104 protein-coding genes, 1 tRNA gene and 1 riboswitch (2 of these 106 only partly in view) are annotated in these 113,006 nt (G+C 72.4%); of the genes, 38 read left to right on the plus strand and 67 right to left on the minus strand.

Annotated elements, in window-relative coordinates; all coding sequences use genetic code 11:
- The 3 genes in view from ACL03H_RS11910 to ACL03H_RS11920 are tightly spaced (each overlapping or abutting the next) and all read right to left on the minus strand, a layout consistent with a single transcriptional unit that may run on beyond the window.
- Positions 1 to 477 carry the beginning of an ABC transporter ATP-binding protein gene (locus ACL03H_RS11910; RefSeq protein WP_412811234.1) on the minus strand. It extends 555 nt beyond the left edge of the window, so the window shows 477 of its 1,032 coding nt (coding positions 1–477); the start codon lies at positions 475 to 477; its stop codon lies off the left edge, out of view.
- Positions 477 to 2,060, minus strand: coding sequence for an ABC transporter permease (locus tag ACL03H_RS11915; RefSeq protein ID WP_412811235.1), 1,584 nt, complete (start codon positions 2,058 to 2,060; stop codon positions 477 to 479). The genes ACL03H_RS11910 and ACL03H_RS11915 overlap by 1 nt, the downstream gene beginning before the upstream one ends.
- Complete coding sequence (locus ACL03H_RS11920; RefSeq protein ID WP_412811236.1) at positions 2,057 to 3,103, minus strand: thiamine ABC transporter substrate-binding protein; 1,047 nt, start codon at positions 3,101 to 3,103, stop codon at positions 2,057 to 2,059. The genes ACL03H_RS11915 and ACL03H_RS11920 overlap by 4 nt, the downstream gene beginning before the upstream one ends.
- A gap of 46 nt (positions 3,104 to 3,149) precedes the next feature.
- Positions 3,150 to 3,260, minus strand: a riboswitch (TPP riboswitch).
- Positions 3,261 to 3,329: 69 nt separating this feature from the next.
- On the opposite strand from ACL03H_RS11920, the gene ACL03H_RS11925 reads away from it, so the two are divergent.
- Positions 3,330 to 3,623, plus strand: coding sequence for a 4a-hydroxytetrahydrobiopterin dehydratase (locus tag ACL03H_RS11925; protein WP_412811237.1), 294 nt, complete (start codon positions 3,330 to 3,332; stop codon positions 3,621 to 3,623).
- 3 nt (positions 3,624 to 3,626) lie between these two features.
- Here the strand turns inward: ACL03H_RS11925 and ACL03H_RS11930 are convergent, their stop codons facing one another.
- Positions 3,627 to 4,580, minus strand: a complete 954-nt coding sequence (locus ACL03H_RS11930) for an FAD-dependent oxidoreductase (RefSeq protein WP_412811238.1) — start codon at positions 4,578 to 4,580, stop codon at positions 3,627 to 3,629.
- 398 nt (positions 4,581 to 4,978) lie between these two features.
- Between ACL03H_RS11930 and ACL03H_RS11935 the strand changes: the two genes are divergently transcribed.
- From ACL03H_RS11935 to ACL03H_RS11945, 3 genes are read left to right on the plus strand one after another with little or no spacing between them, the layout of a single operon-like run.
- The gene (locus ACL03H_RS11935) at positions 4,979 to 6,046 is read left to right on the plus strand and encodes a CPBP family intramembrane glutamic endopeptidase (protein ID WP_412811239.1); all 1,068 of its coding nucleotides are present in this window, start codon (positions 4,979 to 4,981) and stop codon (positions 6,044 to 6,046) included.
- Complete coding sequence (locus ACL03H_RS11940) at positions 6,043 to 7,218, plus strand: sensor histidine kinase (protein ID WP_412811240.1); 1,176 nt, start codon at positions 6,043 to 6,045, stop codon at positions 7,216 to 7,218. The genes ACL03H_RS11935 and ACL03H_RS11940 overlap by 4 nt, the downstream gene beginning before the upstream one ends.
- Positions 7,215 to 7,820: a response regulator transcription factor gene (locus ACL03H_RS11945; protein WP_412811241.1), complete on the plus strand. Its 606-nt coding sequence runs from the start codon at positions 7,215 to 7,217 to the stop codon at positions 7,818 to 7,820. Before ACL03H_RS11940 ends, ACL03H_RS11945 begins: the two co-directional genes overlap by 4 nt.
- Here ACL03H_RS11945 and ACL03H_RS11950 read toward each other — a convergent pair.
- Entirely contained in the window at positions 7,817 to 8,188 is a 372-nt protein-coding gene (locus ACL03H_RS11950; RefSeq protein WP_412811242.1) for a VOC family protein, read from the minus strand. The genes ACL03H_RS11945 and ACL03H_RS11950 overlap by 4 nt on opposite strands.
- Positions 8,189 to 8,222: 34 nt before the next feature.
- On the minus strand, positions 8,223 to 8,996 hold the full coding sequence (locus ACL03H_RS11955) for an oxidoreductase (protein WP_412811243.1): 774 nt from the start codon (positions 8,994 to 8,996) through the stop codon (positions 8,223 to 8,225).
- An 80-nt stretch (positions 8,997 to 9,076) separates the two neighbouring features.
- Here ACL03H_RS11955 and ACL03H_RS11960 point away from each other — a divergent pair, with 80 nt between their 5' ends.
- A complete protein-coding gene (locus ACL03H_RS11960) occupies positions 9,077 to 9,655 on the plus strand; it encodes a TetR/AcrR family transcriptional regulator (RefSeq protein WP_412811244.1) in 579 nt (192 codons plus the stop codon).
- A 404-nt stretch (positions 9,656 to 10,059) separates the two neighbouring features.
- On the opposite strand, the gene ychF is transcribed toward ACL03H_RS11960, so the two are convergent.
- From ychF to ACL03H_RS11980, 4 genes are all read right to left on the minus strand, one after another.
- Positions 10,060 to 11,136, minus strand: coding sequence for a redox-regulated ATPase YchF (ychF, locus tag ACL03H_RS11965; protein WP_412811245.1), 1,077 nt, complete (start codon positions 11,134 to 11,136; stop codon positions 10,060 to 10,062).
- Between the two features lie 96 nt (positions 11,137 to 11,232).
- Complete coding sequence (locus ACL03H_RS11970) at positions 11,233 to 11,469, minus strand: hypothetical protein (protein WP_412811246.1); 237 nt, start codon at positions 11,467 to 11,469, stop codon at positions 11,233 to 11,235.
- 39 nt (positions 11,470 to 11,508) lie between these two features.
- Positions 11,509 to 14,466 (minus strand): AAA family ATPase, encoded by a 2,958-nt coding sequence (locus ACL03H_RS11975; protein ID WP_412811247.1) that lies wholly within the window; start codon positions 14,464 to 14,466, stop codon positions 11,509 to 11,511.
- The gene (locus ACL03H_RS11980) at positions 14,463 to 15,641 is read right to left on the minus strand and encodes an exonuclease SbcCD subunit D (protein ID WP_412811248.1); all 1,179 of its coding nucleotides are present in this window, start codon (positions 15,639 to 15,641) and stop codon (positions 14,463 to 14,465) included. The genes ACL03H_RS11975 and ACL03H_RS11980 overlap by 4 nt, the downstream gene beginning before the upstream one ends.
- Before the next feature lie 166 nt (positions 15,642 to 15,807).
- Between ACL03H_RS11980 and ACL03H_RS11985 the strand changes: the two genes are divergently transcribed.
- Positions 15,808 to 16,743: a DNA recombination protein RmuC gene (locus ACL03H_RS11985; RefSeq protein WP_412811249.1), complete on the plus strand. Its 936-nt coding sequence runs from the start codon at positions 15,808 to 15,810 to the stop codon at positions 16,741 to 16,743.
- Positions 16,744 to 16,753: 10 nt separating this feature from the next.
- On the opposite strand, the gene ACL03H_RS11990 is transcribed toward ACL03H_RS11985, so the two are convergent.
- The 3 genes from ACL03H_RS11990 to ACL03H_RS12000 all read right to left on the minus strand — a co-directional run bounded on the left by ACL03H_RS11990 (position 16,754) and on the right by ACL03H_RS12000 (position 21,282).
- Entirely contained in the window at positions 16,754 to 17,713 is a 960-nt protein-coding gene (locus tag ACL03H_RS11990) for an alpha/beta hydrolase fold domain-containing protein (RefSeq protein WP_412811250.1), read from the minus strand.
- A gap of 365 nt (positions 17,714 to 18,078) precedes the next feature.
- Positions 18,079 to 19,572, minus strand: coding sequence for an FGGY-family carbohydrate kinase (locus ACL03H_RS11995; RefSeq protein ID WP_412811251.1), 1,494 nt, complete (start codon positions 19,570 to 19,572; stop codon positions 18,079 to 18,081).
- A gap of 294 nt (positions 19,573 to 19,866) precedes the next feature.
- Positions 19,867 to 21,282 (minus strand): L-fucose/L-arabinose isomerase family protein, encoded by a 1,416-nt coding sequence (locus ACL03H_RS12000; protein WP_412811252.1) that lies wholly within the window; start codon positions 21,280 to 21,282, stop codon positions 19,867 to 19,869.
- A gap of 316 nt (positions 21,283 to 21,598) precedes the next feature.
- Here ACL03H_RS12000 and ACL03H_RS12005 point away from each other — a divergent pair, with 316 nt between their 5' ends.
- Positions 21,599 to 22,588, plus strand: coding sequence for a LacI family DNA-binding transcriptional regulator (locus tag ACL03H_RS12005; protein WP_412811253.1), 990 nt, complete (start codon positions 21,599 to 21,601; stop codon positions 22,586 to 22,588).
- Here ACL03H_RS12005 and ACL03H_RS12010 read toward each other — a convergent pair whose 3' ends face one another.
- The 6 genes from ACL03H_RS12010 to ACL03H_RS12035 all read right to left on the minus strand — a co-directional run bounded on the left by ACL03H_RS12010 (position 22,589) and on the right by ACL03H_RS12035 (position 26,909).
- Complete coding sequence (locus tag ACL03H_RS12010) at positions 22,589 to 23,413, minus strand: ESX secretion-associated protein EspG (protein ID WP_412811254.1); 825 nt, start codon at positions 23,411 to 23,413, stop codon at positions 22,589 to 22,591.
- Complete coding sequence (locus ACL03H_RS12015) at positions 23,413 to 24,681, minus strand: hypothetical protein (protein ID WP_412811255.1); 1,269 nt, start codon at positions 24,679 to 24,681, stop codon at positions 23,413 to 23,415. The genes ACL03H_RS12010 and ACL03H_RS12015 overlap by 1 nt, the downstream gene beginning before the upstream one ends.
- A gap of 209 nt (positions 24,682 to 24,890) precedes the next feature.
- Positions 24,891 to 25,469, minus strand: a complete 579-nt coding sequence (locus ACL03H_RS12020) for a DUF3558 domain-containing protein (protein ID WP_412811256.1) — start codon at positions 25,467 to 25,469, stop codon at positions 24,891 to 24,893.
- 17 nt (positions 25,470 to 25,486) lie between these two features.
- On the minus strand, positions 25,487 to 25,813 hold the full coding sequence (locus ACL03H_RS12025; RefSeq protein ID WP_412811257.1) for a hypothetical protein: 327 nt from the start codon (positions 25,811 to 25,813) through the stop codon (positions 25,487 to 25,489).
- Positions 25,814 to 26,005: 192 nt separating this feature from the next.
- Entirely contained in the window at positions 26,006 to 26,521 is a 516-nt protein-coding gene (locus ACL03H_RS12030) for a hypothetical protein (protein WP_412811258.1), read from the minus strand.
- Between the two features lie 46 nt (positions 26,522 to 26,567).
- Complete coding sequence (locus tag ACL03H_RS12035; RefSeq protein ID WP_412811350.1) at positions 26,568 to 26,909, minus strand: YbaB/EbfC family nucleoid-associated protein; 342 nt, start codon at positions 26,907 to 26,909, stop codon at positions 26,568 to 26,570.
- 166 nt (positions 26,910 to 27,075) lie between these two features.
- Here ACL03H_RS12035 and ACL03H_RS12040 point away from each other — a divergent pair, with 166 nt between their 5' ends.
- Positions 27,076 to 27,579, plus strand: a complete 504-nt coding sequence (locus ACL03H_RS12040) for a GNAT family N-acetyltransferase (protein ID WP_412811259.1) — start codon at positions 27,076 to 27,078, stop codon at positions 27,577 to 27,579.
- Between the two features lie 24 nt (positions 27,580 to 27,603).
- Here the strand turns inward: ACL03H_RS12040 and ACL03H_RS12045 are convergent, their stop codons facing one another.
- The 4 genes from ACL03H_RS12045 to ACL03H_RS12060 form a co-directional block, all read right to left on the minus strand.
- Positions 27,604 to 28,068 carry a hypothetical protein gene (locus tag ACL03H_RS12045; protein WP_412811260.1) on the minus strand — a complete coding sequence of 155 codons (465 nt, stop codon included), beginning with the start codon at positions 28,066 to 28,068 and terminating at the stop codon, positions 27,604 to 27,606.
- Positions 28,069 to 28,313: 245 nt separating this feature from the next.
- Positions 28,314 to 28,460 carry a hypothetical protein gene (locus tag ACL03H_RS12050; RefSeq protein ID WP_412811261.1) on the minus strand — a complete coding sequence of 49 codons (147 nt, stop codon included), beginning with the start codon at positions 28,458 to 28,460 and terminating at the stop codon, positions 28,314 to 28,316.
- An 83-nt stretch (positions 28,461 to 28,543) separates the two neighbouring features.
- A complete protein-coding gene (locus ACL03H_RS12055; protein ID WP_412811262.1) occupies positions 28,544 to 28,753 on the minus strand; it encodes a DUF397 domain-containing protein in 210 nt (69 codons plus the stop codon).
- A gap of 19 nt (positions 28,754 to 28,772) precedes the next feature.
- Complete coding sequence (locus ACL03H_RS12060; protein WP_412811263.1) at positions 28,773 to 29,591, minus strand: helix-turn-helix domain-containing protein; 819 nt, start codon at positions 29,589 to 29,591, stop codon at positions 28,773 to 28,775.
- A gap of 250 nt (positions 29,592 to 29,841) precedes the next feature.
- Between ACL03H_RS12060 and ACL03H_RS12065 the strand changes: the two genes are divergently transcribed.
- Positions 29,842 to 30,012, plus strand: coding sequence for a hypothetical protein (locus ACL03H_RS12065; protein WP_412811264.1), 171 nt, complete (start codon positions 29,842 to 29,844; stop codon positions 30,010 to 30,012).
- 47 nt (positions 30,013 to 30,059) lie between these two features.
- Here ACL03H_RS12065 and ACL03H_RS12070 read toward each other — a convergent pair whose 3' ends face one another.
- From ACL03H_RS12070 to ACL03H_RS12085, 4 genes are all read right to left on the minus strand, one after another.
- Positions 30,060 to 32,624, minus strand: coding sequence for a glycoside hydrolase family 172 protein (locus ACL03H_RS12070; RefSeq protein ID WP_412811265.1), 2,565 nt, complete (start codon positions 32,622 to 32,624; stop codon positions 30,060 to 30,062).
- A gap of 385 nt (positions 32,625 to 33,009) precedes the next feature.
- On the minus strand, positions 33,010 to 34,020 hold the full coding sequence (locus ACL03H_RS12075) for a substrate-binding domain-containing protein (RefSeq protein ID WP_412811266.1): 1,011 nt from the start codon (positions 34,018 to 34,020) through the stop codon (positions 33,010 to 33,012).
- Positions 34,021 to 34,066: 46 nt separating this feature from the next.
- The gene (locus ACL03H_RS12080) at positions 34,067 to 35,119 is read right to left on the minus strand and encodes an ABC transporter permease (RefSeq protein ID WP_412811267.1); all 1,053 of its coding nucleotides are present in this window, start codon (positions 35,117 to 35,119) and stop codon (positions 34,067 to 34,069) included.
- Complete coding sequence (locus ACL03H_RS12085; RefSeq protein WP_412811268.1) at positions 35,116 to 36,705, minus strand: sugar ABC transporter ATP-binding protein; 1,590 nt, start codon at positions 36,703 to 36,705, stop codon at positions 35,116 to 35,118. The genes ACL03H_RS12080 and ACL03H_RS12085 overlap by 4 nt, the downstream gene beginning before the upstream one ends.
- 245 nt (positions 36,706 to 36,950) lie before the next feature.
- On the opposite strand from ACL03H_RS12085, the gene ACL03H_RS12090 reads away from it, so the two are divergent.
- Positions 36,951 to 37,838, plus strand: coding sequence for a DUF6542 domain-containing protein (locus tag ACL03H_RS12090; RefSeq protein WP_412811269.1), 888 nt, complete (start codon positions 36,951 to 36,953; stop codon positions 37,836 to 37,838).
- A gap of 139 nt (positions 37,839 to 37,977) precedes the next feature.
- Here the strand turns inward: ACL03H_RS12090 and ACL03H_RS12095 are convergent, their stop codons facing one another.
- Positions 37,978 to 39,006 carry a 4-hydroxy-3-methylbut-2-enyl diphosphate reductase gene (locus ACL03H_RS12095; protein ID WP_412811270.1) on the minus strand — a complete coding sequence of 343 codons (1,029 nt, stop codon included), beginning with the start codon at positions 39,004 to 39,006 and terminating at the stop codon, positions 37,978 to 37,980.
- Between the two features lie 97 nt (positions 39,007 to 39,103).
- Here ACL03H_RS12095 and ACL03H_RS12100 point away from each other — a divergent pair, with 97 nt between their 5' ends.
- The 6 genes from ACL03H_RS12100 (at position 39,104) to ACL03H_RS12125 (ending at position 43,764) form a co-directional block, all read left to right on the plus strand.
- Entirely contained in the window at positions 39,104 to 39,565 is a 462-nt protein-coding gene (locus ACL03H_RS12100; protein WP_412811271.1) for a lipid droplet-associated protein, read from the plus strand.
- A gap of 106 nt (positions 39,566 to 39,671) precedes the next feature.
- A complete protein-coding gene (gene xseA, locus ACL03H_RS12105; RefSeq protein WP_412811272.1) occupies positions 39,672 to 40,865 on the plus strand; it encodes an exodeoxyribonuclease VII large subunit in 1,194 nt (397 codons plus the stop codon).
- Between the two features lie 61 nt (positions 40,866 to 40,926).
- Positions 40,927 to 41,295, plus strand: a complete 369-nt coding sequence (locus tag ACL03H_RS12110) for a hypothetical protein (RefSeq protein WP_412811351.1) — start codon at positions 40,927 to 40,929, stop codon at positions 41,293 to 41,295.
- Positions 41,292 to 41,555, plus strand: coding sequence for an exodeoxyribonuclease VII small subunit (locus ACL03H_RS12115; RefSeq protein WP_412811273.1), 264 nt, complete (start codon positions 41,292 to 41,294; stop codon positions 41,553 to 41,555). Before ACL03H_RS12110 ends, ACL03H_RS12115 begins: the two co-directional genes overlap by 4 nt.
- A 120-nt stretch (positions 41,556 to 41,675) precedes the next feature.
- Positions 41,676 to 42,716 (plus strand): class II fructose-bisphosphatase, encoded by a 1,041-nt coding sequence (gene glpX, locus ACL03H_RS12120; protein WP_412811274.1) that lies wholly within the window; start codon positions 41,676 to 41,678, stop codon positions 42,714 to 42,716.
- Positions 42,717 to 43,020: 304 nt separating this feature from the next.
- Positions 43,021 to 43,764 (plus strand): S1 family peptidase, encoded by a 744-nt coding sequence (locus ACL03H_RS12125; RefSeq protein ID WP_412811275.1) that lies wholly within the window; start codon positions 43,021 to 43,023, stop codon positions 43,762 to 43,764.
- 103 nt (positions 43,765 to 43,867) lie between these two features.
- On the opposite strand, the gene ACL03H_RS12130 is transcribed toward ACL03H_RS12125, so the two are convergent.
- The gene (locus ACL03H_RS12130; protein ID WP_412811276.1) at positions 43,868 to 44,842 is read right to left on the minus strand and encodes an NAD(P)/FAD-dependent oxidoreductase; all 975 of its coding nucleotides are present in this window, start codon (positions 44,840 to 44,842) and stop codon (positions 43,868 to 43,870) included.
- Between the two features lie 184 nt (positions 44,843 to 45,026).
- On the opposite strand from ACL03H_RS12130, the gene ACL03H_RS12135 reads away from it, so the two are divergent.
- The 4 genes from ACL03H_RS12135 (at position 45,027) to ACL03H_RS12150 (ending at position 50,186) form a co-directional block, all read left to right on the plus strand.
- On the plus strand, positions 45,027 to 46,421 hold the full coding sequence (locus ACL03H_RS12135; protein WP_412811277.1) for a class II fumarate hydratase: 1,395 nt from the start codon (positions 45,027 to 45,029) through the stop codon (positions 46,419 to 46,421).
- Between the two features lie 153 nt (positions 46,422 to 46,574).
- Positions 46,575 to 48,116 (plus strand): ATP-dependent DNA ligase, encoded by a 1,542-nt coding sequence (locus tag ACL03H_RS12140; protein ID WP_412811278.1) that lies wholly within the window; start codon positions 46,575 to 46,577, stop codon positions 48,114 to 48,116.
- Positions 48,113 to 48,538 (plus strand): DUF4288 domain-containing protein, encoded by a 426-nt coding sequence (locus ACL03H_RS12145; RefSeq protein WP_412811279.1) that lies wholly within the window; start codon positions 48,113 to 48,115, stop codon positions 48,536 to 48,538. Before ACL03H_RS12140 ends, ACL03H_RS12145 begins: the two co-directional genes overlap by 4 nt.
- A gap of 208 nt (positions 48,539 to 48,746) precedes the next feature.
- Positions 48,747 to 50,186 carry a GuaB1 family IMP dehydrogenase-related protein gene (locus ACL03H_RS12150; protein WP_412811280.1) on the plus strand — a complete coding sequence of 480 codons (1,440 nt, stop codon included), beginning with the start codon at positions 48,747 to 48,749 and terminating at the stop codon, positions 50,184 to 50,186.
- 49 nt (positions 50,187 to 50,235) lie between these two features.
- On the opposite strand, the gene ACL03H_RS12155 is transcribed toward ACL03H_RS12150, so the two are convergent.
- Together ACL03H_RS12155 and ACL03H_RS12160 are read right to left on the minus strand one after the other, a co-directional pair.
- A complete protein-coding gene (locus tag ACL03H_RS12155) occupies positions 50,236 to 51,474 on the minus strand; it encodes a PhoH family protein (protein ID WP_412811352.1) in 1,239 nt (412 codons plus the stop codon).
- Between the two features lie 639 nt (positions 51,475 to 52,113).
- A complete protein-coding gene (locus tag ACL03H_RS12160; RefSeq protein WP_412811281.1) occupies positions 52,114 to 53,325 on the minus strand; it encodes a DUF885 domain-containing protein in 1,212 nt (403 codons plus the stop codon).
- Positions 53,326 to 53,633: 308 nt separating this feature from the next.
- Between ACL03H_RS12160 and ACL03H_RS12165 the strand changes: the two genes are divergently transcribed.
- Complete coding sequence (locus tag ACL03H_RS12165) at positions 53,634 to 53,882, plus strand: hypothetical protein (RefSeq protein WP_412811282.1); 249 nt, start codon at positions 53,634 to 53,636, stop codon at positions 53,880 to 53,882.
- A 265-nt stretch (positions 53,883 to 54,147) separates the two neighbouring features.
- Positions 54,148 to 54,396: a hypothetical protein gene (locus ACL03H_RS12170; protein WP_412811283.1), complete on the plus strand. Its 249-nt coding sequence runs from the start codon at positions 54,148 to 54,150 to the stop codon at positions 54,394 to 54,396.
- 119 nt (positions 54,397 to 54,515) lie between these two features.
- Here ACL03H_RS12170 and ACL03H_RS12175 read toward each other — a convergent pair whose 3' ends face one another.
- Positions 54,516 to 55,292, minus strand: a complete 777-nt coding sequence (locus ACL03H_RS12175; protein ID WP_412811284.1) for an isoprenyl transferase — start codon at positions 55,290 to 55,292, stop codon at positions 54,516 to 54,518.
- 194 nt (positions 55,293 to 55,486) lie between these two features.
- Between ACL03H_RS12175 and trhA the strand changes: the two genes are divergently transcribed.
- A complete protein-coding gene (gene trhA / locus ACL03H_RS12180) occupies positions 55,487 to 56,113 on the plus strand; it encodes a PAQR family membrane homeostasis protein TrhA (RefSeq protein WP_412811353.1) in 627 nt (208 codons plus the stop codon).
- A gap of 1 nt (position 56,114) precedes the next feature.
- Here trhA and ACL03H_RS12185 read toward each other — a convergent pair whose 3' ends face one another.
- Genes ACL03H_RS12185 through mca form a run of 3 tightly spaced genes read right to left on the minus strand, consistent with a single transcriptional unit; the run spans position 56,115 to position 59,404 of the window.
- Positions 56,115 to 58,139 carry a thioredoxin domain-containing protein gene (locus ACL03H_RS12185; RefSeq protein WP_412811285.1) on the minus strand — a complete coding sequence of 675 codons (2,025 nt, stop codon included), beginning with the start codon at positions 58,137 to 58,139 and terminating at the stop codon, positions 56,115 to 56,117.
- Positions 58,140 to 58,193: 54 nt separating this feature from the next.
- Positions 58,194 to 58,526, minus strand: coding sequence for a hypothetical protein (locus ACL03H_RS12190; protein ID WP_412811286.1), 333 nt, complete (start codon positions 58,524 to 58,526; stop codon positions 58,194 to 58,196).
- Positions 58,523 to 59,404 carry a mycothiol conjugate amidase Mca gene (gene mca, locus ACL03H_RS12195; protein ID WP_412811354.1) on the minus strand — a complete coding sequence of 294 codons (882 nt, stop codon included), beginning with the start codon at positions 59,402 to 59,404 and terminating at the stop codon, positions 58,523 to 58,525. Before mca ends, ACL03H_RS12190 begins: the two co-directional genes overlap by 4 nt.
- Positions 59,405 to 59,586: 182 nt before the next feature.
- On the opposite strand from mca, the gene ACL03H_RS12200 reads away from it, so the two are divergent.
- Together ACL03H_RS12200 and greA are read left to right on the plus strand one after the other, a co-directional pair.
- Positions 59,587 to 60,024, plus strand: a complete 438-nt coding sequence (locus tag ACL03H_RS12200) for a DUF4307 domain-containing protein (protein WP_412811287.1) — start codon at positions 59,587 to 59,589, stop codon at positions 60,022 to 60,024.
- A 188-nt stretch (positions 60,025 to 60,212) separates the two neighbouring features.
- Positions 60,213 to 60,701, plus strand: a complete 489-nt coding sequence (gene greA / locus ACL03H_RS12205; RefSeq protein WP_412811288.1) for a transcription elongation factor GreA — start codon at positions 60,213 to 60,215, stop codon at positions 60,699 to 60,701.
- Between the two features lie 328 nt (positions 60,702 to 61,029).
- Here greA and ACL03H_RS12210 read toward each other — a convergent pair whose 3' ends face one another.
- Entirely contained in the window at positions 61,030 to 61,527 is a 498-nt protein-coding gene (locus ACL03H_RS12210; protein ID WP_412811289.1) for an Lrp/AsnC family transcriptional regulator, read from the minus strand.
- A 212-nt stretch (positions 61,528 to 61,739) separates the two neighbouring features.
- On the opposite strand from ACL03H_RS12210, the gene hppD reads away from it, so the two are divergent.
- On the plus strand, positions 61,740 to 62,885 hold the full coding sequence (hppD, locus tag ACL03H_RS12215) for a 4-hydroxyphenylpyruvate dioxygenase (RefSeq protein ID WP_412811355.1): 1,146 nt from the start codon (positions 61,740 to 61,742) through the stop codon (positions 62,883 to 62,885).
- On the opposite strand, the gene ilvA is transcribed toward hppD, so the two are convergent.
- Positions 62,882 to 64,093 carry a threonine ammonia-lyase gene (ilvA, locus tag ACL03H_RS12220; RefSeq protein ID WP_412811290.1) on the minus strand — a complete coding sequence of 404 codons (1,212 nt, stop codon included), beginning with the start codon at positions 64,091 to 64,093 and terminating at the stop codon, positions 62,882 to 62,884. The two genes, hppD and ilvA, sit on opposite strands and share 4 nt — an antisense overlap.
- Before the next feature lie 170 nt (positions 64,094 to 64,263).
- Between ilvA and ACL03H_RS12225 the strand changes: the two genes are divergently transcribed.
- Positions 64,264 to 64,500, plus strand: a complete 237-nt coding sequence (locus ACL03H_RS12225) for a hypothetical protein (protein WP_412811291.1) — start codon at positions 64,264 to 64,266, stop codon at positions 64,498 to 64,500.
- Between the two features lie 53 nt (positions 64,501 to 64,553).
- Here ACL03H_RS12225 and ACL03H_RS12230 read toward each other — a convergent pair whose 3' ends face one another.
- The 3 genes from ACL03H_RS12230 to ACL03H_RS12240 all read right to left on the minus strand — a co-directional run bounded on the left by ACL03H_RS12230 (position 64,554) and on the right by ACL03H_RS12240 (position 68,632).
- Entirely contained in the window at positions 64,554 to 65,690 is a 1,137-nt protein-coding gene (locus ACL03H_RS12230) for a cystathionine gamma-synthase (RefSeq protein WP_412811292.1), read from the minus strand.
- Between the two features lie 152 nt (positions 65,691 to 65,842).
- Positions 65,843 to 67,156, minus strand: a complete 1,314-nt coding sequence (locus ACL03H_RS12235) for a hypothetical protein (protein WP_412811293.1) — start codon at positions 67,154 to 67,156, stop codon at positions 65,843 to 65,845.
- Positions 67,157 to 67,261: 105 nt separating this feature from the next.
- Positions 67,262 to 68,632, minus strand: a complete 1,371-nt coding sequence (locus ACL03H_RS12240) for a cystathionine beta-synthase (protein WP_412811294.1) — start codon at positions 68,630 to 68,632, stop codon at positions 67,262 to 67,264.
- 192 nt (positions 68,633 to 68,824) lie between these two features.
- On the opposite strand from ACL03H_RS12240, the gene ACL03H_RS12245 reads away from it, so the two are divergent.
- Both ACL03H_RS12245 and ACL03H_RS12250 read left to right on the plus strand, forming a co-directional pair.
- Positions 68,825 to 69,745: an SGNH/GDSL hydrolase family protein gene (locus ACL03H_RS12245; protein WP_412811295.1), complete on the plus strand. Its 921-nt coding sequence runs from the start codon at positions 68,825 to 68,827 to the stop codon at positions 69,743 to 69,745.
- 77 nt (positions 69,746 to 69,822) lie between these two features.
- Complete coding sequence (locus ACL03H_RS12250) at positions 69,823 to 71,043, plus strand: acetyl-CoA C-acetyltransferase (protein WP_412811296.1); 1,221 nt, start codon at positions 69,823 to 69,825, stop codon at positions 71,041 to 71,043.
- 132 nt (positions 71,044 to 71,175) lie between these two features.
- Here the strand turns inward: ACL03H_RS12250 and ACL03H_RS12255 are convergent, their stop codons facing one another.
- Positions 71,176 to 71,976 (minus strand): Bax inhibitor-1/YccA family protein, encoded by an 801-nt coding sequence (locus ACL03H_RS12255; RefSeq protein ID WP_412811297.1) that lies wholly within the window; start codon positions 71,974 to 71,976, stop codon positions 71,176 to 71,178.
- A gap of 463 nt (positions 71,977 to 72,439) precedes the next feature.
- Here ACL03H_RS12255 and ACL03H_RS12260 point away from each other — a divergent pair, with 463 nt between their 5' ends.
- Positions 72,440 to 73,882: a collagen binding domain-containing protein gene (locus tag ACL03H_RS12260; protein WP_412811298.1), complete on the plus strand. Its 1,443-nt coding sequence runs from the start codon at positions 72,440 to 72,442 to the stop codon at positions 73,880 to 73,882.
- Positions 73,846 to 74,523: a class F sortase gene (locus ACL03H_RS12265; RefSeq protein ID WP_412811299.1), complete on the plus strand. Its 678-nt coding sequence runs from the start codon at positions 73,846 to 73,848 to the stop codon at positions 74,521 to 74,523. The genes ACL03H_RS12260 and ACL03H_RS12265 overlap by 37 nt, the downstream gene beginning before the upstream one ends.
- Positions 74,524 to 74,607: 84 nt before the next feature.
- Here the strand turns inward: ACL03H_RS12265 and yidC are convergent, their stop codons facing one another.
- From yidC to ACL03H_RS12290, 5 genes are all read right to left on the minus strand, one after another.
- Positions 74,608 to 75,663, minus strand: coding sequence for a membrane protein insertase YidC (yidC, locus tag ACL03H_RS12270; RefSeq protein ID WP_412811300.1), 1,056 nt, complete (start codon positions 75,661 to 75,663; stop codon positions 74,608 to 74,610).
- 307 nt (positions 75,664 to 75,970) lie between these two features.
- Positions 75,971 to 77,824, minus strand: a complete 1,854-nt coding sequence (recQ, locus tag ACL03H_RS12275; RefSeq protein ID WP_412811301.1) for a DNA helicase RecQ — start codon at positions 77,822 to 77,824, stop codon at positions 75,971 to 75,973.
- Positions 77,825 to 77,865: 41 nt separating this feature from the next.
- Positions 77,866 to 79,080, minus strand: a complete 1,215-nt coding sequence (locus ACL03H_RS12280) for a sensor histidine kinase (RefSeq protein ID WP_412811302.1) — start codon at positions 79,078 to 79,080, stop codon at positions 77,866 to 77,868.
- A gap of 37 nt (positions 79,081 to 79,117) precedes the next feature.
- Positions 79,118 to 80,263: a glycosyltransferase gene (locus tag ACL03H_RS12285; protein WP_412811303.1), complete on the minus strand. Its 1,146-nt coding sequence runs from the start codon at positions 80,261 to 80,263 to the stop codon at positions 79,118 to 79,120.
- Positions 80,264 to 80,417: 154 nt separating this feature from the next.
- Positions 80,418 to 80,936 (minus strand): DUF2165 domain-containing protein, encoded by a 519-nt coding sequence (locus ACL03H_RS12290; RefSeq protein ID WP_412811304.1) that lies wholly within the window; start codon positions 80,934 to 80,936, stop codon positions 80,418 to 80,420.
- A gap of 142 nt (positions 80,937 to 81,078) precedes the next feature.
- Between ACL03H_RS12290 and ACL03H_RS12295 the strand changes: the two genes are divergently transcribed.
- Together ACL03H_RS12295 and ACL03H_RS12300 are read left to right on the plus strand one after the other, a co-directional pair.
- On the plus strand, positions 81,079 to 82,131 hold the full coding sequence (locus ACL03H_RS12295) for a glycosyltransferase family 4 protein (protein ID WP_412811305.1): 1,053 nt from the start codon (positions 81,079 to 81,081) through the stop codon (positions 82,129 to 82,131).
- Between the two features lie 16 nt (positions 82,132 to 82,147).
- Positions 82,148 to 82,957 (plus strand): glycosyltransferase family protein, encoded by an 810-nt coding sequence (locus ACL03H_RS12300; protein WP_412811306.1) that lies wholly within the window; start codon positions 82,148 to 82,150, stop codon positions 82,955 to 82,957.
- Here the strand turns inward: ACL03H_RS12300 and ACL03H_RS12305 are convergent, their stop codons facing one another.
- The 6 genes from ACL03H_RS12305 to ACL03H_RS12330 all read right to left on the minus strand — a co-directional run bounded on the left by ACL03H_RS12305 (position 82,958) and on the right by ACL03H_RS12330 (position 91,723).
- Positions 82,958 to 87,049 carry an nSTAND1 domain-containing NTPase gene (locus tag ACL03H_RS12305; protein ID WP_412811307.1) on the minus strand — a complete coding sequence of 1,364 codons (4,092 nt, stop codon included), beginning with the start codon at positions 87,047 to 87,049 and terminating at the stop codon, positions 82,958 to 82,960. It abuts the gene before it with no gap.
- Positions 87,050 to 87,561: 512 nt separating this feature from the next.
- Positions 87,562 to 87,638 (minus strand) — tRNA-Leu (locus ACL03H_RS12310).
- 166 nt (positions 87,639 to 87,804) lie between these two features.
- Positions 87,805 to 88,944 carry an ATP-grasp domain-containing protein gene (locus ACL03H_RS12315; protein WP_412811308.1) on the minus strand — a complete coding sequence of 380 codons (1,140 nt, stop codon included), beginning with the start codon at positions 88,942 to 88,944 and terminating at the stop codon, positions 87,805 to 87,807.
- 357 nt (positions 88,945 to 89,301) lie between these two features.
- On the minus strand, positions 89,302 to 90,624 hold the full coding sequence (locus tag ACL03H_RS12320; protein WP_412811309.1) for an NAD(P)/FAD-dependent oxidoreductase: 1,323 nt from the start codon (positions 90,622 to 90,624) through the stop codon (positions 89,302 to 89,304).
- Between the two features lie 338 nt (positions 90,625 to 90,962).
- Complete coding sequence (locus ACL03H_RS12325) at positions 90,963 to 91,382, minus strand: PIN domain-containing protein (protein WP_412811310.1); 420 nt, start codon at positions 91,380 to 91,382, stop codon at positions 90,963 to 90,965.
- Positions 91,364 to 91,723, minus strand: coding sequence for a hypothetical protein (locus tag ACL03H_RS12330; RefSeq protein WP_412811311.1), 360 nt, complete (start codon positions 91,721 to 91,723; stop codon positions 91,364 to 91,366). Before ACL03H_RS12330 ends, ACL03H_RS12325 begins: the two co-directional genes overlap by 19 nt.
- A gap of 282 nt (positions 91,724 to 92,005) precedes the next feature.
- Between ACL03H_RS12330 and ACL03H_RS12335 the strand changes: the two genes are divergently transcribed.
- Positions 92,006 to 92,260 (plus strand): hypothetical protein, encoded by a 255-nt coding sequence (locus ACL03H_RS12335; protein WP_412811312.1) that lies wholly within the window; start codon positions 92,006 to 92,008, stop codon positions 92,258 to 92,260.
- Between the two features lie 93 nt (positions 92,261 to 92,353).
- Here ACL03H_RS12335 and ACL03H_RS12340 read toward each other — a convergent pair whose 3' ends face one another.
- Complete coding sequence (locus tag ACL03H_RS12340) at positions 92,354 to 93,058, minus strand: uracil-DNA glycosylase (protein WP_412811356.1); 705 nt, start codon at positions 93,056 to 93,058, stop codon at positions 92,354 to 92,356.
- Between the two features lie 115 nt (positions 93,059 to 93,173).
- Between ACL03H_RS12340 and ACL03H_RS12345 the strand changes: the two genes are divergently transcribed.
- The gene (locus ACL03H_RS12345) at positions 93,174 to 94,634 is read left to right on the plus strand and encodes a S10 family peptidase (protein WP_412811313.1); all 1,461 of its coding nucleotides are present in this window, start codon (positions 93,174 to 93,176) and stop codon (positions 94,632 to 94,634) included.
- A gap of 94 nt (positions 94,635 to 94,728) precedes the next feature.
- Positions 94,729 to 95,553 carry an SAM-dependent methyltransferase gene (locus tag ACL03H_RS12350; protein WP_412811314.1) on the plus strand — a complete coding sequence of 275 codons (825 nt, stop codon included), beginning with the start codon at positions 94,729 to 94,731 and terminating at the stop codon, positions 95,551 to 95,553.
- Positions 95,554 to 95,637: 84 nt separating this feature from the next.
- Here ACL03H_RS12350 and ACL03H_RS12355 read toward each other — a convergent pair whose 3' ends face one another.
- From ACL03H_RS12355 to ACL03H_RS12385, 7 genes are all read right to left on the minus strand, one after another.
- On the minus strand, positions 95,638 to 96,639 hold the full coding sequence (locus tag ACL03H_RS12355; RefSeq protein ID WP_412811315.1) for an ABC transporter ATP-binding protein: 1,002 nt from the start codon (positions 96,637 to 96,639) through the stop codon (positions 95,638 to 95,640).
- The gene (locus ACL03H_RS12360) at positions 96,632 to 97,639 is read right to left on the minus strand and encodes an ABC transporter ATP-binding protein (protein ID WP_412811316.1); all 1,008 of its coding nucleotides are present in this window, start codon (positions 97,637 to 97,639) and stop codon (positions 96,632 to 96,634) included. Before ACL03H_RS12360 ends, ACL03H_RS12355 begins: the two co-directional genes overlap by 8 nt.
- Before the next feature lie 10 nt (positions 97,640 to 97,649).
- Positions 97,650 to 98,600, minus strand: a complete 951-nt coding sequence (locus ACL03H_RS12365; protein ID WP_412811317.1) for an ABC transporter permease — start codon at positions 98,598 to 98,600, stop codon at positions 97,650 to 97,652.
- Positions 98,593 to 99,519, minus strand: a complete 927-nt coding sequence (locus tag ACL03H_RS12370) for an ABC transporter permease (protein WP_412811318.1) — start codon at positions 99,517 to 99,519, stop codon at positions 98,593 to 98,595. Before ACL03H_RS12370 ends, ACL03H_RS12365 begins: the two co-directional genes overlap by 8 nt.
- Before the next feature lie 70 nt (positions 99,520 to 99,589).
- Complete coding sequence (locus ACL03H_RS12375; protein WP_412811319.1) at positions 99,590 to 101,227, minus strand: peptide ABC transporter substrate-binding protein; 1,638 nt, start codon at positions 101,225 to 101,227, stop codon at positions 99,590 to 99,592.
- 207 nt (positions 101,228 to 101,434) lie between these two features.
- The gene (locus ACL03H_RS12380) at positions 101,435 to 102,388 is read right to left on the minus strand and encodes a Ppx/GppA phosphatase family protein (protein WP_412811320.1); all 954 of its coding nucleotides are present in this window, start codon (positions 102,386 to 102,388) and stop codon (positions 101,435 to 101,437) included.
- Between the two features lie 219 nt (positions 102,389 to 102,607).
- Positions 102,608 to 104,398, minus strand: a complete 1,791-nt coding sequence (locus ACL03H_RS12385; RefSeq protein ID WP_412811321.1) for a lytic transglycosylase domain-containing protein — start codon at positions 104,396 to 104,398, stop codon at positions 102,608 to 102,610.
- Positions 104,399 to 104,651: 253 nt separating this feature from the next.
- Here ACL03H_RS12385 and ACL03H_RS12390 point away from each other — a divergent pair, with 253 nt between their 5' ends.
- Positions 104,652 to 106,313: an acyl-CoA dehydrogenase family protein gene (locus ACL03H_RS12390; protein ID WP_412811357.1), complete on the plus strand. Its 1,662-nt coding sequence runs from the start codon at positions 104,652 to 104,654 to the stop codon at positions 106,311 to 106,313.
- 12 nt (positions 106,314 to 106,325) lie between these two features.
- Here the strand turns inward: ACL03H_RS12390 and ACL03H_RS12395 are convergent, their stop codons facing one another.
- From ACL03H_RS12395 to eno, 3 genes are read right to left on the minus strand one after another with little or no spacing between them, the layout of a single operon-like run.
- The gene (locus ACL03H_RS12395; RefSeq protein WP_412811358.1) at positions 106,326 to 106,811 is read right to left on the minus strand and encodes a DUF501 domain-containing protein; all 486 of its coding nucleotides are present in this window, start codon (positions 106,809 to 106,811) and stop codon (positions 106,326 to 106,328) included.
- 4 nt (positions 106,812 to 106,815) lie between these two features.
- Complete coding sequence (locus ACL03H_RS12400; protein WP_412811322.1) at positions 106,816 to 107,361, minus strand: FtsB family cell division protein; 546 nt, start codon at positions 107,359 to 107,361, stop codon at positions 106,816 to 106,818.
- Between the two features lie 56 nt (positions 107,362 to 107,417).
- The gene (gene eno / locus ACL03H_RS12405; protein WP_412811323.1) at positions 107,418 to 108,704 is read right to left on the minus strand and encodes a phosphopyruvate hydratase; all 1,287 of its coding nucleotides are present in this window, start codon (positions 108,702 to 108,704) and stop codon (positions 107,418 to 107,420) included.
- Between the two features lie 277 nt (positions 108,705 to 108,981).
- On the opposite strand from eno, the gene ACL03H_RS12410 reads away from it, so the two are divergent.
- A complete protein-coding gene (locus ACL03H_RS12410) occupies positions 108,982 to 109,359 on the plus strand; it encodes a tetratricopeptide repeat protein (protein WP_412811324.1) in 378 nt (125 codons plus the stop codon).
- Between the two features lie 78 nt (positions 109,360 to 109,437).
- Here ACL03H_RS12410 and ACL03H_RS12415 read toward each other — a convergent pair whose 3' ends face one another.
- The 4 genes from ACL03H_RS12415 to ACL03H_RS12430 all read right to left on the minus strand — a co-directional run.
- Complete coding sequence (locus ACL03H_RS12415; RefSeq protein WP_412811325.1) at positions 109,438 to 110,253, minus strand: lytic transglycosylase domain-containing protein; 816 nt, start codon at positions 110,251 to 110,253, stop codon at positions 109,438 to 109,440.
- Positions 110,254 to 110,411: 158 nt separating this feature from the next.
- Positions 110,412 to 111,224, minus strand: coding sequence for a lytic transglycosylase domain-containing protein (locus ACL03H_RS12420; protein ID WP_412811326.1), 813 nt, complete (start codon positions 111,222 to 111,224; stop codon positions 110,412 to 110,414).
- Positions 111,225 to 111,381: 157 nt separating this feature from the next.
- Complete coding sequence (locus ACL03H_RS12425) at positions 111,382 to 112,407, minus strand: nucleoside triphosphate pyrophosphohydrolase (protein WP_412811327.1); 1,026 nt, start codon at positions 112,405 to 112,407, stop codon at positions 111,382 to 111,384.
- A gap of 161 nt (positions 112,408 to 112,568) precedes the next feature.
- Positions 112,569 to 113,006, minus strand: the 3' end of a protein-coding gene (locus ACL03H_RS12430; protein WP_412811328.1) for a SurA N-terminal domain-containing protein. The gene runs 498 nt beyond the window's last position; the window shows 438 of its 936 coding nt (coding positions 499–936); its start codon lies beyond the right edge, outside the window; its stop codon occupies positions 112,569 to 112,571.

Genomic DNA, 113,006 nt, shown 5'->3' on the forward strand with positions numbered 1-113,006 from the left:
CGGCTCGTCGAGCAGCAGCAGCTCCGGATCGGCGGCGAGGGCGCGGGCGAGCGCGACCCGCTGGGCCTCACCTCCGGAGAGCTCGGTGACGCGCCGCCGCCCGTACCCGGACAGGCCCACCAGGTCGAGCAGTTCCGCGACCCGGGCCGCCCGGCCCGCCCTGGCCACACCGCGCATCCGGGGACCGAACTCGACGTTCCCCGCGACGTCGCGGTGCGGGAACAGCTGCCCGTCCTGGAAGACCATGCCGAATCCGCGCCGGTGCACGGGGACCCGCGCGAGGTCGCGGCCGTTCCAGCGCACCTCGCCCGAGGTCGGCCGCTCCAGACCGGCGACGGCGCGCAGCAGGGTGGACTTGCCGCAGCCGGAGGGGCCGAGCAGGGCGACGACCTCGCCGTCGAGCACGGACAGCTCGACCTCGCGCACCGCGGTGGTGTCGGCGAAGCGCACCGTGAGCCCGTGCACGTCCAGTCCCATCAGAAGTCCTCCACGGCATCGGCGCGCACCCGCAGCCGCTCGATGAGCACCACGCCGAGCACGGTGACGATCATCAACAGCGCGCAGGCGGCGTAGGCGAGTTGCGAGTTGAGCTCCCCCGGCCTGCCGAGCAGCCTGCCGATGGCCACCGGCAGGGTCGGCGCGTCGGGCCGGGCGAGGAAGCTGGTCGCGCCGAACTCGCCGAGAGCGACGACGAACCCGAACCCGGCCGCGGCCAGCACGGTGCGCAGCACCAGCGGGACGTCGATCTCGCGGCGCACCCGCCACGGCCCGGCGCCGAGGGTCGCCGCGGCCTGCCGCAGCCGGTCGTCGATCGCCCGCAGCACCGGCAGCACCGTGCGGATCACCAGCGGGGTGACCACCAGCGCCTGCGCGAACGGCACCAGCAGCGGCGAGGTGCGCAGGTCCCCCGGCAGCGAGCCGAGCGTGATCAGGTAACCGAACCCGACCGTCACGGCGGACACCCCCAGCGGCAACATCAGCGCCAGGTCCAGCCCCTCGGCGAAGAACCGGCGCCGGGTCGTGACCAGCACGAACGACGCGAGCAGCCCGAGCAGCAAGGCCATCCAGGTCGCGTCCGCCGCGGTGCGCAGCGAGTTCAGCGCCGCTTCCAGGCCGGTGACCTCCAAGGTCCCGGGCTCTCCGGTGCCCAGCAGCGCGCGGTAGCCGTCCAGCCCCCACCCGTCCCGGGTGGACACCGAGCGGACCAGCAGGGTGGCGATCGGGGTGAGCAGCGCTGCCACCACCAGCAGCGCGAACCCGACGATGATCCGCTCCCCGCCCTGCGGCCGCCGGGCGGTGTCGACGGGGGCGCGCAGCCGCAGCGCGGTCTCCCGGCGGCGCCGCGCGGCGGTGGCCACCAGCAGCGCGGCGAGCACGGCCGCCAGCTGGAGCAGGGACAGCGCGGCGGCACCCGACAGGTCCAGCAGCTGCACGGTGCGCAGGTAGATCTCGGTCTCCAGGGTGCGCAGCGCGCCGCCGCCGAGCACCAGCACCACCCCGAAGCTGGTGGCGCTGAACAGGAAGACCACCGCGGCGGCCGAGCCGAGCGCGGGCAGCAGGGCGGGCAGGGTGACCGAGGTGAACGCCCGCCACCGGCTCGCCCCGAGCGAGCGGGCGGCGTCCTCGGCGCGGCGGTCGAGGTGGCCCCACAGCCCGCTCACCGTGCGGGCGACGACGGCCACGTTGAAGAAGGCGTTCGCCAGCACGATCGCGCTCACCCCCGCCTCGGCGCCGAACAGCGCCCGGAACGCCATCCCCACCACGATCGTCGGGAGCACGAACGGCACGGTCACCACGACCCGCAGGAGCCCGCGGCCGGGGATCGCGAGCCGCGCCAGCACGTAGGCCAGCGGCATCCCGGCCAGCAGCGCGACGGCGGTGGACGCGGCGGCCTGCCCGAGGGTGAACCCGACCAGCCGCCAGGTCGCCGCCTCGGCCAGAACCGGCCCGGCGCCGCCCAGCCCGAGCCCGATGATCGCGGCGACGGGCCAGGCGAAGAACAGCCCGAGGAACCCGAGCACGACCGCCGCGGCGAGCGCGGCGGGCAGTCTGCCGCTCATCCCCGGATCAGCGTCCGCCACTCGTCGACCCACCGGTCCCGGTTGCGCTCCACCTCGGCGGCGGGCAGCTCGGTGGGACGCGGGGGCAGGGGGGCGCTGGTCTCCCAGCCGGGCGGCAGCGCGATCCCCTCCACCGCCGGGTACACGTACATCTGCTCGGCGACCTGGCCCTGGAACTCGGGCGAGAGCAGGAAGTCCACGACCTCCCGCGCCGCCTCCGGGTCCTTCGCGCCGGTCAGCACCCCGGCGTACTCGACCTGCCGGTAGCACCCGTCGAGCAGCGCCCGGGTGCGCGGCCGGCCCGCCTCGTCCACCTCGGCGGCGGGCGAGGAGGCGTAGGAGAGCACGATCGGCCGCGGCCCCTGCCCGGTGGAGCCGGAGAAGTCCTGGTTGTAGGCCTCTTCCCACCCGGAGGAGAGCTTCGCCCCGTTCGCGGTGAGCTGGCGCCAGTAGTCCTGCCAGCCGGGCTCGCCGAAGGTGGCGATGGTGCCGAGCAGGAAGGCCAGTCCCGGGGAGGAGGTCGTCGGGTCGGGCAGCGCGACCAGGTCGCGGTACCGCGGGTCCGTGAGGTCGCGCAGCGTCGCGGGCTCCGGCACCCGGTGTTCGGCGAACCAGCGGGTGTCGACGTTGAGGCAGACGTCGGCCACGTCGACCGCGGTGAGCCGGTGCTGCTGGTCCTGCGCGTAGCGCTGCGGGCCGCGATCGGCCGCGTCGGGCCGGTAGGGCTCGAACACGTCGGCCGAGAGAGCCCTGGAGGCGAAGGTGGAGTCCACCCCGTAGGCCACGTCGCCGAGGGGGGCCGCCTGGGACAGCGCCAGCTTGTTCGTCAGCTCCCCCGCGTCGCCGCTGTTGCGCACCTCCAGGTGGATGCCGCTGCGCCGCTCGAAATCGGCGAGCGCGGCGGGATCGGCGGCGAACGAGTCGTGCGCGACCAGGGTGACGGTGCGCGCCCCGGATTCCGGTTCGCCGCTGCCGATGAGCGAGCACCCGGTGGTGAGCGAGGCGATCGCGAGGGCGGCGACCCAGCGCGGATATCGGTTCAACGGTCCTCCCGAGCAGCACAGCGGCAACGGCCACGCGTGCAACGTCGAGCTGATCGCGACACCTCCCTGCGCCGGCATGATCCGGTTCAGGTGCGGACGGTCGAGGGGCTTCGCCCCTCCTCTCAGCCCAGCGCGCTGGACTCCCGTGGCCCCGGAAGTCTACGTGCCGCCACTCGGCCGGGGGCCGACGGTCGCATCGGGGCCCGTCGAGGCCCACCATGGAGGCATGACCGAACTGCTGAACGACGCGCAGGTCGCCGAGGCGCTGTCCCGGCTGCCGGAGTGGGCCCAGGAGGGCTCCACCATCACGAGGGCGGTGGAGTTCGCGAGCTTCCCGCAGGCCATCCAGGCCGTGAACCGGATCGCGGAGATCGCCGAGAGCGAGAACCACCACCCCGACTTCGACGTCCGCTGGCGCACGCTCCGCTTCGCGCTCTCCACGCACTCCGAGGGCGGCATCACGGCCAAGGACATCACCATGGCCGAGGAGATCGACGGCGTCGTCGACGCCCTCACCTGAGCCTCAGCCCAGCAGCTCCGCTGCTTCGGCGGCGCAACCCCAGGACAGCGCCACTCCGGCTCCGGAGTGGCCGTAGTTGTGCACGACGGTGGCGCCGCCGATCCGCTCGACCTCCAGCCGGACCGCTTCGCGCCCGGGGCGCAGCCCCACCTGCTGACCGAGCACCTCGGCCCCGGCGAGTCGCGGTTCGGCCTGGGCGCACCGGCGCAGGATCGCGGCGCCGGTCGCCCGGTCCGGCACCCGCGACCAGTCGTGCTCGACGGCGACCCCACCGAGGACGACGCGGTCGCCGTGCGGGAACCACGCGGTGAACTCCTCCGCCCCGCCCACCTCGACGAAGTACTCGTCGAGGCCCGGGTTGCGCACGATGACGTGCTGGCCGCGCACCGGTCGCACCCCCGGGTCGCCGACGAGTTCGCGCGCGCCGACCCCGGTGCAGTCGACGATCCGGCTGGCCTCCTCGACCGCCTCGGCCAGCGACGAGACCGGGCTCAGCAGCAGCTCGCCACCCGCCGCGAGGAAGCGGCCGGTCAGGTGTTCCAGGTAGCGGGGCATGTCGATCAGCGGGGCGGTCGCCCGGTAGCCGGAGCGGAAGCCCTCCGGGAGCTCGCCGGGGGTGCAGGGCCGCAGGTCGGGCAGCAGCAGCGCCTCGGGCGGCACCTGGTCCCCGAGGTCGACGCGGGCGGCCATCCGCCCGGCGGCGAGGTGCACCCCGGTGCTCTCGTCGGCCGCGAGGGCGACGAGCCTCGGGTAGCTGTCCGCCACCCAGCGCCGCACCCGCTCGGCGGGTCGCAGCAGCGCCGGCCCCCACATCGCGCCGGCGACCGCGGAGGTGGTCTCCGCGGGGCGCTGGTCGGTCCGGACGCGCACCGGCACCCCGCTTTCGGCGAGGGTCACGGCGGTGCTGAGGCCGATGACCCCGGCACCGATGACCAGGACTCGCTCGATGGTGGCCATCCTCCGCACGCTAGCAGCGCCGTCCGCCGCGCACGGGTCAGCCGTTCCCGCGTTCGCGCGAACTAGTCCTCGAGAATGGTGATCGATCCGGTGCCGCCGCAGTTTCCACAACCCTTGCCGTTGCAGTCCCCGCAGGTCGAGGTGATGTGCCGCATGGGCACAACCTAAATCGAGCAGGAATGGCGTGCGAATCATGCGAGCGCCCGCTCCGGCCGCCCCTGACCGCCGCCTCTTCACCCGAGCGGGAGAGCGCTCGTGCGCCGCGGCGGCGCGCCCTCCCCCCAGCACCGAGCGCGCTGCGGGCATGACATCTGTCAGCCCCGAACCGTGCGATGTGCGCGCGATCCCGTGTTCGGCCGCACTGCCGGGCGTTCACGGGCCGAATTAGCGTTTCCGGCATGAGGCCCCACGACAGCCACGATGCGCCCACCCAGCCCGCCCGCGCGATCGGCGCGTTCGGTCCGGCTCCGGGCGGAGGGGCCGCGGAACTTCCCGGCCAGGTCGCTTCCGGAGGCGGGCGGGGCCCGGTGCCACCGGGCGTGGAGTACCACCGGGTGTTCGCGGGGGAGAAGCGTCGGATCGGGCGCGGGATCCTGGCGATGATCCTCCTGCTGGCGGGCCTGGTCGCGTTCCCCACCGTCCTCGGCCGGGCTGCCGCGCTTCTCGACGTGCAGTGGGGCAACACGCCGCCGAGCCTGCCCGGCGGGACGGACTACACCCCGCTGTACAACGCCACGAGCATGTTCTCGCTGGCCTTGCTGGTCCCGTGGAGCATGTGCATCCAGCGATGGCTGTACGGCGTGCCGTGGAGCTCGCTGCACTCGGTGGTGTCGCGCTTCCGGTTCGACGTGTTCGGCCGGGCGCTGCTGTTCTTCGGCCCCGTCCTGGTGCTCGTGCAGGTGATCAGCGTCCTGGTCACGCCCGGTCAGGAGACGAGCTGGTCGCGGGCTGATCTGATCGGGGTGACGCTGGGCGTGCTCCTGCTGACACCGCTGCAGGCGGCGGGTGAGGAGTACGGGGTGCGCGGGCTGGTGTTCCGGGTCCTCGGGAGCTGGGCGCGCGGGCGCCGGGCCGGACTCGTGGTCGGGGTGCTGGTCTCCAGCGCGCTGTTCACGGCGCTGCACGCTTCGACCGATCCCTACATCGTCCTGTGGTACCTGGTGTGGTGGTCCGGGCTGGCCCTGATCACCTGGCGCACCGGTGGCCTCGAAGTCGCCGTCGTCGTGCACGCGGTGATCAACACGGTGTCCCTCGCCATGGCGCCGCTGGTGCGCGCGGACCTGGCCGCCGAGCTGGGAGACCGGTCGGCCGGTGCGGTGTCGGCCTACCAGCTGGTGCCCACGCTCACGATCGTCCTGATCACCGCTGCGGTGTGGTGGTGCACCCGCCGGACCGGACCCGCGCGAACGCCGGCCGCTCGCCTCGACCAGCCGAACGCGCGGCCGGGCCAGGTGCCTGCCCGATGACGCGGGTCCTGGGCGATCGTCCGCTGCCCGGGGCTGAGAAGTTCGAGACCTTCGCGCGCTGGTGCACGTACAGCGCGGTGGCGCTCCCGATCACCACCTTCCTCGGCAGCGCGCTGCTCGTGCGGGGCCCGATCGCGGTGGCCCCGCTGCCGCAAGCAGTCGTCTTCGGCCTCGTGCTCGCGCTCACCGGCGGCAGCATCGTCGTCTCCCGGTGGAGCATCGACTCCGCGATCGGGGTCGAACGCGCGTTGCCCGTCGGCGTGGTCGCCGGATGGTCGCTGCTGCTGGTGGCGATCGTCGTGGCGGCCCCCTCGGTCCCGCTCCCGGGGATGCAGCTGACGGTGGTGGCGGCGGTCGCCTCGGTCGCCGCGAGCCTCGTCCCCGCGCTCGGTGCGGGCCGGGCGGCACTGCTCAACGCGGTGGCCCTGGTGGCGACCGTCCTGCTCGCCGGCTTCTCCGACATCCCAGCGCTGGTCGCCGCCTTGATCGTGATCAGCTTTGCCCTGTGGGCGAGCTGGTCGAACGCGTGGATGCTCCGCGTCCTGATCGAGCTGCAGGCCGCGCACGAGGACCGCGCCACCCTCGCCCTGGCGGAGGAGCGCCTGCGCATCTCCCGCGACCTGCACGACGTGCTCGGGCAGACCCTCGCGACGATCGCGGTCAAGAGCTCGCTGGCCTCCGAGCTCGTCGACCGGGGGCATTCCGAGCGGGCCGCCGCGGAAATCGCCGCGATCCGGCGCATCGCCGAGCAGGCGGGTACCGAGGCGCGTCGGGTCGTGCGCGGCGAACACCGCACGACCTGGCACGATGAGGTGGCGGGCGCGCGATCGCTGCTCGAATCAGCGGGTATCGGCTGCACCGTGATCGGCGATCCGGTCCCGGAAGGCTGTGCCGAGCCCCTCGGCTGGGTGGTGCGCGAGGCCGTCACGAACCTGCTGCGGCACTCGGCGGCCACTCAGGTGACGATCGCGAGCAGCCACGGCGACGGGAAGGTGCTGCTCACCATCACCAACGACGGAGTCGCCGACCGGCGGAGCACCGGGGCCGGATCCGGGCTGGACTCGCTCTCGAAGCGGCTCGGTGCGCTCGGGGGTCGCCTCACCCCGCAGCGCGACGGCACCTGGTTCGTGCTCGACGCCGAGGTCCCCGCCCCGCAGGAGGAACCCGCATGACCCGCCTCCTCGTCGTCGACGACGAGCACCTCATCCGCGACGCCATCATCGGGCTGCTCGATCTCGAAGAGGACTTCGAGATCGTGGGCAGGGCGGCCTCCGGCGACGAGGCGCTGGCCACGGCCCTGCGGGTCCGGCCCGACGTGGCGCTGCTGGACCTCCAGCTCCCCGGGCCCAACGGGATCGAGGTGACCCGGCGGCTCTCCGCCGAGCTGCCGGACTGCCGCTGCATCATCGTGACCTCGCACGCCCGGCCGGGTTACCTGAAGTCGGCGTTGGCGGCGGGAGCGCGCGGCTTCCTGCCCAAGACCGCCTCCTCGCGCACCTTCGCCGAGGTCGTGCGCTCCGTGGCGGCCGGCGGCCGCTACGTCGACCCCGAACTCGCCGCCGAGGCGATCAGCGCGGGTGATTCCCCGCTCACCACGCGCGAGTCCGACGTCCTGGCCCTGGCCCGCGACGGCGCTCCCGTCGACGAGATCGCCCGGCGCGTCTCGCTGTCCCCGGGGACCGTGCGCAACTACCTGGCGGCCGCCATCGCCAAGCTCGGAACGGCGAACCGGCACGAGGCGGTCCGCATCGCCGCCGAGCGCGGCTGGATCTAGCGGCGCTGCGCCCGCCGCAGGCAGATGGGGTGTCCGGCGGGGCTGGCGTAGACGCGGCTGCCGTCGTCTTCGGTGACGTCGGTGGTGGGGCGTAGCCGGGTGGCGCCGGCGGTGGTGGCGGTGCGGTCTGCGTCTGCGAGGTCTTCGACGGCGAAGTCCAGGTGCATCTGCTGCGAGGCGTCGTGGGGCCAGTTCGGGGCGATCTGGTCGGGTGCGGACTGGATGACGAGGACGGGCAGGCCGGGGGCCTGGATGAAGTGGTGGGTCGCGGTGCGGTGGATCGAGCCGCCCAGCAGCTGGTGCCAGAAGGCGCCCTCGGACTCGACGTCGGCGGCGTCGATGATCACGGAGCTCAGGGTGAAGGTCATGGCTATGGTCCTGTTCGTCGGTAGGTGGGGGTGCTCAGACGGTCGGGATGATGCCGCCGTCGACGCGGAACTGGGCTCCGGTGAGCCACTTGGCGCGGTTGGAGGCGAGGAAGGCGATCATCTCGGCGACGTCCTCGGGGGCTCCGGGGCGGCCCATGGGCAGGTTCAGGTGTTCCACGATCTGCTGCGTGACCTGCTCGGTGCTCACACCTTGCTGGTCGGCCACGTGTTGCAGGTGGGCGCTGGCGCCGTCGGTGAGGACGAAGCCGGGAAGCACGCACACCACGCGTACTCCGGTCCCACCGACCTCGGTGGCCAGTTCACGGCTGTAGGTGTTGAGTGCGGCCTTGGCCGCGGCGTAGGAGGCGTCGGAGCGTTGGGGCAGCTGGCTGGCGATCGAGGAGACGTGCACGACGACACCGGAGCCCTGCTCGACCATCCCGGGCACCAGGGCCCGGTCCAGGCGTACGGCGCTGAGGAGGTTCATTTCCAGGTCCGCCGTCCACGAGGCGTCCGAGCGGCTCAGGGTCGGTGTGGGGGCGCTGGCGGCGCCGGCGTTGTTCACGAGCACGTCCACCCCGCCGACCTGGTCGATGACGCGGCGACCGAGGCCCGCCGCCCCCTCGGGTGTGGAGAGGTCCGCCGCGATGAACGTCGCTCCGCTGTCCTGCTGGGGCGTGCTGCGCGAGGCGACGAACACGGTCGCGCCGGCGGCCACGAAGCGACGCACGGTCGCCTCACCCAGCCCGCGGCTACCTCCGGTGACCAGCACGCGCAGGCTCTTCAGTCCCTCGTCGATGTCCGGCATGGGAGACTCCCTCGTAAGATGAACCTGACTCCGGAAACAGTACACCTAAGCGGAACCGGACTCACCTTATGGAGGTCTTCATGCCGACAGCACGCCCGACGCGCGCGGACGCGCGCCGCAATCGCGAGGCGCTGCTGGCCGCGGCCCGCCAAGCGTTCCTCGACGGTGACACCGGCACCCATGTGGAGGACATCGCACGCAAGGCCGGAGTCGCCGTGGGCACGCTCTACCGCCACTTCGAGACCCGCGAGGCACTGATCGAAGAGGTCTGGCGCTCCGAGGTCGACGACCTGTGCAAATCCGCCGAGGGCCTGCTCGATCAGTACGCCCCCGACGAGGCGCTGCGACGGTTCTTGCTCCTGCTCGTGGATCACGCCGCCGTGGGCAAGGGCATGTCCGTCGCTCTGGAAAGCATCATGGCCACCGACTCACCGGTCTTCGACGACGCCCGCACCCGCATGGCCGACGCCCTGGCACTGCTCCTGGACGCCGGCTACGCGCAGGGCACGCTGCGCGGGGACGTCGCCGGTCCCACCCTGCTGCGGGCCCTGGGCGGCGTGTGCACGCTGCGCGCGAAAGAGGGATGGATCGACGAAGCTCGTCAGATCACCTCGCTCATCTTCGACGGCCTGCGCCAGAACGACCCGGGGTCACGCTGAGATGAGCTGTGCCTGAGCACGGACCCCGGCGTCGCGCTCTCCGCGCCGAGTTGACCCACCACGCGCACCAGGGCGTCGACGCCTGTCGGCCGGCCAAGGAGCCGTCGCCTTCATGGCCTCCCCCGGCGCCGGCTACGTCAACGGCGCCTCTCTCAGCGCCGCAGGAGGCCAACCCGCTCTCGGCTGACGCGCGTGAAAGCCACGGCACTACCTGAGCACATCCGTTCTCCCGATGTGCTGCTACCCACGCGGCAGCACGGAACCAGCGCGGGAGGGGTGATGAGGGGTGCTCACAGGTCAGCACCAAGTCAGTGCGGGAACGCGGAAGGGGTCTGCCCCCGAAGGAGCAGACCCCACCTGACCTGGATGTTTGCCAGATCAGTAACGTGATGGCATGCCACCCGCTACACGTTGAAGCGGAATTCCACGACGTCGCCGTCGGACATGACGTAGTCCTTGCCCTCCATGCGGACCTTGCCCGCCGAGCGCGCGGCGCTCATCGAGCCCGCCTCGACGAGGTCCGGGAAGGACACGATCTCGGCCTTGATGAAGCCGCGCTCGAAGTCGGTGTGGATGACCCCGGCGGCCTGCGGTGCGGTGGCGCCCTTCGGGATGGTCCAGGCGCGCGCTTCCTTCGGCCCGGCGGTGAGGTAGGTCTGCAGGCCGAGGGTGTGGAACCCGGCGCGGGCCAGGGCGTGCAGGCCCGGCTCCGGCTGGCCGACGGACTCCAGCAGCTCCCGGGCGGACTCCTCGTCGAGCTCGATGAGCTCCGACTCGACCTTCGCGTCCAGGAAGACCGCGTCGGCGGGGGCGACCAGCTCGCGCAGCTCCTTCTTCCGGGCCTCGTCGGAGAGCACGCCCTCGTCGGCGTTGAACACGTACAGGAACGGCTTGGTGGTGAGCAGGTTCAGCTCGCGCAGCTCCGGGACGTCGGCCTTGTTCGCGCTGAACAGCGTGGTGCCCCCGTCCAGCAGGGCCTTCGCCTCGTTCGCGGCGTCCAGCGCGGGGCGCTTGTCCTTGTTGGTCCGGGCTTCCTTCTCCAGCCGGGGCAGCGCCTTCTCCAGGGTCTGCAGGTCGGCGAGGATCAGCTCGGTGTTGATCGTCTCGATGTCGCTGGCCGGGTCGACGTTGCCGTCGACGTGCACCACGTCCGGGTCGTCGAAGACGCGGATGACCTGGCAGATCGCGTCCGCCTCGCGGATGTTCGCGAGGAACTTGTTGCCGAGCCCCTGGCCCTCGGAGGCGCCCTTGACGATGCCGGCGATGTCGACGAAGGAGACGGTCGCGGGCACCAGCTTCTCGGAGGCGTACAGCGTCGCGAGCTCGCCGAGCCGGGAGTCGGGCAACGGCACCACGCCCACGTTCGGCTCGATGGTGGCGAACGGGTAGTTCGCCGCGAGCGCGTCGTTGCTGGTCAGTGCGTTGAACAGGGTGGACTTGCCGACGTTGGGCAGCCCGACGATTCCGAGGGTGAGGCTCACGGCCCGTGAGTCTAGGGGGTCCGGGAGGCGATCTGCGCAGGTGGCCCGGCCGGGGCGAGGCCGCCCCGGGCGATCCTCGGGGCGGTCCCGGGCGGCTCAGTCGTCGTCCTGCTCGGCCCCGCCGTCGTCGCGCTCGTCGTCGGGCTCGTTGCCCTCGTGCTGGTTGTCCTGCGGGTCCCGGCCCTCGTCCTGCTGCTCCTGCTGCTCCTGCTGCTGTTGCGGCGGAGCGACGGGGTCGTTGCACCCCGCGGTCACGGTGAGCGCGAGCAGTGCGCCGGTCGCGGTGCCCGCGATCTTGAGAACGCGGCCGCGCCGCATCGTCGAGTGACTCATGACCCGGACATTAGGGAAGAACCGCTCCGCTGTCATCCGTCAGGCGTCGATCTCGATCGTGGAGCCGCGGTCGCGTGACTTGCGGATGCGCAGCCGGGTCCCGATGCGCTGGCGCATCTCGTCGACGTGCGAGACGAGCCCGATCACCCGGCCGCCCGCGCGCAGCTCGTCGAGGGTGTCCATCACCAGGTCCAGGGTGTTCGCGTCGAGCGTGCCGAAGCCCTCGTCGATGAACAGGGTGTCCAGCAGCGCGCCCCCGGCCTCCCCCGCGACCACGTCGGCCAGGCCCAGCGCCAGCGACAACGACGCCATGAACGACTCCCCGCCGGAGAGCGTCTTCGCCGAGCGGGTCCGCCCCGAGTAGTCGTCGAGCACGTCGAGCCCGAGACCGCCCCGGGTACCGCGAGCGCCGGCGGCGTCGGAGTGGACGAAGGAGTAGCGCCCGTCGCTCATCCGCTGCAACCGCCGGGTCGCGGTGACGGCGACCTCCTCCAGCCGGGCGGCGAGCACGTAGGAGCGCAGCGACATCCGGCGCGCGTTCTGCCCGCGCCCGTTGACGACGTCCGCGAGCGCCTCCAGCTCGGCGTGCTCGGCGAGCGCCGGACCGAGCTCGTCCCAGGCGGCGCGCAGGCGTGCCGCGAGCCCCCGCAGGTCCCGGTCGCGCTGTTCGGCGCGTTGCGCGGCGGTGGCGGCGCGCTCGGCCGCCTCGCGGGCGGTGACCAGGGCCTCGGAAGCGGCAGGCACCCCGGCGTCGGTCTCCGCGTCGACGCCGGAGAGGTCCTCGTCGGCGAGGGTGGAACGCGCGGTGGCGCGGCGCTGCTCGACGCGGGTGAGGGCGTCGTCGAGCTCGGCGCGCCGGGCGTCGTCGCGCTCCGCGCGCAGCGCCTCGTCGGGGTCGGCGAAGCCCGCGTCGACGGCCGTCGAGCGCAGCGCCTCCCGCTGCCCGGCGAGCCGCTGCTCGGCGTCGTCGCGCGCGGAGCTGGCCGCCACCAGCCGGTCGATGCGGTCGGCCTCGTCCAGCAGGTGCGCGCGGTGCTCGGCGATGCCGGGGTGCTCGCCGCGGGCGGCGTCGAGCCGGGCGGCCCTGGTCTCCGACCGAGCGCGCAGCGCGGTGAGTTCGCTGCGGGCCGCGGCGAGGCGCCGGTCCACTTCGCCGCGCTCGTCGGTGAGCCGCTGCGCCGAGGACTCCAGCTCGGCGAGCTCGGCGGTGCGCGCGGGCACTTGCTCGGCGAGGGCGCGGACGGCGTCGCGGTGCTCGGTGGCGGCGGTGGTCTCGGCCTCGACCTCCTCGGCGGTGCGCTCGCCGACGCGCTCCAGCAGCCGGTCGAGCTGCCCGCGCCGCTCGGTGTCGCGCGCGGCGGCCTCGTCGCGTTCGCGCTGCTTGTCCTGCTCCACCCGCTGAGCCGCCTGCTCGTCCTCGGCGCGCACCGAGTCCCGCACGGCCGTGCGCGGTTCGGGGTGGTCGGCGGAGCCGCACACCGGGCAGGGGTGGCCGTCCGCGAGCTCGTCGGCGAGCTCGGCCGCCATCCCGGCGAGCCGCCGTTCCCGCAGCTCCTGCACGGTCTCGCGGGCGTTCTGGTGCTCGTCCACGGCGCGTCGGGCGTGCTCGGCCGCCTGCTCGTGGGCCTGCCGGGCGGCGGGCACGGCGCGCGCGGCGCGCAGCAGCTCGGCGAGCTCATCGACCTGCGCCTCCGCGTGCTCGCGGCGGTTCTCGGCCTGCCTGGCCTCGTCGAGCAGGCCCCGCGCGGCGACGACGCGCTCGGGCAGCGCGGCTTGGCGCTCGGCGAGCTCGGCCCCGGCGCGCTCGGCGGTGTCGATCTCGTCGGCGAGCGCGTCGATCCGGGTCAGGTCGGTGCGCTGCTCCTCGGCCTCGGGGAGCAGCTCGGCGAGCGCCCCGGCGCGTTCCCGCCGGGCGCCGGACCAGGCGCGCAGCTCGTCGAGCGGGGTCTCGGGGCCGGTGCCGGGGCAGTCCTGCCGGGCGCGGGCGAGCGCGCGGGTCGCCTCGTCGAGGGCGGCCTCGGCCTGCCCAGCGGTCCGGCGCACCGCGAGGACGGGCGCCGCCCGCCGGGCGGCGTCCAGTTCGGCGCGCCAGCGCTCGTGCTCGGCCCGCTCCGCGTCGAGCTCGGCGAGGTCGGCGTGAGCGGCGCGCACCCGCCGGACCTTGTCGGCGAGCTCGCGGCGCGCGGTCAGCTCCCGTTCGGCGGACTCGCGCCGGCCGGCGAGTTCTCCGCGTTCCGCGCGGGTCTCGCCGAGCTCGGTGTCCAGGCGCTTCTCCCAGCCCTCGAGCCAGATCCGCTCGTCGGCGCCCTCCTCCGGGTCCTCCCCGACGACCTGGGCGACGCGCGCGAGCAGTTCCCGGACCCGCTGGCGGTGCTCCTCGACGGCGCGGCCGCGTTCCCGGCGGTGCTCGACGAACCACCGCTCCACGTCGGCGAAGCGCTGGGTGCCGAACAGCTTCTCCAGCAACCGCTCGCGCTCGGTGGTCTCGGCGCGCAGGAAGTTCGCGAACTCGCCCTGGGGCAGCAGCACGACCTTCGTGAACTGGTCGACGGTCATCCCCAGCAGGCGCTGCACGGTGCGGTTGACCTCGTCGATCCGCGCGGCACCCTCGGGGGCGGTGCCGCCGGGGGGTGCCGAGATCCAGGTCAGCGAGGCCTTCGCGTTGCGGGTGGTGACGCCCTCGCCGCGCTTCTTGCGCTGGTCGTACTTGGGGCTGCGGACGACGCGCAGCCGGTGGCCCTGCACGGTGAGCTCCAGCTCGACCGAGGTGGCCACCTCGTCGGCCGCGGTGTCGCAGCGCAGCTGCTTGACCTGCTCGCGCGCCCCGGGCACGGCGCCGTAGAGGGCGAAGCAGATCGCGTCGAGCAGGCTGGTCTTGCCCGCCCCGGTGTCGCCGTGCAGCAGGAACAGGCCGTCGGCGCCGAGCGCGTCGAAGTCCACCTCGACCCGGTCCCGGTACGGGCCGAACGCGGTGATCTCCAGGTGGTGCAACCTCATTCGCGGACCTCCGCGACCTGGACGGCGCGCAGCGCCTCGGCCAGCAGCGCGCGCTCGCCCTCGGTGGGCTCGGAGCCCCGGCAGTCGGCGACGAAGCCGTCCGCGATCGCGGTGTCCTCCCGGCCGCGCACCGCCTCGGAGTAGCGCAGCTCGCCGGTCGCGCGACCGCCCGCGGGCTGCCACTCCAGGTGGACGGCGTGCGGGAAGCGCTCCTGCAGCAGGCGCATCGCGTCGATCGGCCGCACCTCGTCGGTGAGCACTGCGGACACGAAGCAGTCCTCGTGCGCGGCGTGCTCGGGCGCGGTGCGCAGCACCTCCAACTCGCCGCGGAGGGTGGCGAGGCGGCGCGGCACGGGCAGCTCGTGGCGGCGGACCTCGGCGAGACCGGCGGCGTCGAGATCGACCAGCCAGACCGACTTCCGCTGCGCCGCCTCGGAGAACGAGTACGCCAGCGGGCTGCCCGAGTAGCGCAGGTGCTCGGCGAGCCGCTGCGGTCCGTGCAGGTGCCCCAGCGCGACGTAGTCCACGCCGTCGAACACCCCGCCCGGCACCTGCTCGACGCCGCCGACCGCGATGGGCCGCTCGGAGTCGCTGGCGTCGCCACCGGTGACGAAGGCGTGCGCGAGCACCACCGAGCGCGGTCGGCCGCGGGCGTCCAGGTCGGCGTTGACGCGGTGCATGGCCTCGGCGAGCACGGCGCGGTGGCCGCGCTCGGCGACCGGTTCCGCCCCGGGCACGCCGGGGTGCGCGTCGAGCACCTGGCGGGCCGGATCCGGTTCCAGGTAGGGGATTCCGTAGAACGCGACGGGCCCGTGCTCGTCGTCGATCAGCACCGGCTCGTGCAGCAGCGAGATGCGGGTGCGCAGGTGCAGGCCACCCGCGGCGGCGAACTCGCCGAACGCGCCGACCCGGGCGGCGGAGTCGTGGTTGCCGGGGATCACCACGAGCCGGGCACCGGCCTCGCGCAACCGGCCGAGCACCCGCACGCAGGTCTCCACGGCCTCCCCGGAGGGCACGGCGCGGTCGTAGAGGTCACCGGAGACGACCACCACGTCGACCCGCTCCGCGACGACCAGCTCGGCCAGCCCGGACAGCACCGATTCTTGCTCGGCGAGCAGGTCGCGGCCGTGGAAGGTCCGTCCCACGTGCCAGTCGGAGGTGTGCAGCAGCCGCATGGAGGTCAAGTTACCGAACCCCTCCCCCGCTGATCGGCCCCGGCGTGTCGGACCGACCCCCGCACGCTGGGGGAATCGGCCGATCGCGGGGAGCGGGGCCCGATCGCGGCGGATTCGGCCGCCCGGTGCGGGATGATCGCGGGGGCGTGGCTGAGGGGAGAGCGACATGGGTACCGGCGTGCTGATCGCCGTGGTGGTCGTGCTGGTGCTGCTGTTCGCGGGGGCGCTGGTGCTGATCTGGCGGCTCTACACCGACTCGGCCAGCCGCGCCGACCAGGCGCTGCGGATGGTGGAGGCCGAACGGGCGCGGACCGTCGAGCAGCAGGCCGCGCTGCGCCGCTACGAGGTCGCGTTCGCCTCGATCACGGGGCGCGGAGAGCTGGGCGAGCAGGTGCTCGTCGAGACGGCGAAGTCGTTGGGGCTGCGGGAGGGCGTGCACTTCAGCGTGCAGACCGACCTGGCCGGGGGCGGCGCCGCCCGGCCGGACCTGGTGCTCACCGTGGGCGGCGGCAGGCAGGTGCCGGTGGACGCGAAGGCGAGCCTCGCGGTGTGGGCGGAGGCGATGGAGACCTCCGATCCGGAGGAGCGGGCCGAGGCGCTGCGGGTGCACGTGCGCAACATCCGGTCCCGGGCGGCGGAGCTGGCGGGCAAGGGCTACCAGCGCTGGGCGGACGCGATCTACGGGGCGATCATGTTCGTGCCCTCGGACGCGGCCGTGGTGACCGCGCTGGACACGGATCCGAGCCTGCTGTCGTGGCTGTTGGACAAGCGGGTGTTCCTGTGCGGACCGACGAGCTTCGCGGTGCTGGCCTCGGCGGCGCTGTTCGCGGCGACCGAGCGGACCATCGCCGAGGACATCGAGCAGGTGCGCGCGCAGGCGGTCCGGGCGCAGCGGGCGGCCTCGGGCGCGGTGGAGGCGGTGAACCTCTCCAGCACGCACCTGCAGCGGTTCGTCTCGGCGCGGCGCCGCGAGCTCGACGCGCTGGAGTCGTTCCGGGGCGCGGTGCAGCCGCTGGCCGAGAGCGCGGGCGGTTCCGCCTCGATCGGTGGCGTCCGCCGGGAGGAGGACGGCCTCGTCGGCACCGAGGCCGCCGAGCGCTGACCGGCTCCGATCAGCCGTGCTGGGCCAGGAAGGCGTCCACGGTGTCCACGATCATCGGCACGCTGGGCCCCGGGGTGAAGCCGTGGTCGAAGTCCTCGTAGGGGTGCAGCGCGACGTCCACGCCGAGATCGCGCAGCCGGTCCGCGAAGTCGAGGCTCTGCTCGATCGGCACCAGTGAGTCCTTGGTGCCGTGCTGGATCAGGAACGGCGGTTCGGCTCCGGAGAGGTTGCGGATCGGGCTCGCGGCGGAGGCGTGCACCGGGCACTCGCCCGGCATGCAACCGAGGTACTTGCGCACGGTCCGGCGGGAGTAGTCGGACAGGTGCGGGTTCGCCAGCTCCGCCTCCGCGCTCAGGTCGGTCGGGCCGAACCAGTTCACCACGCCCCGGATGCCGGTGAGCCCGCCGCCGGGCTCGGCCGGGTCGTCGCTGACCGCGCCCAGCTGCGAGACCAGCAGCCCACCCGCCGACGCTCCCCACAGCACCACCCGCTCCGGGTCGAGCTGCCAGGTGCCCGCGTTCAGCTGCAACCAGCGGACCGCCTCGGCGACGTCCTCGACCTGCGTCGGGGCCGGGCCCAGGTCGCTGAGCCGGTAGTCCACGGTGGCGACCGCGAAACCGCGGCTCAGCATCCGCTCGGCGGTGAGGGATTCGGCCGCACCGCCGGCCGCGAGCTGCCCGTCGATCTTCCGGTTGCCCGCGTCCCAGCCTCCGCCGTGCGCGTACACCACGATCGGGTGCGGGCCGGGGCCAGCGGGCAGGAAGAGGTCGAGGGCGAGCGGACCGGTCGGGCGCTGCGCGTACACCTGCCCGGCCACGATCCGCGAGGCGCCGAGGTCGGGGGCCGCGGAACCGATCAGCGTGCCGTTCGCCGGTTCCGAGGAGGCCAGGCAGCCCGCGGTGAGCGCGGCCGCGGCCAGCACCGCCGTTCCGGCCAGCACCGCTCGCCAGACCCGCCGCGCCGAGGCCATGCCATCCTCCCGGACCGTGGGCTCCGATCACCGGCGCCGAATGCCCAGGACCCTAACAAGACCATCACCCGTTCGAGTGGTGCGAGCACGCGGAGCGATCCGGTGAGCGGCGCGTCCACCCCGCCTCCTCGGACGAACGGTCCGCTCACCCCACCCGCACCAGCGCGGAAGCGGAGTCAACGGCCCGTTCGTCCCATCCGCTCGGACGAACGAGCCGTTCACTCCCGCACGAGCACCCCGGGCGGTTCGGGTCAACGGACCGTTCGCCCCAACCCGCCGGACGAACGGTCCGCTCACCCCCACCACGGGACAGGTCAACGGACCGTTCGTCCCATCCGCCTGGACGAACGGTCCGTTGACTCCGATCAGGCGTCGGCCGCGTGCTGCTGGGCGGCGAGGAAGTGCTGGATCTCCGCCGTGGAGCGGTAGAGCTCCAGGTAGTGCTGGTAGAAGGCGTCGTAGCGCTCGGTGCGCTCGGGGTCGGGCACGACGGTGCGCGCCACCGGGTTCCACTCGCGCTCGCCGACGGCGGTGCCGGTGGCGACCCCCGCCATGAGCGCGTCGCCGAACGCGGCGCCGACGGTCTCGCTCGGGATCTGCTGCTCCTGGCCGGAGATGTCGGAGACGATCTGCGTCCACAGCCCGCCCTGGGTACCACCGCCGACGGCGACGAGCCTCCCGGCGCGGCCCCCGGCGGAGCTCATCGCCTCCAGGTTGTGCCGCACCCCGTAGCCGATGCCCTCCAGCGCCGCCCGGTACACCTCCGCCCGGCCGTGGCTGGTGGTCAGCCCGAGCAGCGCCCCGCGCGCGTCCGGGTCGAAGATCGGCGTGCGCTCCCCGGCGAAGTACGGGAGCAGCAGCAACCCGCGGCTGCCGGCCGGCGCGCCCGCGGCCTGCTCGACGAGTTCCGCGAAGTCACCGTCGACGAGCCGCCGGATCCAGTCCGTGACCGCTCCGGAGGTCGCCATGCCAGCGGCCAGCGTGTAGGTGTCGGGGAACACGCCGCAGGTCCCCCACAGCGCGGGGTGCGGCCGCGGGTCGGTGAGCACCTGGACGAAGAACATCGTGGTGCCGTACATGAGCATCACGTCGCCGGGCTCGCGGACGCCGGCGCTGGTGGCCTCGGCCCACGCGTCGATGGTCCCGGTGGTGACGGGAAGTCCCTCGGGCAACCCGGTCTCGGCGGCGGCGCGGGCGCCGACCTGGCCGACGACCTCCGTGGGCCACGCGAGTTCGGGCAGCGCCAGGTCGGGGGCGACGCGCTGCGCCCACTCCTTCGACCACTCCCGGGCGTGCAGGTCGTAGAGCGGATCGCACTGGCTGGCGGAGTGGTGGTCGAGCACGTAGCGCCCGGTGAGCCGGTGCACCAGGTAGGAGCTGCACATCAGCAGCTTCTCGGTGCGCGCGTAGATCTCGGGCTCGTTCTTGGCGAGCCACCGGATCTTCGGTCCGACCGCCTGGCTGGTGAGCGCGGAACCACCGCGGCGGAGGATCTCGTCGGCGCCGAACTCCTCGGTGAGCTCGGCGATCTCGGCGGTGGCACGGGTGTCCACGCCGTAGAGGATCGCGGGACGCAGCGGGTTGCCGTCGCCGTCGGCGGGCAGCAGCACGGGACCGATGCCGCTGACGCCGAGTCCCTCGATGGTGCGCCCCTCGGCGGCGGGCAGCAGTTCCCGCACGATGCCGGTGAAGTCCTCCCACCAGACGGCCTCCGCGTCGTGCTCGACCCAACCCGGGTGCGGGTAGGAGGTGTCGTGCGGGCGGGTGGCCCTGGCCACGATCCGGCCACCGGTGGTGACCAGCACCCCCTTGGAGCTCGATGTCCCGATGTCGACGCCGATCAGCACGCCCTCAGCCATCGCCTGTTCCTCCCGCTCGTCCGACGTTCCCCGCGGCATCGTAAAGACCCGCGGCGGAGCGACCCGCACTCATGTCCGATTCGGACGCGCAGTCTTCCGGAAGCGGGCGCCCGCGGGAACAGGTTTCGCACCGGCGACCGAGTCACATCCCGGTGCGCTGCGACGATCCGGCAGCGGTTCTGCTCCGCCGGGACGGCCGCGAGTTCTGAACCGTTCCGTTTGGCCGCGTTTGCTTCTGGTTCGGGCCCCGCGGGGCGGATCGGCCCCGCGGGGTTCCCCGGACCAGGGCGGGCGTCAGCCCCGGGTCCACTCCTCCAACCGGATGCCGAGCTGCTCGGCGACCGCGCGCAGCTCGGCCCGGTGGTCGCCGGGGACCGCGTGCAGGTGGTTCGCGCCGAACCGGGACAGGAAGACCTCGCCGGGAACGTCGAGGCGGGCGAAGGCGTGCGGCCACTCGGGAGTGGACTGCTCGACGAGCGCCCGGTTGGTCTCCTCGTCGTAGCTCTCGAACTCCCCGAGCAGGAGTTGCAGCCGGTACTCGCCCGCCTCCCGCGTCAACCGGCCGAGGGTCATCTGCCCGGGCGCGGCGATGTGCTGCACGGAGGCACCGCCCGCCGGGAAGAAGAACACCTCCGGGTAGAAGTTGACCTTCGCGAGGTTCTCCAGCGGGTCGTCGCTGCGCGCGGCGTACCAGGTGGCGTGCTGACCCGAGTTGCACAGGTCCCAGATGTCCCGGTCGTGGTGGTAGTGGCGCACGTCGGCGAACAGCGCCGGGGTGCCCGCGACCTGCTTGAACAGCTGCATGGTCAGCGCACCGTCCATGTCGGCCTCGGTGGCGCAGACGTGCGGCTCCTTCGGCCCGTTCCAGTCGTAGGGGTCGTTGAGGAACGCCTCGGTGACGTCCATGGTCGCGAAGTTCTCGGTGAGCTCCGGCTGGCCCTTGATGCCGGAGAAGTCGAGGTGGCGTTCGGCGATGATCTCCCGTGCGGCGAGGTAGGAGCGGATCTGGCGCTCCAGCAGCTCGGGGGTGAGCTTCTTGCCGTCGTAGTGCACTCCGGCGGAGTGCTCTTCGAGCCATTCCCGCGCCTTGCGGGCTTCGGCGGCATCGGCCTTCTCGGCGCGCAGCACCAGCTCGTACTGGTCGATCTCCTCGACGTCGATGCCGAACTGCCGCTGCCACTGGTCGGTGTTGGCCACCGCGGTGTTCATGCCCATCGGCCGCCCGCCGAACCGGCCGAAGGTGGAGCCCCGCAGCGAGGACACGGCCGCGGCGGCGGTGGCCCGCACTCCGATGGCGGCGGCGAGTTCGGGCGAGTCGGGCGCGCCCCAGGCACGGCTGTGCGCGCGCCCGATCTGGTCGAGCGCTCCGCCCGCGGCGAGCATCCCGACGAGGCCGGGCTCGGTGGGATCGGTGCTGGCCACGAGCACCAGCGGGCTCCGGGTGGCGTCGGCGGCGAGCATGGTGAAGTGCGGGAAGGACCAGACGGCGTAGTAGAGGACGGTGAGGTCCACCTCGGCCGCGGCGACCTTCCGGGCCACGGAGGTGGCGAGGACGTTGTCGGCCACGAGAGCGTCGCCCGCGACGACCTCGTGCCCGGCCGCGCGCAACGAGGCGACGAGGGCGTCCTGCTTGCCTTGGATGAATTCCGCGTTGCGGGCGTGCACGTGATCACGACCGTCGGAGATGCCGACCACACCGATGCGGGCCACGGGGCCTCCCTGGTTCTCGGAACGGGGTTGCGTCAGGACGTGCCGGTGAGGTTCCGGACCGGGTCGCGGGGACGAACCTCGAACGGGCCAGCCGCACGTGCCGGATTCCGCTTCCACCGCGCCTGGCCGGGCCAGGAGAACGCACCGGGCGCGCCTGCGCTGGGATTCCGCGCCTGCCGCCGTGACCCGAATTCGTTCACCATTGACCGACCGGGTGATGAGCAATCGTTTTCTCGGAAGTTATTCTGGACTCGCTGGGGCTGTCAAGGAATCCGCGTCGCAACCACGCGGGCAGCCGACGTCCGAAGGAGGTCCGGTGGCGACGATCAGCGATGTGGCGGCCAGGGCCGGTGTTTCCACCGCGACGGTCTCCCGGGCGCTCAACGGCAAGAGCACCGTGGATCCCACGTTGGCGGCCCGGGTCGCGGCGGCCGCCGACGAGCTCGGCTACCGGCCGAACGGCCCCGCCCGCAACCTGCGCAAGCAGGAGACCGCGGTGCTGGCCCTGATCATCTCGGACGTGGAGAACCCGTTCTTCACCGCGATCTCGCGCGGGGTGGAGGACGTCGCGCACGCGGCGGGCTACTCGGTGGTGCTGTGCAACTCCGATGACGACCCGGCGAAGGAGCGCGAGTACCTGGACGTGGCGCTGCAGGAGCGCATGGCCGGGGTGCTGCTCTCGCCGACGGGCCGGGAGGAGAGCGCCGAGCTGTTGCGCGCGAGCCGCACGCCGGCCGTCGCCCTGGACCGCCCGCTGCCCGGCGGCGGGGACGCGGTGCTGGTCGACAGCGGGAACGCGGCGAAGAACGCGACGCTGCACCTGGTCGACCGGGGATACCGCCGGATCGGCTGCCTCACCGGGCCGAGCGGGATGCCGACAGCGGACGCGCGGTTGAACGGCTACCGGGAGGCGCTGCGCGCGGCGGGGCTGTCGGACAGGGGCCTGGTGCGGCACGCGGAGTTCCGCGCCACCGGCGGCAGGCGCGCTGCCCGGCAGTTGCTGGACCAACCGGACCAGCCCGATGCGCTGCTGGTGGCGAACAACGCGATGGCGGTCGGGGTGCTGGAGACCTTGGGCGAGCTGGGTCTGCGCGCGGGCCGCGACGTGGGCGTCATCGCCTTCGACGACGCGCCGTGGGCGACGCTGCTGGACCCGCCGCTGAGCGTCGTCGTCCAGCCCGCCTACGACATGGGCGCGGTCGGCGCGCAGCTGCTGCTGCGCCGCATCGGCGGCGACCGGGGTGAGCCGACCACGCGAACGTTGTCGGCCCACCTCGTCACGCGCGGCAGCACCGAGCGCGGCTGATCAGCGGGAGGCGGCCGCGGCCACCGCGCGGACCATCTCCTCGATCTTCGCGGTGAGCTTGCGCCGGTCGGCCGGGGCGACGGTGAACCACTGCCGACCGTCGCCGCCCTCCCGCTTCTGCGTGAGGTAGCAGCCGTCCGGCCCGTTCAAGAACGAGACCGAGTACGGCGGCCGGTGCGTGCGCCCGACCCGCCGGTCGTGCCCGCGCGCGGTGAACACGCCGTCCCGCTCGCGCTCGGCGGTGAGCACCGTCGCCAGCACCCGGGCGTCGGCGCTGCCCACCCCCGCTCCGGTCAGCGCGCTCAGCAGCGTGCCGCCCGGGTTCTTGCGCCTGCGCCGGGTGGCGTTGTCCAGCACGTCGGTCGGCACGCTGGCGGTGCCGCCGCGTCCCGGGGTGAGCGACCCGATCAGCTCGACGGCGTTGCCCGCCGGACCGCCGTACTCCTGCCGGCTGAGCACGATGTCCCGCAGGTCGTCGTTGGTCGCGCCGTCCGCCTGGTACGCCTGCACCGTCGCGCGGCCGTGCTCGACGCAGACCGCGTTGAACGAGGTGCCGCCCTTGGCGTGCACCGCCACCCCCACCGCCAGCGGCGGCCGCGACAGCAGCTGCCAGGCGTCCTCCAGGAAGGGGTGCAGGTCGTCGCGGTCCAGGTACCCCCGGTCGATCAGGTCCTGCCTGCCGAGTTCGGCGGCGCGGGCCAGCTCGTCCCGGGTGGGTTCGCCCGCCAGCCTGCCCACCCGCAGCAGCGGGTGCACGTGACTGTCGAACCGCTCGCACAGGTAGGCGGCGGCGAGCGGGCTGATCGACATCCTCCCTCGGCTCATCAGCGGTCCAGGTTCTCCCAGTCGCCGAAGACCGGCGGGGCCACGGCCCGCATGTCGTTGGTGAACACGTCCTCGTCCTCGATGAGCCAGCTGGGCCGCTCGTGCTCGGCGTCCTCGCCCTGCTGCTGCCCGCGCTGCCCGGCACCCGCGCCACCCGGCGCACCAGCGCCACCGCGAGCGCCCGACCCGCTCGACCCGCCGGACGTGGCGCCACCGGTGCTCGAACCACCGACACCACCGACACCCGCGCGACCTCCCGCGCCCGGACCGGAACCAGCACCCGAACCCGCGCCGGCACCGGCACCGGCACCGGCACCGGAGCGGAGTCCGCCAGCACCCACGCCGCCGCGACCACCCGAGGCACCACCGGGACCACCGGCGGGCGAGGGCGCCCACCGGCCGTTGTAGGGATTCTGTCGTTCCCAGGCCCCGGTTCGCGGGTTCTGGCGGTACAACGTCCCGTCCGGTCCGCGCACCACGCCCGGCGGCAACCCGGCGTTCGGGTTCGACGGGGCCGGCGACCAAGCGGACCCCGACGGAGCCGGAGCCACCGCACCAGGAGCGCCGCCCAACGACGGAGCCGGGGCTCCCGGACCGGGCGAGGCAGCCCAGGAGGAGGAACTGCCCGCGGGAGTGCTGCCGTTCGAGGAGACCGAGGAGAACTGCGAACTCCCCATCACCTCCCGAGCGGAAGGAGTGGTCGCACCGGGGGCGACCTGGTCGCCCTCGTCAGCGGGCATCGGCTGGAACTCGGGCACCGCCGCGAGGTTCGCCTCGGTCTCGCTCCGGTAGCGCTCCTTGATCTCCGTAGCGCGATCGTTGGTGAGCTGGAAGTCCTCTTGGCGTTCCTCGTAATCGCTGGCCCACCCGAGGTACCAGGTGTCGTCGTGCTCGTCGACCCACCCCTTCTCCGGAGGATCGAGCTGCACCGGCCGCCCGTTGGACAGCGTCTCGCCCTCGCTGGGAATCTCGTGGAAGGTCGAGTTCTGCGTGTTCGCCTGGTTCTCCAGCGCCTTGCTCACCGCACCAGCGGTTTCCGACGCGGCCCGGGCGTGCGGGACGATTGCGTTGATCGAAGCATTCGCGGCATCGGCCGCACGCCCCTCGTGCGCCGATTCAGCCTCGCGCAGCGCGGCCTCGACGTCCGCAGCCAAGCCCTCGAAGTTCTCCCTCGCCTGCGCCCAGGCGGCACTTCCGTTCCCCAGCGCGCTCGGCAACGAACCGGCGTCGGGACCTCCTCCCATGTCCGCACGCAGCTGCTTCGCCATTCCGGCGTAGCACATACCAGATCCAACGATGGAGTCAGATCCCGATACAGGAGATGACATTTCCAACCTCTTTCACTTCACCAGAGGAAGGCCGGGAACCGGCCGCTCCAACATACCCCTGGCGCACGGACATGAATCGAACGACTCACCACTAGGTGCATCAAGAGCAAAGCAAAAACAAGATCCGATCACACCTTTCGCGACGTGAGCTAATTTTTCTCCGGCAACCCCGCAACCGAGAGCTCTAGCGACTGCTTCGCCAACCCGCAGGGATCAACCATCCCCCCAGAACTGTCAGTTTCCGTCACAAAAGAGAATAGAATTTCGTTCTCGTTGGTAGCCAAGTACAAAGCACAACTGCCATTCGCAGGGTCATCTTCGTTAGCCTGAACGACAGGATGACCAGCGACATCAAACTCCGCATAATCTATGAACGACGACGAATGGTCTCGATACATCTGAATGTTACGCCCCGGGAACGCATTCAAGGAGACCGTGGCATCGCCGTCAACGGCGGACCACTTGCAGTACTCAGGAAGGCTAGGATCCAAAGAATCCTTGAGCTTCTCCCCCTCCGACTCAAGACCCAGACTTTGCAGGGCACTCGGGCCGAGGAGAGCGCAGACCTCAACCCCAGAAGCTTCTTTAGGGGATTTCACCTCAGAACCCTGACCCGGTATCTCCTGAGGTGGAGGATTCTCGCCCGCGTCGGATCCCATCGCGCAACCAGAAGCGAGGACAGCTAACGACGCCATGCCCGCGAGTACCCGAAAAGCGGCAAGACTCACCTTAGCAGGCATATATCCTACGACCGCCTTTCAATTTTTCCGGCGTCAACCGAGGAGTTTTCGTCGGCCAGTCGATACTCATCCAGCGTCGCACGATAAGACTCGATCTTGCCGTCCAGCTTCGCCATAATGGCATTCGCCGCGCCCTGCAACGAAACATCAGCTCCATTTACTCTTTCAGTAAAGAGAGCGCGCGCCTCACCGGTTATCGAATCCTTGGCGGTGAGCTCGTTCGGCATGGCCGATCGCGAGGATCGCGCCAAAGCCTCCGCTTCAGACTTCGCGTCCTCCAGCTTGCGGATCGCTGCTTCCAGCGCTTCTGGGTCTATCCTGAACCCGGTCATGCTTCCTCCCCTGGCATGTCCACGCGTCAGCTGAGCATGGTGCACGCAGCCCCCTCCGCGCGTGCGCGAACCTACTCAATCACCCCTATGACGATCACCACAGTAACCGGTGACGCACCGCGCGTGATCATCACCCGATGAGAGCAGCACAATCTCCGAAAGCGGAAGAGCCGGGGTGCTGACTCATCCTGATCAAAACCGGGGCTCAGGGCGCAGCGACTTGAACATCAGGGGGCAGGCGATCACCGCCATGACCATCGGGACCGCGACGACCAGCAGGTAGATCAGAAGCTCCGGGTTCACCTCGTCAGCGCGCCCGAAGAAGACCAGCGACAGGACGGCCAAGCCAAGACCGTTCGCGCACGCGGTCCCCGCGCACAACACAACCGACTGCCTCAGCAACGGTCGCGCCCCGGCGACGTCGATCGTTCCACCGCGGAAGTACCGCTGGCCAAGCAACGTGCACAGTCCCAGGAGCCAGGAGAAAAGGCCGGACACCCCGATCATCAGCACAGCGATCCAGGCGAGCGGGTGGCCGCCGGCCGGCAGGACGAACATCCACGCCATCCCCACCAGCACGACAACCGGTGAACCGGTCATCAGCGCGATTCCCGCGATCAGCAGACGCAGCTTCCTGCTCCGCTCCCACTCCACCGACACGGGAAGGAGCCGTGGCGGCGGGGGCGGCCCGGTCGGGATCGGAATCATCGAGCCTCCCAGTTGGACGCATCACCATCGCTGACACTGCCATCGCTCAGATCGACACCGTCGTTGGGTTTCCCCACTTGTCACCAAGACCGTCGAGAGTGCCTACCGGCTCGGGCGGCATCGGAGCGGCTTCTGAAATCTCCGCCTGCGCGGACGCGGCGCGCAGGGTCGCGTCATTCGCGGCAGAGAGAACGTGCGTCGACAGGCGACGAGGATCCGTGCGGCGCTTCCAGTCGGTGGCGAGCTCCACCGCACGCACTTCACCGAGTCCGGTCACGCTTACCACGACAATTCCTTCCGGGTCTTGGCCGCGGAAAGCTTCATCGCGTACTTCTGGTTCTGCCCGCTCGGAGCCTCGGCGACATCCGAATTTCCTCCGGCCAATGATCTTCCTCGTTCAGCTGCCACCATTGATGCACAAGTGGGCACCCTACCGAGCCGCGGTGGGCCGATGGGCAGATCGCAGGAAACACCGGGACGGTGAGATCCGTTCACGGCAGCTTTGCGCCGGGAACTAGCCTGAGCTCCGACAGGACCGGAGAACGGGGTGCTCCATGTGGACCACGCGAGCAGAGCTGCCGGAGGACGCGGCGGGGGTTCGGGCCGTGAACCTCGCGGCGTTCCCGACCGCCGAGGAAGCCGATCTCGTCGACGCGCTTCGCGCCGATCCGGGGGCGTGGGTCCCCGGCTTGTCGACCGTGGCCGCGAACGAGGGCGGCGGGATCGTCGGGCACGCACTGCTGAGCCGGTGCCGGGTCGGTGGAGCTCCGGCGCTGGCGCTCGCACCCTGCGCGGTGCTGCCCGCGCACCAGCGAACGGGAGCGGGATCCTCCGCGATCCGCGCCGGACTCGACGCCGCGCGAGCGCTCGGGGAGAACCTGGTCGTGGTGCTCGGGCACGCCGACTACTACCCGAGATTCGGATTCACCCCTGCCTCCCGGTTCGGCATCCGAGCGCCGTTCGAGGCCCCCGACACCGCGTTCCTCGCCCTCGCGCTCGATCCCCGGCAGCCAGTGCCGAGCGGGCTGATCGAGTACCCCGCGCCGTTCGGCATCTGACTCAGCCGTCGAGGAATCCTCGGTTCAGACGAGGATCTTCCGGACGACTGCGCACCACGCGAAACCGGACAGCGCGACAGGCGACAGCACCACGACGAAGCCGAACAAGGTTTCCGCACCGAGCTGAGCACCGTCCCGCGCCGCAGCGGCGGACGCCAGCGCCAAAGCCGCCGTGCTCAGGCCGCCGCCGATCGCGGAAAAGATCCAGACAGCCAGCGAGGATCGTCGCAGTCCTTGAGCTTGAGTCAGGTTGAGCCAGCCGCTGTTGAGGTACGACCGCCCGAGCAGGGAAAGCACTCCCATCCCACAGGAAAAGAACGTGGACACGAAGAGAAAACCCGCCAGCATGATCGTTCCCGCGCCTCGACCGACTGGCAGCGAGAACATCCAGGGGATTCCCAGAACGGCGATGACCAGTGAACAAGTCACGAGCAAGATTCCGGCCAGGCCGAGCCGTCGCCTCATCCTGCGCGCCCACTCGACCGACACCGGAACGTACCTCGGAGGCGGTTGCGGTACAGGAATCGGGATCATCATCGCACTTCCCAGTTCGATTCGTCGCCATCATTGACGCTACCGCCGCTCAGATCCACGCCGTTGTTCGCAACCCCCACTTGGCGCCGAGTTCGTCGATGGTTCGCTGGTCTGCGTGTTGACCGGCTGAACAGTCGCACAGAATGCGCTAACCGCTGCGGCGACGAACCGACCCTCCTCCAAACGTTGATAGACCGAGCTCAGGTCAGCTGAGACCGCGTCGAGGAGCCCATCGCCTGCGCCGCGGTGATCGGCTCGCCGGAGGCCGCGATTCCCCCGCTCGTCGCCTCCGGGAGCTGGTGCGGGGCGCCCCGGGGGATCTCCGCTTGCGCGGACGCCGCGCGCACGGTCGCGTCATTCGCGGCGGAGACGACGTGAGCCGCCAGGCGACGCGGATCCGTCCTGCACTTCCACCCAGCCACCATATGACTCAGCCGTCGAGGTTGCCCTTCTTGACCTCGCGCAGGAACGCGCCGAAGGCGGTTGCCGGGAAGGACAGCACCGGGCTCCCCCGCCCGAGCTTGGAATCCCGCACCGCCGAGCGATCAGCGGCCAACGCGACCTCGACGCACGCGCCGCCGTTGGCGTTGCTGTACGTCGACTTCCGCCAAGGCAACGCAGGGGTGTCGTGGGCGGTCACGCTGCCACCTTCTTCTGTCCTATTCGAGCCTTCCGAGCACATCCCGGATGAGCTCGGCCGAAGCGGACTCGCTGAGCGCCGCGACCCTCAAACGGTTGAACGCAACGGTATAGGACTTGAGGTGCTGGGGACCAGCAAGGTAATCCGCGTTCGTCAGGCCTTCCAGGTACAGGATCGTCTTCGCGGGTTCGGCGAGGCTGAGGATCGTGAACGGCGATCCCAGCGCGAGGTGCGCCCAGTCCGAGAGCGGCAGGACCTGGAGCGTGACGTGCTTGAGCTGGGCCACCTCCAGGAGGACGGCTAGCTGCTCACGCATGATCTCGGGCTCGCCAACGACTCCCCGGATGGCGGGCTCACCCAGAACCACTGACAGCTCGGGCGGGTTCGGGGCCGTGAGGCGCGCCCTGCGCGCGACCCGGCTGTCCGCGATGCGCCCCACGTCCTCCGGGCGGACCGAGATCGCCTTGTTCAGCAGCGCTTCCGCGTACGCCTTCGTCTGGAGGATTCCCGGGATCATGTCGCCGTAGTGGATCAGCAGCTCGCTGGCCACCGATTCCATGCCGACGTACGAGCGCGCCCAGTCCTGCACCCGGCCGTAGCTGCCGCGCTTGCGCGCTTCCTTCGCCAACCGGTGGATGTGTTCGATCCGGTTCCCGTCGACGCCACAGCGCTCGGCGATGCGATCCAGCTCGGCGGCGGAAATGGTGCGGACCCCGTTCTCCAGCTTGGACACCTTGGTCACGTCCCACCGCAGCAGCTCGGCGATCTCCTTCGGCTCGACGCCCGCCGCCTCGCGCATCCTGCGCAGCTCCAGGCCCAGTTCGAGCCTGCGGATCACCGGTCCAGGGTTCGTCACGTTGCCTCCTCGGTCGCGGAACAGTCTGCCGGGTCGGACGCCAGAACCTGATCCCCCTAAAGGGCGACTATCTACGTGGCATTGCCGCTTATAGATTCCTCCTCGGCGGCGACCTCCCGTCGCTGGCGTGGGGTCGGTGGTCTTCCCCTCCTCCCCGACGAGGCCACCGGCTCCGCGTCCCCATCGGCTCCCGGGGGCGGCAATGCGACCTGAACCGCCGGGTTGGCGCGGGGTGTTCACGAGCGATCGGCTGCACCGGGTCTCGCCGGGCAACGAGCGCCGGATCTGCCACGGCTCGCCGGGAAACCGGCTCGGGCTCGCCGACTGCGGCGCGGTGTGCGTGCCGCCGACGCCGAACCAGTGGCCGCTGCCGACCTGCGCGCTGTGCTACCCCCGGACATGACGGTGCCCGGTGGTCAACGGACCACCGGGCACCGTCGATCAGAAGGATCAGTACCGGACGACCGAGTACTGCGAGGCCGTCCACGCCGGGGCGCCCTTCACCGGGATCAGCTCCACCCGGACCCGCTCCTTGCCCTCCGTCAGCGCCGGGGGCAGCTCGAAGGTGTCCGCCAGCCAGCGGAAGGTGCCGTTGCCCAGCGGCTGCAACCAGGTGCCCGCCACCTCACCGTCCACGCGCACCTCGGCTCGCTGGTAGGCCTGCCCCTGGTCGGAGATCCGGCGCAGCTGGGCGCCCTCGTTCTCCGCACCGACCGCGACGTCGAAGCGCACCGCGCCGGCCGAGGCCGCGACCTGGGCGTTGCGCCGCTCCCCGGTGCCCTCGAAGCGGGAGTCCAACGGGTTCACCTCTTCTCTCGCGGCCCGGTAGCCGTGGGAATCGCGGCTGCCGCGGTCCGACAGGTCGATGCTGTCGACCTCCTCCAGCGCTCCCGGGCGCCCGCCGTACCAGTACGCCGTGGAGCTGTAGTCGCCCGGCTCGTCGTTGTTCGGACCGTGCTCGATGTCGGCGACGAAGCCGTCCTGGAACGGGATCGCGTCCGGCACCTGGAGGCGGTAAGCACCGGTGCAGTCGTACCGGCAGCCGTCACCGTTCAGCTCGTGCGCCGGGTTGCCCGCCAGCGGCATGGAGAACGTGGTGCCGTCGCGGAAGTACCACCCGGACTCGTAGTAGTCCTCGCTGCCCGTGCCGTGCCAGGACGGGGACGGCGAACCGTTGACGTAGAAGCGCTCGTCGCCCTCCAGGTAGTTGCGCTGGTTGGCCACCGCGTTCGTCTCCGGCATCGACATCGGTTGGCGGCGGTGGGTGGCCGGGGCGTTCGGCGGGATCAGGCCGCGCATGGTGTGCGTGACGCCGTAGAAGGTGCCGGATCCCTCCGCCTGGAGGAAGTTCCAGTCCTCGCCTTCGACGGTCTCCCCCCGGTGGTGGGTGGCGTGGAAGTAGCCGGTGTTCTCGCCGGCCTCCCGCGGCGCCGCCGAGACCTCCGCGGTCATGCCCTCGATCGGCACGCCGCCGCCGTTGACGATCTCCACGGTGGCGCTGCGGTCGTAGGGCATCGGCCACCAGGAGGTGTACCAGCCGTCCTCGCCGGGGTCGATCGAGGTCATCATGCTGCGCACGTCGTGCTCGCCCAGGCCGGAGCCGAAGAACTCGCCGATCGGGGCGTCCACGGTGGTCTTGCCGTCGAAGGTGATGCGCAGCCGCGCCGACTCCAGCACGTGCTCCGAGGCCGCGACCTGCCGCGGGTCGAAGCCGTAGCGGCCCACCAGCTTCTCCCGCGCGAAGACCGCGTTGTCGATGCGGTAGCCGTGCGCGGCCTCCTCACCGGGATGAGCGGGGCCGACGTCGAGCACGTCGGTGCGCACCCACTCGCCGCGTACGAGGCTCTGCACGTCGTAGCGGAACTCGTTGACGTCCAGCGAGGAGGAGATGAAACGGTTCGCCACCTCCACCGAGGACTTGCCCGCGGTGAGCTGGGCGGGCACGTCGATCCCCTGCACGCCCCAGCCGCCCGGAGCGGCCGCTCCGCTGCGCCACTCGCCCGCCGGGGCGCCGTCCACCCTCAGGCTGGCGACCTGGTCGGCGATCTGCGGATCGAAGCGGCGCACGATGCGCACCCCCTCGTTGTCCGGGTGCACTGCCGCGTCGAACCGGCTGCCCCCGCCCGCGCCGAACGCGCGGCCGTCGTCGACGACCCGCGGGCTCGGCACGATCTGCGGGATCCGCAGCCGCAGCTGGTTGATCTGGCCCGGGCCCTCCAGCTGCGCCACCGGAGCCGCGGTGCCCGGAACGACGCCGAAGTCGCGCCGGGTGGGCTCCGCCTCCGGGTCCACGCCCTTCGGGTCGGCGACGCCGAACATGCGCAGCCGCTCCAGCACGTCCTCGGCGGGGTCCGACGGGTCGAAGGTGTCGACGCCCTCGGCGTCGGCGAAGGTGCGGTAGTCGACGTGGTAGAAGTTCGGGTTGTTCTGCACCGTGATCCGCATCGACTCGCGGTACGGCATCGGCACCTTGATCACCGCGCCGCCCGCCGAGTCGTCGGCGTTGCCGACCAGCGGCCACTCGAAGGGCGCCCCGACCCGGCCGCTGACCACGTCGATGAGCGGGGCGTCCAGCACGGTCCGGCCGTCCAGCTCGATGGTGATGTCGCCGGTGCCGGTGACGTCGCCCCAGGGCTCGCGGGTGAACCAGATCGAGGAGATCTCGCCCGCGCCGGCGCGCTCGGCGATGACGCACCCGCGCTCGCTCTCGCGCAGGCAGGAGTAGGTGCCGTTGAAGCCGTCGTCGTTGCTGCCGTCGCGGGCGAAGCTGGAGAACTGGCCCGTCTGCTCGGAGCCGCGCAGCTGCGCGAGCCCGGCCGGATCGCGGAAGGTGTCCCAGCCGACGCTGCCCTTGCCCGCCGCCCGCTGCTGGGCGGGGGCGGAGTTCTGCGCGGAACCGTGGCCGGAATCGGCGATCATCGCGGCGGCCGCCAGCGAAGCCACGCCGAGCACGGCACCGAGCCTCCTCGGCAGCCGCCTCGCGGCGCGCAGCACATCACCACTGCGGTCTCTCATCAAGCTCGCCCTCCCCACATCACTATCCCTGGTGGACAGCGTTGTCCTGGTCGTTCGACGGTGGTGCGCGGTTGGGATCGGATCGGTGTCGGTCCCGGGAACGCGGGCGCACACGGCCACACGCCGCGTTTCACCCGCAGCGTAGGAAGGAGGCCCGCACTCACCAAGAACATCGCGGAACTTCGGGATTCCGAAGTCCCAAATTCACTCATCTAGATGGTCACTGGCATGAAGCAGAGGCCACTACCACCATCCAGGTGGATTTGATTTCTTTTCGGTGACAGCTCGCATTGCTAAAGGAAGTCGCACGCCGGGGAAACATGGCCCTGGCGCGCGACCTGCACCTTCACCGATTCGGAGACGGGTTGTGGTAAGGCGTGGAGACTCAGCCCTGATTCAACCGGGAGTAGACCTCGGCCGCGTTCTGCTTCGTGATCAATTCCGTCGGAAGGGTTTGCTGCTTCTCCGTCGGCCGGCAATCGATGAGGATCTTCTTCGCCGCCTCGACGGCCTCCGCGCCCCCGGTCGGATAGAGGTTCGTGGCCTGCAAACGCCCCTGCTCCACCGCGCGAATACCACCGGATTCGATCGGCAGCCCGTCGATGCCGACGAATGCGATCTCCTGCGCCCGGCCCGCCGCCTGGGCGGCCAGGTAGGCGCCCTCGGCCATGGGGTCGTTCTGCGAGTAGACGGCCTGCAGATCCGGGTGCGCCTTGAGCAGCGCGTCCATCTTCTCCTGGCCCACCGAGCGCTCCCACTCGCCGTCCGCCTCGCCGACGATCTCGATGCGGGAGCCCGCGATGCCCTGCATGAAGCCCTCGTGGCGCTCCGCGGCCGGGGTCGAACCGGACAGGCCCTTGATCTCCACGATCTTGCCGCCCCGCGGCAGCAGCACGTTCTTGAAGTACTCGCCGGCCTGCCTGCCGATCGCGACGTTGTCCGCGCCGACGTAGGTCGTGTAGGCGTCACCGTCGACCTTGCGGTCCAGCAGCACCACCGGGGTCCCCGAGTTGTAGGCCTTGCGGACCACGTCGGTCAGCGGTGCCGCCTCGTTCGGGGAGATCATCAGGAGGTCGACCTGCTTGGTGAGGAACGACTCCACGTCGCTGACCTGCTTGGCGTTGTCCTTGGCCGCGTCGGAGAACTGCACCTCCTCGAACTGCGGCACCCCGGCGGCGGCCGTGCGGATGTCCTCGTCCATCCGGACGCGGTAGGGCTCGGCGAGGTTCGCCTGGCTCATGCCGATCGTGTACTTGCCGTCCGGGCCGCCGCAGGCGGCCTTCGGGTCCTGCGGCTGGGCGACACCGCTGTTCTCGCTCGTCGTGCCGCACGCGGCCGCGGTGACGGCCAGCGCGGCGCACGCGGTCGCGAACATCGACTTCGTTGTCCCTCGCATGGTGCTCCCTTCCCGAACAACTCCCAGGACGCTTCGGGGCCGGCGCTCAGGCCGTGGGGCGCAGCCGCTGCAACGCGGCGGCGGCCACGATGACCAGGCCCTTGATCAGCAACTGCATGTCGGTGTCGACGCTGTTGAGGCTCAGGATGTTGTTGAGGATGCCCAGCAGCAGGGCACCCGCGATGGTGCCCACCACCGAACCGCGCCCGCCCGCGAGGCTGGTCCCGCCGACCACCACCGCCGCGATGCCGTCGAGCTCGTAGGCCAGGCCGTCGTTCGGGCTGCCCGCGTTGAGCTGGCCCGCGTGCACGATCCCCGCCAGCGCCGCGCAGAACCCGGACAGCGCGAACGCGATGATCTTCACGCGGTTCACCGGAACACCGGACAGCCGCGCCGCCTTCTCGTTGCCGCCGATCGCGTAGAGGTGCCGCGAGTAGGCGCTGTAGCGCAGGAACAGGACGGCCGCGACCGCCACCACCGCGAAGACCAGCGCCGGGATCGGCACCACACCGCCGAAGGTGCGCTCGCCCAGCAGCGAGAACAGCATCGGCGCCTGGCCGGGACCGTCCCCGTAGGAGATCTGCACCGTCTCGCCGCCCGACCACATCCGGGCCAATCCGCGCGCGATGTTCAGGCCCGCCAGCGTGACGATGAACGCCTGCACGCCCAGCACCGCCACCGCCGCGCCCTGCAGCACGCCGAAGATCAGACCGATCAGCAGCACCAGCAGCGCCGCCACCAGCACGCCGAAGTCGTCGTTGACCAGCAGCACCGCCGAGCCGACCGCCGCCAGCCCCAGCACCGAGCCGACCGAGAGGTCGATCCCGCCGATGAGGATCACGAAGGTCAGGCCGACCGCGATGATCCCGATCTCGGAGACCGCGCGGACGATGTTGAACAGGTTGTCGCCGGTGAGGAACAGGATCTGCCCCTCGTCGCCGCGCGGCGAGAGCACGATCGCGGCGAGGAAGACCGCCACCAGGCCGAAGAAGCTCTGGAAGCGGAACAGCGTCTCCGCCACCTCGCGCCGCGACCGCCGCGGCGGCGCGGACCCCGGTGCGCTCGGGGACGCCTGCCGCTCGTCCGTCTGCTCGCTCATCGCGCTCCTCCCCCCGCGACGGGGCCGGGCCCCGCCTCGACAGCCGATGACCTGCCGTCCGGCGACACCTTTTCCCCCATCGCGGCGGCCAGCAACGCGGCCTCACCGGCGCGGGTGGTGTCGAACTCCGCCACGCTGCGACCGTGCCGCAGGACCACGACCCGGTGGCACACGCCCGTCAGCTCGGGCAGTTCCGAGGACGCCAGCAGCACCCCGATGCCGCGAGCGGCGATCTCGCCCAGCAGCTCGTAGATCTCCGCCTTGGCCCCGATGTCCACGCCGCGCGTCGGCTCGTCCAGCAGCAGCAGGCGCGGCTCGGTGAGCAGCATCCGGCCGAACACGACCTTCTGCTGATTCCCACCGGAGAGGGTGCCCACCGGGTCCGCGAGGCGGTGCAGCTTCACCTTCAGCCGCTCGACGCCGCGCCCGGCCGCACCCGACTCGGACCTGCCGCGCACCACGCCGCCGACGCCGAGCCGGTCCACCACCGACAGCACCAGGTTCGCCCGCACCGAGTGGTCCAGCACCAGGCCCGAGGCGCGGCGGTCCTCCGGTACGAACGCGATGCCGCGGCGCAGCGCCTCCCGAGGGCTCGCCGGGCGCACCGGTTCACCCGCCAGCTCGACCGAGCCCTCCCAGCGTCCGGCCGGACCGGCGCCGAACAGGGCCTCCAGCAACTCGGTGCGGCCCGAACCGAGCAGCCCGCACAGGCCGACGATCTCGCCCTCGCGCACCGACAGGTCGATGCCGTCCGGTTCCCGCCTGCCCACCCGGTGCCGGCGCGGCAGCACCCGCAGGCCCGAGACCGACAGCAGCTCCGCACCGGGCGGGTTCTCGTCCGCGCCGCGGAACAGGGTGCGCACCGAGCGTCCGACCATCGCCTCCGCCGCCTGCTCGGCGGTGAGGTCGCGGGCGTCGAACTCGGCGACCCGGCGGCCGTTGCGCAGCACCGTGGCCCGGTCGGCGATCGCGCCGATCTCGTCCATCCGGTGCGAGATGTAGACGATGCCGGTGCCGCCCTCGCGGAGCTGCCGGATCACGCCGAACAGCCGTTCCACCTCGGAGTTCGACAACGCGGAGGTCGGCTCGTCCATGATCAGCACGCGGGCGTCCAGGGAGAGCGCGCGGGCGATGGTGACCAGCTGCTGCTCGCCGACCCGCAGGTCCCCGACGGGACGCCCCGGGTCCAGGTCGATGCCGGTGCGCTGGAGCAGCTCGCGGGTCCGCCGCGCCATCCGGCGACGGTCCACCACGCCGAGCCGGCGCAGCTCGCGGCCCAGGTAGAGGTTGTCGGCCACCGAGAGCGCGGGCACCAGGTCCAGCTCCTGGTGGATCATCGCGATCCCCGCCTGCTGGGCGTCGGAGGGCTTGGCGAAGCGGCGCGGCCGACCGTCCACGGCCACGGTCCCCTCGTGGTCGGCGACGTCGCCGGAGAGGACCCGCATCAGCGTCGACTTGCCCGCGCCGTTCTCCCCCAGCAGCGCGTGCACCTCGCCCGCGCGCACGGTCAGGTCCACCGCGTCGCACGCCAGGACTCCGCCGTAGCGCTTCGTGATGCCGGTCAGCTCCACCAGTGGCGCCGTCATTGAGATCCCCCCGTCATCCGACCGCTCACCCGAAGCAACCGCGCGGACGCGAGAAAACGATTGCTCGGACGCTAAGAGTTTTCAGTCGCCTGTGTCAAGGTTCACAGTCCACCCGTCCGGCGCTCAGCCGCCATTCGGCGGCGCCGCGATCACGCGACGGTCACGGAGCCGGGAAGATCGCAGGTGCGAGATCAACTTCCGGAGAGGTCGTTCCACCGCCGTTCCAGACCGTTACGGTTGTGCGCGTGACCGCCACTCGCGAGCGCCAGAGCGCCCCCTCTCCCGACAACGGCGCCCTCCAATGGGCAGAACGGTCCGCTTTCGGCAGCCGCGGCATCCCCCTATGGGGAGCAGTGCTGATCGCGGTCGGCGGCACCGCGCTCGGCGCCTCGCTGGACCTCGTCCTCAGCAACACCCCCGGCCTGATCTTCAAGATCGGCCTGGTCCTGGGCTGCGCGGCGGCGGTCCTGCTGGTGCGGCGGGGCAACCTGTTCGGCCCGATGGTGCAGCCTCCGCTGGTCGCCACCGTGGTGATGCCGATCATCGTGATGATCTTCGGCGGCGGGAGCGGCGGCGGAGGCGTGATGGGCAAGGCGCTCTCGGTCGTGCAGCCGCTCATCGCGGGCTTCCCGATGATGGCGATCACCACCGCCCTGTGCCTGGCGCTCGGGCTCGGGCGGATGTTCTGGTTGCAGCGCGCGGAGGACGCCGATCTCGACCCGGCCGACTCACCGACGAAGAAGCGGCGCCCCGTCAAGCCGACGAAGGAGGCCGCCGAGAAACCCGCGCGGCAGCCCCGGAAGCGCCCGGCCGACGGGGAGAAGCGGGCCGGCTCCGGCGGCCGCTCCGGCAGGCCGCGGCGTCCCGCCGAAGGAGGTCGTCCCCGGGACGACGCCCCCGCCAAGCGCGAGGGCAGGCCGGATCGCGCCACTCCCCCCGCGCGCGGCGGGGAGCGGGAACGCGGGCGCGGAACCCCTCCCGGACGCGGCGCTCCCGGGAGGGGGCAGCAGCCCGGCCGCTCCGGCGAAGGACGGCCCCGCCCAGCTCCGGGACGCGGACGCCCCGAGCCGCGGCAGAACGACCCGCAGCGCCGCCCGCGCAGGCCGCGCCGCGACGACGACTTCTTCGACTGAACTCGCGCAGCGGAACGGCCCGCCGGCACCTCAGGTCCAGCGGGCCGTTCCTCGTCTCGGCCGACTCGTCCGCGACGCGGCCGGGGATCGCCGGGTCCCGCCCCGCGACCTCAGGCGGGGCGGGCGGTGACCACTCGTCTCAGCGGACGCTCTTCGGGGCGTCGGGGTTCTCCTTGAGGTCCTTGCGCAGTTCCCTCGGCAGGGCGAAGGAGATCTTCTCGTTCGCGGTGGTCACCTCTTCGACCTCGCCGTCCCAGCCGCGCTGCGAGAGGTGGTCCAGGACCTGCATGACCAGCACGTCCGGCACCGAGGCGCCGCTGGTGACGCCGATCGTCCCCACGCCCTCCAACCAGGACTCCTCGATCTGATCGGCGTAGTCGATCAGGTGCGAGTCCCGCGCGCCCGCCTGCAGCGCGACCTCGACGAGGCGCTTGGAGTTCGAGGAGTTCTGCGAGCCGACGACGAGCACCAGATCGCACTCCGGGGCCATCGCCTTCACCGCGATCTGGCGGTTCGAGGTGGCGTAGCAGATGTCGTCGCTCGGCGGCGCCTGCAGATCGGGGAAGCGCTCCTTGATCTGGTCGACGCGCTCCATCGTCTCGTCCACGCTGAGCGTGGTCTGCGACAGCCACACCACCTTGTTGGGGTCCCGGACGTTGACCTTGCCGACGTCCTCCGGCTTGTCCACCAGCTGCACGCGGTCGGGCGCCTCACCGGCGGTGCCCTCGACCTCCTCGTGGCCCTCGTGACCGATCAGCAGGATGTCGTAGTCATCGCGGGCGAACCGGTTGACCTCCTTGTGCACCTTCGTGACCAGCGGGCAGGTGGCGTCGATGGTGCGCAGGTTGCGCTCCTCGGCCTCCTGGTGCACCGCCGGGGAGACGCCGTGCGCCGAGAACACGACCAGCGCGCCCTCGGGGACCTCGTCGGTCTCCTCCACGAAGATGACCCCGCGCTCCTGCAGGGTCTCCACGACGTGCTTGTTGTGCACGATCTCCTTGCGGACGTACACGGGCGGCCCGTAGGTCTCCAGCGCCTTCTCGACCGTGACGACCGCGCGGTCCACGCCCGCGCAGTAACCACGGGGTTTGGCGAGCAGGACGCGCTTGGCCCGCGAGGTCGTCGGTTCCTGGTCGAGGCCGTCGGCGGCCTGCGGCGAGGTGCTCATGCCGTCCAGGGTACGGACCCGCGCGGAACGGGTCAGCCCTGCCGCCGGTCCCCGCCGGCCGATGGTTTCCCGAGCCGGTTTGCGGGAGGGTGGTCCCATGTCGACGTATCCCTTGCCGATCCGGGTCGCGGCCGGGCTCGCGGCCCTCACCGTGGAGCAGACCCGGCGGCTGCCCGGCCAGCTGCTCGGGCTGCCGCTGACCGTGGCCAGCCAGGCGCTCCAGCTGTCGATGCGGGTTCAGCAGCAGATCACCGAGCTGGCGATCCGGGGCGACGAGACGCTCGACGCCTTCCGGGGTGCCGAGGAGCAGCCGTCCTGGGCCACCTTCGACGAGGACGAGCCGCCCGCCCCGCGGCGCCCGGCACCAGCACCGGCCGCGGAGGACGGGTTGCTCGCGGAGTACGCGGAGCTGAGCCTGCCGCAGCTGCGCGGCAGGCTGCGCGGGTTCAGCCCCGAGGAGGTCGAACGCCTCCTCGAACACGAGCAGCGCACCGGGCAGCGCCCGGAATTCGTCCGGATGCTCACCAACCGCCTGGAACGCCTCCGCACCGAGCACTGAGGACGGCGGGCGGCCGTATGATCGCGTCCGCCGATGCCGGACGTGGAGAGGAGCGCTCCTGAACGCCCCCGCCAGCCCCCCGACCAGCGCGGAAGAACCGTGGCCGGTGCGCACCGTCTCGCGCAAGATCGCCGACTGGATCCACCGGCTCGGGACGATCTGGGTCGAAGGCCAGGTCACGCAGATCTCGCAGCGCCCGGGAGCGTCCACGTCCTTCCTCACCCTCCGCGACCCCTCCGCCGAGGTGTCGCTGACGCTGACCTGCTCGTCCTCGCTGCTGCGAAAGCAGGACCCGCCGCTGACCGACGGCAGCCGCGTCGTGGTGCACGGCAAGCCCACCTTCTTCACCGGTCGCGGCACGCTGAGCCTGCGGGTCGACGAGATCCGCGCCGTCGGCATCGGCGAGCTGCTCGCCCGCATCGAGCGGCTGGGCCGGCTGCTCAAGGCGGAGGGCCTGTTCGATCCGGCGCGCAAGCGACCGCTGCCGTTCCTGCCGAACAAGGTCGGCCTCATCACCGGGCGCGCCTCCGCCGCCGAGCACGACGTGCTCAGCAACGCTCGGTTGCGCTGGCCCTCGGTGCGCTTCGAGATCCGCAACGTGGCGGTGCAGGGCCCGACGGCGGTACCGCAGATCCTCGACGCGCTCGGCGAGCTCGACCGCGATCCCGAGGTGGACGTGATCGTGCTGGCGCGCGGCGGCGGCAGCGTGGAGGACCTGCTGCCGTTCTCCGACGAGGCGCTGTGCCGCGCGGTCTCGGGCGCCCGCACCCCGGTCGTGAGCGCGATCGGGCACGAACCGGACTCACCGCTGCTCGACCACGTCGCCGACGTCCGCTGCTCCACCCCGACCGGGGCGGGCAAGCGGGTCGTCCCCGACATGGCGGAGGAGACCCAGCGGGTGCGCCAGCTCCGCGACCGCGCCCGGCGCGCGCTCCACGGATGGGTGGACCGGGAGCGGAGGCTGCTGGACTCGCTGCGCACCAGGCCCGCGCTCGCCGACCCGCACGGCCCGTTGGCGCGCAGATCAGAGCAGGTTCAGCTGGCGCGGGATCGCGCGCGGCGCGCCATCACCGGGGTCCTCACCGCCGAGGGGCACGCGATGACCGCGACTCGATCTCGCTTGACGACCCTCGGTCCTGCGGCCACTCTTGCTCGCGGGTACGCGATCGTGCAGCGCGTCGATCCGGACGGGGTCGACGGAGTGCTCCGGTCGGTCGAGGAAGCCCCGGCGGGAACCACCTTGCGGGTTCGCGTCGTTGACGGAGCGGTGCACGCCGTGGTGCCCCGCGGAACGGAGTGACTTCAGGACCAGGGAGGTCGTGGTGCGGGGACAGCAGGAGCCCACATTCCTCCCCTTGACGGTGGCCGCCACCGGCGCACCGGGACTGCGCGGCGCCGAGCGGATGCGCCGCTGCGTCCGCGAGGCCGACGTGGCGGCGGTCGGATGCTGGAACGCGCTGCTCGGCGGCTGCGATTCGACCGAGCGGCGAACGCTGCCGCTGAAGCTGCGGGCGCTCGCCGACGCGACGTCGGCCTACGTCGGTCCCCGGTGGTGGGTGGGCCACGGCGCCGGCCACCGCCGTAGGGTCACCGAGGCGCAGCTGCGCATCAACGACGCGGTGCGCGACGGCGACGGCGCCGAGTTCGCCGAGGCGTTCGTCGGCTACGACCAGGCCATCGCGACCGCGGTGGTGTCCGTGCCCACCGAGCTGGAGAGCCCCACCCCGTGACGAACGACGCGAAGGACGAGCACTTCGACCCGGTCGCCGACCACCCCGAGGTCGCCGAGCTCGGCTACGAGCAGGCCAGGGACGAGCTCGCCGAGGTGGTCAAGCGGCTCGAAGCGGGCGGGTTGTCCCTGGAGGAGTCGCTGGCGCTCTGGGAGCGCGGCGAGGCCCTGGCGACGGTGTGCGAGCGGCACCTCGCGGGCGCCCGGGAACGGGTGGATCGCGCCCTCGCGTCGGTGGAGGAGCCCGGCGAGCGGGGGTAGTGGGCTCGCCCACGTGGACCGGCCCGGGGGTGGGCCGTCTGCGAAGATCCCGGTGACGAGCAGGGCGCGCGGGCTGGCGCGCCGTGCCGACGGAGTCAGCTCGCCCTACCGGGAGGCACGATGAGCACGTCCACCACGCACGGCCGCCACGAGGCGCCCGACCGCAACCTGGCCCTGGAGCTGGTCCGGGTCACCGAGGCCGCCGCGATGGCCGCGGGCCGCTGGGTGGGGCGCGGCGACAAGAACTCGGGCGACGGCGCCGCCGTGGACGCGATGCGCAAGCTCATCAGCACCGTGTCGATGCGCGGTGTCGTGGTCATCGGCGAGGGCGAGAAGGACGAGGCGCCCATGCTGTTCAACGGCGAGGAGGTCGGCAACGGCAACGGCCCCGACGTGGACGTCGCCGTGGACCCGATCGACGGAACCACGCTGCTCAGCAAGGGGATGCCGAACGCGCTGGCGGTGCTGGCCGTCGCCGAGCGCGGCGCCATGTTCGACCCGTCCGCGGTGTTCTACATGGAGAAGCTGGCCGTCGGCCCGGAGGCGGCGGGCGTGGTGGACCTGACCGCGCCGACCGGGGAGAACATCCGCCGGGTGGCGAAGGCCAAGCACATCGACGTCTCCGACGTCACGGTGTGCATCCTGGACCGGCCCCGGCACGAGGACTTGGTCCGCGAGGTCCGCGAGGCGGGCGCCCGGATCCAGTTCATCTCCGACGGCGACGTGGCGGGCGCGATCGCCGCGGCCCGCCCGGACAGCGGCGTCGACATGCTGATCGGCATCGGCGGCACGCCCGAGGGCATCATCACCGCCGCGGCGCTCAAGTGCCTCGACGGGGAGATCCAGACCCGGCTGTGGCCGAAGGACGACGCGGAGCGGCAGCAGGCGATCGACGCCGGGCACGACGTGGGGCAGGTGCTGACCACCTCGGACCTGGTGCGCGGCGACAACGTGTTCTTCTGCGCCACCGGCATCACCGACGGCGCGCTGCTCAAGGGCGTGCACTACCGCGCGAACCGGTGCACCACGCAGTCGATCGTGATGCGCTCGAAGTCGGGGACGGTGCGCGTCGTGGAGGGCGCCCACCGCCTGACGAAGCTGCGCGAGTACTCCGACGTGGACCTCGGCGGCGAGAGCGCGCGGCACGGCCTGCTGCCCTGATCCCGGTCACCGGCGGACCGCTCGCACCTCGCGGGCGGTCCGCCGTCGCACGTCCGGGGGCGGGTGAGCCGGTACTTTTTCCCGTTCTTTCCCGAGCCCGCCGATCGGCCGATGCGTGACCTGCGGAGACCTCGGATCGGCCGCCGCGGCACAGCCGTTGGAGCGATTCAGACCCCGCCATAAGTGGGTGCCTCGGCCGAGTGAACGTCCTTACCGTCGGTCGTCACTCGGCCCGCCGCACCGGGACCGGGTTGACCACCACCGGCCGCTTCCCAGGGTCGGCACACGGAAGGACTCGTCCCCCATGCGCACACGCTCCCTGCTCACCGGAGTGCTCGCCGCGGGCGCCGCCCTCGCACTGGCCACCCCCGCCTCGGCCGCCCAGGACCCCACCCCGATGGTGATCGGCGGTCACGACGCGACCGAGACCTACTCGTTCATGGTCTCGCTGCAGTCCGGCGGCGGGCACATCTGCGGCGCCTCGCTGATCGAGGCGGACTGGGCGGTCACCGCCGCGCACTGCGTCGAGGGCAGCCAGCCCGCCGACCTCTCGGTGCGCGTCGGCAGCCTGGAGCACGCCTCCGGCGGTGAGGAGGCGGGGGTCTCCGACATCTCCGTGCACCCCTCCGCCGACCTCGCGGTGATCAAGCTGGACTCGCAGGTCTCCGCCGAGCCGATCTCGATCGCCGAGGAGTCCGGCGAGACCGGCACCGAGACCCGCATCATCGGCTGGGGCCAGACCACCCCGAAGCCGGGCGGTGAGGCCCCCTCGACGCTGCAGGAGCTGGACACCTCGATCGTCGACGACGGCGACTGCTCCGGCATCACCGGCGAGAGCGAGATCTGCACCTCGAACCCGGGCGGCGACTCCGGCGCCTGCTACGGCGACTCCGGCGGCCCGCAGATCAAGGGCACCGAGGGCTCCTGGGAGCTGATCGGCGCGACCAGCCGCGCGGGCAACAGCGACTCGACCTGCGCGACCGGCCCGTCGATCTACACCGACGTCTCGGCGCTGTCCTCCTGGGTGGAGGAGAACACCGCGGCCTGACCGGGCCCCGCAGACCGGCCGCCCTTCCCCTGGGGAGGGCGGCCGTTCCACGTCCGGTGAGCGGACCGTTCGCCCAGCCGACCGGACGGACGGTCCGCTCACCTCACCCCCGGTCCGACGAGTGGCCCGGGAAGAGGTGGGCGGTGGGGTCGAGCGCGGTGGCGATGTTGTTCACCGCCGTGGCCGCCTCGCCGAAGCCGGTGGCGATGAGCTTGACCTTCCCCGGGTAGGTCGCCACGTCCCCCGCCGCGTAGATCCGCTCGCGGTTGGTGCGCATCGTGCTGTCCACGACGATCGAGCGCTTCTCCAGCTCCAGGCCCCAGGACCGGATCGGCCCCAGGTCGGCGGTGAACCCGAGCGCGGCCACCACGGTCTGCGCGGGCAGCACCCGCCGCCGGCCGCCGAGCTCCAGCTCGACCTCGCGCACCCCGTTCGCGTCCCCGCGCACCTCGGCCACCTCCGCGTCGGTGACGAGCTCGACCCCGAGCGCCTCGACCTCCCGCACCAGGCCGGGATGCGCGCGGAACCGCGCCCTGCGGTGCACGAGGGTGATGCTGCGGGCGAGCGGGTGCAGCGCCAGCACCCAGTCGAACGCCGAGTCCCCGCCGCCCACGACGACCACGTCCTGCCCCCGGTGCGCGGCGAGCTCCGGCACGAAGTGCACGACACCGCGCCCGAGCCAGTCCCGCGCGGCCGGCAGCGGACGCGGGGAGAACTCCCCGATGCCCGCGGTGATGAGCACCGCCCGCGCCAGCACCGGGGACGCCCCGACCAGCACCCGCGCGGCTCCGTCCACCCAGGACAGCTCGGTGGCGTCCGCGCCCAGCAGGTAGCGCGGTTCGTACGGCGCGGCCTGCGCCACCAGCGCGGCCACCAGGTCGCGCCCGCGCACCGCGGGGAACCCGGCCACGTCGAAGATCTGCTTCTCGGGGTACATCGCGGTGATCTGCCCGCCCGGCTCGGGCAGCGAGTCCACCACCGCCACCGACAGGCCGCGGAACCCCGCGTAGTACGCGGCGAACAGCCCGGCGGGCCCCGCCCCCACCACCAGGAGATCGACTTCGACCGGCCCGGACATGCCCACCCCGCTCGCGACGTCGCATCGTGGATCGCGTCCGAGCCTAGACCCGGGACCCGGTCCGCGCGGGAGGAACGATCTCCGTCACCGTCACCGGTCCAGCGCACGACGGGCGCGGGCCCGGGCGGCCGGAGTGGCTCGCCCCATACTGACCGGGACCGCTCCGGCGGAGGACACTTCGTTCATGGCTGAACAGGACTACCGGATCGAACACGACACCATGGGCGAGGTCAGGGTTCCCGCCGACGCCCTGTACCGCGCGCAGACGCAGCGCGCCGTGGAGAACTTCCCGATCTCCGGCCGCGGGCTCGAACGCGCCCAGATCCGCGCCCTCGGTCTGCTCAAGGCGGCCACCGCGCGGGTCAACGGCGAGCTGGGCGTCCTCGACGCCGACGTGGCCGAGGCCATCGCCGCCGCCGCCGACGAGGTCGCCGAGGGCCAGCACGACGCGCACTTCCCGATCGACGTGTTCCAGACCGGGTCCGGCACGTCGTCGAACATGAACGCCAACGAGGTCATCGCGACCCTGGCCACCCGCCGACTCGGCCGCGACGTGCATCCCAACGACCACGTCAACGCCTCGCAGTCCTCGAACGACACCTTCCCCACCACCATCCGCGTGGCGGCCACCGAAGCCGTGCTGCACGACGTCGTCCCCGCGCTGGAGCACCTCGCGGGCGTCGTCGAGGGGCGCGCCGCCGAGTGGACCGAGGTGGTCAAGTCCGGCCGCACGCACCTGATGGACGCGGTGCCGATCACCCTCGCCCAGGAGGCGGGCGCGTGGGCCTCCCAGGTCCGCTACGGCGTGGAGCGGTTGCGCTCCGGGCTCGGCCGGCTCGGCGAGCTGCCCATCGGCGGAACCGCGGTCGGATCCGGCCTCAACGCACCGGAGGGCTTCGGAGCGGCCGTGGCGGCGGAGCTCGCCCGCGTCACCGGGTTGCCGCTGACCGAGGCGCGCGACCACTTCGAGGCCCAGGCCACCCAGGACGGCGTGGTGGAGACCTCCGGGCACCTGCGCACCGCGGCGGTCAGCCTGAACAAGATCGCCAACGACCTCCGCTGGCTGGGCTCCGGCCCGCGCACCGGCCTCGCCGAGCTCGCGCTGCCCGACCTGCAGCCGGGTTCGTCGATCATGCCCGGCAAGGTGAACCCGGTGATCCCGGAGGCCACCCTCCAGGTGGTCGCCCAGGTGATCGGCAACGACGCGGCGGTCGCCTTCGCGGGCGCGCAGGGCAACTTCCAGCTCAACGTGAACCTGCCGGTGATCGCCCGCAACGTGCTGGAGTCCGCGCGGCTGCTCTCGGCGGTGTCGCGGTTGCTGGCCGACAAGGTCTTCGCGGGCGTGACCGCCGACGCGGAGCGGGCCAGGGAGTACGCCGAGGGGTCGCCGTCGATCGTCACCCCGCTGAACCGCTTCATCGGTTACGAGGAGGCCGCCTCGATCGCGAAGCAGGCCCTCAAGGAGCGACGCACCATCCGCGAGGTCGTCCTCGAACGCGGCCACGTCGACTCCGGCGCGCTCACCCTGGAGCAGCTGGACACCGCCCTGGACGTGCTGGGCATGGCCCGCGCGAGGTGAGCCGGGAGGCCGTGCGCCACACCACCGGGCGCGGCGCACGGCCGGATCCGGAGCACCCCCAGCGGTTCCGGATCACAGGTGGGACGCACCGCTGCGGGGCCCGGTTCCGCCGGTCGTGCGCGAATTTCCGCCCCGGAGGGGCACCATGAGGGCGTGGTGCACCTGCACGCGGTCGTGGCCGCCTCCGCCGAAGTCGCGGCCACCCGGGCCCGCGGCTCGAAGGTCGCCGCCATAGCCGGCCTGCTGGCCTCCCTCGACGCGGAGGAGGTCCGCCCCGCCACCGCGCTGCTCTCGGGTGAGCTGCCGGGCGGCCGGGTCGGGGTGGGCTGGTCGGCGCTGTCGGCGCTGGACGTCGCGCCCGCTCCGCGCCCCGCGCTCGGGGTGCTCGACGTGGCCGCCGCGATCGGCGAGCTGCGCGACGTCTCCGGCACCGGCTCCGCGCGGCGGCGCGGTGAGCTGCTGCGCCAGCTGTTCGGGGCGGCGACGGCCGCTGAGCAGGACTTCCTGCTCAGGCTCCTCGGCGGCGAGCTCCGCCAAGGCGCGTTGGAAGGCGTGATGCTCGAAGCCGTCGCGCGGGCCGCCGAGGTACCGGCGGCCGCGGTGCGCAGGGCCTTCATGCTGTCGGGTCAGCTGCCCGCCACGGCCGAGGCCGCGCTGCGAGGCGGCTCGGCCGCGCTGGCCGCGGTGCGGCTGGAGGTCGGGAGGCCGCTGCGGCCGATGCTCGCCTCCCCCGCCGACGCCCTCGACGCGGCCCTGGCCGAACTCGGCGCCTGCGTGGTCGAGCACAAGCTGGACGGCGCCCGGATCCAGGTCCACCGCTCGGGCGAGCGGGTGCGGGTCTACACCCGCGCTCTGCGGGAGATCACGGAGCAGGTCCCCGAGCTGGTGGAGCTCGCGCTCGGCCTGGACTGCGACTCGGTGGTGCTCGACGGGGAGGCGCTCGCGCTCACCGACTCCGGCCGCCCGCGCCCGTTCCAGGAGACGATGGCGCGCTTCGGCGCGCGCGGTCCCCGCGACGAGATCCTGCGGCCGCACTTCTTCGACTGCTTGCACCTGGACGGCGCGGACCTCGTCGACGAGCCGCTGCACCGGCGGCTCGACGCGCTCGCGCGCGTCGCCCCGGGTCACCGCGTCCCCGGCGTGCGCCCGGGCTCGGCGCGGGAGGCGGCGGCGGTGCTGGACGACGCGCTCGCCGCGGGCCACGAGGGCGTCGTGGCGAAGGACCTCGATTCGCCCTACGCGGCCGGCCGGCGGGGCCGGGCCTGGCGCAAGATCAAGCCCGCGCACTCGCTGGACCTCGTGGTGCTGGCCGCGGAGTGGGGTCACGGGCGGCGCACCGGGCTGCTGTCCAACCTGCACCTGGGAGCCCGCGATCCCGACGGCGGTCCACCGATCATGGTCGGCAAGACCTTCAAGGGCCTCACCGATGAGCTGCTCGCCTGGCAGACGGCCGAGCTGCCGCGGCACGAGACGCACCGCGATCGCTGGGCCGTGCACCTGCGCCCCGAGCTCGTGGTGGAGATCGAGCTGGACGGCGTCCAGGTCAGCACCCGCTACCCCGGCGGCGTGGCGCTGCGCTTCGCGCGCGTCCTGCGCTACCGCCCGGACAAGGCAGCGGGCCAGGCCGACACCGTCGACTCGGTGCGGGCCATGCTGCCGGGCGGGCGGGTCCCGGATGAGAAGCTGGAGCCATGAGCACCCCCAGCGACGACGAGCAGGTCGGCTCGATCGACATCGGTTCGGGCAGCATCGACCCGCGCGACTTCCAGGCCAGCACCTCCTCGGCCGAGGCCGAGTTCTACGTGGCGCTGCTGCTCATCGAGATCTCCTCCGAGTCCGCCGCCGAACCCCAGCTCTACGAGGAATCGTTCGTGCTGGTCAAGGCCGAGTCGGACGAGGAGGCGCGGGAGAAGGCCGTCGGTTACGGCAAGCAGCAGGGCGCGAGCTACCCGAACGAGGACGGCGAGATCGTCACCTGGAAGTTCAAGGAGCTCGTCGAGGTGAAGAAGGTCGAGGACGCCACCTTCGACGACGGCGCGGAGCTCTACAGCCGCTTCTTCCGCAACTACTCCGCGTACCGCTCCTTCGAGCCGATGCTCAGCGGCGAGGAGATCTGACCGGCCCCCGAAGCGGGGCGTCCGGCGGGCGCCCCGGCGGGATTCCACGCCCCAGCGGAGCGCGGCGGGGTGCGGGCGCGGCCCGGTTCGCCGCGGCGGGGCGGGGGCGAGGTCGTCCTCCGATCGGGCAGCTGAACCGGTCGAGCCGTGCGGTCCCCCTCCGCGAAGGGGGCGTCCGGGCTGGTCCCGGCACGTAGGGTGGCGGCTTGTGCAGTTCTTGAACGGGCAGCAGCCCACCACCGACCTGACCTACGACGACGTCTTCCTGGCACCGCGCCGCTCCGGCGTGGAGTCCCGGTTCGACGTCGACCTCGCCACCTCCGACGGGACGGGTGCGACGCTGCCCATCGTGGTGGCCAACATGACCGCCGTGGCGGGCCGCCGGATGGCCGAGACCGTGGCCCGGCGCGGCGGGCTCGTCGTGCTCCCGCAGGACGTCGCCCCCGAAGCGGTCGCCGAGATCGTCTCCTGGGTGAAGGAGCGGCACTCCGTCTGGGACACGCCGCTGGTGCTGCGCCCGGACGACGCGGTGGCCGACGTGCTCAACCTGCTCCCGAAGCGCTCGCACGGCGCCGTCGTCGTGGTCGACGAGGACCACCGGCCGGTCGGCGTGGTCGACGAGGCCGCCTGCGGCGGGGTGGACCGGTTCGCCCGGGTCGGCGAGGTCGCCGACCCGGCGCCCCTGGTGCTGGCGCTGGACACGAAGCCGCGCGAGGTCTTCGAGCAGCTGGACCGCCAGGGCAGGCAGGTCGCGCTCGCCGTGGACGCCGACGGCAGGCTCGCCGGCATCCTCACCCAGCGCGGCTCGCTGCGCGCCGAGGTCTACGCCCCCGCCGTCGACGGCGCGGGCAGGCTGCGGGTCGCCGCGGCGGTCGGCGTCAACGGCGACGTGCCGGGCAAGGCCGCCGCGCTGCTCACCGCCGGGGTCGACGCGCTGGTCGTGGACACCGCGCACGGCCACCAGGAAAAGATGATCAGCGCGTTGCGCGCGGTGCGCGAGCTCGGGCCGCGGGTCCCGCTCGTGGCGGGCAACGTGGTCACCGCCGAGGGGGTGCGCGACCTCGTCGAGGCGGGCGCGGACGTGATCAAGGTCGGAGTCGGCCCCGGCGCCATGTGCACCACCCGCATGATGACCGGCGTCGGCCGCCCGCAGTTCTCCGCCGTCGCCGAGTGCGCGGCCGCCGCCCGCGAGCTCGGCAAGCACGTGTGGGCCGACGGCGGGGTGCGGCACCCGCGCGACGTGGCCCTGGCGCTGGCCGCGGGCGCCGCTTCGGTGATGGTCGGCTCCTGGTTCGCCGGTACCCACGAATCGCCCGGCGACCTGCTGCGCGACGAGCACGGCCGGGCCTACAAGGAGTCCTTCGGCATGGCCTCCAAGCGCGCGGTGGGGGCCCGGACCCGCGCCGACAGCGCCTTCGACCGGGCCCGCAAGGCCCTCTACGAGGAGGGCATCTCCAGCTCCCGGATGAAGATCGATCCGAGGCGGCCCGGCGTCGAGGACCTGCTGGACGAGATCAGCTCGGGCCTGCGCTCGTCCTGCACCTACGCCGGAGCGCGCACCCTGGCCGAGTTCCACGAGCGGGCCCTGGTGGGCATCCAGTCCGCCGCGGGCTTCGCCGAGGGCCGCCCGCTGCCGACCGGCTGGTGAGCGGACGGGCCGCCCTCCCGGGAGCCCCGGGGGGACGGCCCGCGACCGGTCACGGCGTGAACTCGCCCTCCAGCATCTCGGTCACCAGCGCCGCCACCGGCGAGCGCTCCGAGCGGGTGAGCGTGACGTGCGCGAACAGCGGGTGACCCTTCAGCTTCTCGATCACCGCGGCCACCCCGTCGTGCCGCCCCACGCGCAGGTTGTCCCGCTGCGCGACGTCGTGGGTGAGCACCACCCGGGAGTTCGCCCCGAGCCGGGACAGCACGGTGAGCAGCACGTTGCGCTCCAGCGACTGCGCCTCGTCCACGATCACGAACGAGTCGTGCAGCGACCGGCCCCGGATGTGGGTCAGCGGCAGCACCTCGAGCATTCCCCGGTCGGTGAGCTCGTCGAGGACGTTCTCGCTGGCCAGCGCGCCCAAGGTGTCGAACACCGCCTGCGCCCAGGGCTGCATCTTCTCGTTCTCGCTGCCGGGCAGGTAGCCGAGCTCCTGGCCGCCCACCGCGTACACCGGGCGGAAGACCACGACCTTGCGGTGCTGCTGGCGCTCCAGCACCGCCTCCAGGCCGGCGCACAGCGCCAGCGCCGACTTCCCGGTGCCCGCCCGGCCGCCGAGCGAGACGATCCCGACGTCCGGGTCCAGCAGCAGGTCCAGCGCGATCCGCTGCTCGGCGGAGCGGCCGTGCAGGCCGAACGCCTCCCGGTCCCCGCGCACGAGCTTCACCTGCTTGTCCGCGGTGACCCGGCCCAGCGCGCTCTGGGTGCCGGCCAGCAACCGCAGCCCGGTGTTCGCGGGCAGGTCCTTGGCCTCGTCGAGCTCGACCTCACCACCCTTGAACAGCGCGTCCACCGACTCCGGTGGGACGTCCAGGTCCGCCATCCCGGACCAGCCGGTCGACACCACGTCCTGGGCGCGGTACTCGTCCGCCTCCAGCGCGACCGACGCCGCCTTCACCCGCAGCGGCATGTCCTTCGTGACCAGCGTGACCCGATGACCGTCCGCGGCCAGGTTCAGCGAGCACGCCAGGATCCGGGCGTCGTTGGAGTCGGTGCGGAAGCCTGGTGGCAGCACCTGGGGATCCGAGTGGTTGAGCTCCACGTGCAGCGTGCCGCCGAGCGCACCGATCTGCACCGGCGCGTCCAAGCGCCCGTGCTCGACGCGCAGCTCGTCGAGACCCCGCAGGGCCTCCCTGGCGAACCAGCCGAGCTCCGGGTGATGCCGCTTCGCCTCGAGTTCGCTGATCACGACCAGCGGGAGCACCACGCGGTGCTCGGCGAAGCGGGTCATCGCCCACGGATCGGACAGCAGCACCGAGGTGTCGAGCACGTACGTGCGGATCTCCGTCGAAGCTGCGTCGCCTGCGGTGACCTCGGCCTGAGCCGGGTGTTCCGCTGCGTCCTGGGAACGTCGTGTGGTCACGGCTACTCCCTCGCGGGCGTGGAGCACACGCCCGCTCGTCGGCGGGCCGGGCCGCCCCTGCCCTGGCCTGGCCGGACCGGCGGGCGGTCCGGCGCAGCCACCGAGGCCGCGCACCGGCCCCGAGCGACCACGGAGGACGGTGATACCGTCCGATCCAGCCAACAGCCACGGTCAGGGCCTCCCCGGACGGGCCATTTACGCGTCGACCCGTCACTTCGGACGCTACCTCTGTGATCCGGTCATCGGCAGGCGACCAGGCAGGTGATTCGCCGGAACGTCAGGCGGATGTCACGTGCGCACCGCTTTCGGTGCACCCGGGCGCCGCCGGGACCTCGTCCCCGATGCCCGACCCGTCGCGGTAGCCGCAGGTCACGACGTCGCGACCCGGCCGCGAACGGCCGCGGCCCCGCCGGGACGCGCTCATCCGGACGCACGCACGTGCCGTGATCAACCCAGCGTCCACTTTGGTCTTAACGGGTGAAGAACGGGACATTCCCGACCTATCGCCTATCCGGGATCCTCAGCCGAACGGCGCAGCGGCCCGGACTCCGGGCGGAGCCGTTCCGCGGTCCAGGGCTCGTCGAGCAGCTGCCGGACGGTCTCCGGCCCTGGAACCGCGTCGAGCCGGTCCCGCACCAGCCGGGCGCCTTCGACGTACGCCACCACCCCGCACCTGCGCCGCGGATCGGCGATGTACCGGACGAACCGCCGGGCGCGTTCCGCGGGCAGCAGCGCCCAGCGGCGCAGGTACCCGACGACCTCCTCGGGTCGCGCTCCGTCCCGGTGCAGCAGCAGGGCCGCGTCGGAGCGGACCCGGCGCAGCGCGAACAGCGCCTCGCGCACCCGCTCGGCCCGCTCGCCGTCGAGCGCCACGCCCACCTCCGCCAGCACGTCCTCGGCCCAGCGCCCCCAACCGGGCCCCACCGCGATCCGCAGCCCGAGGTCGGCGATCCCCTCCGCGAGCAGCGCCTGCGGGGTGTCCCGCAGCGCGACCCCGTGCTCCGCCCACCCGCGCCGGTCCACCAGCGACAGCTCCTTGCGGCAGTGCTCCGCGTGGTGGCCGGGATAGGTCTCGTGCGCGACGAGCGCCGGCAGCCGGCCCGCCCAGGGATCGCGATCCGAGTCGACCGCGACCAGCGAGCGGAACCCTCCCCGGTAGCGGTGCAACGCCGACCACGGCCGCCCCCGGACCAGGCGGAGGTCGACGCGCTCCTGCACGGGCAGGCCCGGGCTCGCGCGCACCCGCGCGCGCAGCGCGTCGGCGAGCGCGCGGACGGCCCGGCCCAGCAGCTCCGGGGGCACCGGCTCCCGCTCGCCGAGCAGGACGAGCCGGAGCGCGAGATCACCCCGGCCCGGCAGCAGCCCGTCCAGCGCGGCGTGCGCGCGGCGGTAGCGCTCGGGATCTCCGCGCTCCGGACGGACGCCGAAGCACTCCTCGGCCTCCGCGACGAACGGCGTCGGGATCCCCGCGAGCCGCAGGCCGTGCTGCCGCAGGGCGCGGAGCTGACCGTCGAGGAAGTCCCGGCGCACCGGGTTGAGACGGGCTCCGGCCAACTCCACCCGGGAGCGCGCCGCCAGCTCGGCGAGGCGGGCGGGATCGGCGGGCGCCTCGTCCCGGAAAGGGGCTCCGGCGGGGTGGGACAGCACCAGACCGCCGTCGAGCGCGCCGAGACGCGACGCGAGGCGGAGGTATCCGCGCACCGGCTCCGGATCGTCCACGGACGGACCTTACGGCCGCGCGAGCAGCGGCGGAAGCCGCGCGCGGCTTTTCGCGGAACCCCGTCGCGGAATCGCGAAACCCGAATGCTATGGCGCCGATTCCCTTACCCGTTGGTAACTTCGCTCCGGACGTTCCGGGTCGGAACTTGAGGCCCAAAAGAATAGATTACACGATGGTGTTAACCAGCTGTGCTCACGCCTTCAGGAATGGTTAGGTTTTTTTGCGGCCGCCTCCCTGGGCGAACTTCCGGGGTGCTCGTGAACGAGGGAACGCGGCCGCCACACCCGAAACAACAAGGAGCATCCAAGTGCTGAAGAAGGCAGTGGTCGTCGCCGGTGCGGCGGCGGGTCTGATGGCGCTGGCACCGATCGCCAACGCGGACAGCGCGGACAACGATGGCGTCAACCTGCTGAACGACAACAACCTCAGCGTGCTGCCCATCCAGGCCTGCGGCAACAACGTCGCCGTGCTGGGCGCCGTGGTGCCGGTTCTGTCGCCGCAGACGAGCGACTGCGTGAACGCTCCCGTGGTCGACCACCCGTCCGCCAAGGGCTGAGCCGGTTCCAGCTCGCGCTTCTCAGCATCGCGGAACGCCGCGGAAGAAGAGATCATCTCATTCCGCTCCGCGCGTGTCGAAACCAGCGCGACTCATGATTTCGAGGTAGTGTCACCGGCTAGCCGGAACTCACTCCGATGATTCGGAACAATTCCTCCTCCGGTGACATCTCGACCCGCTCCGAATCGGTTCTCCGCGTGACCTCACGCGAACAATGGTGCCGCTCCGGAGCATCCCGCGGCAATACACAAGGAGAGTGAACGCAATGCTGAAGAAGGCAGTGATCGTCGCCGGTGCGGCGGCCGGCCTGATGGCCCTCGCCCCCATCGCCAACGCGGACAGCGCCGACAACGACGGCGTCAACGTGCTGAACGACAACAACATCAGCGCCGTTCCGGTGCAGCTGTGCGGCAACAACGTGGCCGTGCTCGGCGCCGTTGTGCCGATCCTGTCGCCGCAGACCAGCCAGTGCGTCAACGCCCCGGTCGTGGACCACCCGTCCATCAAGGGCTGACACGCACCAGGCGCTCGTGCGGATGCACGAAGAGGCCAGGTCCTTCGGGGCCTGGCCTCTTCGCCGTTTCCGGAGCGCTCGCGGCGCCGGGGCCGCGCCCCTCCCCGGCTCGGCTTCGCTCAGCCGCCGTAGCGACGGTGCCGCGCGGAGTACTCGCGCAGCGCGCGCAGGAAGTCCACCCGGCGGAACGCGGGCCAGTAGGCCTCGCAGAACCAGAACTCGGAATGCGCCGACTGCCAGAGCATGAAACCCGACAGCCGCTGTTCACCGGAGGTGCGGATCAGCAGGTCCGGGTCCGGCTGGCCGGAGGTGTAGAGGTGCTCGGAGATGTGGTCGACGGTGAGGAACTCCGCGAGCTCCTCGATCGTGGTGCCCTCCTCCGCGTGCTGCTGGAGCAGCTTGCGCACCGCGTCGGCGATCTCCTGCCGCCCGCCGTAGCCCGCGGCGACGTTGACCTGCATCCCGGTGCGGCCCTCGGTGCGCAGCGCGGCGGCGGAGAGCCGGGCCGCGGTCTCCGTCGGCAGCATGTCCAAGGCGCCGACGATGCGGACCTGCCACGGGTTGCTCGCGGCCGTCAGCTCGTCGACCACCCCGGCGATGATCTCCAGGAGCGCGTCCAGCTCGGCGCTGGAGCGGCTGAGGTTGTCGGTCGAGAGCAGCCAGAGCGTGACCACCTCGACGTCGGCTTCCTGGCACCAGCCGAGCAGTTCGCTGATCTTGCGGGCGCCGGCGCGGTGCCCGTGCGCGATGTCGAGCCCGGCCTCCTTGGCCCAGCGGCGGTTCCCGTCGAGGATCACACCCACGTGACGAGGCGATCTGGCCCCGCGGAGCTGACGGCGCAGCCGTCGCTCGTACAGGTCGTAGATGAGTTCCCGCAGACGAACCTTGAGCGCCACGCTCCCCGAGAGTACGCGGGCCCCCGCGCGGCCTCGCCGGTCCCTCCGCCGAACGCGGAGGGGCAGCGGGAACGCGGGCCCGTGCAGCGGACGTCACCGCCTGGTGGGAACGCACCGAACCCGCGGTCCCGTAATCTTGCCCCGTGACTAGCGCATTCACCGCTCGACGCAGTTCCGCCTCGATCAAGCCCCGGATGCGCGGCTGGATCCACCTCTGGTCCTTGGTGGGCGCCGGCGTCTCGGGGGCGACGCTCATCTCGATCGCAGGCGCCACGGTCGGCGCCTCCGCGGCGGTGGGCACCTCGATCTACGTCGCCACCGTGCTCGGCCTGTTCGGGGTGAGCGCGCTGTACCACCGCAAGACCTGGAACTCGGTGGACGCGCGCACCTGGATGCGCCGCCTGGACCACTCGATGATCTTCCTGTTCATCGCGGGCACCTACACGCCGTTCGCGATGCTGGCGATGCAGCCGACGACCGGCGCGATCGTGCTCGCCGTGGTGTGGGGCGGCGCGCTCGGCGGGGTGGTGCTCAAGCTGGCCTGGCCGAACGGGCCGCGCTGGGTGGGCGTGCCGGTGTACCTGGCCCTGGGCTGGGTGGCCGTGTTCGTGCTGCCGGAGCTGCTCTCGAACGCGGGTGTCGCGGCGTTCGTGCTGCTGATCGTGGGCGGCGTGCTCTACTCGCTCGGCGCGATCTGCTACGCGAGCCGCTGGCCCGACCCGTGGCCGAAGACCTTCGGCTACCACGAGTTCTTCCACGCGGCGGTCACCGTGGCCGCCATCTGCCACCACGTCTCGATCTGGCTCGCCCTCTACGCCTGAGCTACGCCGAGGGCCCGCTCAGCGCCTCCGCCAGGGCCTCGGAATCGGTGACCGGGCGGTCGCAGACGTACCCGCGGCAGACGTAGGCGGCGGGGACGCCGTCGACCAGCCCGCGACCGGCGAGCAGCGGGACCTCCGGGGCCTCCGGTTCGCCCGCGACCGCGACCGCCCCACCGGGGGCGCGTCGGCGGGCGGTGGCCAGCAGCTCCGCCCGCGCCGATCCCGGTTCGCCCGCGATGGCGATCTGCACCGGGCCGTGCCGCAGCGCCTCCGCGGTGGCCAGCCAGTGCCCGGCGAAGCGGGGCGCGCGCTGGGCCAGCAGCCCGGAGCGGGCTACCGCCTGCTCGGCCGCGAGCCGGTAGCGGGCGGCCCGGTCCGGACCCGCCAGCGCGGCGGCCGAGGCCAGCGCCGCCGCGGTCGCGGAGGCGCCGGAGGGGCTCGCGTTGTCGGTCGGATCGGAAGGCCTGCGCACCAGCGCCTCCGCGTCCGAGGCGGTGTCGTGGAAGACGCCCGGGTGCTCGGGCTCGGCGAAGCGCTCCAGCGCCACGTCCAGCAGGGCGCAGGCCACGTCCAGCCAGCGCCGCTCGCCGGTGGCCTGGTGGAGCGCGAGCAAGCCCTCGGCGAGGCAGCCGTGGTCCTCCAGCACGCCGGCGGCGCGCCCCACGACCCCGTGGCGGGAGCTGCGGCGCAGCCTGCCGTCGACCAGGTGCCGGTCCACCAGCAGTTCCGCCGCCCGGCGGGCGTCGTCGATCCACCCCGGTTCGTCCAGCGCGGCGGCGGCTTCGACCAGCGCGGTCAGCGCCATGCCGTTCCACGCGGTGACGACCTTGTCGTCGAGGCCGGGCTGCGGACGGCGCGAGCGGGCCTCGGCGAGCGCCTCCCGCACGCGCTGCCATCGCACGGGGTCCTCGGGGTCGCGCGGCAGCCGCAGCGTGGACGCGCCGTGCTCGAAGGTCCCCGCGTCGGTGACGGAGAGGAGGTCTGCGGCCCACGCCGCGTCCCGCTCACCCAGCACCTCGCGCAACTCCTCCGGGGTCCACACGTAGGTGAGCCCCTCCACGCCCTCGGTGTCGGCGTCCAGGGAGGCCGCGAAGGCCCCCTCCGGGGTGCGCAGGTCCCGCAGCAGGAACTCGGCGGTCATCCGCGCCACCCGCTGAGCCAGGCCTGCGGATCCGGTGCCCAACCGGGCGAGGTGGGCGTAGGCGCGGAGCAGCAGCGCGTTGTCGTAGAGCATCTTCTCGAAGTGCGGCACCACCCACTCCGCGTCGACGCTGTAGCGCGCGAACCCGCCCGCGAGCTGGTCGTGCAGGCCGCCGCGGGCCATCGCCTCGCAGGTGCGCTCGGCCAGCTCCAGCGCCGTCGCCGAGCCGGTCCGCTCGTGGTGGCGCAGCAGGAATTCGAGAACCATCGACGGCGGGAACTTCGGGGCCCCGCCGAAGCCGGCGTTGACCTGGTCGAACTCGTCGTCGAGCCGGGCGACCGCCGACTCCAGCACCTGCTCGTCGACACCGGCTTCGGGCAGTCCCGGCCCCTGGCCCGCGAGCTGCTCGACGACGCGCGAGGCAGCGGCGCGCACCTCGTCCCCGCGCTCGGTCCACGCGCTCGCCACCGCCTCGAGCAGCTGGGGGAACGAGGGCATCCCGCGCAGCGGCTTCGGCGGGTAGTAGGTGCCGCAGTGGAACGGCTCGCCGTCCGGCGTGAGGAAGCAGGTCATCGGCCAGCCGCCCTGGCCGGTCATGGCCTGGGTGACCTCCATGTAGACCGCGTCGACGTCGGGCCGCTCCTCCCGGTCCACCTTGACGTTCACGAAGTGCTCGTTCATGACCGCCGCGATCTCGGGGTCCTCGAACGACTCGTGCGCCATCACGTGACACCAGTGGCAGGCGGCGTAGCCGACGGACAGCAGCACCGGGACGTCCCGGCGGCGAGCCTCCTCGAAGGCCTCCGGCGACCAGGGCCACCACCGCACCGGGTTGTCCGCGTGCTGCAGCAGGTAGGGGCTGGTGGCATCGGCCAGGCGGTTCATGCCCCCAGCCTCCCACCCGCAGTTGATCGCCGCACCCACCTCGGGAGGCGCGGCTCAGCCCGTCGCGGCGCCGCTGCCCCTGGGATTCGCCTCGCCCGCCTCCTCGGCCGAGTCGGCGGCCTCGGCGTCCGCCTCCGCGCGCGCCTGGGCGCGCCGGGCGCGAGCCGGCGCCGCGGCGGCGGCTCGCTGCTCGTCGAAGCTGGTGGGCAGCTTCTTGAGGTGCTTGGTCATCGAGCGGATCAGGAACGCCACCGCGATGAAGAACAGCACCAGCAGCAGCAGTCCGACCGGCGAGGACTTGCCGAAGTCCTCCCCCTGCCCGCCGGGATCCTCCGGCGGGGCTGGCGCCTGCGCGACCAGCAGGGTCAGCGCCTCGTGCGCGTTCATGCCGACACCTTCTCCCGCACCCCGGAGAACAGGTCGTCCTCCGGCAACGTCGAATCGACCAGCGAGCGCACCAGCTCGTAGTCCTCGGTCGGCCACAGCGCGCGCTGGATGTCCAGCGGGACCGCGAACCACCGGCTGTCCGGGTCGATCTGGGTCGCGTGCGCCCGCAGCGCGTCGTCCCGCGCCTCGAAGTGCGCCCCGCACTCGACGCGGGTCGTGACCCGCTCGTCGGTGTCCGGGCGGGTCCCGTCCCAGCGGGCCAGCCAGTCGCCGTAGGGCGAGTCGAGGCCGCGCTCCAGCAGGGCGTCGTGGAACAGCTGCATCTTCTTGCGGGAGAAGCCGTGCGAGTAGTACAGCTTCAGCGGCTGCCACGGCTCGCCCCGGTCCTGGTGCAGCTCCGGGTCGCCCGCCGCGTCGAACGCCGCCATCGAGACCTCGTGGCAGCGGATGTGGTCGGGGTGCGGGTAGCCGCCGTTCTCGTCGTAGGTGATCACGACGTGCGGACGGAACTCGCGCAGCAGCCCGACCAGATCGGCGATCGGGCCGGACGGGTCGATCGCGGCGAAGCAGCCCTCCGGCAGCGGGGGCAGCGGGTCCCCCTCCGGCAGGCCCGAATCGACGTAGCCCAGCCAGCGGTGCTGAACACCGAGGATCTCGGCGGCCTTCGCCATCTCCTGCTTGCGGATCTCCGGCAGGTTCGCCAGCACGTCCGGGCGCTCCATGGCGGGGTTGAGGATGCTGCCCGCCTCGCCACCGGTGCAGGTGACGACCATCACGTCGTGCCCCTCCGCCACGTAGCGCGCGGTGGTCGCCGCACCTTTGCTGGACTCGTCGTCCGGGTGCGCGTGCACCGTCATCAGACGCAGCTTCTCGGCCATCGGAGGCATGTCCCTTCCCTGGTCACATCACACCCGGCCCCGCTGACTGCCGGCCGGACGCCCACGGGGATACTCAACGCGGGGGTCACCACCCATTGTTCCCAACGGGTCGACCCTCCCGAACGGCCGGGGCGGGCACCTCCGATCCGGCGAACCCGATCGGAGCAGGAAGGCGGCGCGCGGTGAGCAGCAGCCAGGTCCCCGAAGGGCGGTACGGGTCGCGAGCCCGGCGCACCGCCCCGCCGGTGGCCCGCTGGGTGCTCGGAGCGCTCGTCCTCGTGGTACTCGCCGGGGTGTCGGTCCTCGGGTACCAGAACCTCGGCAGCGCGCCGATCGAGGGCAAGCAGGTCGCCTTCGACGTCCTCGACGACGGCGCCGTCCAGGTCACCGCCGAAGTCCGCCGCGACGACCCGGCCGCGCCCGCCGAGTGCGTCATCCGCGCCCGCGCGGAGTCCGGCGAGGAGGTCGGGCGGAAAGAGGTCCTCGTTCCCCCGGGAGGCGGAACGGTGCGCGTGGACACGGTCCTGCGCACGTCCCATCGAGCGACCATCGGGGAGGTGTACGGCTGCACCTACCGCGTTCCTGAATACTTGTCCACCCACCAGCGGCCAACCGGGTGAACAAGACCAATCAGCCCCGGATGCTGAGAAAGTGCACTCCATCGGTGGGCTGATTTGTGCTATCGTCAAGCGCAGCACGGTCCCGCGCGGGCCGTGTTTTTTCCGTTCCTAGCAGTACCCGGAATTCCCCAGGGGCGGAAGTTGTCGGCCCGCGGAAGGCGGGTCGCCGTCGACGAGGAGTGGTGACCGTGAGCGATACCCAGGTGACCTGGCTGACCCAGGATGCTTATGCGCGGCTCAAGGGCGAGCTCGACGAGCTCGTGGCCAACCGCCCGGTGATCGCCGCGAAGATCAACGAAGCCCGCGAGGAGGGCGACCTCAAGGAGAACGGCGGTTACCACGCGGCCCGCGAGGAGCAGGGCCAGCTGGAGTCGCGGATCCGCCAGTTGCAGGAGCTGCTGCGAACCGCGCAGGTCGGCGACGTGCCGACCGAGTCCGGCGTGGCGAAGCCCGGATCAGTGCTGACCGTGCGCTACGACGGTGAGGACGACACCGAGCAGTTCCTCCTGGCCAACCGGGAAGAGGGCGCCCACGGCGACCTCGAGGTCTACTCCCCCAGCTCCCCGCTGGGCCAGGCGCTGCTGGACGCCAAGGAAGGCGAGACGCGGGAGTACGAGCTGCCCAACGGCGGCACGATGAAGGTGACCCTGGTCAAGGCCGAGCCTTTCTCCGGCTGAACAGGTCGCGGAAGCGGGCGGGCTCCGGCCGCGCCCGCTCCGCTTATCCGCTGCTTTTCCCGCGGACTCCGGTGCGGCGCGCCGATGCCCGCCCCACGCGGTCCCGCCCCTTTCATCACTCGTTCATCGTTGGTCCCGGAAATTTCCCGCCGAATCGATCGGGACGCGCATTCCCGCATTCCCGTGGTGATGCCGTGCGCATCGCTTTCGGCATCCCGGTTGAATTGCGCGTCCCGTTCCGCGCGCTTCCCCGCCGCGGCCCGGAACTCCCCGCTCCGCGCGGAGCCTCCCGTCGCCCGGTCGGGCGCGGAGACGCCGGTGCCCGGCTTCACGGCGCGTCCGGGCGCTCTCCCGCCAACCGCTCCAGCAGCGGCCGCACCCGGGGCGGCACCGGCGTCGACAAGGTGATCGAGGTCGAGGTCCGCAGCACCTGCGGCGCCGCGACCACTTCGTCGATCACCCGTTGCAGGTCCGCGTTCGACCGCGCCACCAGCCGCACCCACAGGTCGCCCTCGCCGGTCGTGGTGTGCACCTCGCACACCTCGTCGATCGCCTCCAGCCGCCGCACGACCGCGTCCCGCTGGCCCTGCGCGATCTCCAGCACCGCGAAGGCCGTGAGTCCGTAGCCCATCGCCGCCAGGTCCAGGTCCGGCGGGAAACCGCGCAGCACCCCGCGCCTGCTCATCCGATCCAGCCGCGCCTGCACCGTGCCCCGCGCGACGCCCAGCCGCCGCGAGCACTCCAGCACCCCGAGCCGCGGCTCGTCGGCGAGGAGCAGCAGCAGCCGGGCGTCCAGCCCGTCCAGTTCCGTCGCGTCGTGCTCCACACCGAACCTCCTGCGCAACCTGACCAGCGGACCGAACCGCACCCCCTCGCGACTGGACACTGTGACCAGCGCGACGGAAGTCCCTTGCACAGCATGACCGACCGGCTCACGCTTCCGCTCACGAACCCGCACAACGCAGGGAGGCCATCGTGACCGGCACCGTCGACCGCAGCGGCAGCACCGGAGAGCTCGACGACGTCACCTTCGACCAGATGCGCCGGCTCGTCGGTCTCGTCGACCACGACGCGAGCCGAGACCCCTTCCCGGTCCGGGGCATGGACGCCGTCGTGTTCGTCGTCGGCAACGCCACGCAGAGCGCGCTGTTCTACCAGGTCGCCTTCGGAATGGAGCTCGTCGCGTACCGCGGTCCCGAGCAGGGCTTCCGGGATCACAAGGCCTACGTGCTCCGGTCCGGCTCGGCGCGGTTCGTGCTGCTGGGCGCCGTGGACCCGGACAGCTCGCTCGCCGACCACCACCGGGCGCACGGCGACGGCGTCGTCGACCTGGCGCTGGAGGTGCAGGACGTGGACCGCTGCGTCGAGCACGCCCGCGCCCAGGGCGCGACGGTCCTCGACGAGCCGCACGACGTCTCCGACGAGCACGGGTTGGTGCGGACCGCCGCGATCGCCACCTACGGCGAGACCCGGCACACCCTGGTCGACCGGAGCCGCTACACCGGCCCCTACCTGCCGGGCTACGTGGCGCGCAGCGGCGGCTACGTGAAGCCGGAAGGCGCGCCGAAGCGGCTGTTCCAGGCCGTCGACCACTGCGTCGGCAACGTCGAGCTCGGCGCGATGGACCGGTGGGTCGCGTTCTACAACCGGGTGCTGGGCTTCGTGAACATGGCCGAATTCGTCGGCGACGACATCGCCACCGAGTACTCCGCGCTGATGAGCAAGGTGGTCGCCAACGGCAACCACCGGGTGAAGTTCCCGCTCAACGAGCCGGCCGCCGGGCGCAAGAAGTCGCAGATCGACGAGTACCTGGAGTTCTACCGGGGAGCGGGCTGCCAGCACATCGCGCTGGCCACCGGCGACATCCTGCGCACCATCACCGCGATGCGGGCGGCGGGCGTGGAGTTCCTGAACACCCCGGACTCCTACTACGACGACCCCGAGCTGCGGGCCCGCATCGGCGAGGTGCGGCTGCCGATCGAGACGCTCAAGGAGCACGGCATCCTCGTCGACCGGGACGAGGACGGCTACCTGCTGCAGATCTTCACCAAGCCGATCGGGGACCGGCCCACGGTGTTCTACGAGCTCATCGAGCGGCACGGTTCGCTGGGCTTCGGCAAGGGCAACTTCAAGGCCCTGTTCGAGGCGATCGAGCGGGAGCAGGAGCTGCGCGGCAACCTCTAGCGCTCGGAGGTGACGGTGAAGCCGGCCCGGGTGAGCTCGGAGACCACGTGTTCGCGGTGCTCCGGGCCCCGGGTCTCCAGGCTGATCTCCACGTCCACCTCGCCGAGCGCGAGCGCGCCGGAGATCCGGGAGTGCTCGATGTCCAGCACGTTCGCGCCCAGCTCGCCGAGCTGGGCGAGCAGCCCCGCCAGCACACCGGGCCGGTCCGGCAGCCGCACCCGCAACGACAGGTAGCGGCCCGCCGAGGTCATGCCGTGCCGGATCAGCTGCAGCATGAGCAGCGGATCGATGTTGCCGCCGGAGAGCACCGCCACCGTCGGCCCGGCGAGCAGCCGGGGGTGCTCCAGCACGCCCGCGACGGCGGCCACCCCGGCGGGCTCCGCGACCAGCTTCATCCGCTCCAGGCACAGCAGCAGGGCCCGGGACAGGGCCTGCTCGCTGACCACGACCACCTCGTCGACGAACGCGGAGACGTGCGCGAAGGGGACCTCGCCCGGCTCCGCGACGGCGATCCCGTCGGCCATCGTGCGGGTGTCCTCGATTCGCACGGGCGCGCCCAGCTCCAGCGACAGCGGCCAGGCCGCGGCCTGCTCCGCCTGCACCCCGATCACCCGCACCTCGGGCCGCAGCGCCTTCACGGCGGTCGCGATCCCGCTGAGGAGCCCGCCGCCACCGGTCGGGACGAGGACCGTGCCGACCTCGGGCAGCTGTTCCAGGATCTCCAGCCCGACCGTGCCCTGTCCCGCCACGACGTCCGGGTGGTCGAAGGGGTGGATGAACTCCGCGCCGGTCCGCTCGGCGTGCTCGCGGGCGAGCCGCATGGTGTCGGCCAGCACCGCGCCCTCCGCGCGCACCGTCGCTCCGTAGGACTGGGTGGCGGCCAGCTTCGGCAGCGTGGCCCGCTCCGGCATGAACACCGTCGACCGGATCCCCAGCAGCGAGGCCGCCAGCGCCACGCCCTGCGCGTGGTTGCCCGCGCTGGCCGCCACGACCCCGGCCGCGCGCTGCCGCTCGTCCAGGCCCCGCAGCCGCACGTAGGCGCCGCGCAGCTTGAACGCGCCGGTGCGCTGGAGGTTCTCGCACTTGAGGTGGACGTCGGCGCCGACGTGATCGGTGAGCACCCGGGAGTGCGCGAGCGGGGTCCGGCGGATGACGTCGGAGAGCTCCTCGGCCGCCGCCCGGATGCGGTCCACGCTGATCAGCTGCATGTCGCCATCGTGCCCCAACGCGATCGCGAACTGCCGGGCGAGGTGTTCGGTACCCTGCTGAGGACGCGCGCGAGCGACCGCGGCACGGGGGTCTGCCGGGCGCACGCGCGCTCACGACGGCGCATCGGCGCGCGGGGCGGAGGCCCCGAGGAGGGCGTATGGCACCGGTGATGGCATCCGCGGGAGCGCTTCCGCTGGCCGGCGGCGTCGCGGCGGCGGCGATCCTGTCCGCGACGGCGGTGTTCGCCGTGTCGCAGGCCGGGTGCGAGGACCCCGGCTCCTACCGGCAGCGGGACGGGGTCGTGGAGCTCATCGGCGGCTGCGTGCGAGCCGAGGACCTGCCCGTCGGCCCCGCGCCGCGGCTCGGCGAGGCGGAACCGGCGGGCGATCCGTCCGTCGCCCCGTGAAAGCGGCGGCCCGCCCCGGATTCGGGACGGGCCGCGGCGAGGCGAGCACCGGATCAGAGCGCCGCGAGGACGTCCTCGACCAGGTCGTCGGAGTCCTCGATGCCGACCGACAGGCGGACCAGCTCGGCGGGCACCTGCAACACCGAACCCGCGGTGCTGGCGTGCGTCATCCGGCCCGGGTGCTCGATCAACGACTCGACGCCGCCGAGCGACTCGGCCAGCGTGAACAGCCGGGTCTTCGAGCACACCTCCAGCGCGGCCTGCTCCCCGTCGACGTGGGTGAACGAGACCATCCCGCCGAAGCCGCGCATCTGCTTGGCGGCGATCTCGTGACCGGGGTGCTCGGCCAGGCCCGGGTAGTAGACCTTCGCCACCTTCGGGTGTTCGCGCAGCGCCGCCGCGATGCGCCCGGCGTTCGCGCTGTGCCGCTCCATCCGCACCGCGAGCGTCTTGAGCCCGCGCAGCGTCAGCCAGGCGTCGAACGGCCCCGGCACCGCGCCCGCGGTGTTCTGCAAGAACGCCACCGCGCCCGCCAGCTCGTCGTCCGAGGTGAGCACCGCGCCGCCGACGACGTCGGAGTGGCCGCCGAGGTACTTCGTGGTGGAGTGCACCACCACGTCGGCACCCAGCTCCAGCGGGCGCTGCAGGTAGGGGGACGCGAAGGTGTTGTCCACGACGAGCTTGAGCCCGGCGTCGCGGGAGACCTGGGCCAGCGCCGCGATGTCGGCGATGGTCAGCAGCGGGTTCGTGGGCGTCTCCACCCACAGCACCTTCGTCTCCGGCCGCACCGCGGCGCGCACCGCGTCGACGTCGGAGACCGGTACCGGCGTGTACTCCACTCCCCAGCCGGTGAGGACCTTGTCGATCAGCCGGAACGTCCCGCCGTAGGCGTCGTCCGGGATGATCAGGTGATCGCCGGGGCGCAGCACCGCGCGCAGCACCGCGTCCGTGGCCGCCATCCCCGAGGAGAAGGCCCTGCCGTGCTTGGCCCCCTCCAGCTCCGCGAGGCACTGCTCGAGCGCGGTGCGGGTGGGATTGCCGGTGCGCGAGTACTCGTACCCGGAGCGCAGCCCGCCGACCCCGTCCTGGGCGTAGGTCGAGGTCGCGTGGATGGGCACGATCACCGAACCGGTCGTCGGATCGGGTTGCTGTCCCGCGTGGATAGCGCGGGTGGCGAAGCCATCACTCATGTGCCGCAGCGTACGGACCACGTGGACGTCCGCCGTTCGGCAGGTCACCGTTGCGACCCGGTTCCCCCGGCCGGGACGCCGCGCGCGCGAGGACGGCCCCCGACCGGGAGGTCGAGGGCCGTCGGAGTGCGTCGATCACCGCTGCCGCGTGATCACCACTGGGGCGGCTGCGGATAGCCCGCGCCGGGCTGCGGGGGCTGCTGCTGGCCGGGCTGCGGCTGCTGCGGCTGCTGCTGGCCGTAGGGCCCCGGCTGCGGCGGCGGGCCGTACGGACCCGGCTGCGGCTGGCCGTACGGTCCCGGCTGCGGCGGCTGGCCGTACGGACCCGGCTGCGGCTGGCCGTAGGGCTGCTGGCCGTACGGCTGCCCGGGATAGGGCTGGCCGGGGTACGGCTGGCCCGGGTGGGGCTGGCCGGGCTGCTGCCCCGGCTGGGGCTGGTACGGCCCCGGGGGACCGAACTGCGGCGGCTGGGGCTGCCCTGGGTAGCCGAACTGCTGGCCAGGATGGGGCTGGCCGAACTGCGGCTGTCCGGGCGGCCCGAACTGCGGCTGCTGCGCGTAGGGCTGCTGGGCGAACCCGGCCTGCGGCCCGGGCTTGGCCGCGGCACCGGCCTCGACCCACTGCCGCGTCGGGGTCAAGAAGGAGAGCACCGCCGCGGCCCCCGCGAGAAGCATGATGACCAGGCAGAACACGAGCAGGGTGACCGTGGTGGCCAGGAACACGGCCATGACGAGGGAGAGGACCGCGGCAAGCGCTCCCCCGATGCCCGCGACGTACGGCCCGGCTTGGACGCGCGCCAGCACGAGGCCGCCGCCGACCGCCGTGCCGACCGCGAGCAGCAGTTGCACGAGGACGATTCCCGGCAGGCTGCCCGTCGTGATCAGCATGATCAGGCAGACGACGGCCGCGGCGATGCCGCTGGCCCCGGCAGCCTTGGCCAGCGTGCCGTCCGCGCCCCCCGCGGCGGTAGCACCCGGACCGGACTGGGGCCCGCCCCAGGTCTGCGGCGCGGGAACGCCGAACCCGGCCTGCGGGGCCGGGAAACCACCACCGGGCGTGCCCGGCTGCGGGAAGCCGCTCGGCTGGCTCTGGGTGCCGGGCTGGCCGTACATCGGCTGCGGGGGTTGCATCGACGGCGGCACCACCTGGGTGGTGCCCTCCGCGCCCGGCTGCTCGTACATCGGCTGCGGCGGCTGCATCGACGGCGGCACCACCTGCGTGGAGTCACCACCCGTCTGCGCCGGGCGCACCACCTGCGTCGAGTCCGCGCTCGCCTCCGATGACGCCTGGTCGAGCTGCCCGGGGCGGACGACCTGAGTGGCGTCCGAGCCGGAGGACTGGTCGGTGGCCGGGGCCTGCGGGTCCAGCTGGGACTCGATCTGCGATTCGGCGGCCGAAGCCCCCGAATCGGGTCCCTGCGGTTGCTGTCCCTGCGGACCGCCGTCCGGCGGCTGCGGAGAGCTCATCGGGTTTCCTGACCCCCTTGGGCGTGGAGCACGAGTCTGAAGCGAGTTGATCCTGCACACGCTATCCGATATGTCGGCAGCGTAGCGGCCATCCGTAACAGGACGTCAACGTCCGGCGATGAACGCCAGCACGTCCTGCCGGGTCACGACTCCGGCCGGTTTGCCGCCGATGAGCACCATCGCCCCGTCCGCGTTGGTCAGCGCCGACATCGCGGCGCTGACCTCCTCGCCGGCGCCGATCGTCGGCAGCGGCGGGGACATGTGCTGCTCGATGCGATCGGCGAGCTGGGCGCGGCCCGCGAACAGCGCGTCCAGCAGGTCGCGCTCGTTCACCGCCCCCGCGATCTCGGCGACCATCACCGGAGGTTCCGCGTTCACGACCGGCATCTGGGAGACCCCGAACTCGCGAAGGATCGCCACGGCCTCCGCGACGGTCTCGTTCGGGTGCACGTGCACGAGTTCCGGCAGGGTGCCGTCCTTGCGCAGCAGCACGTCCTTGATGGCACCGCCCGCGTGGTCCGGCGACAGGAAGCCGTACTTCGCCATCCAGGAGTCGTTGAACACCTTGCCGAGGTAGCCGCGGCCGCCGTCGGGCAGCAGCACGACGACCACGTCGTCCGGGCCGGTGCGCTCCGCGATCCGCAGCGCGGCCACGGCCGCCATCCCGCAGGAGCCGCCGACCAGCAGCGCCTCCTCGCGCGCGAGGGCGCGGGTCATGCTGAAGGAGTCCGCGTCGGAGACGGGCACGATCTCGTCGCAGATCTCGCGGTCGTAGGTGGTGGGCCAGAAGTCCTCGCCGACGCCCTCGACCAGGTACGGCCGTCCTCCGCCGCCGGAGTACACCGAACCCTCCGGGTCCGCTCCGATGATCTTGACCTTGCCGCCGGACACCTCCTTGAGGTAGCGGCCGATGCCCGAGATGGTGCCGCCGGTGCCGATGCCCGCGACGAAGTGCGTGATGCGCCCCTCCGTCTGCCGCCAGATCTCCGGACCGGTGCTCAGGTAGTGCGACTCCGGGTTGGCCGGGTTGGCGTACTGGTTCGGCTTCCAGGCGCCCTCGATCTCGGTGACCAGCCGGTCCGAGACGCTGTAGTAGGAGTCCGCGTGCTCCGGCGGGACCGCGGTCGGGCACACCACGACCTCCGCGCCGTAGGCCTCCAGCACGGCGCGCTTGTCCTCGCTGACCTTGTCCGGGCAGATGAACACGCAGCGGTAGCCCTTGCGCTGGGCCACCATCGCGAGACCGACGCCGGTGTTGCCGGAGGTGGGCTCGACGATGGTGCCGCCGGGCTTGAGCTCGCCGGACTCCTCGGCGGCCTCCACCATGCGCAGCGCGATGCGGTCCTTCACGCTGCCACCGGGGTTGAGGTACTCGACCTTCGCCAGCACCGGCGCCGACGACCCCCCGGCCAGCGAGTTCAACCGCACCAGCGGGGTGTTCCCGACGAGGTCGATGACGTGCTCGACGTAGTCCACAGCGAGTCCCTTTCGCTCTCCGCGACGATCCGGGGCTGAGCCTAAGCGGCGCGATCGGCACCCCCTGCGCACGGGTGCTCTCCTGGCGTGCCGCGACACGCCTCACCGCCTGGGAACCTCCCGGGGCGGGAAGGCGTATTCATGAGGGGGCACAGCAGCGGAGGCGTCGGGGTGGCGCGAGGAGGAACGGGCATGGTCGGGACGCGGGTCCTGCGGCTGGCGATGATGGCGGCTGGAGCCGTGGGAGGTCTGTCGGGAGCGGCGTACGGCCTGCTCAACGGGCAGTCCAGGTATGCGCGGCGGGTGATCGGCGAGCCGTTGGGGGTGCCGTTCCGCGCGGACGGCATCCACCTGCCCGACGGCACGGGCCCGCTCGCGGTGCCGGACGGCTCGGACGGGGTGGCGCCGCTGCGGCTGGCGGTGCTGGGTGATTCCTCGGCGGCGGGGCTCGGGGTGGACGCGCCGGAGGAGCTGCCCGGCGTGCGCCTCGCTCGCGGCATCGCCGCCGAGCTGGAGCGGCCCGTCCACCTCACCACCTACGCCGTCGTCGGCTCCACCTCCCGGCACCTGGCAGCGCAGGTGGACGCGGCACTGGAGGTTCCGCCGCAGCTGGTGCTCGTGATCATCGGCGCGAACGACGTCACCTCGAAGCAATCGGTCGCGGAGTGCGCTGCCCTGCTCGGCGCGGCGGTCGCCCGCCTGAAGTCCGCGGGGGTCGGCGTGGTCGCCGGAACCTGCCCGGACCTGGGTGCGATCCGGCCGATCCCGCAACCGCTGCGTTCGGTGGCGTCCTCCTGGAGCCTCGCGCTCGGCCGCGCGCAGCGGCGTGCCGTGGAAACGGCTGGCGGCTCGGCGGTGCCGCTGGCCGACCTGCTCTCACCCGAGTTCCTGACCCGGCCGCACGAGCTGTTCAGCCCGGACAGGTTCCACCCCTCGGCAGCGGGCTACGAGGCGGCGGCCGCGCTGCTGCTGCCCGCGCTCTGCGCGGCGATCGGCGAGTGGCAGGGCGCCCCGGTTCCGCAGGCACCCGTCCGCTCCTCCGCGGCCGAAGCGCGGCGACCGACCAGCAGGGTCGTGGCCAGGCTGAACCGGAGGTTCGGGCCGCGCCGGTGATGGTCGTCTCAGCCGCGCGGCGCGGACCCCGCTCTACAGTGGCGGCGGCGTCCCCAAGGCGAACGAAGGAGTTCCCGATGCCCGAAGCAGTGATCGTCTCCACCGCGCGTTCGCCGATCGGCCGCGCGGGCAAGGGCTCACTGGTCGACGTGCGCCCCGACGACCTGACGGCGCAGATGGTGCGCGCGGCGCTGGACAAGGTCCCGCAGCTGGACCCCACCGAGATCGACGACCTGATGCTCGGCTGCGGCCTGCCCGGCGGCGAGCAGGGCTTCAACATGGCGCGCGTGGTCTCGGTGCTGCTCGGCCACGACCACCTGCCCGGCACCACCGTGACGCGCTACTGCTCGTCGAGCCTCCAGACCACGCGGATGGCGCTGCACGCCATCAAGGCCGGCGAGGGCGACGTGTTCATCAGCGCCGGCGTCGAAGCGGTGTCCCGCTTCGCGAAGGGCAACTCGGACTCGCTGGACGACACGCACAACCCGCTGTTCGCCGACGCCGAGGCCCGCACGAAGGCGACCGCGGAGCAGGGTGCGGACGAGTGGGTGGACCCGCGCGAGTTCGGCCACCTCCCGGACGTCTACATCCCGATGGGGCAGACCGCCGAGAACCTGGCGCGGGCCAAGGGCATCAGCCGCGACGAGATGGACGAGTTCGGCGTCCGCTCGCAGAACCTCGCGGAGAAGGCCATCGCCGACGGCTTCTGGGCTCGCGAGATCACCCCGGTGACGACGCCCTCGGGCGCGATCGTGGACACCGACGACGGCCCGCGCGCCGGGGTGACCAAGGAGGGCGTGTCCGGGCTCAAGCCCGTGTTCCGCCCGGACGGCCGGATCACGGCGGGGAACTGCTGCTCGCTCAACGACGGCGCCGCGGCACTGGTGATCATGAGCGACGCGAAGGCGAAGCAGCTGGGCCTGACCCCGCTGGCCCGCGTGGTCTCCACCGGGGTCTCCGGGCTGTCGCCGGAGATCATGGGCCTGGGGCCGGTGGAGGCCTCGAAGCAGGCGCTGGCGCGGGCCGGGCTCGGCATCGGCGACATCGACCTGGTGGAGATCAACGAGGCGTTCGCCGCGCAGGTCATCCCCTCCTACCAGGAACTCGGCCTGCCGCTGGAGAAGGTGAACGTCAACGGCGGCGCCATCGCGGTCGGCCACCCGTTCGGCATGACCGGGGCCCGCATCACCAGCACGCTGATCAACTCGTTGCAGTGGCACGACAAGCAGTTCGGCTTGGAAACGATGTGCGTCGGCGGCGGGCAGGGCATGGCGATGGTCCTGGAGCGCCTGTCCTGAGCACCGCGCCCGCCACCCGGCTCCCCCGGTGACATCCGGGGACCGGGTGGCGGCGTCCCGGGCAGGACGAGTCGAGGAACGCCGGAAGGGCCTCTCCCCCGCGGGGAGAGGCCCTTCCGCGCGGCCTCGCCGCTAGTCGTTCTGGAAGTACGACAGCAGGCGCAGGATCTCCAGGTACAGCCACACCAGGGTGGTCATCAGACCGAAGGCGACGTACCAGGCGAACTTGGCGTCGACGCCGCTCTTGATGGCCTTGTCCGCGGCGTCGAAGTCCAGCAGGAAGCTGAACGCCGCGATGCCGATGCAGACCAGGCTGAAGATGATCGCCATCGGGCTGCCGTCGCGCAGTCCGAGCCCGCCGGTGGTGAAGAACCCGGCGACCAGGTTCACCAGCATCGCGATGGCGACACCGGCCATCGCGCCGATGATCCACTTGGTCAGCTTGGGCGTGACCCGGATGGCCCCGGTCTTGTAGACCACGAGCATGGCCGCGAAGACGCCCATGGTGCCCGCGATGGCCTGCATGATGATGCCGGACCCGCCGCCGCCGGTGACGTTGTTGACCGCGCCACCGATGACGTAGCTGATGCCGCCGAGGAACACGCCCTCGACCAGCGCGTAAGCGATGACCAGCGCCGGGCTGACCTTCTTCTTGAAGATGATGACCAGCGACAGCACCAGGCCGATGATCGCCGCGGGCAACGCCAGCACGAACGCGCCGCTGATGTAGGTCGCGGCGCCGGTCGCGACGGTCAGCGCCAGGGTGATGGCGGTCTTGGTGACCACGTCGTCGATCGTCATCGGGCGCGCCGACTGCGGCGGAGCGGCCGGGGCCTGGCCGGGTGCGCCGAAGCCGCCCTGGCCGTAGTTGAAGTTCGCGTACCCGCCGCCGGTGGGCAGGTTCTTGAACGCTGGGTTGCTCGTAGTGCGCAACTCGTCCTCCTGGGCGTGCCTTGCGCCGTCACCGGTACAACGGCTGGACTCGCCGGTCGGTTCCCGCCGGGTAAAACCAACTTTACCCGTTCGCCCGCAGCCGGTTCCGTCCCCGCCCGGCCACTCCGTTCCGCGAACGAACGGCAAAAATTCGATCACGCTCCGTCGCAACCTTTCGGCAGGTTCGCCGCGGGTGCGCACGCTCCCGGCGAACGGGTCGGTGCGCTGCGGCCGAACGAGTGAGCAGGCCGGAACCGGCGGCCCGGTGCTCGCTGCGGGTGACGAGATCGATTACACCGGACGGCCCCTTGTAGACACCCTCCGTGATCGGAAGGATGCGGCTCGGGTGTCCGCGTGCCGTGTCGGGGGCTTCGCACCGGTCAACGCCGCGTCGCAAGGACGCGCGCACCGGAACGCAAGCACGCCGACGCCCTGTTCTCCCAGACCGAGACTGGAGCCATGCATGCGCACGTTCAGGAAGTTGCTCACGGCGGTGGTGGGTTCCGCCGTGCTCGCCAGCAGCGGGTTGCTGGCGACCACGGGGACCGCCATCGCCGCACCTCAGGAGGGGATCGGCCACGAAACCACCCCGGGACAGCCCTACGCGGGAATCGAGCGGAACCGCGACTGGCTCGGTTCCTACATGGTCGGCGGCAAGCAGGTGTGGTGCGTCCGCTTCGCGCTGAAGGCACCGGACACCGGTGAGCAGTACGAGCCGGGCGACGAGCTGCTGACCAAGTGGGGGACCCCGCTGGACGACGACGTCGCGGCGAACATCTCCTACCTGCTGCTGCGCTACGGCACGACCGAGAGCCCGGACGAGGCGGCCGCGCTCGCGCACCTGCTGCACTCGTGGACCTCCGCGCCCCGCGACCCCAGCGACCTCGACCCCGGCAAGCCGTTCCAGGAGATCGGTTACGACATCGACTTCCAGTTCGGCAAGCTCCCGCAGAGCGCCAAGGACGCCGTCGGCGCGCTGCGCGCGGACGCGGAGAAGAACCGCGGGCCGTGGAACGCCTCGCTGGAGGCCCCGGAGGAGGCCCAGATCATCGGGGAGGCCGCGGACTGGACGCTCGCGGTGAACCACCCCGACGGCACCGGGGTCACCGGGGTGCCGGTGACGCTCACCGCCACCGACGCCGAGGTCGAGGGCCTCGACGAGGACGGCACCATCACCACGCCGGAGGACGGGCAGCCGCTGCGGCTCACCGTGACCCCCACCGGCCCGAACCCCAACCTCGTCGGCGAGCTCGCCACCCCGGCGGACCGCCCCTACGTGCAGCAGGCCGTGGAGAACCCGGACGGCGTGCAGCGCGTGGTCTCGACCGGCGGCGAGGAGCAGATCTCGGTCGAGGACGTCACCACGGCCGTGACCGCGCCCGGCAAGGTCGCCATCGGCAAGATCGACGAGGAGAGCAAGGCGGGCATCGCGGGCGTGGCGCTGCGGGTCAGCCTCCCGGACGGGAAGCCGGCGCTGAAGCAGGACGGCTCCGAGCTGACCGGCCCGGACGGGCAGCCCGCCGTCGTCACGACCGGCGACCAGGGCACGGTCGAGATCGCGGACCTGCGCACCCCGCAGGAGATCATGATCACCGAGGTCGCTCCCGCGAAGGGCTACGAGGAGGCGTTCGACGCGGCGAACCCGCCGTCGGTCACGGGCACGGTCGAGCCGGGCGGAACGCTGATGCTGACCGTCTCGAACAAGGCCAACACCCCCACCGTGCCGATCTTCATCCCGGCCGGTGACCCGGGCGTCAGCGGTGGCGTCGTGGAACTGCGCGCCGCCGAGGGCACCGGCCCGGTCGCTCCCGGGCTGCTCGGACTGGGCGCGCTGACGCTCACCGGTGCCGCCGTGGCCGGTGGTGTGGCGTGGCGCAAGCGGCTCGCGTCGGCGGGTGGGCGTTGACCGCGCGGCGTCGCCTGGTCCTGCTGGCGCTGAGCGGCGCGGTCGTGCTCGTCGCCGTGGTGGCCGTCGTGGCGGTCACCCTCCTCGGGGGCGGTGCGCAACCCGCCCCGGCGGCGGCACCGCCCGCACCACCAGCGGTGTCGGGTCCGGCTCCGGTGCAGGCCGCCGATCTGCCACCGCAGCCGGTGCACGTCCCGGCGGGGCAGCCGCCGGGGACCGTCCGGCTGCCGCAGGGCGGCCAGGCGGAACTGGTGCGCGAGGAGATCGACCGGTCCGGCACGCTCCCGGTCCCGGACGGCATCGACGAGGCGACGTGGTGGGGTGCCGGGCTGGACTCCCCCAAGGGCGCGACGGTGCTGGCCGGGCACGTGAACTGGAAGGGCGCGACCGGACCGTTCGAGGAGCTGTGGCGGTCCGCGCCGGACCAGGTCGTCACGGTCGTCGACGAGGACGGGACGGAGTGGCGCTACCGCGTCTCCGAGATCGTCACGCTCACCAAGGAGGAGCTGCCCGCCCGCGCCGCCGAGCTGTTCGGCCAGGGCGGCGAGCACCGGCTCGTGCTGGTCACCTGCGGTGGCCGGTACGTCGGCGGTGACCTCGGCTACGACGAGAACCGGATCGTGGTGGCCACCCCGGCCTGATGCCGGTGACGTGCAGGCGAAGAGCGGGGCCCCGTCCGGGACCCCGCTCTTCGTCGTTCCTGGGCGCTGCGCCGCAGCCGCCGGTCAGCGGCGCTTCTTCTGGCCCTTCTTGGCCGAGGCCGCCTGCTTGCCCGGTCGCTTCTTCTGCTGCGGGCGCCGGCTGGGCTGCCGCCCCTCGGGGCGCTGCCCGGTACCCGCCGCGGCCCTGCCGCCGGTGCTCCCGCCGGAGGTGCCGGTGGTCTCGGGGGCCTCGGAGGTCTCGGAGGTCTCGTCCTCGGAAGCGGTCTCGTCCTCCTCGGAGGCGACGCGCTTGGCCTGGTTCGGCTTCTGCCCGGGCTTCGGGCGCGGCGCGTCCTTCTTCGCCGCCAGCTCCTTCTCCTTCTCCCGCTCCTGCTCGCGGTCGATCTTGTTGCTCAGGAAGTGCTGCTGACCGAGGGTCCAGATGTTGTTCGCCATGAAGTACAGGACCACCGCGATCGGCAGCACCCAGCCGGAGAACAGCGTGCCGACCGGCGCGATGTACATCATGAACTTGCCCATCATGGCCGTCTGCGGGTTGGCCATCGAGGCATCGGTCTGGCGCTTCATCGACATGCGCATCGTGGCGAACGTCGCGATCGACGCGATCACCATCAGCGGGATGCCGACGGCCATCATGTTCAGCCGGGTGGTGCCGAACTGGGCCAGCTCCGCGGCGGGCTGGGTCAGCCAGTTCCCGAGCTTCGCGCCGAAGATGTCGGCGTTGATGAACGACTCGACCCCGGAGCGGTCGAAGATGTAGTTGCTCTGCGCCTGCGGGGTGAAGCCGCGCAGCACGTGGAACAGGCTCAGGAACACCGGGATCTGCAACAGCGCGGGCAGGCAGCCACCGATCGGGTTGACCCCGTGCTCGGACTGGAGCTTCTGCATCTCCTGCGCCATGCGCTGACGGTCGTTCTTGTACTTCTCCCGCAGCTTCTGGATCTGCGGGGAGAACTTCGCCATCTTCCGCCCGGCGCGCATCTGGCTGATCGCCGGCTTGAGCAGCACCACGCGCAGCGTGAACACCAGGAAGAACACCGAAAGGGCCCAGGCGAACCCGTTGTCCGGCCCCAGCACGGTGCCGAAAACCCTGTGCCAGAACCACAGGATGGCCGACACGGGATAGAGGATAAAGTCGAACACTCAACCACTCCTGGTCATCGCCCGGATGTCATCCGAGCCCGCTCGCACGGCCGCGCCCGCCCTGTGCGCACCGGCCTCAGCCCTACCAGGGTGCCATGCCCGGGCTTCCGGACGTCCCCGGGCGGGGTATTGACACGCACGGTCACCGGTCCAGCACGGGCCGGGAGCGTCGTCGCGGCACCGCGATGGCGGGATCCGCCGCGATCGCGGTGCCGCCGTTTCACGAGAAACGGCTGTGATCGGTGGTGGCGCCGGGGCCGCGGTCAACGACCTTCCGCGTGAGTCATTCCTCGTCCGCGAGGGTGTCGAGGAGCGGCTGCCCGTACTTGGCGAGCTTGTTCTGGCCGACGCCGCTGATCGCGCCCAGCTCGTCCAAGGTGGAGGGTCGTTGGGCGGCGACCTGCCGCAGGACGGCGTCGTGGAAGATCACGTAGGCGGGGACGCCCTGCTCCTTCGCGGTGGCGGCGCGCCACGCGCGGAGGCGCTCGAACAGCGGGGCCGCCTCGGCGGGGAGCTCGACCTGCTCCGCCCTGCGCGCCTTGGCGGGCTTGGCCTCCTTCGCGGCCCGCTCCGGCTCGCGGCGCATCAGCACCTCGCGCTCCCGGCGCAGGACCTCGCCGCTGGCCTCGGTGAGCACCAGGGTCCCGTAGTCGCCCTCCACCGCCAGCAAGCCCTGGGCGAGCAGTTGGCGCACCACCCCGCGCCAATCGGCCTCGCGCAGGTCGGCTCCGACGCCGAACACGCTGAGCTCGTCGTGCCGGTGCTGCTCGACCTTGTCGTTGCGCTTGCCGAGCAGGACGTCGATCACGTGCCCCGCGCCGAACTTCTGCCGACGCTCGTGCAGCAGCCGGTAGACTGCCGAGAGCATCTTCTGCGCCGCGACCGTGCCGTCCCAGGACTCCGGCGGGGCCAGGCAGGTGTCGCAGTTGCCGCAGGGGGCGGCCTCCTGGCCGAAGTACGCGAGCAGCTGCTCACGACGGCACCGCACCGTCTCGCACAGCGCGAGCATCGCATCCAGGTGCGTGCTCAGCCGCCTGCGGTGGGCGTCGTCGCCCTCCGAGCCGTTGATCATCTTTCGCTGTTGGACGACGTCCTGCAGCCCGTAGGCGAGCCAGGCGGTCGAGGGCAGGCCGTCACGACCCGCGCGTCCGGTCTCCTGGTAGTAGCCCTCGACCGACTTCGGCAGGTCCAGGTGCGCCACGAACCGCACGTCCGGCTTGTCGATGCCCATGCCGAACGCGATGGTCGCCACCACGACCAGCCCGTCCTCCCGCAGGAAGCGGGACTGGTGCTCCGAACGGGTCCTCGCGTCCAGGCCCGCGTGGTACGGCACCGCCGGAATCCCGTTGCGCACCAGGAAGTCCGCGGTCTTCTCCACCGACGACCGGGACAGGCAGTAGACGATGCCCGCGTCACCGGCGTGCTCGGTGCGCAGCAGGCCCAGCAGCTGCCGCTTCGGATCGTCCTTGCCCACGATCCGGTACTGGATGTTGGGGCGATCGAAGCTCGCCACGAAGTGCCGGGCGCGCGCCAGGTCCAGCCGAGTCGCGATCTCGCCGCGGGTGGCCTCGGTGGCGGTGGCGGTGAGCGCGATCCGCGGCACGCCCGGCCAGCGCTCGTGCAGCACCGACAGCGCCAGGTAGTCCGGCCGGAAGTCGTGGCCCCACTGCGCCACGCAGTGCGCCTCGTCGATCGCGAACAGCGCGATGTTCCCCTCGTCGAGCAGGGACATCGTGGACTCGACCCGCAACCGCTCCGGTGCGAGGTAGAGCAGGTCCAGCTCACCGTCGCGGAAGGCCGCCTCCACCGCCCGCCGCTCCCCCGGGTCCTGCGTGGAGTTCAGGAAACCGGCGCGCACCCCGAGCTCGGTCAGCGCATCGACCTGGTCCTGCATCAGCGCGATCAGCGGGGAGATCACGATGCCCACACCGTCGCGGACCAGCGCGGGAACCTGGTAGCACAGCGATTTGCCGCCGCCCGTCGGCATCAGCACCAGCGCGTCACCGCCGGCGACGACGTGCTCGACGATGTCCTGCTGCGGGCCCCGGAACGAGTCGTAGCCGAAGACGCGGTTGAGCACCCCCAGCGCGTCGGGCGCAGCAGGGTCAGCGACGGAACTGCTCTGCGCGGAAGTCACCGGGCGATTCTACGGAGCGGCGCGGACCGCTCCTCGTGCCCTCAGACGCCGGTGTGTCGGCCCGCGGTCTCCTCGTCGGGCTCCAGCGGGAGCTCCGCGCGCAGCGCGAACCCCCCGTCCGCACCGGGCTCGGCCCGCAGCTGCCCGCCCAGCAGCTCGACCCGCCTGCGCAGGCCGTCGAGACCGCGCCCCGCCCCCGGTCGTCCCGACCCGCCTGGCCCGTTGCGGACGAGCAGCCGCACGGCCTCGGGCGAACGGCTCAGCTCCACCTCGGCCACCGCGCCCGGCGCGTGCTTGCGGGCGTTCGTCAGCCCCTCCTGCACCACGCGGTGCACCGTCCGCGCCAACACCGGCGGCAGCCCGGAGTCCGCGTCCGCGCCGACGAGCTCCACCCGCTGCCCGGCACCCCGCACCTGCTCGACCAGTTCCGCGATCGAGCCGGCGGCCACCTCGGGCCGCCGCCGCTCACCGGACTCCGGATCGTCCAGCAGGGCCAGCAACCTCCGCAGCTCGCCCATGCCGCGGCCGCCGAGCTCGCCGATGCGCTTCCCCGCGTCCCGGGCCTGCGGGTCAGGGCTGCTCACCGCCAGCGCATTCGCCTGCAGCACCAGCAGCGTCAACACGTGGCCCAGGTTGTCGTGCATGTCGGCGGCGAGCCGTTCGCGGTCCTCCGCCTGCTCGCGCCGGGCCACCGCCTCCCGTTCGCGGGCCAGCGCCTCGATCCGCTCGCGCCGCGCCTGGGCGAGCCGCCGGGCCAGGGTCGTCGCGATCCCGCCCAGCACCGGAGCGATCGCGGCCAGCGCCGCGAGCAGTCCGGACTGCGACCACGACGCCGCGAGCACCGCGTAGGCCAGCACGGCCGCCGTGCACACCGCCGCCGCCCAGGATCGGGCCGGCACCCGCTCCGCCACCCTCGCCGCCGACCAGGACAGCGCCAGCGGCACCCACAGCACCGCCCCCTCCAGCACCAGCGTGCGCCAGGGCGTGTCCAGCACGTACAGCAGCGCGGTCACCGCGAGCGCCGCCAGCAGGCCGAAGTGCGGCCGCGCGACGGCGCGGGCGATCACGGCGGTCGCCGCCAGCTGCACGAGCATCCCCGTCAGCAGCGGCGGCACCACCGCTCCGGCGGGCGCATCACCGGAGAGGATCAGGTAGCCGATCACCACGCCCACGACGGCGAACGCCGACGTCACCCAGTTCAGCACCCGGTGCGTCCCGCGCACCCGCGCCGCCTCGTCCTCCTCGGAGATCACCACCCGAGGAGGATAGGCATCCCGGCCCCGTACGGGGTGGTCAGGCGAATTCCGCGAGCTGGGCCGCGACCTGCTCGGGCCCCGGCATCGCCGCGATCTCGGCCGCCACCCGCGCGGCGACCGCGCGCGGGCCGTCCTCGCGCAACAGGGCCTCCGCCGCCTCGCGCACCGCCGGTGCCGTCACCTCGGGCCCGAGGAGCCGGCTGCCGCCGCCCGCCTCGGTGATCGTCTCGGCGTTGTCGAACTGGTCGGCGCCCTGCGGCAGGAACAGCTGCGGGAGCCCGGCCCCCAGCGCGGCCAGCGTCGTCCCGCTGCCACCGTGGTGCACCACCAGGTCGACGTACCGCAGCAGCTCGGCCTGCGGCACCCACTCCCGCACCGACACGTTCTCCGGCGTCCCGCCCAGGTCCTCCGGGCGCACGCTCGGCCCGGTGGCGACCACCACGTCCGCGTTCAGCGCCGCGAGCCCCTCGATCGCCGCGCGCAACACCGGCACCGCGCCGAAACCGGTGCCCAGCGTCAGGTACACCAGCGGGCGCGAACGGGTCGCCACCGCCCGCGGCGGCAACTCCCCCGGCTGCGCGAACGGAACCGGGCGCAGCGGGGAGCGCCGCACCGAAGCGAGGAACTCCGGGTCCTGCAGGGAGGCGGGGAAGATGTCCAGGTACGGGTTGCCGAGGGTGTGGAGGTCGCCCGCGGGCAGTTCGATCCCGGCCTCCGCCGCCACCGACCGCAGCGCCGGGTCGAAGCCCGGGTACCTCGCCGGGGACCGCTGCCCGAAGCCGTGGCAGACGCCCGGCACCCCGAACTCGCGCGCGGCGAGCCCCGCGCCGTGGTTGCCGGCCTCGTGCACGACCAGGTCCGGGCGGAACTCCGCGAGCACCGGCCGCAGGTCGGCCAGGTAGCGGCGGGGCAGCTCGGCGCCGAAGACGCGCGCCACCAAGCCCTGCCAGGCGGGCGAGCCCGGTTCCGGCCGGTTCGCCGGATCGACTCCGGCGGCGGCGAACCCGGCGCCGATCGGCACTCCCACCGCGGCGGAGGGAATGCCGACCCCGTCGAGGACCGCTCGGAAATCGCTGCCCGTCGCGAAGAGGACGTCGTCGCCTCGCGCCCGGGCAGCGGCGGCGAGCGGGATCAGCGGGTACAGGTGACCGTGCCCGGCGAGGCTGGAGAACAGGATGCGCACGGGAGCGACCGTAGTCGCCGCGTTCGCGGTCTCGCCCTCGAACGCGGCCGGTGGCGGATGACCGGTCGGTCCGCCACCGAGCCGGGTGAGCGCAGCCCTCCTGCCGCGGCCACCCGGCCCCCGGTGACCGGACTGTCGGCGAGCGATCGGGCGGTCAGACCGCGACGGGCTCGCGCGGCGGAAGGTTGACCAGCACCAGGCCGATCGAGGCGATGATCAGGTTCTGCAGCGCGGGTTGCAGCCCGTTCCACTGATCGGACTGCCACATCTGGAACCACTCGCCGCCGATGACGATGAAGCCGCCCCCGAACAGCAGCACTTCCAGCAGCCAGCCCAGGTTCGCCAGCCGCCGCGCCAGCTCCGCGGAACGCTCGTCGACGTGCGGCCGGACCCACGCGACGAGCGCCCCGATCAGCACCAGCGCGATCACCGCCTCCCACGCGATCACCACGAGGTAGGCCGCGGTGGTCCAGCCGGGATGCGTGATCGACCGCCACATCATGTCGGGCGAGTTGAACGTCGTGTCCATCGAGAACACGTGCTGCACGAACGCGGCATTGGTGCCGAAGTCAGTGATGTTGCCGAAGGCGACCAGCCCCATCTGCGCAGCGGTGATGGCGACCAGGACCGTGATCACCGCGCGCAGACTCCCCAGAGTTGCCAGAAGACGCATGCGGCGGACTTTACGCATGGGGAGGTGGGGAATCGCGCTGCGTGAGGTTTTCGCAATAATCCTTGCGGCACCGGGACGCGAAGGGCGGGAGAATCACATGCGCGTGTGCCTGGTCTCGCACAGATTGGGCGGATTCGACGGCGTGAGCGTGGAATCCGCGAAGTGGATCGACGGATTCCGCGCCCTCGGACATCGAGTGACGCGCGCCGCCGGGCACTTCGTCGACCACGAGTCGGACGACGTCGACATCGCGGGCATGTGGGCCGACCGCCCCGGTGGCGATCCGCCGCCGGTGGACCACGGCGCGATTCGCCGGCTCTGCGCCGAGCACGACCTGCTGGTGCTCGACAACGCCGGTTCGCTGTGGAGCGCGCCCGAGGCCTCGCTCGCCTGGCAGCACCACGCCCTCGACACCGGGACCCCGGTGCTGCTGCGCCACCACGACCCGGCCTGGCAGGGCACGCCCCTCCGGGCCGTCGCCGAGGACACGGTGCCGCTGCACCACCCGGCGCACCTGCACGTGCTGATCAACCAGCTCACGGCCGGGGAGTTCGCCGCGCGCTGGCCGGAGCTGGCCCGCACCGGAGCGCTGCGCGTGGTGCACAACCGGGTCGACGTGGACCGGCTCGGCGGCGGCGACCGGCAGGGCACCCGAGAGCGGCTCGGAGTCGCACCGGACGAGGTGCTGGCGGTGCACCCGGCGCGGGTCGAGGGGCCGAACAAGAACATTCCCGGCGCGGTGCGGTTCGCCGCCGAGTTGGACCGGGTGCTGGACCGCCCGGTTCGCTACTGGCTGACCGACGACGCCCCGGCACCGGACGGGTTGCTCGACGGGGCACCGGGTCTGCTTCGCGGCCACGTCGCCGAGCAGGCGGACCTCTACGCCGCCGCCGACCTGGTGCTGCTGCCGTCCCGCTGGGAGGGGTGGGGGTTGCCGGTGGCCGAGGCCGCCGCCGCCGGGCGCCTCGTCGTCGCGGGCCCGTACCCGGTGCTCGGCGAGCTGCGCGCGCTCGGCCTGCGCGTTCCCGGACCCGACGACCTCACCGAGGTGGCCGCGATGCTGCGCGATCCGGACTCGGCCGCCGAGATGCTCGCCGCGAACCGCGCCGCCGTGCGCGAGCACCTGGGCGCCGACCGGCTGCCCGCGGTGCTCGCCGAACTCATCTCCCTCGCCGAAGAACGACACCAACGCTGAGGAGGCTCCCCCGCACATGCCCGAGATCTTCGTCGTGCACCGCCGCGACCGGCAGAACATCGGCGACATGGCCTGTCCGCCGTCGAACCACCCGGAGCACTTCCCGTGGCTCGCCGACGCGACCACGATCGACATCGAGCACGACGTCCCCCGCTACGCGGACCGGCTGCGCCGCGCGCACGTCATCTACGGCGGCGGCGGGCTCATCGGCACCGGGTTCTTCGACCGGCAGCTCGACCACCTCATGTCCCTGCGGCCGCCGAGGCTCGTGGTCTGGGGTGCCGGGCACAACAACAACGAGGACCACACCATCGCCGATCCCGGCTACCTGGACCGGTTCGACCTCGTCGGGCTGCGCGACCGGCGGGACACCGGTGTGCACGGGGCCGGGCGGCACGAGTGGGTCCCCTGCGTGAGCGCGCTGATGCCGCAGCTCGACGACCCCGGCGAGCCGGAGCACGAGGTCGTCGCCTACCGGCACCGGGACCAGCGGCTGCCCTTCCCGTCCGACATCGGGGGACTGCCGCTGCTGACCAACCAGCACCACGACCTCGACGAGACGCTCGCCTTCCTCGCCTCCGGCGCGACGGTGCTCACGAACTCCTACCACGGGGCCTACTGGGCGACCCTGATGAACCGGCGCGTGGTGGTGGTGGACCCGTTCGCCTCGAAGTTCTTCGGCTTCCACCACGCCGTGCCGATCGTGCCCGGCGACTCCTGGCGGGGCGCGCTCGCCAAGGCGCGCGCGCACCCGGGCGCGCTGGCCGAGTGCCGCGCCCGGGTGCTCGACTTCGGCGACCGGGTGCGGCGCCTGTTCGGCCGCTGATCACTCGCAGGGCGGCTCGTAGGGGATCTGCGGGATCGTCTGCTCCCACTGCTCCCGGGGCAGCACCCCGTGGGTGGTCGAGCAGATCCGCTGCGCCGCGCGGCGCACGTCCAGGTCCCAGAGGTAAGCGGTGTTGTCCCCGCTGGCCGAGGCGACGACGGAACCGTCCGGGCTGAACGAGACCGAGTGCACGGCCGCCCGGTGCTCGCTGAGGTCCAGCCCGATCGGCCCGGCGTGCTCTGGATCCCGCACGTCCCACAACCGGACGGTGCGGTCCTCGCTGCCGGACGCGAGGGTCGCGCCGTCCGGGCTGAACGACACCGACTTCACGTTCTGGGCGTGCCCGCGCAGCGGGGAACCCAGCTGCTCCGGGCGCTCCGGATCGCTCACGTCCCACAACCGCACCGTCTTGTCCCCGCCCCCGGTGGCCACCACGCGGCCGTCGGGGCTGAAGGCCACCGCGTAGGCGGCTTCGTGGCCGGTCGCCCACGGCTCACCCAGCTGCCTCGGGCGCTCCCGGTCCCGGACGTCCCACAACCGCACCGTGCCGTCGCTGCTCGCGGTCGCGAGCAGGGCGCCGTCCGGGCTGAAGCGGGCCTCGTTGATGTAGCCGCGGTGACCGAGCAGCGGCCCGCCGATCCGCCGCGGGTGCGCCGGGTCGGCCACGTCCCACAGCTGAGCGCTGACGTCGTCGTTGCCGGTGACGAGCGTCCGGCCGTCCGGGCTGAACACGACCTCCCCCATGTAGCGGGTGTCGACGCGCAGCGGCTCCCCGAGCGGCTCGGGCGCCGCCGGGTCGTGCATGTCCCACAGCCGGACGGTCCCGGTGCCGCCGCCCGTGGCCAGCACCGTGCCGTCCCGGTTGAAGGTCGCCGAGTACACCGAACCGACCGGGCCCGAGTAGACCGGCAGCGGCGCACCGAGCGGGCGGGGACGCAGCGGATCGGAGGTGTCCCACACCCGGACCGTCCGGTCCTCCCCGGCCGTGACGAGGACGGTGCCGTCGGGGCTGAACGCCACGTCGTTCACGCTCGCGGTGTGCCCCGCCAGCACTCGCTCCGGCAGCGACCACAGGCGCACCGCGCCGTCGTCCCCGCCGGTGGCGAGGGTGTGCCCGTCCGGGCTGAAGCCGACGGCGAAGACGGTGCTGCTGCCCGCGCTGAGGTGCTGCCCGATCTGGGTGGCGTTCGACGGCTCGGTGACGTTCCACAGCAGCGCCGAGCTGTCCGCGCTGCCCGAGGCCAGCGTCCGCCCGTCCGGGCTGAACTTCACCGACCAGACCGGAGCGTTGTGCCCGATCAGCGCGGGACCGAGCTGCCGCGCCCGCGCCGGATCGCGGACGTCCCACAACCGGACCGTCTTGTCCACGCTGCCCGAGGCCAGCAGCGAGCCGTCCGGGCTGAACGCCACCGAGTGCATCCCGCCGTTGTGCCCCTCCAACGGCGCGCCGATCGGGGTGGCGTTCGCCGGGTCGGCCACGTTCCACAACCGGACCGTCCGATCGTCGCCGCTGGTCGCCAAGGTCCTGCCGTCGGGACTGAACGCCAGCGTGCGCACCTGCGCGGTGTGCCCTCGCAGCGGCCGCCCGATCGGCGCGGGCCGCGAGGGATCGGCGACGTTCCACAGCCGGGCGGTCTGGTTCTCGTTGGCCGCGGCCAGCGTCCGCCCGTCCGGGCTGAACTCGATCAGGTAGATCGTGCCGTCGCCGCCGCTGACCGGTGGCCCCAGCGGCTCGGGTCGGGACGGGTCGGTCACGTCGTAGAACCGCAGCCGGTGGTCGTCGCCCGCCGCCGCCAGGGTCCGGCCGTCCGGGCTGAACACGGCCGAGGTCACCCAGCTGCCGAAGCCGCGCAGCGGCTCGCCCAGCGGCTTCGGCTGACCGCGGGCGGCCACGTCCCACAGCCGAACCGTCCGGTCGTACCCGGCGGTGACCAGCGTCTTCCCGTCCGGGCTGAACGTGGTCAGGTAGACCGAGCCCTGGTGACCGTGCAGCGGGGTGTTCAGCGGCGCGTTCTGGGTGGACAGCAGCCGCGTGGCCACACCCGGGTCGCCGGGGCGCATCCGATCGGCGACGAGGTTCAGCTTCGCCGCGGCCGAGGGGTCCACCGCCTGCAGCCGGTCGGCTTGGGCGAGCACCTGGCGGAACTCGGCGTCGTCCCGCTCCTGCACCGCGAGCACGGCGGCGACGGCGGCGACCGCCGCGAACACGCAGATCGCGGCTGCCGTCCCGCGCCGGAACCAGCTGGCCCGGCGCCGGTACCGCAGCGAGGCCGAGAGGAACTCGCGGCTGACCGCGGTCAGCTCCACCGGATCGACCTTCCCGGCCCAGTGCCGGGCCGTCTCCAACCGCGGGCCCCGGTAGAGCAGCGATGCCTCCCGGTCCTCCTGCCGCCAGGCCTCGGCGTCCCGTTCGAGGCGCTGTCGCGCCAGGTTTCCCGCGCGGTCCTGGTCGATCCAGCCGCGCAGCCGGGGCCAGGCGTAGAGCAGCGCCTCGTGGCTGATCTCCGCCGAGTCCGAGTCCAGGGTCACCAGCCGGGCGGTCGTCAGCACGTCCAGCGCCGAGCGCGCCGCCTCGCGGTGCTCGGCGTGCTCGACGATCTCGGCGTAGGTGGCGCGCCGTCGCGTGTCCTGGGTGTCCTCGCCGACGTGCACCAGGCGCAGCAGCACCTGCCGCGCGGCCGCCTGCCCTTCCGCGGACAGCTCCGCCCACGCCCGCTCCGCCGTGGCCGCGACCGCGCCCTGGATGCCGCCGGCCGCGCGGTACCCGGCGATGGTGAGCTTGCCCGCCTGCCTGCGCTGCCAGGTGACCAGCAGCGCGTGCGAGAGCAGCGGCAACGCCCCCGCGTCGTAGGCGCGCTGTCCCGGCTTGCCGTAGGCACGTCCCACGCTCACCCCGAGGTCGCGCAGCAGCACGTCCACGAGCCCCGTCTCGATCTGGAGGCCGGTGGCCTTCGCCGGGCCGGTGATCGCCTTGCGCAGCTCGGCGATGGTCATCGCGCCCAGCACCATCTGCCGGTGCTGCAGCGCGTCGGCCAGCTCGGGGAAGTCCAGGCAGCGAGCGTAGAAGTCCGCCCGCAACCCGAGCACCACCAGCCCGGGCGGTAGTCCGCCCTCGAACCCCGTGGTGCAGCAGGCCTGCAGGACCTGGACGAACAGCGCCCGCCGCTGCTCGTCCCGGCACATGGTGAAGGTCTCCTCGAACTGGTCCACGACCAGCACCAACCGGGCCCCGTCGCCGGCCGCGGCCCGCACGTGCCCGGCCACCGCGTCCCGCACCGGCTCAGCGAACCGGAACTCCGCGTCCGGGTTCTCGCCGTGCGCGACGTCCTCCGCCGCCGCCGCGAGCACCTCGTTGAGCTCGGGGATCAGCTCGGTCAGCGCACCGAGCGGATCCTCACCGGGAGTGGCGGTGCGCACCGGCCACGACGAGGAACCCTGCTCCGCCAGCGCTCCTCCGGTCAGCGCGGGCAGCAGACCGGCACCCAGCAACGAGGACTTCCCCGCGCCCGAGGCGCCGACGAGCATCGTGATGCCGCCGTCCTCGGCCACGGAGGCGAGCCGCTCCACGAGCATCGTCGTCGCCCGCTCCCGGCCGAAGAACCAACCGGAGTCCTCCGCGTTGAACGCCGCCAGACCGCGGTAGGGGCACAGGCTCCCGGGAGCGGGGTTCGCGATGTCCGCCGGAACGCCGTCCGACGACTCGCCCTCCGCGACCGGCGGCGCCTCCGGAGCCGCGAGCGGGCTGGTCAGGGCCTCGTCCCATCGCGCGCGCCAGACCGGGAGTTCGTAGAGTCCGTCCACCGGCGGCTGCGGCTGGTTCTTGCGGGCCGCGCCGATGAGGACCTCGAGGACCACGGACAGGGCGGCGAACCGGGCGGGCACGTTCCGTCCCCGCCGCCAGTCGCTGATCCGCTGCGCGGTCGGACGGATGGGCCTGCCCCGCTCGTCGATCCGCCGGGCCCGCTCCACGGCGTCGGCGACCCGCTTCAGCGGAGGGTCGCCGGCCGTGACGTACAGCAGCGCGAACCGTTCCGCGAACCGCGCGCGGGTGCCGGTTCCCGCCGCCGAGCCCGTCTCTTTCCGGTCCGTCATCCCCGTCCTCCTCCGGTCCGGATCCGGACCGGAAAATCCGGTACCCGCCGTTGAGCAGGTACTTCACCGAGCTCCGGATATGGGTGGGCCCACGTCCGCGTCCCGAGCTGCCATGCTCTGACACAGGCTGCGCCGGACGGGCCACGGACGGTCGAGCGCGCGAACCGGCCGGAGGTCCGGACAGCAGTCGAGTGGCGGTAGGTGTGCCGCTGAGGTGCCTGGGGGTTTCGTCAGCGGCACACCACACCACACGGCTTCCGTCGGCAGCAGGCGGGAACCGGACCGTCACGCGGAGTACCGGCACCGACAGCAGCCGAACGATCACGAGAGTACGCGGGAATGCCCCGGCCACTCATGGTGGTCGGGGCATTCGTTCCGTCCGACCGGCGGCGAAAACGACCACGACCAGCGGCGAGACCCCGATCGGCCTAGCGGGGGCAGCGGCGAAGTGGATCACTCGGAGCAGCGGGGCGCGCACGGCGAGATCACCACCGCGAGCGCGGCGGGAGTAGTGGTGCCCCCGGTCGGGATCGAACCGACACTCTGACGAGTTTAAGTCGTCTGCCTCTGCCAGTTGGGCTACGGGGGCTCGTCTCAGCGGACGTCCAGGACTGCCCGCCCTGGTCGCGGACCCGACTGCGGGCCAGGCCTCGACCGCCGGATCGGACGCACTGACTGTGCCCCGGGTTCCCGTTGATCGAAAACCGCCGAGCAGAGCAGTTCGTTCCTCCGCGCGCCCGGGGAAGTCGCGGGGCTCATCGATCCCACCTCGGTGTCGCGGCGGAGGCGGCCAGGTGCTCGAAGCGCTCCGCGACCCAGCCGTGCACCGCGGCGGAAACGGCGCCGTCCTGCGCCCGGTGCTCGAACCAGCGCCAATCGCAGTTGACGTTGACCTCCAGGAAGACGTGGTCCGAGCCGACCGCCAGCAGGTCGAACGCGGCCACGTGCAAGCGCCAGAACCGGCACAGCGCGCGCAACTGGGTCAGCAGCGCCGAGGGGAGCTCGATGCGTTCGACGATCACCGAGTCCGGGTCGACCCACAGCTGCGCCGGATCCAGCTTGTCCACCCGGTAGCCGATCACTTCGTCACCCACCACGAAGGCCCGGATCTCGTGCTGGGCATCGACGTACTGCTGCACCAGCACCGGGGCGGGTTCCCTCGCCTCCGCCGATCGCCGGATGTCCAGCGGCCGCGGGAACAAGCCGCGCAGCGCTCCCGGCTCGGGTTCGAGCATGTGGTGGCCGGCGGTCTTGACGATGCAGCGCCCGCCGCCCGGGCGGCTGCGGCCCGGCAGCGTGGTGACCGCGGTCCTCGGCACCCGGAATCCGAACGCGGTGGCATCTCGGAGCTGGGTGAGGCGGTCCAGGTGCGCGCTCGACCGCACCGGGTTGATCTGCTCCCAGTCGACCCGGCCGGACAGCCAGCTGGAGACCGCTCGCCACTGCTCGCGAACGTAGGCACCGTGCACCGTGGTCGGATCCACGGGCAGCGCGGTGATGTCGAAGTGGCGCCGCCACACCACGATCGGCCGCAGCAACCACCGCTCGAACTCGATGAGCGGGGTGTCGGTGTAGACCGTGAGCGCGATGTCGAGGCACCGGTCGGCGTCGATGCGCACCATCCGGATGCCGCGCTCCGCGAGGGCCAGGGAGAGCTCGTTCATCTCCATGTCGGCGGCGCGGGCCAGCACGAGCACGCACGGGATGGGATCACCGTCGCCCTCGTTCACCAGGTCGGCGCGGTGCACGCGCTCCTGGAAGTCGAGGCTGGTGTCGTCGGAGCGGAAGAAGTAGTCCTGCCCCTGCAGCAGCAGCGGGCCGGGTCGGAAATCGGCGGCGAAGGCGCCGGACTCGGGGCCGAACGGGTGCGCGAAGTCGTCCGCCCCCTCGGTCATCGCCCCAGTCCTCCTGCGGTACCGCGATCATCGTCGGCCGGTGGGCCGACCGACGTCAATCGTCCTTCTTGCGGAACACTTCGGACGCGGCCCGGTACTCGGCCGCGAAGTCCGCGAGCGGGCCGTCCTGCACTTCGCCGCTGCGCAGCAGAGCCGCTAGTTCTTGGAGAGTCAAAGGATTCACCCCTTCCCCAACTGAGGCATCCTTTCAGGTGAAGACACCCCGACAGTCTTGGATTACCCGCTACTCATTGTCAAGGGTAGCGGGTGATCCAGTCCCCTGCACGGAGCAGTCCCCACCCGGACGCCAATCACCGCGCGCTCCACTGAGCACGCGGTGATCACCGAGGGTGCTGGTCAGCTGGCCGCTGCCCGCTCGAAGTCGGCCTTCGGGTTCTGGATCTGCCCCATGGAGACCGCTTCCCGCTTGAACAGGAACGCCAGCGTCCAGTCGATGACGATCCGCATCTTGCGGTTGAAGGTGGGCATCCGGCTGACGTGGTAGCTGCGGTGCATGAACCAGGCGATGAAGCCCTTGGCCTTGAAGCCGTAGACGTCGGCAACGCCCTTGTAGAGCCCCAGCCCCGCGACCGAACCGGCGTAGGCGTGGCGGTACTCCTTGGTGGACTTGCCGCGCAGGCTCGCCAGCAGGTTCTTGCCGAGCTGGTTGGCCTGCCGAACCGCGTGCTGCGCGGACGGGGCGCAGGTCGCGTTCGGGTCGTCGTCGGTCTTGGACAGGTCCGGCACGGCGGAGCAGTCACCGGCGGCCCACACGTTCGGCAGACCCTCGACCTGGAGGTGCGAGGTCGCCTTGACGCGACCGCGCTCGTCGAGCGGCAGGTCGGTGTTCTTCAGCACCGGGTTGGCCTTCACACCCGCGTTCCACACCAGGGTGTCGGTGTCGAACTCGGTGCCGTCGGAGAGCATCGCGTGCCCGTTCTCAACGGACTTCAGGAAGGTGTTCAGGTAGACCTGAATGCCGCGCTCTTCGAGGGCCTTGACGACGTAGACGCCCATCTTCTCGCTGACCTCGGGCATCACGCGCCCGGCGGCCTCGACGAGGACCCACCGCATGTCCTCCGGCGAGATGGACTGGTAGTAGCGGGTGGCGTAGCGAGCCATGTCCTCCAGCTCCGCCAACGCCTCCGCCCCGGCGAAGCCGCCGCCGACGAAGGTGAAGGTGAGCAGCCGCTTGCGCAGCTCCTCGTCGGAGGTGTTGGCCGCGGCGTCCATCTTGGCCAGCACGTGATTGCGCAGGTAGATGGCCTCGCCGACGGTCTTGAGGCTGATGCCTTGCTCGGCCAGACCGGGGATGGGCAGAAGTCGGGACACCGAGCCGAGCGCCACGACGAGGACATCGTAGGCAAGCTCTTCAGGGCCTGTCTGCGGGTTCTCGATCGTCACGACCTGGTCGGCGTGCTTGATCTCAGTGACACTGGCGGTGATCACATGGCACCGCTTCAGGACTCGTCGCAGTGGCGCTACCACGTGGCGAGGCTCGACCGAGCCCGCGGCCGCTTCCGGTAGGAACGGCTGGTAGGTCATGTGCGGCTGAGGGTCGACCACGGTGACGGAGGCCTCACGCCGCCCCAGCTTCGACTGAAGCTGAAGCGCCGTGTACATGCCGACGTAGCCGCCGCCGAGGATGAGAATCCGGGTGGGTTCGGATTTACCAGCCATGCAGACATGGTCGCACCACTGGAGTGGGACACACTCCGCAGACCCCCCCTAATGTGACGCCAGTCGCGCGTGGTCCTGCTCACGATCAACGCGCTGCGCTCGGGCGACCGCACTCGGTGTCCGCGGCGGAGCGCGGACGGGGGGATCGATCGCCGATCACCTTACCGAGTTTTGCGGCGTCGAAGCCAGCTCGCCGCATCATCTGCGGCGGAATCCACCCGTCAGCGCCGATCTGGCGCCGCCTTCCCCCGCCCTCGCGCCCGGTTCCGCCGAGCAGCGCAACGAGGCGGCTGAATCGAGCCGAGCGGCGGCGCAGCCGGCTCGGCGGCGGGGCGCGGTCAGATCGGGACCACCGCGATCCCGTCCCGCTCCTCCCCCGCCGGGTGATCGGCCCGGTGCGCTTCGGGGGTCCCGGTGAGGAGCAGGACGGGGCGCGCGAGCTCGCTCGCGGTGGCTCCGACTATTGCGTCCACTGTGGAGTTCTCTGGACCGCCGACCCGGGATCCCGCCGCACGGGCGATGTCGACCGTCACCGGGTGCACCACCACCCGGCCCAGCACCTCCTGCACACCGGCCTCGCCGGGCTCGGCCACGCCGAGCACCTCGGCGAGCGTGACGGCGCTGACGACCACCCGAGCCCGTCGCGCCCGAGCGACCTCGAGGTGCGCCCGCACCAGCGGGTCCCCAGCGGCGAGCCGGGCCACCGCCGCGCCGTCCAGCAGCAGCGTGCCGCCGACCGCTACTCGCGATCCGGCCACGCGCGCCCCGCCTCCGCCAGCAGCGATTCCGACGGCGCGCCGTGCTCGCGCTCCATCCGGTCGACCAGCTCGGTGAGCAGGTCGAGCTCCAGCTGCCGCGCCACGGCGTCGCTGACGTACTGGCTGAACGCGCCCCGCCCGACGCGCTCCTGCACCGCCTTGGTCAGGTCCTCCGGCAGGGAGACGCTGACCTTCCGCGCCCGCCCGAGCGAGCGGCCACCTCCGGCATCGGGCGGCACCACCACGTCCCGCCGCCCCGGTGGCGGCTCGACGAACTCCCGGTACGCACCGATCAGCTCGGCCAACCGCGCGGCCGATTCCGGCAATCTCCGCCCTTCCACCGCAACCACCTCCTCGCCTGGAGCCTCGACCAGCCGCGCCCGTCCAGGACCCTTCGATTATGCTACCGGCGGTGGCAACCTCGACCAAGGGTCGTCGGCGCTGATCACCCCATCGAGCGGGGACGGCCGACGCGCCCGGGCGCAACCGCATCACCCGGACGACGGTCCCGGGTGGCACCGGTTCGGACCTGTCCCGGGACGCGGAGCGCCGCCACACTGATCGGCGCGCACTGCGGTGCTCCGGCGGCGAGAGGCGGCACGACCGTGGGGAAGCTGGCGCTGGTGCCGAGGAACGACGGCACGGACGTCTCCTTCGTCGTCGATCTCAGCACCCGTGGCCTGGTGGGCGAGGTGCTCCCCAGCGACGTGCACCGCGGCTGGTGGCGGGCGGCGGTGACCGATCCCCGCTCCGGCTACGGCCTCGTGTGCCGGACCGAGCGCGGCGAGGTGCTGGTCGACCGCCCGCAGGCGGGGACCGAGGCCTACCCCAGCCCGCAGGAGGCCCTCCGCGCCGTCGAGCGGCACCGCACCCGCTGACCGCTCCCGGTGGCGGACAGCGTCGACGAGGCGGGCACCGGTCGGACCCGCCGCCGACGCCCCCGGCCCCCTCCGCGGCCCCCGCCGCGGAGATCAGGCGAGGGCGGCCAGGTGCTTGGCCTCCTCCAGGACCTCGCGGAGCATCGCCGGGGTGAGCCTGCCGGTGAAGGTGTTCTGCTGGCTGACGTGGTAGCAGCCGAGCAGGTGCAGATCCGGCCCGCCGTCGGTGGCGGGCAGCGTCGCGCGGGCGGCGTGGCCGAACTTCGGGCGGGGCGACGGGACCCGCCAGGCAGCGGCCCCGAGCACCGGCAGCACCGCCTGCCAACCGAAACCTCCCAGCACCAGCACCACCCGCACCGTGCTGCGCAGCAGCAGGAGCTCGCGGGCCAGCCAGGGGCGGCAGGTGTCGCGCTCGCCCGGGGTCGGCTTGTTCGCGGGCGGCGCGCAGCGCACCGGCGCGGTGATCCTGGTGCCGCGCAAGGACAAGCCGTCACCGATCCGGAGCGAGCGGGGCTGCGAGGCGAGGCCGACGTCGTGCAGGGCCTGGTAGAGCACGTCCCCGGAGCGATCTCCGGTGAACATCCGCCCGGTGCGGTTCGCGCCGTGCGCGGCGGGCGCCAGACCGACGATGGCGATGGCCGCGTCCGGCGGCCCGAATCCGGGCACCGGCCTGCCCCAGTAGGTCTCGTCGCGGAACGCGGCGCGCTTCTCCACCGCCACCCGCTCCCGCCACTCGACCAACCGCGGACACGCCGCGCAGTGCGTCACCCGGTCGTCGAGCTCCGCGAGGTCCCGCACCGCGCGGGCCGCGCGCGCCGGGTCGGTGACGGGATCGTCGATCAGCTGGGAGCCCACCCGCTCAGCCTCGCAGAATCGGGCTCGGGGTGCGGGTTCCGGCCCGTAGAGTTCGAGCATGGCTGCCACCACCGATGAGAACGAGCAGGGCACCGCGAAGCCGGCCGAGCCGGTCGACGACCTGGTCAGCACGCACCACACGATCACCACCACCGGGGGCGAGCTGTCCTACACCGCCACCACCGGTCGCATCGTGCTGCGGGAGGAGGTCGTCACCGACGGGAAGTTCGACGGGCTCAAGGCGAAGGCGGAAGTCCACCTCACCTCCTACGTCGCCGACGGCGACGAACCGCGTCCGGTGACCTTCGCGTTCAACGGGGGTCCCGGCTCGTCGAGCGTCTGGCTGCACCTCGGGGTGCTCGGCCCGCGCCGGGTGGTGTCGGGGGACGCCGGTTCGCTCGCCGCTCCGCCGTACGGGCTGACCGACAACGCGGAGACGCTGCTCGCGCACAGCGACCTGGTGTTCATCGACCCGGTGTCGACCGGGTACTCCCGCGCGGTGGACGGCGGGGAGCCCGCGGACTTCCACGGCTACCAGCGGGACGTGGAGTCGGTCGGCGAGGTGATCCGGTTATGGACCTCGCGGAACGGGCGCTGGCTGTCGCCGAAGTACCTGGCCGGTGAGTCCTACGGGACGCTGCGCGCCGCGGCGCTCGCCGAACACCTGCAGGAGAAGCACGGCCTGTACCTGAACGGGCTGATGCTGATCTCGTCCGTGCTGGACATGGGCACCATCCGGTTCACGGACGGCAACGACCTGCCGCACTGGCTGTACCTGCCGACCTATGCCGCGATCGCGCACCACCACGGCAAGCACGGCGACCGACCGCTGCGGGACGTGCTGGCGGAGGCGGAGTCCTTCGCCGCGGGTGACTACGCGCTGGCGCTGGCGCGCGGGGCTCGGTTGTCCGCCGAGGAGCGCGCCGACATCGTCCGCCGCACGGCCGCGCTGACCGGGTTGTCCGAGGACTACGTGGACCGGGCGAACCTGCGCATCGAGCACCTGCGGTTCTTCACCGAGCTGCTGCGCGCGGACCGGCGCACGGTGGGCCGGATGGACGGGCGGTTCGTGGGCTGGGAGCCCGACGCGGCCGGCGAGCGGTTCACCGACGATCCGAGCGTCTCCGGGATCCTCGGCGCCTACTCGGCGGGGATCAACCACTACCTGCGCGAGGAGCTGGGCTACGCCAACGACCTGCCGTACGCGCTGCTGAGCGACCGGGTGCGGCCGTGGTCGTACAAGGAGTTCGAAGGGGCCTCGGTGTCGGTGGTCGACAAGCTCGGCACCGCGATGCGCACCAACCCGCACCTGCGGGTGCACGTCGCCGCGGGCTACTCCGACGGGGCGACGCCGTACTTCGCCGCCGAGCACGTGCTGGCGCGGCTGCCGATCCCCGAGGCGCTGCGGCGCAACATCGAGGTCCGCTACTACGCGGCCGGGCACATGATGTACGTGCACGAGCCGTCCCGGGTCCAGCAGTCCGAGCACCTGGCCGAGTTCGTCCGCTCGGAGCAGTAGCCGTACCGCCGGGTTCCGCAGTTCGCCGCGGGCCCGGCGCGCGTGACCGATCAGGCATGGTCAAGCGCCCGAGCGCTGCTGCAACATCACCGGCATGGGCGCGAACGAGCACGACCTGCCGTCACCGATGCCGTCGATCCCGGACACGACCCGTCCCAACTCGGCCCGGATGTACGACTACTACTTGGGCGGGGCCGCGCACTTCGCGGTGGACCGCGAGGCGGCCGACGATGCCCTCGCGGTGCTGCCGCAGTCCGCGGTCTACGCGCGGGCGAATCGCGCGTTCCTGGGCCGGGCCGTGCGGTTCCTGCTCGACGAGGGCGTCGACCAGTTCCTCGACCTCGGTTCCGGGATCCCCACCGTCGGCAACGTGCACGAGATCGCCCACCGCGTGAACCCGGACGCGAAGGTGAGCTACGTGGACCACGAGCCGGTGGCCGTGGCGCACGCGCAGCGGATGCTCGCCGGCCTGCCGAACGTGAGCATCACCCAGGCCGACGTGCGCGATCCGGAGGGCGTGCTCAGGTCTCCCGGAGTCGCGGGGATGCTCGACCTCAGCAGGCCGGTGGCGGTGCTGGCCATCGCGATCCTGCCGTTCGTGCCGGACGACGACGAGGTGCTCGACCTGGTGTCCCGCTACCGGGAGGCGAGCGCACCCGGCAGCTGGTTGGCGATCTCGCACATCTCGCAGGTCTCGGCGACCGACGAGCAGGTGCGGGTGGCCCACGAGGTGATGGCCCGGACCCCGACTCCCGTGCTGTGGCGCCACCCCGAGTCCGTGGCGCGGTTGTTCACCGGCTACCGGCTGGTGGAACCGGGTCTGGTGCTCTCGCCGCTGTGGCGCCCGGATCGGCCGATCAGCCACGCGGAAGCGGCCGAGGCCAACGCCTACGGGGGCGTGGGGCGCCTGGAGCGCTGACCGGTCCGCGCTGCCGCCGCAGCGGGCCGGAAGAGCGCCGGGCGCGGGGAAGCAGCTCCCCCGCGCCCGGCGCTCCGCTCGCGATCAGGCCACGACGTGCGGGTGCTCCTCCGCGAAGTGGCAGGCCGACGGGTGCCCGCCGAGCCTGACCTCCAGCTCGGGGGCCTTCTCCGCGCAGATGTCCTGCGCCTTCCAGCACCGGGTCCGGAACCGGCAGCCCGAGGGCGGGTTCGCCGGGCTCGGCACGTCCCCGCTGAGCCGGATGACCTCGCGCTTGCCGCGCAGCGTCGGGTCCGGCACGGGGACCGAGGACAGCAGCGCCTGGGTGTAGGGGTGCTGCGGACGCTCGTAGATCTGCTCGTCGGTGCCGATCTCCACCATCTTGCCCAGGTACATCACGCCCACCCGATCGGACAGGTGGCGCACCACGCCGAGGTCGTGGGCGATGAACACGTAGGAGAGCCCGAACTCCTGCTGGAGCTCGCCGAGCAGGTTCATCACCTGCGCCTGGATGGAGACGTCCAGCGCGGACACCGGCTCGTCGCACACGATCACCTTGGGCCGCAGCGCCAGCGCGCGGGCGATGCCGATGCGCTGCCGCTGCCCGCCGGAGAACTGGTGCGGGTAGCGCTGGATGTGCTCGGGGTTGAGCCCGACGACCTCCAGCAGTTCCTGCACCTTCCGCCGGCGGTCGCCCTTCGGCGCCACGTCGGGGTGGATCTCGAAGGGCTCGCCGACGATGTCCCCGACGGTGCGGCGCGGGTTCAGCGAGGTGTAGGGGTCCTGCAGCACGATCTGCATGTTCCGGCGCAGCTTGCGGAGCTCGGCGCCGCCCATCTTGAACATGTCGCGGCCCTCGAACGTGGCGGTGCCGCTGGTCGGCATCTCCAGCCGCATCAGCACCTGCGCGAGGGTGGACTTGCCGCAGCCGGACTCGCCGACGATGCCCAGCGTCTCGCCCTTGTGCAGGTCGAAGGAGACGCCGTCGACGGCGCGGACGTGCCCGACCGTGCGCTGGAAGACGATGCCCCGGTTGATCGGGAAGTGCTTGACCAGGTCCCGCACCTCGAGGATCGGCTCACTCACTGGTCATCAGCTCCTCGGCGAAGTGGCAGGCGCTGGTCCGGCCGAGCCCCAGGTGGTGCTGCGCGGGGACCTGCTCGCGGCACCGGTCCTGAGCGCGCGGGCAGCGCGGGTGGAACGGGCAGCCGCTGGGGATGTTCATCAGGTTCGGCGGCAGGCCCTTGATGGTCTCCAGGTCCTGCCCCTTGAGGTCCAGGCGCGGGATGGAGCGCATCAAGCCCTCGGTGTAGGGGTGGCCGGGCTGCTGGTAGAGGCCGTAGGCGTCGGCGGACTCCACGATGCGGCCGGCGTACATCACCACGATCCGGTCCGCGACCTCCGCGACGACGCCGAGGTCGTGGGTGATCAGGATCAGGCCCATTCCCCGTTCGCGGCGCAGCTCGTCGAGCAGGTCCATGATCTGGGCCTGCACGGTCACGTCGAGCGCGGTGGTCGGCTCGTCCGCGATGAGCAGCTCCGGGTCCAGCGCCAGCGACATCGCGATCATCGCGCGCTGCCGCATCCCGCCGGAGAACTGGTGCGGGTACTCCTTCACGCGCTGCTTCGCGTTCGGGATCTTGACCTGGTCCAGCAGCTCCACCGCGCGGGCGGTGGCGTCCTTGCGGGACATGCCGCGGCGCAGCCGCAGCTGCTCGGCGATCTGGAACCCCACCGTGTAGACGGGGTTCAGCGCCGAGAGGGCGTCCTGGAAGATCATCGCCATCGAGTCGCCGCGCAGCTCGCGCCGCCGGCCGTCGGTGGCGGTGAGCAGGTCCTCGCCGGCGTAGCGGATCGCGCCGCCGGTGACGAAGCCGGGCGGCGTGTCCAGGATGCCCATCACGGTTTGCGCGGTGACGCTCTTGCCGGAGCCGGATTCGCCCAGCACCGCCAGCGTCTCACCGGCGTTGACGTGGTAGCTCACGCCGTTGAGCACCTTGGCGACCCCGTCGCGGGTGCGGAACTCGACGTGCAGGTCCTCGACGTCGAGCAGCCGTCCACCTGCCTTGTCGTCCTTGTCGGGCACAGCGGGCCTCCTACTTCTGCTTCGGGTCGAGCGCGTCGCGGACGGCGTCGCCGAGCATCACGAACGCCAGCACGGTCACCACCAGGAACCCGGCGGGGAACAGCAACAGGTGCGGCGAGGATTCGATGAACTCGCGGGAGTCCGCGATCATGACGCCCCAGGACACCACCGGGTACTTCAGCCCGAGGCCCAGGTAGGACAGGGTTGCCTCGGCGCCGATGAACCCGCCCAGCGCGATTGTGGCGTAGACCAGGACCGGAGCCAGGCAGTTCGGCAGCATGTGCCGCAGGATGATCCGCGAGGGCTTCGCGCCCAGGGCGCGGGCGGCCTTCACGTAGTCCTGCTGCTTCGCCGAGATCGCCGCGGAGCGCATGATGCGCATCGCGATCGGCCAGGACAGCAGCGAGATCGAGATGACCACCTGGAGCACGACCCTGGTTCCGCTGGGAATCTCGCCGGGCTGGTTGAAGGTGGTCAGGATGACGATGGCGCCGAGCACGAACGGCAGGCCGAGGAAGATCTCGGAGAACCGGGACAGCAGGTTGTCCAGCCAGCCGCCGTAGTAGCCGCCGATGATCCCGACGACCGAGCCGATCAGCACCGTGCCCAGGGTCGCCAGCAGACCGACGGCGACCGAGGCGCGGGCGCCGTAGATCGCCCGGGCGTAGATGTCCCGGCCCTGCACGTCGTAGCCGAACCAGGCTTCGGCGGAGGGGCCCTGCCGCGACTTGGCGAGCATCGAGATGTTCGGGTCCACCGAGGTGAACAGCTGAGGCACGGCGACCACCAGCAGGAGCAGGAAGATGATCCCGGCGGAGACCAGGAACAGCGGCCTGCGCCGCAGGTCCCGCCAGGCGTCGCCCCACAGGCCGCGCGGCTTCTCCGGCTTGGCCTGCTTCGCGGCGGGGGTGGCGGGTTCGCCGCTCGTGGTGGTGGGAGCAGTGGCAGTCGAGTCAGGCATATCGAATCCTCGGGTCCAGCACCGCGTACAGGATGTCCACCAGGAGGTTCATCAGCAGGTAGACCAGCACGAGGAGGGTGACGATGCCGGTGACCGTCATGCCCTCCTTGGTCAGGATGGCCTTGTAGACCAGGCCGCCGATGCCCCGGATGTTGAACACGCCCTCGGTGACGATGGCACCGCCCATCAGGGCGCCCAGGTCGGTGCCCAGGAAGGTGATGACCGGGATCAGCGAGTTCCGCAGCAGGTGCACGCCGACGACGCGGCGGGGGGTGAGCCCCTTCGCGTGCGCCGTGCGCACGTAATCGGCGCGCTTGTTCTCCATCATGCTCGTCCGGGTCAGCCGGGCGACGTAGGCCATCGAGAGGCTGCCGAGCACGAACCCGGGGACCAGCAGCTCGCCGATCGTCGGATCCGAACCGACCGAGGTCTTGATCAACCCCAGCTCGGTGCCCAGCCAGACCTTGAGCACGAAGCCGGTGACGAAGACCGGCAGCGAGATCAGGAACAGGGTGGACACCAGCACCAAGCTGTCCACGAAGCCCTTGCCCCGGAGGCCGGTGACGATGCCGGCCAGGACGCCGATGACGGCCTCGATGACGAGCGCGACCAGGGCGAGCCGCACCGTGGTCGGGTAGGCGTTGGAGATCAGCTCGGAGATCTGGACCCCGGCGTAGGTCTCGCCGAAGTTCCCGCTGAACAGCTGCCCGAGGTACTTGAAGTACTGCACGACCAGCGGGTCGTCGAGGTTGTACTGCGCGGTCATCTCTCGGACGTACGAGTCCGGGCAGGCCCGCTCACCGCACTTGCCTGCGAACGGATCGCCCGGAACGGCCCACACCATCGCGTAGATGATGAACGTGGTGCCGATGAAAACTGGGATCAACTGCAACAACCGTCGCAGTACGTATCGACCCACCGGTCCTCCTGTGGACAACGAGCACGGCCCGGCCCGCCCCGTTCTCCGGGGCGGACCGGGCCCGCGCTGCTTACTGCTGCTTGAGCGTCACCGACGTCAGGTCGAGCTTGCGGAACGGCGTCGCCTTCGCCTCGGCGAGGCGCTCCGCGGAGAAACCGGCCTGGACCGGCTGGGTCCACAGCGGGATCACCGGCATGTCGTTGGCCAGCAGCTTCTCCGCCTCGGCGTAGAGCTTGTTGGCTTCCTCCACGGTCGGCGCGGCGTTCGCCTTGTCGAGCGCGGCGTCGAACGCCGGGTTGGCGTACTCGTAGTCGTTCGAGGACGCGCCCGTGCGGTAGAGCTGGGTCAGGAACGTCTCGATGTTCGGGTAGTCCGCGACCCAACCGGTGCGGAACATGCCGGTGAACTCGCGGGCGTTGGCCTGCCGCCGGAACTCGCTGAAGGTCGGGGTCGGCGCGAACTGCACGTCGATGCCCAGCGTCTGCCGGATGCTGGCCGCCACGGCCTCGGACCACTCGTTGTGGCCGCCGTCGCCGTTGGTGATGATCGTCAGCGTGCCCTGGAAGCCGCCCGCCTTGTCGAGCAGCTGCTTGGCGCGCTCCGGGTTGTAGGTGCAGTACTCACCGCACTGGTTGGGCACGTAGCCCTCGACCGACGGGGAGGTCCAGCCGTCGGCCGGCTGGCGGCTGCCCGCGAAGATCTGCTCGGTGATCGTCGGGCGGTCGATCGCCATCGAGATCGCCTTGCGCAGGTCCGGGTTCTGGAAGCGCTCGTCGTAGAGCGGGAACGCGAGGTTCTGGGTCAGCAGGCCCGGCTTCTCCTGGGCGCCGTCCCCGAGGTCCGCGCGCCACTTGTCCCCGGCCAGCGCCGAGACCGGCACCTGGCGGACGAAGTCGAGGTTGCCCGAGACCAGGTCCTCGTAGGCGGTGTCGAGCTCGTCGTAGACCTTGAACTCGACGTTCTGGACCTGGGCCTTGTCCTCGCCCTGGAACTGGTCGAAGCGGCTGACGGTCAGGCTCTGGTTCGGGGTCCGGGACTCGAACTTGAACGGACCGTTGCCGATCGGCTTCTCCTCGTAGCTCGCCTGATCGGTGAAGAACACCTCGGGCAGCGGGTAGAAGGCCGAGTAGCCCAGCATGGTGGGGAAGATCGTCAGCGGCGCCTTGAGCTCCACCTGGAAGGTGGTGGGGTCGAGGACCTTCAGCCCGGACATCTCCTGGGCCGTCGGCTTCGGCGCCTCCTGCGGGCCGCTGGCGCCGTCCGGGTCGGCGGGGTTGACCTCGTCGTAGCCCTTGATCTGCTCGAAGAAGCTCGCGCCCTGCTGCCCGTTCGGCCCGTAGGCGGTGAAGTTCCAGGCCTTGACGAAGCTGTCGGCGGTGACGGGGCTGCCGTCGTGGAAGGTCCAGCCGGGCTTGATCTTGATGGTGAAGCTCTTGTTGTCCGGAGACGGCGTGATCTCCTGCGCCATCTCGTTGCTCACCGAGGCGTCGTCCGGCGAGTACTTCACCAGCCCGGAGAAGATCGAGTCGAGCACGTTGCCACCGTTGACCTCGGTGGTGTTGCCGGGGATCAACGGGTTCTCCGGCTCCCCCCACTCGACGGTGACCGTGTCGCCCGATGCCGCGCTGCCGCCCCCTCCGCAACCGGAGGCCAGCATGGCCACCGCCAGCGGAACCGCGACCAACGCCGCCAGACGTCCCTTTCGCATGTGCGTCCTCCCACTTCCCACGCGGGCCCCTGTGAGGATTTCCCGGGGCCGCCACGCACGGCGACGATGTTCACCGCCGCGATAGATGAGCGTAAACATAAATGAGAAACCCCCACCCGCAGTGCCTCGTCACAAATCCGTCACTTTCTGGCTCGATCCAGAAACGGGACGCCCACAGCCCGGAGGCGACTGGCCACACTCTGAGAACTAGCTGATAGAAAGCGCGATACCGTCGAGGATGTCGTGCTCCGAGACGCACATCACGTTGATCCCGGCGCGTTCGTGCAGCTCGTCGGCGATGACCTTGACGACGAGCGCTCCGCCGCTGATCACGTCAACCCTTCCCGGGTGCATCGAGCCGATCGCGGCGCGTTGTTCATGACTCATCGTCAACAGGCTCGAAGTCGTTTCTCGCAGCACTTTCTGGGATAAACGGGAAAGGTGAATTGCAGCCGGGTCGTAATCCGGCAAGTCCTGCGCCACGGCCGACAGCGTGGTGGCGGTACCGGCCACGGCCACCCAGGTGCGAGCTCCGGAGGCGTCGACCGCGGCGAACGCCTCGTCCAGGATGCCGCGGGCGACCCGCTCGGCCTCGGCGGCCTCCTCCGCCGACGGCGGATCGGCGCGCAGGCAGCGCTCGGTGAGCCGGACGCAGCCGATGTCGGCGGAGAAGGCGGCATCGATCTCGGCGGTGGCGCCGTCCCAGCGGCCGACCACGAGCTCGGTGGAGCCGCCGCCGACGTCGCTGACCACGAACGGCCCGTCCGCGGGGTCGAAGTCGCCGACGGCGCCGATGAAGGACAACCGCGCCTCCTCGTCCCCGGTGATCACCTCGGCGTCCACGCCGAGCACTTCCCGCACCATCGCGAAGAAGTCCTCCCGGTTGGCGGCGTCGCGGGTGGCCGAGGTCGCGACCATCCGGACCCGCTCGACCCCCTTGCGCCGGGCGATCGCCGCGTAGTCCACGAGCGCCGCGCGAGTGCGCTCCAGCGCCTCCGGCGCGAGCCGCCCGGTGGCGTCAACGCCCTGGCCGAGCCGGACCACCCGCATCTCGCGGTGCACGTCGCGCAGGTCGCGGACACCATCGCTGCTCGTGGTCACGTCGGCCACCAGCAGCCGGATCGAGTTCGTTCCGCAGTCGATCGCGGCCACCCGGGACATGGCCCCTCCTCGCAGTGCTCGGTGCTCCGGGGCCGCGCCGGCGCCCCCGTCCTTGATCGACGACCACGCTAGCCGTTGAGCGGGACCGGCGGGAGCGGACTCACCGGCGGCGTGTCGGCCCAGGACACCGAGAGCGGCGGACCGGCGCCCGCGACCTCGGGCGCCGTCGGCCCGCCGGAGCAGCGCTCTCACCCGATCGAATGATCAACGGGTCGGTGCTCACGAGGCGGGGCGGTACTCCGCCGGAACCTCGCAGGGGGTCAGCGGGCCATGCGTCGCGGCCCCCACGAGCACCACGTCGCCGGGCAGCACCGCGTGCGGGTCACCGCTACCGGGTCCGGGCCGGGCACCGGCTGCCGCTGCCTGCTCGCGTGGGACGAAGCGGCCCTCGTCGAGGACGGTGCTCTCGCACGGCGGCGCGGGCTCGGCGACGGCTTCGGAGGAACTCGTCGCGGAGTCGCCCGACCCGGCGGAGGTTCCCGGCTGGGCGGAGGCGCCGCCACCGGTGGCGGCGCCCGGGGCGCTGGTCCCGGCGGAGGGCTCGGGCAGCGGCGAGAGGTCGATCGGCGGGAGGCCCCCGCTGGAGGGGCCGGGCGTCGAGGATCCCGGTGCCGATGTGCCGGGCGTCGAGGATCCCGGTGCCGATGTGCCGGGCGTCGAGGATCCCGGTGCCGATGTGCTGGGCGTCGAGGTGCCGGGCGTCGAGGTGCCGGGCCGCCCGGAGGACTCGGGCTGCCCGGAAGGCTCGGGTTGGCCGGAAGGCTGGGGCTGCCCGGAGGTCTCGGGCTGGCCGGGGGGTTTCAGCTCGCCGGCCCCGGGCGGCGCGGAGGACTCCGGAGGTACGGGCGCGGAAGTCGGCGGTGTCGTCGCGCTCGGGTCCTCGGTACCGGGTTCCTCGGTACCGGGTTCCTCGGTACCGGTTTCCGCGGTACCGGTTTCCTCGGTACCGGGCGGGCGCTCGGCACCGCTGGGCGCGGCCCCGCCCGGTTCGGGCGGCCCGCCCTCCGGTTTCCCAGCCGGGGGATGCTCCCCCGGGACTCCGCTGTCCTGCGGCACGTCCTCACCCGGTGACCGGCCGCCGTCCGGCAGCGCCGCCGCGGGCGGCGCGCCCGGATCGGTGATCTGCTCGGTCGGCAGCGCCGCGGGCAGCCTGCTCCCGGCCAGCACGTCGTGGTCGCGCGACTCGGGCAGCGGCTCCAGCGGAAGCGGGAAGGCCCCGTCCGCGTAGGCCCGCGCCCAGCGCAGCACCGACCGCACGTAGTCGTCGGAGTGGTTGTAGCGGAACACGGCCTCCGCGAGCGCGCGCGGTTCTCGCAGGTCCCCACCGCCTTCGCAGAGGTAGGCGCCCGCGGTGGCCACCGCGTCGTGCACGTTGTGCGGGCTGAGCTCCCCGTCGTCGTTGCCGTCGATGGCGTACTCGTTCCAGGTCCGCGGGATGAACTGCATGGCCCCGACCGCCCGGTCCCACACGGGATCACCGTCCAGGCTGCCGCCGTCGGTGTCCGGGATCGCGGCGACCCCGGGGCTCCCGTCCAGCCGGGGCCCGAGGATGGCCGGAACCGTGGTGCCGCTGACGTCGACGCGCCCGCCGCGCGCGTGCCCGGACTCGATGCGGCCGATGGAGGCGAGCACCGACCAGTGCACCCCGCAGCCCGGGTAGCTGGTGGCGAGCCGGTCGGCGGCACCGACGTAGGCGGCCATCATCGGCTCCGGGATGTCCAGCCGCCCTCGGGGCGAGTCGTCGACCGGCTCGGGCGCGCGCTGCGGCCGCCCGGCGAAGTCCAGCAGCTCGGGGCTGGGCCCCTCGCTCTGCGGGAGGTGGCCGCTGGCGCCGTGGACCCCGCCGTCCGGGGAGGAGTCGGCGCGGCCGTCGCGCACGGTCGGCGGCGGCAGCGAGAGCAGCGCGCTGGAGGCGGCGACGAGGAGCAGCGTGGGGGTCAGCGCGGTGGCGGCGCGCCACCGCCGCCGGTTGCGGCGACGTGCGGCGGGACGGGTGATGCGAGCTGCCACGGTGCCCCCACGTGATCATCCGCGTTCGGGCCGCCTCCGGCCCTTGCTGGATCCGCCACCACCGTGACACGAAGACGGGACCGGCGACTCTCGCGCTCACTCCATCGAGTGCTGTTATTAGCCGCTTCGATCATGGAACGTGATCGATCCTCCCGCATCGCCCCGCTGATCCCACGAAGGAGTGGATCTCAGCCGCAGGAGTGCGCGCGCGGGGTTACTCAGCGGTAGGTCCGTGCTCTACCCTCCGCCCATGATGCTCAGCGACGAGCCTCCGCCCGACGCGGCCGGCGCCCCGGACGCCGAGCGCTGGTCCACCCACCGGGTGCGCAACCAACCGCCGCCGCTGGACGGGTTCGACCCGCTGGACTGCGATCCCGCGCTGCGCGCGGCCGTGACCCGCTACGCCGGCGCGGCGGCGGCCGAGGAGCTGCGGCCGCTCGCGCGGGAGGCGGGCTCCGCGACCGCGCGGGAGCACGCCCGCGCGGCGAACGACAACCCGCCCGCGCTGCGCACCCACGACCGCTGGGGCCACCGGATCGACGAGGTCGAGTTCCACCCGTCCTGGCACTGGCTGATGGACCGCGCGGTCGGCCACGGCCTGCACGCCGCGCCGTGGCGGCCGGAGGCGGGGCCGGACGCGCACGTGCGCCGGGCCGCGGGCTTCTACCTCTGGTCGCAGGCCGAGGCCGGGCACGGGTGCCCGATCTCGATGACCTTCGCCTCGGTGCCCGCGCTGCGGTGCTCCCCCGCGCTGGCCCAGCAGTACCTGCCGGGCCTGACCTCGGGGACCTACGACTTCGGGCCGCGTCCCCCGGGGAGCAAGGCCGGGCTGCTGGCGGGCATGTCGATGACCGAGAAGCAGGGCGGATCGGACGTGCGCGCGGGCAGCACCACCGCCGAACCGCTGGCCGACGGCAGCTTCCGGCTCACCGGGCACAAGTGGTTCACCTCGGCGCCGATGAACGACGTGTTCCTGACCCTGGCGCGGTCCCCCGGCGGGCTGAGCTGCTTCCTGCTGCCCCGGGTGCTGCCGGACGGCAGCCGGAACGAGATCCACCTGCAGCGGCTCAAGGACAAGCTCGGCAACAAGTCCAACGCCTCCGCTGAGCTGGAGTACACCGGCGCGCTCGGGCACCTCGTCGGCGAGGAGGGCCGCGGGGTGCGCCACATCATCGAGATGGTGTCGATGACCAGGCTGGACTGCGTGCTCGGATCGGCCGCGAACGTGCGGATCGCGCTGTCGGAGGCCGCGCACCACGTGCACCACCGCAGCGCGTTCGGCGGGCCGCTCTCCGACGCCCCGCTGATGCGGGCGGTGCTGGCCGACCTGGCGCTGGAGTCGGAGGCGGCGACGGCGCTGGCGCTGCGGCTGGCGGCCGCGCTGGACGCGGGCGAGCGCGAACTGCTGCGGTTGCTGCTGCCCGCCGCGAAGTTCCACGTGTGCAAGCGGGCGTCGACCGCGGTGGCCGAGGCCCTGGAGTGCCTCGGCGGCAACGGCTACGTCGAGGAGTCCGGGCTGCCCCGGCTCTACCGGGAAGCGCCGCTGATGTCGATCTGGGAGGGCTCCGGCAACGTGACCGCGCTGGACCTGCTGCGCGGCCTGCGGCGGGAGCCGGACTCCGCCCCGGCGCTGCTGGACGAGCTCGACACCGCCCGGGGCGCCGACCCCCGCTACGACGCCGCGCTGGTGCGGCTGCGCGGGGAGCTCGCCGACCCGAGCCCGGTGCGGGCCAGGCTGCTGGCCGAGCTGATCGCGCTGACCGCGCAGGCCTCGCTGCTGCTGCGGGACGCACCGGGCGAGGTGGCGGACGCCTTCATCGGGACTCGGCTGGAGCCCGGCTCGGGACGCTCCTTCGGCACCGCGCCGGAGGCCCTCGGCGGACCGCTGCTGGAACGGATCGCGCCGCGGGCCTGAGCGGCCGGTCGATCAGGACGGCAGGTCCGCAGGCCAGCGCTGCCCGATGATCTCCAGCGCCTCGTCGCCGAACGGGTTCACCCCGGGGCCCTTCGCGAGCGAGTGCGCGACGTGGACGTGCAGGCACTTCACCCGGTCCGGCATTCCGCCCGCGCTGACGCGGGTGCCGAGGGATTCGATCGCGTCCCGCTCGGCCAGGTACGACTCGTGGGCCCGCGCGTAGCGCTCGGCGAGTTCGGGCTCCTCGGCGAGCCGGTCCTGCATCTCCCGCATCAGGCCCTCGGCCTCCAGCGTGGAGCAGTGCGCCGTCAGCTTCGGCGACGTCAGGTAGTACAGGGTCGGGAACGGCGTGCCGTCCTCCAGCCGCGGGTTGGTCTGCACGACCGCGGGCTCGCCTGCCGCGTCGCGGGCCGCGACGGCGCGCAGGCCGCGCGGGGGCCTGCCCAGCTGGCGGGCGATGCTGTCCCGGTCGCTCTCGGCGACCGTCGAGGTATTGATCACGTCAGTTCCCTGTCAACGACTTCCACAGATCCGAATACCACGCGCCGCCCTCCTCGGGCGCCGGCGCCGTCGGCGGCGCCATCGGCTGTCCGGGCAGCTCGACGACGTACGGCGTCTCACCCGGGCGCACGTACCCCAGCCGGGAGCGGGCCTCGGCCTCCACCCGCTCCGGGTCCGAGAGCTGCACCTTGCGCAGCTCCAGCTCCCGCACCTGCTGGGTGAGCTCCGTCCGCTGCTCCTCCTGCGCGGCGAGCTCGTCGCGCTGGGTGAGGTAGGTGCGCAGCGGCACCGACACGCTCAGCGCCATCGCGCACAGCAGCAGCGCCAGCAGCGCCGCCCGCCGGGTCGAGGAGAGCTTGAACGCGCCCGCGGTCTCCGACCGGGTCTTCGGGCGCGGCCGGGAACCCGATGGGGCTCCCGGCCGCGTCCCGGACCGCTTCGCGGGGGCTTGCGCCTCGGAACGGCGCCGCGCGCCGCTCCCGCGCGCCGCGGAGGTCGCGCCCCCGCGGCGGCGCTGCTGTCGATCAGAAGATCGCCCGCTCGGCATCGTCCGCACCTGTCGTCGTGGTCACCCGGCCGCGTGGACCGCTGGCGACCAGGATGTCACGCCTCCGGGTTGAGCCGCGGGAACGCCAGCTCACCCGCATAGCGGGCGGCGTCTCCGAGGGCCTCCTCGATGCGCAGCAGCTGGTTGTACTTCGCGACCCGCTCGCTGCGCGCCGGTGCGCCGGTCTTGATCTGGCCGCAGCCGGTGGCCACCGCGAGGTCGGCGATCGTGGTGTCCTCGGTCTCGCCGGAGCGGTGGCTCATCATGCTCTTGTAGCCGCAGGAGGTGGCCAGGCTGACCGCGTCCAGCGTCTCGGAGAGCGTGCCGATCTGGTTCACCTTGACCAGCAGGGCGTTGGCCGCGCGGCGGTTGATGCCCTCCTCCAGGCGCTCCGGGTTGGTGACGAACAGGTCGTCGCCGACCAGCTGGACGCGCTCGCCGAGCTCGCTGGTGAGCTGCACCCAGCCGTCCCAGTCGTCCTCGCCCAGCGGGTCCTCGATGGACACCAGCGGGTAGTTGTCGAGCAGCTCGGTGTAGTAGCCGGTCATCTGCTCGGCGCTGCGCTTGGCCTTCTCGAAGGTGTAGGCGCCGTCCGCGAAGAACTCGGTGGCGGCCACGTCCAGCGCGAGCACGATGTCGGTGCCCAGCTTGAACCCGGCCTTGTCCACGGCCACCGCGATGAGGTCGAGGGCCTCGCGGTTGTTGGCCAGATCGGGGGCGAAGCCGCCCTCGTCACCCAGGCCGGTGGCCAGGCCCTTGGCCTTCAGCACCGACTTCAGCGCGTGGTACGTCTCCGCGCCCCAGCGCAGCGCGTCGGAGAACGAGTCAGCGCCGACCGGAGCGATCATGAACTCCTGGACGTCCACGCCGGTGTCGGCGTGGGCACCGCCGTTGAGGATGTTCATCATCGGCACCGGAAGCACGTGCGCGTTCGGGCCGCCGACGTAGCGGAACAGCTCCAGGCCGGCGGAGTCCGCGGCGGCCTTGGCCACCGCGAGCGAGACGCCGAGGATCGCGTTGGCGCCGAGCCGGGACTTGCCGGGGGTGCCGTCGAGGTCGACCAGCTTCTGGTCCACCACGCGCTGCTCGGTCGCGTCGAGGCCGGCGAGCTCCGGGGCGATCTCGTCGAGAACGCCCTCCACGGCCTTCTCCACGCCCTTCCCGCCGTAGCGCTCGGCGTCGCCGTCCCGCAGCTCGACCGCCTCGTGCTCACCGGTGGAAGCGCCCGAGGGAACGGCGGCGCGGGCCAGCGTGCCGTCTTCCAGTGCCACTTCGACCTCGACGGTGGGGTTGCCGCGCGAGTCCAGGATCTCGCGGGCACCGACCTGCTCGATGATCGCCACGTGTGCTCCTTACCAGGGTTTGAGGTATGGGCGGCTCGCCCGGCTCGCCCGTGCGCGCGAGCGGGCGCCGATCGCCCCACGACCGTCCCCGACCCTATCGGTGGGCGCGCCGCCGGTGCGGCCGACTTCGCCCACGCCACACCGCGCCGACGCCCCGGCGCGGGCCGAGATCGTCCGGGTGACCACGCGCGGTGATCGCGGAGGGCCGGGACGGTCTCCATCAACATCCGCTCGGCCCTCGAGGAACAGCGGGTCCGGCACGTACCGTTGGGCGGTCATGAGCACCGATGGCACCGTCGAAGCGTTCCGCCGGGCGGAGAGCCTGGTCGCCCAGCGACGCCCCTGGGAAGCCCTCCGCGCCCTGCAACCCGTCCTCGACATCGCCGAGGACAAGCCCTCCGTGCAGCTCCTGCTCGGACGGGCCTACCTGTTCTCCGCCCAGTTCCGGCGGGCCGAGCGCGCCTTCCTGCGGGTGCTCGAACTCGACCCGTCCGATCACTACGCGCGGCTGGTGCTCGCCCGCGCCCTGCAACGCCAGGGGCGCCTTCGGGAGGCGCGCAGCCAGGTGAAGATGGCCGCCGCGATGAATCCGGACCCCGCCTACCAGGAAGCGCTGGGCGAGATCAACGCCCGGCTGGCCCGCCGCGAGGGCTGATCGCCGCTCGAAGGGGTCGAGCGCTCGGAGCGGTCCCCGGCCGCGACGGGGGTTCCCCGGAGCGGACCGGACGGCCGTTCAGCGGCGTCGGCTCGCGGCGCCGGAGTAGCTCTCGGCGATCGCGTAGACCTTCTGCGCGTACTCGACGGAGTTGTTGTACGACATCACCGCGCCCCACCAGCCGCCGCCGGTGGTGAGGTCGCGGCCCCCGGCGCACAGGTAGCGCCCGGCGGCCATCGCCGCGTCGTCCAGGTTCTGCGGGTCGCCGAGCCCGTCGCCGTTCCCGTCGGTGGCCCACTTCCGCCAGGTGGACGGGATGAACTGCATCGGCCCGACCGCGCGGTCGTGGAGGGGGTCGCCGTCCAGCGCCCCGCCGTCGGTGTCGGCGATCGCCCGCACGCCCGGTGCGCCGTCCAGCGCGATGCCGATGATCGGCTGCGAGGGGAGGGCGTCCTCACCGAGCACCCGGTCGCCGTAGCGGCCGTGGTTCGACTCGATGCGGCCGATCCCGGCGAGGGTGGCCCAGGAGATCTTGCAGTCGGGCCGGTGCTGACGCATCGCCAGATCGGCGTTGACGTAGGCGACCAAAGCCCGCGCCGGGACGTCGACGGCGGCGGCGACCTGGTCGGCCCACTCCCGGACGGGATCCTCGCCCTCGGGCGCGCCCTCCTGCGCGGGCTCTTGGACCAGCGGGGCGGCGGAGCCGGGCAGCACGGGCGCCGGTTCCACGATCGGCTCGGGCGGCGGACCCGCCACCGGGGCCGCCTCCGGTCGGGTCAGGATCGCTGCCAGCGCGACTGCCGCTCCCATCGCGGCGACGAGGGACAGCGCGATGGCCAGCCGCCCGACCGCGGCAGCTACGCCGCGCAGCCGGGGTGCGGGGGGCTCTGTCACGCGATCAGGCTACTTGCCGGTATCCGGGAGAACTAGGAGCGAACGGGAAAGGACCACCGTTCGGCCCCGCGGCCCGGGCGACGGGCCCGAGACCGGATCGGGGGCTCCCGTCGCGGTTTCCCGGCGGACCGCGCCCGAGGACGGCCGCCGCGCGGCGATCACCCCTCAGCCGAGAGGGTGCGGCTGGTCCGGCCGTAGTGGTCGGCGTGGTCCAGGACGTCCTGGCCGTAGTCGCGGCTCTCGTTGTAGTCGAGCAGCGCCAGCCAGAACCCGTCGGGGTCGTTCAGGTCGCCGCCGACGGTGCACAGGTAGCGGGCAGCGGCCAGCGCCGCGTCGTCGATGTCGTTCGGGTCGGCCACGCCGTCGCCGTCCGCGTCGACGGCCCAGTCCTCCCAGGTGGTCGGGATGAACTGGAGCGGCCCGATCGCCCGGTCGAAGACGGGGTCGCCGTCCAGCCTGCCGTCGTCGGTGTCCTCGATCCGCTTCACGCCGTGGCTGCCGTCCAGGGGCAGGCCGATGATGGGCACGCTCGGCCGCCCCGTCTCGTCCAGCCGCGCTCCTCCGTAACGACCGTGGCTGGACTCGACGGCGCCGATGCCCGCGAGCGTGGACCAGCTGATGCCGCAGCCCGGGTGCGTCTCCTGCACCGCGCGGGCCGCGTAGCCGTACGCCTGGAGCGCGGCGCGCGGGATGTTGAGCTCGTCGGACATGTCCTCGGCCCACGCGGCGAGCTGCAGCTGCGGCCGCTGGGCGATCGACAGCGGCGGAGCACCCGCGGGCAGCACCTGGAACGGGGGCGGTTCGACACCGCTGTCCGGGGGCGCGACGGCGGGCGGCGGGATCGCCTGCACGCTGGGCTCGGTCTGCTCCTGGCGGGAGCTCGGTGCCGTGCCGCACGAGACGAGCAGCGCGATCATCGGTACCACTCCGGCCAGCCGCCACGATCGGCGCGAGCCCAGCTGCTGCGACACGAATGCCCTCCCTCTCCCGGTCACCAGTGTGCACGTGCCCGCGATCGCCCCGTCAGCGATCCGGACTTTTCGTCCAGCTCCGCGCCGGGAGACCGCGAATTCCCAGGTCCGAGGCCTCGAACGCGGAACCCGGATCTACTGTGGACGTCGATGGCGGTCAGCCCGCGGCGGCGGTCGAGCCCCAGTACCCGGCCCACTGCTCCGCTCCGAGCCGGTGCGGGTCGAGCCCGTCCGCCCGCGCGGCGGCCTCGGCGGCCCGGACCCGCGCGGCGAACGCGAGCGAGGCGGCCCGGAGCTCGTCCTCCGGATCACCGCCGTCCAGCCTGATCCCGGCGGCGAGGCCGAACAGGGCCGCGCCGGGCGATCCCGCCACGTCGAGGAGCTCGCGCGGCACCCCGGCGCGATCGGCCCGGTCCACCAGCTTCGCGGCCAGCGCTGCCGCCGGCTGCCCCAGCGCGACACCGTCCACAACGGACTCGCGCTGCTTCTCCCGCTGCTTGAGCTCGTCCCAGCGCAGCTGCTGGGACTCGGCGTCGCGCACGGACTCGGCCTCGGTGAACACGTGCGGGTGCCGGGTCACGAGCTTGCCCACCAGCTCGGCGGCGACCGCGTCGACGTCGAACGGCTCGGAATCGTGCTCCGCCGCGATCCGCGCGTGGAACAGCACCTGCAGCAGCACGTCCCCGAGCTCCTCGCGCAGCGAGGCCCGGTCCCGCTGCTCGATCGCGTCGAGCAGCTCGTAGGTCTCCTCCACCAGGTAGCGGCGCAGCGAGTCGTGGTCCTGCTCCGCGTCCCAGGGACAGCCGCCGGGAGAGCGCAGCCGATCCATCACGGTCACCGCGTCCAGCAGTTCCACGCCCGTCGGCGGCCGCGAGCCCAGCACCTCGGCCCCGGCCGCGCGCAGCGCAGCGGCCTGGTCCGAGTGCAGGTCGGGGGCGAACAGCACCACCGGTTCCCGCTCGGCCCGCGCCACCAGCTCCGCGGCCGGGGGCGCACCCGGATCACCGAGGGCCGCGGCCGTCGCGGGCGCCAGCCCCTCGGCCGCGTGCACCGCGGCGGCCCGGCGCAGCGCGGGCACCGCCGCCGCCGGAATCACGTCCCCGAGCCGGTCGTCCACGATCACGATCGTCGAGCCCGGGAGCACCGGGCCGGTCACCTCGTCCGCCGTTCCTGCCGCACGCATGGAGCGATTGTCGCAACCACCGAACCTCCCCTAGCCGCAACGCCTGATCCACCCGGCCGAGCCTGCCCGCCGGGGGCACCGCGCCCCGTCCGACACACCGGCGCACCACTCCGAAAGGTGATCTTCGACGAATTCCACCCCGGACCACCGGGGCGTCGCGATCAGGACCGCGAGCCGGTCTCCGGGAAGACGAAGCCGACCGTCTCGTCCTGGTTCGGAGCCGCCGACATCGCGAGCTGGTCCCAGACCCCGTAGCGGGGGCTGAGCTCGACCCCGGCCCGCTGCGCGGTGACCCGCAGCAGCTGGTCGCCGAAGGCCTGCATGCGCATCTCGTCCGCGCCGGCCGAGCTCGGGGCGGGCGGAGGAGCGCCGACGTCCCGGCGCTTGATCCGCACCACGGTCCACTGCCCGGACTGCGGCTGGAGCTGGAAGGCCATCGCGGTTCCGGGCAGCGCTCCGAACAGCGGGGTGCCCGCGGCCAGGTCCGGCACTTCCGCCGAGCGCAGCCGCTGGTCGGCGGCGGCGCCCAGCCCGGCCTGCTGGTCGGCGGTGACGACGGCGGCCGACTCCTGGTCGCCGCGAGCCATCCGCCGGGCCTT

It is taken from the genome of Saccharopolyspora antibiotica (genome assembly GCF_047200635.1).
Taxonomy (GTDB): domain Bacteria; phylum Actinomycetota; class Actinomycetes; order Mycobacteriales; family Pseudonocardiaceae; genus Saccharopolyspora_C.

Coding starts and splice junctions, on each gene's coding strand:
- ACL03H_RS11915 (WP_412811235.1), bottom strand. CDS start 2,060: ATGAGCGGCAGACTGCCCGCCGCGCTCGCCGCGGCGGTCGTGCTCGGG.
- ACL03H_RS11925 (WP_412811237.1), top strand. CDS start 3,330: ATGACCGAACTGCTGAACGACGCGCAGGTCGCCGAGGCGCTGTCCCGG.
- ACL03H_RS11930 (WP_412811238.1), bottom strand. CDS start 4,580: ATGGCCACCATCGAGCGAGTCCTGGTCATCGGTGCCGGGGTCATCGGC.
- ACL03H_RS11935 (WP_412811239.1), top strand. CDS start 4,979: ATGAGGCCCCACGACAGCCACGATGCGCCCACCCAGCCCGCCCGCGCG.
- ACL03H_RS11940 (WP_412811240.1), top strand. CDS start 6,043: ATGACGCGGGTCCTGGGCGATCGTCCGCTGCCCGGGGCTGAGAAGTTC.
- ACL03H_RS11945 (WP_412811241.1), top strand. CDS start 7,215: ATGACCCGCCTCCTCGTCGTCGACGACGAGCACCTCATCCGCGACGCC.
- ACL03H_RS11950 (WP_412811242.1), bottom strand. CDS start 8,188: ATGACCTTCACCCTGAGCTCCGTGATCATCGACGCCGCCGACGTCGAG.
- ACL03H_RS11955 (WP_412811243.1), bottom strand. CDS start 8,996: ATGCCGGACATCGACGAGGGACTGAAGAGCCTGCGCGTGCTGGTCACC.
- ACL03H_RS11960 (WP_412811244.1), top strand. CDS start 9,077: ATGCCGACAGCACGCCCGACGCGCGCGGACGCGCGCCGCAATCGCGAG.
- ACL03H_RS11970 (WP_412811246.1), bottom strand. CDS start 11,469: ATGAGTCACTCGACGATGCGGCGCGGCCGCGTTCTCAAGATCGCGGGC.
- ACL03H_RS11975 (WP_412811247.1), bottom strand. CDS start 14,466: ATGAGGTTGCACCACCTGGAGATCACCGCGTTCGGCCCGTACCGGGAC.
- ACL03H_RS11980 (WP_412811248.1), bottom strand. CDS start 15,641: ATGCGGCTGCTGCACACCTCCGACTGGCACGTGGGACGGACCTTCCAC.
- ACL03H_RS11985 (WP_412811249.1), top strand. CDS start 15,808: ATGGGTACCGGCGTGCTGATCGCCGTGGTGGTCGTGCTGGTGCTGCTG.
- ACL03H_RS11990 (WP_412811250.1), bottom strand. CDS start 17,713: ATGGCCTCGGCGCGGCGGGTCTGGCGAGCGGTGCTGGCCGGAACGGCG.
- ACL03H_RS11995 (WP_412811251.1), bottom strand. CDS start 19,572: ATGGCTGAGGGCGTGCTGATCGGCGTCGACATCGGGACATCGAGCTCC.
- ACL03H_RS12010 (WP_412811254.1), bottom strand. CDS start 23,413: ATGAGCCGAGGGAGGATGTCGATCAGCCCGCTCGCCGCCGCCTACCTG.
- ACL03H_RS12015 (WP_412811255.1), bottom strand. CDS start 24,681: ATGGCGAAGCAGCTGCGTGCGGACATGGGAGGAGGTCCCGACGCCGGT.
- ACL03H_RS12025 (WP_412811257.1), bottom strand. CDS start 25,813: ATGACCGGGTTCAGGATAGACCCAGAAGCGCTGGAAGCAGCGATCCGC.
- ACL03H_RS12030 (WP_412811258.1), bottom strand. CDS start 26,521: ATGATTCCGATCCCGACCGGGCCGCCCCCGCCGCCACGGCTCCTTCCC.
- ACL03H_RS12040 (WP_412811259.1), top strand. CDS start 27,076: ATGTGGACCACGCGAGCAGAGCTGCCGGAGGACGCGGCGGGGGTTCGG.
- ACL03H_RS12070 (WP_412811265.1), bottom strand. CDS start 32,624: ATGAGAGACCGCAGTGGTGATGTGCTGCGCGCCGCGAGGCGGCTGCCG.
- ACL03H_RS12075 (WP_412811266.1), bottom strand. CDS start 34,020: ATGCGAGGGACAACGAAGTCGATGTTCGCGACCGCGTGCGCCGCGCTG.
- ACL03H_RS12080 (WP_412811267.1), bottom strand. CDS start 35,119: ATGAGCGAGCAGACGGACGAGCGGCAGGCGTCCCCGAGCGCACCGGGG.
- ACL03H_RS12085 (WP_412811268.1), bottom strand. CDS start 36,705: ATGACGGCGCCACTGGTGGAGCTGACCGGCATCACGAAGCGCTACGGC.
- ACL03H_RS12095 (WP_412811270.1), bottom strand. CDS start 39,006: ATGAGCACCTCGCCGCAGGCCGCCGACGGCCTCGACCAGGAACCGACG.
- ACL03H_RS12100 (WP_412811271.1), top strand. CDS start 39,104: ATGTCGACGTATCCCTTGCCGATCCGGGTCGCGGCCGGGCTCGCGGCC.
- glpX (WP_412811274.1), top strand. CDS start 41,676: ATGAGCACGTCCACCACGCACGGCCGCCACGAGGCGCCCGACCGCAAC.
- ACL03H_RS12125 (WP_412811275.1), top strand. CDS start 43,021: ATGCGCACACGCTCCCTGCTCACCGGAGTGCTCGCCGCGGGCGCCGCC.
- ACL03H_RS12130 (WP_412811276.1), bottom strand. CDS start 44,842: ATGTCCGGGCCGGTCGAAGTCGATCTCCTGGTGGTGGGGGCGGGGCCC.
- ACL03H_RS12135 (WP_412811277.1), top strand. CDS start 45,027: ATGGCTGAACAGGACTACCGGATCGAACACGACACCATGGGCGAGGTC.
- ACL03H_RS12145 (WP_412811279.1), top strand. CDS start 48,113: ATGAGCACCCCCAGCGACGACGAGCAGGTCGGCTCGATCGACATCGGT.
- ACL03H_RS12155 (WP_412811352.1), bottom strand. CDS start 51,474: ATGACCCGCTTCGCCGAGCACCGCGTGGTGCTCCCGCTGGTCGTGATC.
- ACL03H_RS12170 (WP_412811283.1), top strand. CDS start 54,148: ATGCTGAAGAAGGCAGTGATCGTCGCCGGTGCGGCGGCCGGCCTGATG.
- trhA (WP_412811353.1), top strand. CDS start 55,487: ATGCGCGGCTGGATCCACCTCTGGTCCTTGGTGGGCGCCGGCGTCTCG.
- ACL03H_RS12185 (WP_412811285.1), bottom strand. CDS start 58,139: ATGAACCGCCTGGCCGATGCCACCAGCCCCTACCTGCTGCAGCACGCG.
- ACL03H_RS12190 (WP_412811286.1), bottom strand. CDS start 58,526: ATGAACGCGCACGAGGCGCTGACCCTGCTGGTCGCGCAGGCGCCAGCC.
- mca (WP_412811354.1), bottom strand. CDS start 59,404: ATGGCCGAGAAGCTGCGTCTGATGACGGTGCACGCGCACCCGGACGAC.
- hppD (WP_412811355.1), top strand. CDS start 61,740: ATGCGCCGGCTCGTCGGTCTCGTCGACCACGACGCGAGCCGAGACCCC.
- ilvA (WP_412811290.1), bottom strand. CDS start 64,093: ATGCAGCTGATCAGCGTGGACCGCATCCGGGCGGCGGCCGAGGAGCTC.
- ACL03H_RS12225 (WP_412811291.1), top strand. CDS start 64,264: ATGGCATCCGCGGGAGCGCTTCCGCTGGCCGGCGGCGTCGCGGCGGCG.
- ACL03H_RS12230 (WP_412811292.1), bottom strand. CDS start 65,690: ATGAGTGATGGCTTCGCCACCCGCGCTATCCACGCGGGACAGCAACCC.
- ACL03H_RS12235 (WP_412811293.1), bottom strand. CDS start 67,156: ATGAGCTCTCCGCAGCCGCCGGACGGCGGTCCGCAGGGACAGCAACCG.
- ACL03H_RS12245 (WP_412811295.1), top strand. CDS start 68,825: ATGGTCGGGACGCGGGTCCTGCGGCTGGCGATGATGGCGGCTGGAGCC.
- ACL03H_RS12250 (WP_412811296.1), top strand. CDS start 69,823: ATGCCCGAAGCAGTGATCGTCTCCACCGCGCGTTCGCCGATCGGCCGC.
- ACL03H_RS12260 (WP_412811298.1), top strand. CDS start 72,440: ATGCGCACGTTCAGGAAGTTGCTCACGGCGGTGGTGGGTTCCGCCGTG.
- ACL03H_RS12290 (WP_412811304.1), bottom strand. CDS start 80,936: ATGCGTCTTCTGGCAACTCTGGGGAGTCTGCGCGCGGTGATCACGGTC.
- ACL03H_RS12300 (WP_412811306.1), top strand. CDS start 82,148: ATGCCCGAGATCTTCGTCGTGCACCGCCGCGACCGGCAGAACATCGGC.
- ACL03H_RS12305 (WP_412811307.1), bottom strand. CDS start 87,049: ATGACGGACCGGAAAGAGACGGGCTCGGCGGCGGGAACCGGCACCCGC.
- ACL03H_RS12315 (WP_412811308.1), bottom strand. CDS start 88,944: ATGACCGAGGGGGCGGACGACTTCGCGCACCCGTTCGGCCCCGAGTCC.
- ACL03H_RS12320 (WP_412811309.1), bottom strand. CDS start 90,624: ATGGCTGGTAAATCCGAACCCACCCGGATTCTCATCCTCGGCGGCGGC.
- ACL03H_RS12345 (WP_412811313.1), top strand. CDS start 93,174: ATGGCTGCCACCACCGATGAGAACGAGCAGGGCACCGCGAAGCCGGCC.
- ACL03H_RS12350 (WP_412811314.1), top strand. CDS start 94,729: ATGGGCGCGAACGAGCACGACCTGCCGTCACCGATGCCGTCGATCCCG.
- ACL03H_RS12365 (WP_412811317.1), bottom strand. CDS start 98,600: ATGCCTGACTCGACTGCCACTGCTCCCACCACCACGAGCGGCGAACCC.
- ACL03H_RS12375 (WP_412811319.1), bottom strand. CDS start 101,227: ATGCGAAAGGGACGTCTGGCGGCGTTGGTCGCGGTTCCGCTGGCGGTG.
- ACL03H_RS12380 (WP_412811320.1), bottom strand. CDS start 102,388: ATGTCCCGGGTGGCCGCGATCGACTGCGGAACGAACTCGATCCGGCTG.
- ACL03H_RS12390 (WP_412811357.1), top strand. CDS start 104,652: ATGCTCAGCGACGAGCCTCCGCCCGACGCGGCCGGCGCCCCGGACGCC.
- ACL03H_RS12400 (WP_412811322.1), bottom strand. CDS start 107,361: ATGCCGAGCGGGCGATCTTCTGATCGACAGCAGCGCCGCCGCGGGGGC.
- ACL03H_RS12410 (WP_412811324.1), top strand. CDS start 108,982: ATGAGCACCGATGGCACCGTCGAAGCGTTCCGCCGGGCGGAGAGCCTG.
- ACL03H_RS12425 (WP_412811327.1), bottom strand. CDS start 112,407: ATGCGTGCGGCAGGAACGGCGGACGAGGTGACCGGCCCGGTGCTCCCG.